The organism is Photobacterium proteolyticum (genome assembly GCF_001939735.1).
Classification (GTDB): Bacteria; Pseudomonadota; Gammaproteobacteria; order Enterobacterales; family Vibrionaceae; genus Photobacterium; species Photobacterium proteolyticum.
The window spans coordinates 1-115343 of sequence record NZ_MJIL01000075.1; the positions used below are offsets into that span (position 1 = coordinate 1).

Genomic DNA, 115343 nt, shown 5'->3' on the forward strand with positions numbered 1-115343 from the left:
GGTGTAGTTCAGGTTAGGGGCTGTCCCCGAAAGGGTGCCGTTTGAAGGTGCGCCAACACTGTAGCTAGCAATTGTACCGTCAGAATCTGTTCCGGATAACGTTATGACTTTAGCAGTATCTTCTGCCAAAGAAATAGTCTGAGCATAAGCTGTTGGCAATTTATTTATGTTTTGTATGGTGACATTAACGGTAATCGTATCTGTACCACTATTACCATCACTTACTTCTACAACAAAGCTGTCGGCACCATCATAATCTGTATCAGGGATATAGCTAATTGCTTTTGAAAGGCCTGTACCCGACGCGCTGGCCGTTCCATGCGATCCCTGTGAGTTGATCGACCAGGTTAAGGGGTCGGCGTCAGCATCGGTTGCAGTTAGGGTTAATGAAAAAGCCGTTGGTGTGCCATTTTCACTCATGGTTACTGCTGTCGAAGTACCTTGAGAAATAACGGGGTCAGAATTTGGCGTCGCTATCGTTATTCTTGGTAAAGGGCTCCAATCGTCTACCAGAGCCCCGCCGCTACTAGATGTTCCTATAAAAGAAAATGTATGTACTCCTTCGGTTGTAGAGTTTGTTACCCCCGTCAAGGTGACTTTAATAGTAGAGCCTGCGGCAACATCTTCTGTAATAGTGATCCAACGGTTTCCATTCCACGCATTACTATTTGCACACGTTTTTTCCACACCATTGACTTTAACTGACAACTTTTGACAAGTACCAAGTTCCCAGACTGCTGGATCATCAACAATGTAAAAACCCGAAGGAAAAGAGACGTAAAATACCTGATCCTTATCCGCAACCCTCAGGTCAGTTTCTGTTGTATAAGTAAAGGTATAAGTAGCTTTTACGCCAGGAAGAGTATCACTAACCGTAATACTGGCATTGGATAATGTTCCAGCCATTGAAGGCAAAGAAACAAAAATAAAAAATAAGGTCGCAAAAAACCTCATTCCGACATAAAACAAATTTTGCATGATGTTATTTACCTGCTGCAAACATAAAGCGCAATAATGGCCCTTTAAAAGCTGGTTAAGATGATGTTTTAATTTTATAAAGTCAATAGTTTATTTTTGTTATAGTTAAATAACTTCCGGCAAAGCCGGAGGCTTATGTGATGAGGCTTTGTTGCTTAATTCAGAGAGAAGGTATGCCTGCCCTATTGTGCTTGACTCTTAAACGATATACTGAGTTTCAGGCATACCTAACCCCGTAAGCTTGTTCAATGCTTTGATCATTGCGTAAGTCTCACCAACCTGAGCGTTGTAGTTCCTCAGGCTTAATTTCCCACCTAACAACTGTTTTACTCGATACATTGCTTTCTCTGATAGTGATCACACATGACTATTTACCCTGATGTAATTATCAGTTTGGCCTATATGTTTTGCCATGATGCAGAGCGTGGGGTTGTTGCTGGCGGCAATCTTGAGGGCCAGGGCACAAAAATGTCGGTATGGTTTTTATCGCCCTTCTTATGATTGGTCAGTTACATAAACTTTTATGTTGTCGCCGCCCGACCTGCCATATGTCAGGATCGGGCATACATCCCCATCGGAGAGAATTCATGAATTTTGTCACTCTTATCGAAAGTCTGATCAGCCTCTGCCAACTTCCTGACAACCGGTTTTACCCGGCGTGCATTATTCTTTGCCTGATCTTGCTCTTAGGTTTGGCGCTTGCCCTGAGATAGGCCGCCAAGGGCGGTTTACTTGTATTTTGCCTCAGCGTAGCCGTTGGTCACTGCAGCCTGGGAACGAGATGGGGCGGGACTTCTCAATTAATCATTAGATAGTTATAGCGCCTCCCATTTCGTGCGGTGGACTGATCATATGAATAAGCCCGCAAAACTTTGAAAGCTTTGCGGGCTTAGTGATTATTTTAGGCAGACTTACTTGTTTAGCTGTGCGGCATGAAAACGCAGATGCTGCTCAATAAAGCTGGCAATAAAGTAGTAACTGTGATCATAACCATCATGGCGATACAACTCTAACGGATAGCCACTAGCTTCAGCAGCTGCATTCAGCATTTCCGGTTTTAGCTGCTCGGTCATAAAATCATCGGCTTCACCCTGATCAACCCGTGCAGGCACAAACTCAGTTGCCTGGCGCATTAGTAAGCAGGCATCATACTCAGCCCATTTGGCCGTGTCCTTACCTAAATATGCAGCCAAGGCTTTCTTGCCCCATGGGCAATTAGTCGGGTTACTTATTGGGCTAAACGCCGACACTGACTGGTAACGTTCAGGGTTGCGCATAGCAATAACCAAGGCACCATGGCCGCCCATTGAATGGCCAGAAATCGCGCGCTGATCGCTGACAGGGAACATAGACTCGATCAGTTGTGGCAGTTCATTAACCACATAATCGTACATTCGGTAATGGCGGTTCCATGGTGCCTGCGTCGCATTCACATAGAAACCGGCCCCCTGTCCCAAATCGTAACCTTCATCATCCGCGACACCTTCCCCACGAGGGCTGGTATCCGGTGCAACAATGGCGATGCCCAGTTCAGCGGCGATGCGCTGGGCCCCAGCTTTTTGCATGAAGTTTTCATCGGTGCAGGTCAGCCCGGACAACCAGTACAATACCGGTACTTTCTTACCATTAGATGCCTCAGGCGGCAGAAAGATGGCAAACCGCATGGTGCAGTTCAGGGTTTCTGACTGATGACTATATTGCTTATGCCAGCCATCAAAGCTCTTGTTTACACTAATATTTTCAATTGTCATCTTACTGCCTTAACGTTGCCCCAGTTGTTTATGCTACCGGGGCAACATAATAATTATTATTTGTCGAAATGGATAACTGTACGGATGCTCTTACCTTCATGCATCAAATCGAAAGCTTTATTAACATCCTCCAGCCCCATAGTGTGAGTAATAAAGTCATCCAACTTAAACTCACCCTGCATGTAACGTTCAACGTATTCCGGCAGCTCAGAGCGTCCTTTCACACCACCGAATGCTGAACCACGCCATACACGACCAGTTACCAATTGGAATGGACGAGTAGAGATCTCCTGACCAGCACCGGCAACACCGATCACAACAGATTCACCCCAGCCTTTGTGGCAGCATTCCAGCGCAGAACGCATCACATGCACGTTCCCGATACACTCGAATGAATAGTCAACACCGCCGTCAGTTAATTCAACGATCACGTCCTGGATTGGCTTGTCATAGCTTTTCGGGTTGATACAGTCTGTGGCACCTAGTTTACGAGCCAATTCAAACTTACTTTCATTGATGTCGACAGCAATGATCCGCTCGGCTTTCGCCATAGCCGCGCCAATGATGGCCGACAAACCTATGCCGCCCAGGCCGAAAATAGCAACAGTTGCGCCTTCTTCAACTTTGGCTGTATTCATCACGGCACCCATGCCGGTAGTCACGCCACACCCAAGCAAGCAGACTTCTTCCAGTGGCGCTTCTGGGTTGACTTTCGCCAACGAGATCTCAGGCAGTACCGTGTACTCAGAGAAAGTCGAAGTACCCATGTAGTGATAGATAGGTTGACCATCTTTATAAAAACGCGTAGTGCCGTCTGGCATCAAGCCTTTTCCCTGAGTGTCACGGATTTTCTGGCACAGGTTTGTTTTACCTGATTTGCAGAATTTACACTCACCACATTCCGGGGTGTAAAGCGGAATAACGTGATCGCCTACGCTAACGCTAGTTACACCTTCACCAATTGATTCAACGATACCGCCGCCTTCGTGACCAAGAATGCAAGGGAAAATCCCCTCCGGATCATCACCAGACAGAGTGAAAGCATCTGTATGACAAACACCCGTTGCAATCATTTTTACACGTACTTCACCTTTTTGTGGAGGCATTACATCCACTTCTTCCATAGACAGTGGCTGGCCTACAGCCCAGGCTACAGCTGCTTTGGATTTAATAATCTGTGCTGTCATCGAACTATCCTGTATTGATTACATCTCACGGGGCGAGATTGCCGCCGTTTTGATGCAAGCATTATATTAGAAGGAATCACGCTGATAATCCCACGTAGAAACAAATAGCTTTTACCACCGTGTAATAATATGCCGCTTTTCTTGGCTTTATCACTTTATAATATTGAACTGATCGAGATGTACTATTAACGTTGTCCAGAGAAATACTGAGCAATAAAACGGCTCCCGATTTGATCAACAGGTAGACATCGGCTAATAGCAAAAGCTCTTTTCTTTCAGTTCAGGCGACGGTGAATATTCCAATAAGTCATGCCAACTACCCCTCCGCCAATGATATTACCAAGAGTAACAGGGAGTAGATTATTAATGATGAACAATCCAATCGTTAGATCTGCAAATTCTGCCGGGCTGCGGCCTGTCTGTGCCCAAAATTCCGGGCTAGCAAAGACTTTAATCACAATACCCATTGGGATCATAAACATATTTGCAATACTATGCTCAAAACCACTTGCAACAAACATGGCAATCGGCAGTAACATCACCATGACTTTATCGGTGGCACTGCGACATGAGAATGTCATCCAGATCGCAAGACAAACCATAAGGTTACACAGCAGCCCTAATATAACGGCCTGGCCAAAACTGTGGTGCAACTTATGCTGAGCAATTGTCATGGCATTTATACCCCAAGCACCATGACCAGCCATATGTTGCTGAGCAAACCAGATCATAGCAACAAAAATTAAAGCACCGACCATATTACCAAGGTATACGGTAAGCCAATTACGTAGCAGTTGATAGGTTGTGATCCGGTTACTGGCACGGGCAATCGTAATTAAAACCGAAGAAGTAAAGAGTTCACCACCACAAATAACGACCAAGATAAGGCCAAGACTAAACGCCAACCCACCAATGATCTTTGATATACCGTAAGGCATATCATTAGTACCGGTAGTTACCGTTGTATAAAACACAAAGGCTATAGAAATAAATACCCCTGCTGTAATAGCGAGATAAAAGGATTGGCGAGCTTTTTTTGTTGCTTTATAGACACCTACATCTTCGGCTTTTTTAGCCATTGTTACCGGCATCAATGCATCAAACGGGTTATTTTCTGTTTTCACTGCGGAACTATTTTAAGTTAAGTTTTGCGGGAAATTTCGCAGCCTAAGCTATGCGAAATACAATATAAGTAAATAGATTACACTTAAGGTTGTCTCCGTTAGGAGGCAACTGGCTTAACGTTACTTTTACATTACCTTTTGTAGATATTCATGATTTCTTCAGTGGATGCCTTTAGCACAATCATGTGAAGAACCACCACCAAAAGAAATCACAACGTCACACTCTTGATCTTTAAGTATGCTCAATCCATCTTCAATGTTCTGTTCAGTTGGATTAGGCTTTATCTCATCAAAGATAGTGAATTCAACATTGTAAGCGTCTAATTCCTTGGGCAGGCTATCGATCAACTTGATACCGACTAGTCCTTTGTCTGTGACAATAAGGGCCTTTTGGAAGTTTCTCGCCTTTAATTCAGGGCCTAAGTCTTTAATGGCTCCTTTACCCACTTATGGCATTGATAGCATGTAAAATACAGTGCTCACTTTCATTACCTCATATTTATATAAAAAGGGAAAAATCATCTAGAATTCGAAGTTAATGACCTGACGAATTTACACGTTACTCTCTGAATGAATTTTGACGTTTCTTCTTTATTAATTACGTTGCCATCGCTTCAGTAAGCTCAATTTTATTAATAATCACAACAAACATAATCCCCGAGAACCACAAATGTCTTTTACCGTACAGAAACAATCGACAGCATGATTTATGTCACACCGCGCATAATTTGTTACTAGTGAGGCTTTGGGGAAATAAAAAAAGTTAAAATACTTATGGCTGTTGTGAGCATGATAACAAACAGGAATAAAGCGAAAAATGCCCTTTTATATCAAAGAAATAGAAAACAACCCAATGAAGAAGAATAAGTAAGTCGGAGGTGGCTGACTTTTAATGTAATCAAACAGAACACACAAACTCCCCTAACGGTACCTCTAGATATCAATAAGCCACGCAACAGTATCATTATCGTATTAGCCACAAAATAACGCTAAGTTCTCTCTATTGTTATTTTTATAAAAAAGCTATAATCACGAAATATTTTAGCGCACTATTAAATGGTGGTAACAATGTTTGGTTGGGAAGGGGTAAGCGAGTTTGTTGCCGTGGCTGAAACAGAGAGTTTTACCGGCGCATCGAAACGGCTGGGAATATCTACCGCACAAGTAAGCAGGCAAGTCAGTGCGCTAGAGGCTAGGCTAGCTGCCAAGCTTTTTTACCGTACTACTCGCAAGGTCTCGGTGACCGAGGTAGGGCGTGTATATTATCAGCATTGCAAGCAGGTGTTAGATGGGCTTGAAGAAGCGGAACGTGCAATTACTAACCTACAAAGCACTCCCAGAGGTCTGCTGAAAATTACTGCTCCTGTTACTTATGGCGAAAGGACGATCGCGCCTTTAATCAACGATTTCATGGTGAAGTACCCTGAACTGGAAGTACAGTTGCAATTATCTAATCAGAAGGTAGATCTCATTGATGAAGGCGTCGATTTAGCTATTCGCCTAGGCAAGCTGGATGATTCAACGATGATGGCCAAACGCCTTGGATCTCGTACACAATATGTATGCGCCTCACAAGAATACCTTGCAGCCTTCGGTGTACCTCACTCATTGTCAGAGCTGGAGCAGCATAACTGCTTACTGGGAACACTCGATTACTGGCGTTTCCAGGAGAACGGCAAAGCACGCAATGTCAGAGTTAAAGGCAACCTGCACTGTAACAGTGGCCAGGCCCTTGCCAATGCTGCACTAAAAGGAATAGGCATCGTCCAGTTGCCGGACTATTATGTTCAGCAGTATATCGACAGTGGCAAGCTGCTCTCTCTGCTCGACCACCACCGTGAGCAGGATGATGGAATCTGGGCGCTTTACCCGCATAACCGCCACTTGTCACCCAAAGTGCGAATGCTGGTCGATTTCCTAGCCGAGCAATTGGCTTAAGCTTTTCCCTGACCGGAAAAGAGCCTCTATCGCTTCATTTCATCTATCGTCCAGCAGACTCTGCGAACCGAAGGCCCCTACGGCGATGAAGGCTTGATCTACCAGGCCTATCACCCGCTGCCAAAGTTTGGCGACTATTACACCCTGATTGGCAGCTGGCTGGTTGATGACAAAGCGGGTGGGATCTCAATAACAATCAGTGAGCCGATAGAGCAATATCGTTCAATACGGATCGCGAGACTCAATTTACCCTGAGGATTCTTTGTTATCTCGGGGTTTCATTATGCTTTCCGTTTTTTTTTCAATGATTGTCTTTGCTCTGGTTGGTGCGGTTTCACCCGGCCCGGTCAATATTATCGCAGCCAGTACCGGGGCACACTCAGGTTACCGCAAAGCCCTGTCTCATGTGTTAGGTGCCACTATCGCATACACTTTGATTGTCTTTCTCTGCGGTTTGAGCCTTGAACGGGTATCGACACGCCTACCCGAAATAATGAACATCCTGCGACTGCTGGGAGGCGGTTTCCTGCTCTACATGAGCTTCAAAATTGCCACCGCAACCGGGACTGGGAAACACTCCCAGCAACACTATACCCCGCCAACCTTTACCGAGGGCGCTTTATCACAAGCCCTCAACCCCAAGGCATGGCTGGTCGCCATGTCCGGTATTAGCTTATTTGTATTAAATCACTCGCCCGCAGTGCTATATTTATTCAGCTTTACGGCGGTTTCATTTATCGCCTGCTTCGCGGGTGTATCGGTATGGGCGGCGGCGGGTAACTACATCGGTCACTACCTATCAACCACCAAAAGACAAAGCGTCTTCAATATTACGATGGGTGCGCTCTTGGGCGGGTCTGTCATGTCCATGCTGTTGGGGCACTAGGGAAAGAAAACAACAGGGCGAGGAAAATGCAATGAAGCAAGATGATACGGTTTTTCTGACACAATGTAAGACGCTGCCTTGGATCGAGATCCGCCAGGCCTCTCAAACCAGTGCCTGCTATCACTCTCATTCACATGACGAGTTCTCTTTCGGCGTGATTGACAGTGGGTCGGCACAATACATCAACCAAAAGGTCAATAATCGTATCGGCGTCACCAACACCGTAACAATCAACCCCGGCGATATTCACTCGTGCAACCCTGATATTGGCGAATGGTCTTACCGAATGCTGTTTGTCGATACCAGCTGGATAGGACAGCTTCAGTCAGAACTACTCAACCGAGATGGCGCAGATTATCACCCTTTCCTGAATCATTACGAAACAGCGCCGGATCTCTTCCAGCATTTTGATTCCTTATATCAATCACTGCTCAATGAACCTAACCCACTTACCGCCGAGAGTGAATTAATCCTCTATTTGGCGCGCTGTTTCAACCTCCATAGCATCAAGGCTCCCAAGCGAGAACAACATCCTCTGCCCCATCTTACCCGAGTAAAGGAAATGTTGCTCGACCAGCTTGATAGCAACCTTCCACTGGAAGAGTTGGCAACTGAGGCAGGCCTTAGCCGCTATCACCTGATCCGCAAATTCAACCAGGTATATGGTCTGTCGCCCCACGCGCTACAGTTAGATGCAAGGGTCAAGAAAGCCAAGGCCTTGCTCAAAGCCGGCAATTCATTAGCAGAAACATCAGCTCAGCTCGGCTTTGCCGATCAGGCTCATTTTCAACGCCATTTCAAAAAACGCCTCGCGGTGACACCCAAACAGTACCAGTCATTTTTTGTTTGATCTGATTGGGTGTTTGGGAAATAGACATTAATCCAACGCCCCTAAGCCCGTCGCATAGATAATCTGGAAAGTACCAGTGCCTCTACGGTACATAGTATTAGCCCGATCCAGATAAACCCGAAACTAACGACTTTCACCTGATCCAGCACTTCACCAAAAATGAATACCGCCAATACAAACTGCAAGCTGGGCTCGATATACTGGGTCAGGCCAATCATAGTCAAGGTTGTTCGCTCCACCGCCAGGGCAAAAAATACCAACGGCAACAAGGTCACTGGCGCAGCACCAGCATAAAGCCAGAAAGTGTTCATATCACCCGCTAGCACTGTCGAACTCCCATCCATGAAGCCAAACACCAGATAGCCCAGCGCAAACGGCATTAATAATGTCACTTCAACGGACATCGAAGTCAGTGAATCGAACTGGATATATTTCTTGATTAAGCCATAAAGCGCAAAGAAGCAGCCCATCACCAGTGACAACCAAGGCAACTCACCATAGAAGTAGACCTGATAGCTAATACCACAGACGGCAAGGACCACCGCCGCTTTCTGCGCCCAGGTGAGCCTGTCTTTCAGAAACAACACGCCAAAAGCAATAGAAAACAGCGGGTTGATAAAATACCCGAGACTGGCCGCCAAGACCTGGTCATTGGTTATTGCCCAGGTAAAGGCATAGAGTGAAACACAATTCAGAATTCCGGCGATAAAGCACAGGCACAGTGACCGCTTGTTCTTCATCGCGTTGGAAAAAGTCAGGCTGGGTATCTTCAGGCACTTAAGAATCAGTAACATTAACGGCACCGAGAAGATGATTCTCATTGCAATCAACTCATTCGTATCCGCCTGAGGTGTAAACTGAAAGTACAGAGGTAACAACCCCCATAATACAAACGCGATGGTCGCGATCACATTACCGTTTACTCGAGCAAACATAATACCCACCCTGCCACTGAAAACATCAAACAATAAATTTGTTCAGCAAGGTTTCTTGCTGCTGAACTTTCGAGACCTGTTCATTCATTTGCAGAGATGATTCATGGGCCCGATCCGACACTTGCTGGGACAGATCTTTTATCTTGATCGTATTGTTATTGATTTCTTCAGCGACCAAACTTTGCTCTTCAGCCGCCGAAGCAATTTGCAAGTTCATATCAGAGATCTGAATAATGGATTGCTTAATTTGGTGGAGTGAATCACCGGCTTCCAATGCCTTCGACACGGCCTCATCGGTCAGCACTTTGCTTTTTTCCATCACACTGGTAGCTGAACGAGCCCCGGACTGAAGCTGGGCAATCATGCTATGGATTTCTGTTGTCGACTGCTGGGTACGCTGTGCCAATGTCCGGACTTCATCCGCCACAACGGCAAAACCGCGTCCTGAGTCACCGGCACGGGCAGCCTCTATTGCAGCATTAAGTGCCAGCAAGTTAGTTTGGTCGGCTATCTCATTAATCACCGAAAGAATCGACTCAATATTACCCGTTGCACTTTCTAAGTCCTGAACAACAACAACCGTCTCATCTATTTGCTTAGCCAGAGTACTGATAGCATCGGTTGTATGAGATACAACACTCACACCATCTTCTGCCGCTTTGTCCGCCTCCTGAGCCGCCGCAGCAGCCCCTTGTGCATTACCGGCAACATCTGAAGACGTCGAGGCCATCTCATTCATAGCCGTTGCCAACTGCTCGACTTCCGCGAGTTGATTAGTAATATCCGTCGCGGTCAACGTGGCACCCTGAGTCGTAACTTCAGCATCAGCACCAATTTCAGCGCCGAGGAGCTTGGTCTCTTGAATAAGGTGCTGTAACTTGCCGGTGAAAGCATTAAAGTTCTGGGCCAGCTCGGAAAACTCAATATCTGTATTAGTATCTAAGCGGTGAGTCAGATCTCCCTGACCGGAAGCCACATCTTTCATAGCCTCGCTTAATACCCCCAATGGACGCATAAAGTACCTAAGTACAAAAATCAGTGCGAGAACGGCAATAAAGACAAAAGAAACGGTCATAACCATTGATGACGAGCGCAGCTGAATAATCGATGAATAAGCTTTTTCGTAATCAAGAATGACACCGATATACCAGTCTTGACTATCAATAGGAGTAAAATCGATATAGGTAGGCTTACCTTTATAATCAATGAGTTTGTAGTTTTCGCTGATGCCATGATCACCAATGAAAGCGTTCAGGTTCTTGCCAACCAGCTTCTGATCCGGATGAGAAACAATCGTCCCATCCTTATTCACCATAAAGATATACCCGGCATCAAATAATGAAATCTGATTGATGGTGTCAGAAAGAAGGTCCAAGTTCAGATCATAAAAAATAGCAGCCTCAAACTGCCCCTCGTTATAAACAGGGGTAGCAATCGACACTAGAATACTCCCCGTATCCCCCATATAAGGAGCCGTGATAATAGTTTTACCTTCATTTTTGGCCCGTCGGTACCATGGACGAGATCTCGGATCGTACGAACTGCCCGGTTGCCAATTAATATCGTTACTCTGTATCCGTCCATCGGCTTCAAAACCCATACCAATCAGAGAAAAAGCATTCTTGGCGATAGGCTTGTTGATAACACTGGCAATATGTCCGGTAGAAACTTCATCTTCGATCATTTGAGCGGTATAGGTCGCCAATTGTGACTTAGACACAATTTCATTGTCTACAGTCGCTTTCACACCATTTACAATTTCTGTAATGCTTTGATGAATTAACGGCTCGACTTGTGACTTTACCTGTCGGTATTGTTGAAGAGATAAAACTGACAGAGCAACAAACACAATAACGGATGATATAAAAACCACCTTGTGCTGAAATTTAATTTTCATAGTATCAATTCTTAACGGTTATTGTTTATATGTTTCTAGATTATTACCTAGGAAATTTAACCACATTGTTTGCGCGAGAATCTGACCATATCAGAATATGTTGGTAATAATTCTTAAGCAGGAGGATACCTATGCTAAAAACAGCAAACATAAATATAATAAGATAACTACTCTCTTTTACATCGGAAGATGAAAAACAGAGTAATAGCCCAATACCAATACCGACAGAACTGAGTAGCTGAAGCATTGGATAGGAAAGGTGGAAAAAACATTTAAGGTTGATCATAAATGAAAACAACCCTTTTTTTAGTAATTTCAAAACAACCACCATCTACTTATCAGTACACTAGATATGCCACCGTATTAACTACTGCACCGCGATATATTTTTTACGAGCAATTTCTCAATGGTTGAAAATGACTTTTCGAGTTGTACTGAAACTGCCTATATCAAAAAAACATAGCTAACAATGAGAAAAGCTATGCCCACGGATGATGAATAGTTATCTGGCACCAAATACAGACAGCAGCTTGTATATTTACAAACTGCTGCCGATAGACTTTAAGAAAGGAGTCCTGAGCTGTTAATGCTTATCCTTTATTTAACTGCTGCTCGACCAGTGTCTGCCAGTAGTTAACACCTGTCATCAGAATATTATCATTAAAGTCATAATATGGGTTATGAAGCGCAGTGCCACCACACTCACCCTGACCATTACCTACCAGGATATAGCACCCTTTCACTTCACGTAGCATGAAAGAGAAGTCCTCACTGATCGTAAACGGCTCACAGTTTCCATTCACGTTCTCTGCACCAACAACAGCCTCGGCAGCCTTAATGGCGTGAACCGTCTCTTCCGGCGCATTGATAGTAGACAGGAAGCTATTATTGAAGTGGTATTTGTAGTCAACGCCTGCCGACATACACTGCCCGGCGGCAACACGTTCAATGGCTTTTTCTATCTTATGCAACGCTTCATCCGTATAACTACGGGTATCGCCAGTAATTTTTACCTGAGAAGGAATAACATTCACAGTGCCGTTGGTAGCAAACTCAGTAACTGAAATCACCGCAGTTTCATTTATCGCACTCAAATTACGCGAGACTATCGTCTGCATGGCCGTAACAATCTGTGCCCCGACGACAATCGGATCTGTGCCCATGTGCGGCATCGCAGCATGGCCACCGGTTGCGATAACATCAATCTCAAAACTGCTTTCGCTGGCCATCAGCGAGCCAGGCCTCGTTACTATCTGCCCCTCAGGGATCCCCGGCAAGTTGTGCATGGCATAAATGGCATCCATCTTCCAGCGTGTGAACAGACCATCTTCAATCATGGCTTTGGCACCCGTGCCACGCTCTTCATCCGGCTGAAAGATAAAATAAACTGTACCATCAAAGTTCTTACTTTGAGCTAACTGGTATGCCGCACCAAGAAGCATAGCCGTATGGCCATCATGACCACAGGCATGCATAGCACCTTCATGTACAGACGCATGGTCAAAGGTGTTCGCTTCACAAATGCGTAATGCATCCATATCCGCTCGCAAGCCAATTGAACGGTCGCTATCGCCGCACTTCAGAATACCCACGACGCCTGTTCCACCAATACCGCAATGAACCTCAAGTCCGAACTCTTCCAGTTTCTTGGTCACAAACTCTGACGTTTTATACTCTTCCGTACCAAACTCAGGATGTTTATGTAGGTGATGACGCCAGTTGATAACGTTCTGCTCAATGGTCATTATTCTTCTCCGACAAAATCGCGCAGCAGTACTTTGCCGCTGCGCATCTATTAATTAAGCTTCTTGAGGTTTAAGCGTTTCTTCTTCAGTTTCTGGTTCAGTTGTTTCAAATTTGGTGAACACATATAGCGCTACAACAATGAGAGAAACAATAATAGTTTTACCCAGCGCCATTTGCTCGCCAAGTGTGACAACTGCAACCAGGTAACCCACTAGCGGCATTAAGTTCAGTGCCATGGTTGCTTTTTCCACACCAATACGTTTGAAAGCAAATAACTGAATCAGGTAACTACCACCAGAAATACCTGTGCCCAAGAAGATCAGCAAGCCAATGAGCAACGGACTAGACATAATGATGGTAATTTGGGAAAGGTCCAGCCCCATTGCGACTACCACAATAATACCCAGTACTGCGACAGAGATGTACTGATAAAGCATTGAAACAACAGAGCCGTATTTATCTGCCAGACTTGCACGTAAGTGTGCCGTCCAGGCAAGTGCCAACATAGAGCAGGTGACATACACATAGCCCAATAGCGGCGTCCCACCTTCAATAGTATTAGTCGGGCCAACGCTCATAGCATAAATACAAACGGCTGACGCAATAAATGCACCCCATTGGATTTTGTTCATTTTAAAGTTCATGAACATCATGCCAAAGAAAACAGTTGCAAATGGCTGCATCCCCTGGATAACACCATTCTCTGTCGCGCCAATGTGAGATAAAGAGAGGAAGTTAAACAGCGAAAATACACCTTGACCGACAATCCCGCACAGCGCAATTTTCAGGTAATCTTTTTTCTCAATCTTTAAAGAAGAGCCTAAATCCTTGCTGAGGCTTTCACTGCGGGATGTAAAGAAAAAGATAATAGAGAGACCAATTACAGCAGTTACATAACGGAAAAATACCAGTGTCATTGGATCAACCGCCATCGACAACGGCTTAGATACAACCCCGGTAACACCCCAAATTACGGCTACCGCGATGGCAGCAACCCACCCCAAAAATATATCTTTTTTAGTTATATTCATGATACATGCCTACAAAATCATTATTGTTATTCATGACAACAGGCAGTACACAATATGTACTGCCTCATGTTTTATTTCTTTTATTCAGTTACAGTTTTTGGTTCTGCCGCTGTTTCTTTATGAGCGAACTTCATAAATAGCATCATAGAAACAACAACCACAGCCATCGCAAGTAAGCGCATCGGCGTTACCGCTTCACCCAGTGCAAAGACAGCCAGTACAAACGAAGACAGAGGCATCAGGTTCAACGCCATGCCGGTACCATCAACACCAACACGCTCCATTGCGTAGATGTACACGAGGTAACTTGTACCTGAGATACCAACACCAAGAATAACGATACATAGCATACGTAGCGGCGAGCTGAAGATACCCAGCGCTGAAGAGAAATCAGCACCTGAGAACATCAGATAAACACCAAAGCCGATAGAGGCGAAAATGAACTGGTGGAACATGGTTGCAACAGAGCCGTATTTTTCAGCCAGTTTCGCACGAGCATAAGCTGTACAAGAGAAGCTTGCAGCACTACCAAGACAGATAAGGTGACCGATGTTGAAACCATTTGTTTCCGAGTTCGGATCCATAACCAAGATAGCAACACCGACAAATGCGCCGACAGCAGCCAGCATTTGTAGGATGGTAAAACGGGCATTGTGACGGAAGAAGCCGACGGTCAGGATCAAGATTGGAATCAAGCCTTGAATAACGCCATTTTCTGAAGCCGTAATATAATCTAGTGACAGGAACGACAGGTAACTAAAGGCACCCTGACCAATGATGCCACAGGCCGCAGCCCAGAACACATCACTGCGGTTATCCCACGTTAACTTGAAGTCTGCCTTTTTCTTCATCTTGCCGGTTGATAGACCAACATTAAAGACAATACCCAAAGTAATGAAAGCAACAGTGTAACGAACCCATACCAGTACCTGCGCATCCATCACTTCCATAATAGGTGTACCGACAATCCACGGTATACCCCAGAGCAATCCGATAAAGATCGCTGCAATCCAACCCTTCACTGTGTTACTCATGATCTAATCCTTTCTTCTACACTTATTGGTTTAATAGACGTCCGTAACCTGGACACTGCGCTGCTTTTCCAGTCAGATGCATCGCATGCCAGAACATTGCTGAATTGCTGCAAACAACGGGAATATCAAACTTGTCTTCAATTTCCTGAATATGGTCGAGGACGCGTAAATTGGTGCACGACATAAAGACTAAGTCAGCCCCCGAATCAGGTAAGATTTTGTCTAGAGCCTCAAGCATGGACTCTTTAGAAACTGTTGTAATATCAGTATCTTTTTCAATTCCCAGCGAGCCAAGGACAACGACCTCGAAGCCAGCGTTGGTCAGCTGCTGATACAGAGGGAAATTCACTTCTGTCGGATATGGAGAGAAAACGGCAATTTTCTTGGCGCCTAGGTGTTTGAATGCGGCCTGGGCTGCGGTCCACGGATTAGTAGCAGGGATATCACCGCGATTTTTCGTCAGCAGGTTGGCAACCTTTTCCTCACCGATAATGATAGAGGCCGACGTACAGCCGAAAGCCATCACATCCATCGGCAAGCCTGTAGCAATCAAATCTGACGCTTCGCTGATACCGGTCGCAATCTGATCCAAGGCTTCAGGCGTCATTTCACTGCTGTAATAAACACGGGAGCTAAATACACCGGCCTGGGTACCAAGTAGTTTTGCCCAGTCCATCTCTAGGGAGTGGTCAGTACTTAGCTGGACAAGACCAATGTGAACACGATCAATACGCGGAGACTGTACATGAGTAAGTGGAGTTTCAAACTTCTGGAATTCTTCAATCGTTTGCATGATTCTGATCTTTTTATAGTTATGTTGCTTTGTTGCCATGCCGAACACCTCGGCATGGCATAAATTGAGCTTAAGAAATAACAATTAGCTCAGGCTCAGCGCGCTCGCTCAGCCACTCTGCACCGTCTTCGGTGATCACGATGTTCTCTTCATGAACCATTGACTTACCAGGTGCATACACCATACCTGGCTCAAGGGTCATCACCATGCCCGGTTTCAGAACCGTGTTGTCTGTTGCCGTGTTGGACGGACGCTCGGTCAGCTCCATACCCAGGCCATGGCCAAGGCGGCCAACATCGTTACCCAGTGCGCCATTTGCCTCTAACACCTTCCACATTGCGTTATAGATGTCAGTGGTGGTTGCTCCAGGACGTGCCGCTTCAAAGCCCTTGGTCGTTGCTTCATAAGTTGCACGGTATGCAGCTTTGGTCTCTTCGCTTGCGTTGCCGAATGCCCAGTTACGGTCAAAGTCAGAGAAATAGCCGTCACGAACCGCACCGGTATCAATGATCAGCACGTCGCCCTCTTCGATAATGCGATCTGTCGGGCCCATAATGATGCTGTCGTAACCGTCAGGACCTGAACCGGCAATGATGTAAGGACATTCATCAGCACCTTCCAGCAGCATATCGATACGGAACTGCTTACAAATCTCACGCTCAGTCATGCCTGCACGGGCATAATCAGGGATTTTATTGAAGCCAACATTGGTGATACGGCAAATTTCGCGAGTCTTCTCGATTTCTGCCTGCGATTTAATCTGGCGCAGCTCGTGCATCGCTAATGACACATCGACGAACTCTTTTTTCACCATGGTTGTCAGCTTCAGGTAGTTGTTCACCGGCATGCGCAAGTGAGACTCGATACCCAATGTCGCACCAACTCGACCGTGACGGCATGGCAGCGAGTTCAGGGCACTGGCAACCAGGCTGATCCCGTCATCCTCTGGACGCGGTGACGGCCAGGTGATGATGTTTTCCACCCAAGTACCAGCCATGCCGCTTGCACCAATTTCAGGGATGATGGCGATTGGCTTACCTTCGGCAGGAACCACGACAAACCAAGGACGAGTTGGGCTATGCCAGAACTGAGTATGGAACCCAGTAAAGTAACGAACATTCGGCTCAGTTGTGAAAATCATCGCATCGAGCTTCATCTCATGCATGACTTTCTGTGCACGTGCTGTTCTATGTTCAAATTCAGACGTTTCAAAACCACGTTGTAAATAGTTAGTCATTACGACCTCTTCCTTTATTGTCATGGCTGTGTGGTAAGGCTGTAGGGCACAGAAGTGAACGGTAACCGCCACACAGTTCAATATTGTTTACGTTACTGTGGTGCATCTTACTGAATATTGAGTTAAATAATGTGACCTGCGTCGCGCAGTTAACTTTAGTGTACTATTAATGCGTTAATTTGGAATTTTTTGTGATTTAAGTCAATTTTAGTTCCCGTTAGTTAACTTTACAGTTGCCTGATATCGCAATTTATAGTTTTATAGTTACACAAAGTTGATTTTATCCTTGCTTTCTTGGCAACTGAGGAACAAAATAGTTAACAGTCTCAGTTCACTATTGTGGTCATAAATGAAAACTACAGCATATGCATCGTTTAATGCAGAATTTACCGACAAAGACAGAGAGTTCTTGGTTACTTACTTTCGGTTAGCCGACACCATTGCTGATTTTATCGGTCCTCATTGCGAGGTTGTGATTCACTCATTTGAAAGCCTGGAGAAATCAGTCGTCAAGATCGTCAACGGCCACCACACAGGTCGTAAAGTTGGCTCCCCGATAACTGATCTCGGGCTAAAAATGCTCAGCCTGATCGAAAAAACGGGCGAGGTAACACCGAAAAGCTATTTCACGACGAGCAAAGACGGCTCTTTACTGAAATCAACGACCTGCGTACTGGCAGGTGAAAACGGAAAGCCGATTGGATTGTTTTGTATCAATATGAACCTGTCCCATCCCTTCCCGGAAATAATCAAAACATTAATGCCCGACATGGCGAACTCCCACGTCGCTGTTAATGAAAATTTCAGTTCATGTGCAACCGATGTGATTGAGCAAGCGCTTGATCATGCTATTCAAGAAATTGAAAGTGACACTTCGGTTAACTTGAAAGGTAAAAACAAAGCGATAACCAAGCTATTACTTGAAAACGGGATATTTGAATTAAAAGAGGCGACAGCCATGGTTTCCGAGCGACTCGGGATCACTCGCCATGCAGTTTATAAATATATCCGCGAATTCAAATCGTAATAACAGAGATAAAAGAGAAAAATAATGAAGACAAAAATCCACACAGATCTAGCCCCTGCAGCAATTGGTCCATACTCACAAGGTACGGCATTCAAAGACATGGTTTTCACCTCTGGCCAACTACCGCTAGACCCGGAAACAATGGCTTTTGTTGAGGGAGGCATCAAAGAACAGGCTCGTAAGTCACTGGAAAACCTAAAGGCAGTGCTGGAAGAGAGCGGTGCTTCATTGGATTCTGTGCTGAAAACAACGTGTTTTCTGTCTGATATGGAAAACTTCGCTGCATTCAACGAAGTATACACGGAAGTCTTTGGTACCGAGAACGCGCCAGCCCGTTCATGTGTCGAAGCTGCACGTTTGCCTAAAGATGCATTGGTTGAAGTAGAAGCTGTCGCTTTTATCCACCAGTAATAACGAAGTGAGGCCAGCCGTCGCCGACGGTGGCCTAGTCCCTGTTCTGCCCCTTTCGAAGTGATGATTATGCTTAAAGTCTCTAATAACCAGTTCTATACCGGTGAAACCTGTTCACTATTCACGACAGAAATCGCACAACGTACCCGCGAATTCCATCGTCAAATTGAGGGTTACCAGCCAACCCCTTTGGTTTCATTGCCTCAGCTTGCCGCCAAGCTTGGCGTAAAAGCCATTATGGTAAAAGATGAATCGCACCGTTTTGGTCTTAATGCATTTAAAGTACTGGGCGGTTCGTATGCCCTGGGTAGACTACTGGCCGAGCACCTGAAAATGGATATTGCAGAGATCGACCTGAAAACGGTTTCTTCGAAGCTAGAAAAACCACTGGTATTTACCACTGCAACTGCCGGTAACCACGGCACAGGTGTAGCATGGGCTGCTCGTGAAATGGGTCAGAAAGCGGTTGTATATATGCCGAAAGGCTCTGCACAAGCCAGTGTAAACCGTATCAAGGGACTAGGCGCAGAGTGCATCGTCACTGACGTTAACTATGACGACACCGTTCGTCTTGCCAACAAAACCGCCGAAGAAAACGGCTCGATGCTGGTACAAGATACGGCATGGGAAGGTTACGACAAGATCCCAACATGGATTTCGCAGGGCTACATGACAATGGCTGACGAGGCTATTGAACAGGCTGCGGCTATGCCTGAAGGCCTGCCAACACACGTGATGCTTCAGGCAGGCGTGGGCGCAATGGCTGGCGGTGTTCTTGGCTTCCTCGCCGACAAACTGGGCGCAGAGAATTTTAAAACCATTATTGCCGAGCCAAGTGCCGCTGACTGTATCTTCCGCTCTGGCTCGAGCGATGACGGCAGCATGGTTAATGTAACCGGTGATCTCAACTCCATCATGGCTGGCCTGGCCTGCGGCGAACCTAACCCGGTTACCTGGCCAATCCTACGAGACTGTAGCGATGTATTTGTCTCTGTTGACGATAATGTTGCTGCAACTGGCATGCGTATTCTCGGTAACCCGCTAAAAGGCGATCAGGCCATCACCAGCGGTGAGTCAGGCGCAATTACCATGGGTCTTCTACACCTGCTGGCAAACCACCCTGAAGGGCAGAAAGTCGCCAAGAACATTGGCCTTGACCAGGATGCTGTGGTCATGATTTTCAGCACCGAAGGTGATACCAACGCCGAGCGTTACCGCCAGATCGTCTGGGAAGGCAAACTGCCGCTTAATGACTAAGCATAATCTGTGGCCATCATCAGCTTGATGGACTCACTGACAAAAATACCCCCTCTAAATGACAAGTTTAGAGGGGGTATTTTGTTGATGTTGATAGGGTTACTTTCCTCAAGCCGCGTTATAAGCCTGAGATCGACGACGCCACCATTTGTGCAGCTCTTCGATAACGAATAAGCTGGAAGCAATCAACAGCAATTGGATCCACTGGACTAAAGAAATCGGCTGAATAGCTAATACGTCACTGATACCCGGAGTGTACATAGCGGCAATATGCACCAGCTGGGCAATAGGAACAGCACATATCAAAAATGGATTAGCAAAGACTGGCAACGTAAATAATGACAACGTTTCAGAACGACTATTCAACGCGTGAATATTGCCAAACAATACCATCAGCATAAGGGTCAGATTTCTCGCCAGCTCCACTGATTGGCCAGCCTCTAGAGCCAAGTAATAATGTACAAATGCTAAGCCCCCCATTACGGTGCCAGAAATCACGATATGCTCGATTATTACTTTTTCAAAAATCGGCTCGCTAGGCTTTCTCGGCTTACGGCTTAATTCATTACCTTCTTTAGGTTCAAACGCCAGCGCGACGTCCTGCAGTCCATTGGCAACTAAGTTCAACCATAAAAGTTGGACGGCAATCATAGGCATAGGCAATCCGGCAAGAACCGAAAGGAAAAACAACCAAAGAGCAGAAAAACCAGTTGCCACCAAGAGGGCAATAACCTTACGTATATTGTTGTATACCACACGGCCTTGCTCGATACCGGATACAATAGAAGCAAAATTATCATCTGTAATAATAAGATCTGCGGTTTCTTTGGCAACATCGGTGCCGCGTTTGCCCATTGCGATGCCAGTATTAGCCTGACGCATCGCTGGGGCATCGTTCACGCCATCTCCGGTTACCGCAACAAAATGCTCTTGGCGCATGAAACTGTCAACAATCTGCTCTTTTTGTTGCGGCTCAATACGGGCAAAAACGCGGACTGGCCTAATTAATTCATCTGCGGCTTTTGGACCTTTGGCATTGGCCTTGTGGATCATAGCACCAGTCACGACAGCGGCATCTTGTCCACACAATCCAAGCTCTATTGCAATCGATTTTGCTGTAGCGGGGTGATCACCAGTGATCATAGCAACTTCAACCCCTCCCTCACGACAACGGGTTATAGCATCAAAAGCTTCATGACGGACAGGATCAATCATGGCCACCATACCTAAAAAGCTCATATGCTCGAATTGCTTACAACCACATTCAATCACTTCTTTCTTTGCAAGGGCAATGATTCGATAACCTTGTTTCGCAAGAGATTCAAATTGGTCCTCAATCAATGCCTTGTCAATTTGTACCGAGCCAGACGACGTTTCCATGTGACTGCACATACTGAGCATTTTTTCAGGGCTGCCTTTGGCGTATAACCAAGATTTGTCACCATCAAAGTTTACGCTTCCGCTATAGGCTTTTTCTGATTCATAAGGAATAAGCTCCAACTGAGTATGCTGCTGACGAAGCTGAGTAATCGACAAACCCAACTTCTTGGCTAACACCAGAAATGCAACGTCAACAATATCACCATCCGATACCCACTCTCCCCCGGCATAACTAAGATGGCTTTCATTAGCCAAGACACCCGCAATACACAACTGCTGCAGGTGCTGTTGCTCAGTATTGCCGCAGACCTTACCCCCAGGTGAAACCCCCTCTCCCGTTACCTGAAATACCTTATCATCCGGTAGTACAACTTGACGTATCGTCAATTCATTTACGGTTAATGTGCCCGTTTTATCCGAGCAAATAAAGGTACATGAGCCGAGTGATTCCACGGCGATCAATTTGCGGATAATGACACTATTTTTGGCCATTCGTCTCATGCCTATAGCCAAAGCAACAGTCAATGCTGCGGGCAGCCCTTCTGGTATCACCGAGACAGCAAGACCAATCGTCATTAAAATAATGGCCTCAGTGGTATAGTTCCCTTTTAGCAACATCATGATCGTAAGCGATAAGATGGCAACAAAAATACCGCCGGCAACTTGATAGGTAAAAGCCCGGATGCGGATCATTAATGGGGGCTCGGAAACACGCTCTTTAGTGACATGACGAGCAATACGACCAATTTCGGTATTAGTAGCCGTAGCTATAGCAATGGCTTGGGCACGCCCATGGGTAATAATACTACCAGCAAAACAATGGTTTACCTTTTCCGACAGCGGCGCGTCTTCATCAACCGTTGCAATCGCATTTTTACTTACCGCCAGAGACTCGCCAGTTAGCATCGATTCATCCACAGTAAGGTTATGGCTACTAATAAGAGTTACGTCAGCAGGAACCTTATCGCCAGAAGAGAGCTGTACCAAATCTCCCGGTACAATTTCTTCAACATCAATCGTACGGGCGACACTATCGCGGATAACATGGGCCATCCCTTTGATCATATTGCGTAACGCCATCGCCGATCGTTGTGCCGAATACTCCTGAACAGTTCCTATGATGGCATTAAGAATCAGCACCACAATAATGAAGACACCGCTGGGATTTTGTCCCAGGGTAAATGAAATAATTGCGGCAACAACCAGAATATAGATAAACGGACTTAAAAACTGCCGAGCAAATATTTGTACCGTACCGGGCATCGGAGGCTCAGGTAGGCGGTTGAGACCATACTCTTTCAGTCTCTCTTCAGCTTGCTCTTGCGTTAAACCACCAGTAACTTGATCAGACCCACCCCAAGTATCTGAATTTTGGCCAACATACTCAGACTTTATAGCTTCTTTCAGAGAATTTAACGTCATATGCTAATTCCCGCTATAAATAGCAGTTAAACCAATTATGTCACTCTTTTCCCACACGAATAAATTAGCAACCCATCATTGCAACTGAATGACCAATCATTCATCCCCTCACTTTTATCAAGGATAGACCGATAAATATGTAACGGGTGATATAAGTATATCCGTTTAGAGTGGCTTTGCTGGATCGCAGTGACGATCACTCTAGCATTCTGTTTCAGTTAACGAAACCAAGCCTTATGACGTTGGACTAAGTCTCAAACGTAGACTATACCTGAATAAGCCTTTTTTCAGGATGAGAACATTATCAATAAAACATGATCACCTAATAGAGATGATTTGTTTCTACTCAGTTCAAAGCTCACTATCGTTATGTTAAGGAATACTGACTTTGAAGTAGTACAAATTCTACCTTTAAGTGAGGCTTGAATGAAAAAACCACTGCGCAAAATTACCTGGGGCAGCCTTATTATCGGTTTTGCGCTGGGGGTTTTCTTGGTTCCGGCAACGATCACTTTTAATCATTTCACGTCTACCGAGGATTTCTGCGGGAACTCCTGTCACGCCATGTCATGGGTTATTAATGACCCTAGCTATATCAATTCTTCCCATCGCAAAAATGGCAGTGGCGTTGTTGCAACATGCAAAGATTGCCATCTACCCAATGACTTACTGCGAGAAACCTGGGCCCATATACGTGATGGAAGCCGAGATCTAATTGCCAGTTTATCGAACGATTTCAGCGAAAAACAAACATGGGAGGCAAGGCGTCAAGCATTAACTTACGAAGTACGAAAAAAGATGATTGCCGATAATAGTGAGAGCTGCAGTTCATGCCACCAGCTGGCATTTTTAGAAAATACTAAAGAGCGTGTCGGGCGCCAACACGAATTGGCCAATCGAAATAATGTGAAATGCATTCAGTGTCATTTCAATTTAGTTCATTCGCCTGTTAAGCCATCAGTTTTTGATCGGGAAGATTTGAAACTATTACCCAATTATGAGCGCGTCTCTGTAGCGCCAGCAAATCAACAATAGCCTTAAGCGAGAGGATTATATGGATCTAGATAGACGCGATTTTATGAAAGGCCTGGCTGCAGCAGGGGTCTCTGCTCCCATTTTCGGTAGTTTCAATTTGAATGCAGCGAAGACTCAAGCAGGAGCAAAGAATTGGACTCCATCACCATCAGATAGTATTAAATCCACCTGTGTTCATTGTGTTAATTTTTGCGGCATTGATATACAAAGAAGCGATGGAGTCATCCGTGCTATTTATCCCGACAGTGCTCGTAAAGAGTTTTACAACCATGGGATATGCCCGAAAGGCGCTTCTGGGTTATTTAACACCTACAACCCTTATCGCTTGAAAAAACCACTGAAACGGACAAATAAAAAGAAAGGGCTGGATGTTGACCCTGGTTGGGTTGAAATAAGCTGGGAAGAAGCCTTTGATACCATTACAAAAAAGATGGACAAAATTCGTCGCGAAGATCCCGCCAAACTTATTTGGCAACATGGCCATGGCAAGTATCTAATTGGCGACAAATTCCCCAAAGCCTTTGCAAAAGCGTTTGGAACTCCCAATCTGGTACACCGGACGACAACATGTGAGGCGGCCCGGCATGTTGCCGACGAGCTGACATGGGGTTATCACGGGTTTTTGCCCGATTTAAAGCAGACACGATTGTTCGTCAATTTTGGTGGCAATTATTTTGAAGCAGAACAATTTTCTCGCTGGTTTGACCATGCGTCATTAGATGCCAAGGAAAACGGGATGTACAGTGTGGTTGTAGAGCCTCGGCTCTCAGTATGTGCATCCAAGGCTGACAAATGGATACCGGTTCGACCGGGGAAAGACATTATCTTGATATTGGGCATTGCCAGAGAATTAATCGCCAATCAATTTGTTGATGAGGAGTTTTTAGTCCAGTACACCAATGCTCCCATTCTGCTCGGTGAGCAAGGTGAGGCGATAAAAAATCAAAACGGGGATTATCTGATCTGGGACACAGTCAGCCAGTCAGCCCGACCATTTAGCGATGATGTAACCCCCGCATTGCGAGGGCGGTTTAAGCATAATGATCGTCAGGTTATAACGGCTTTCGAAACTTTTGCCAATGGTGTGTCTGACATTACGCCACAATACGTCGAAGAAGTGGCGGATGTTCCAGCCAAGCAAGTCAAACAACTAGCACAGTTAATTGGTGAAAAGGCCATGATCGGCGCGACGGTCGTTGTGGACGGGCAACGAAAACGCTATCGACCTGTCGCTCTTCATACATTCAGAGGCTTATCTGCCAAGCAATATGGCGTCCAGAATTGGCGAGCTGCGTTAATCATTCAGATGATAATTGGGAGTATCGATGCAGTTGGTGGGACTCAACTGCACAGTGCTTATAAACAACCCAAATATTTCAAACCGTCCAAAGCTGAGTATCCCCCAAAAAGAGTTGATTTACAGGAAAGCGTCTTCTTTCCCCATGCAACCCATAATGTGGCTCAGCAAGTGGCTTTGTCGATATTGGAGCCCGATCGTTATGGGCTTCCCTATGTGCCGGAGATGCAAATTTTTTATGCCACTAACCGGCCTTTTTCAACCTCTGACACCAAGCCTCAATTTGAGTCGCTCAAAAAAACATTCAATGTTTGTATTGATATTGTGATGAGTGAGACTGCATGCATGTCAGATATTGTCTTACCTGACATGACTTATCTTGAGTCGTGGCATTTTTCACCGACTCGCTATACACCTTACACAAAACACAGTGCCATTCGTCAACCAGCTACTAATGCCTATAACCTTGAGCATGATGGTTACAGTATTATCTGGGAGTTAGCACGTCGCCTTGGCATTCTTGATGACTATGTTGATCAAATTAACACTCGTTGGGGGCTAAAAAAATATCCCTTCAAGAAAGGCAAGAATTACACCGCCAAAGAAGCCGTAGAGTTAATCTGGAAAGAAAAAACCAAAGGCAAGTCGTTTGAATCAGCGATTGAGAAAGGGTTTGTTGGTAAACATCTTGCGCCATCAGAAATCTATTGGGGAGGGATCGAAAAAGTATTTAACGGACCAGGAAAGCCTAAAATGAAATTTTACGCCGATCAACTTGTTGAAACAATGGCACTGGTGCGCCAAACCGTTGCTCAGCACGATATTAAATCTATCGATCTAGAAAAATACGCAGTTAGCCTTTCTCCTCTCCCGCAAAAAGAACATGGTTTTCCAACGCCGCACCTTGAAGCTAATGACTATCCTTTTTATTTAATCACCTTTAAGCACATGTACAGAAATCAATCGGGTAATACCTCAACTAATCCTATTCTTAACGCGTTGGGGCCCGACACCCAGGAAAACGGTGTGGTCATCAATGCCACTATAGCCGCTAAAAAAGGCATTCGGGAGGGTGATATCGTGGTGATTGAAACGCGTATTGGCAAAGTACAGGGAAAAGCATTGCTGACTCAAGGAATACGGCCGGATACCGTCGGTGCTTCCTATCATTTTGGCCAGCAGAGCCAGGGGTTGCCTGAATATGCAAAGAAAGGAATATGGATAAATCAAGTGCTGGAGCTTCATCCTGATGTGGTATCTGGAATGAATAGTTTTAATGATACCAAATGTAAATTGTACAAAGCTTGAAGGATAGGATCATGACTCAGTTTGTGCGTGTTATTGATTTGGAACGGTGTATTGGGTGTCGTGCCTGTTCAGCGGCATGCAGTGTTGAAAACCAGTGCGCCCCCGATACTCCCTGGCAGGTGGTACACAACTATGAAATAGGAAAATATCCCAATGTTCGTGAAAAATTCGTACCGATGGGATGCATGCATTGTGAGAATGCGCCGTGCGAAAAAGTGTGTCATGAAATAGACGTCCATGCGATCACAACCAATGAATATGGCATTGTACTGTTTGATTACGATAAATGTATAAGTTGCGGTTATTGCGAGTCTGTGTGCCCCTATGGCGTGCCTCAGTTCCAGAAAAAGCGCGAGACATTATATGTTGATGAAGATCCTACGCCATATGAAGCATTACCAATGGAGAGTAAACATCCGCTGCACAGAAAGAAACAAGGAGTCGCACAGAAGTGCACATCTTGTTGGCATAAAATCGAAAAGGCAATTGAAGATAATAGCGTTGAACAAGTGGGTATTGCTCCGCAATATACGCCCACATGTGATTTGGTCTGCCCGGTCGATGCGCGTGCCTTTGGTAATGTCGACGATACCGATAGTAAAGTCGCCCAATGGATTGGAGAGAAAAAAGCGGAGCAGATGAAAAAGGAATATGGCACGTTACCGCGGGTCTACTACATATCAAGCGGAGGAGGCGACTAATGTCTATCCCGTCATTGAGCCGTTCTCCCTTAAAAAGGCTGGCCGTTAAGCGACTAATTTTACTTCTGTTCTCTTTTTCAGCTAGTAATTTGCTCGTTTTCGCTGTGAATGCAAAAGACGATACAGATAAACAGGCAGAGATGATTGAGTATGCAAGGTTAGGTGAGAAAATCAGGCAAAACAAAATTAACGTGGGTAACATCTATTCAGTATCAGATAAAAATGGACGTTTTCATATTATTCATGCCGATAAATTATTGTTGGACTGCAGCCACTGTCATTTATCTTCCTCATATAAAGCAGACTATTTAATCCTTTCCAAATTTAAAATTCTACCGTCCAGCAATAAAGGTCGTATCGAAAAATCTGTTTGCCTGGGATGTCACCAGACGGGCGGAATGGGAACCCCATGGTATACAGGCAGTACAATAAAAGATGACCAAAATGAATAAGAGAAAATGTGTAGAATTACGTAGCCATACTTATCGTCTGTTTGCAGGCTTGATTAATCAGCCGATGAGTGCTGCCACATGGCAACAACTTATTCAATGGGCCAAACAAACAGGTGAGAGTGGTTTCTTATCCCCTGTGCAACAATGGATTATTGAACATGAAAAGCTATCGAATGATGGTTTGATGAGTATGGCGGTTGATTTCACTTGTTTGTTTACCGGTATTTCCCAGGAATTCGGCCCACCACCGCCGTATGAACACCTTTATCGAGAAAATATAGAACCATCAGATTGCCGTTCTGCCGTCATTCAATGCTATAACAACTATGATTTTAAACCCTTAGATCCGTACAACAATGTTAGTGATCATATAGTAGCTGAGTTGCAATATATGTCTTTTTTGGCATCTCAGCAGTTACAGCCAACTGATATCTTTTTAGAACTCAATGATACTCTTATTTTGCGGCAACAATCATTTCTTCAGCATCATCTATTATCTTGGGTTCATTCATGGTGTAATCATGTTGAGTCTCAAAATAACAAGCTGAAATTTTATTCTCATGTTATCAGTGCATTGATTTGTTTTCTTGAACAAGATTTCGAAAACTTAAGCCGAGACAGAGCACCAACCTGATTCGGTTGCGTACAATGAATAACTAGTGCAATTTCAATGATGTGAACAACTAATATCGCCTTTAATATTTTCGCTATATTTTTGCACTACGCTCAAAAGTGATAGTTAGTGAGAGACGCTCAATTGAGTAAGATTAACCTGCCAGTTCTGGTTACGTCATGTTTTGTATCGTGACAGGTTACATCAAAGCTATCCACAACAATAACCCATCATTCATTGCTTGCTTTTTTATCTGTCGCCTTTTTTAACGGTTTTGTTTCTGCCTTATCTCTCGGTGACAACTCTACAACTTGCTCTTTTTCTGCTGGATGGGTACTGCCAAAGAACTTGCCGCCTTGCTCGATACTCAAGTTATCACAGTAAATAGTACCTGAGATTTTCCCGCTCTCGATAATTTCAACGGCATTGGCGTAACAGGTACCTTCGATTAGCCCATTCACAATGATTTTATCGGCATAGATCTCACCTTTAATGCGCCCTGACTTGCTAACCACTAAGTTTTTTTCAATCCGAAGCTTACCTTCGATAATGCCATCAACCTGAATATCACACGTTAGCTGGAGCTCGCCAATGATATTGCATCCCTTTGCGATGACAGTTGTAGTTGCATGCTGACTTGCTGCTTTACTTTGTTTGTTAAAGATGCCCATTTAACCTTTTTCTCTTTTTCAAAAATAGATTCAAAATTATTAATATCCCAGTCGACAAATGGCCGAGGGTCTAGCGCCCTACCTATAAAGCGGACTTCATAATGCAAATGCGGACCTGATGACAAACCTGAATTACCGGAATAACCAATCAAATCTCCCTTGCTGACAAAATCACCGCTTCTAACAGCAAATTTCTGCAGATGGGAATATGACGACGTAAAACCAAAGGAGTGCTGCAATCGCAAAAAGTTTCCCGACCCTTTGTTGTTAGGTCGTACCGTCGCAACAACCCCGTCAGCAGGTGCATAAATCGGCGTACCTGTGTTCACGGCAAAGTCCAAGCCTCGATGTAGACGTTTAGTGCCTGTCACCGGGTGCTTACGTAAACCAAACTGAGATGACTGTCTGGCATTGATGACAGGCGCCCCATTGGGAACACGCCTCAAAATAGCCATTCGGACTGCCGAATTGAGCTCAGCCACATCCAAGCGGAATTCCAGCGGCATATCACCATCGGCATTTACACCAAGTATATTTTCCAGGCTACCCAACCGTTCAGACACCGTGATCAGTTGGTTTTCTCTGTCATCCAAATCGTGTTCAAGCTGTTTTCTCTGCACCTCTAGCGCATTAAGATCTCGATTCAGCGAAGAGGACAGAGTTTCCAACTCTTGATGCTTAGCCCTCGAAAAATCAACCTCATTTAGAAGGTATGCGACGGTACCAGCAATCAGTAATGAAGCGACCAAAAATGAAGCGACAGCCCAGCGAACAGCTTTTCGCACCTTCTTGCCCAGGTAGAAGCATTCGGAGCCATGTATGGTGGATACCGAAATAGTGATACGATCCTTCATGTCATTGTATTTTTAATAGCTGCTCTTATTATTCATAGGCGACGGCTTCAGCAATCTCTTAAGTGAACTGGCCTATTGATCTGTATCTGTTTCACTATGATAGTATTTACCGTTTAGGCACCAGAGAGTTATTCGCGTGAAACTGGATGATATGGAACTGTTTGTTAAGGTGGTTGAACAAGGCAGTTTTACCAAAGCCGCCGACTATTGCGAGATCCCTAAATCAACGGTCAGCCGCCGTATCCGTGACCTGGAGCAAAGCCTGAAAACCCGATTACTGGAGCGAACGACCCGCCGTCTTCACCTTACCGAAGTCGGTGAAGCTTTTTTTCACAAGGCACAGCAAATACTGCAGGAAGTCGAGACCACCGAAAAAGAAATCGCCCAGAAGCAGGGGGACTACTCAGGAAAACTGACCGTCTACGCCCCGGACTGCATTCTTGAGCTCTGTGTCGATCATGTCGCTCAGTTCTGCCAGGATTATCCGGATATCTCGCTAAATTTGCATTCAGACTCGCAGCCGCAACACCTGATGGCCGAGAAACGCTTTGACTTACAGCTCAATATTGGCGAGCAGCCGGACTCTTCCTTTATCGCCCGTCCGCTGGCAACCCTACACTATGACTATTATGCCAGCCCGGATTATCTGGCCGCTCACGGGGAGCCCCAAACCCCCGCCGATCTTCAACAGCTATCGACCCTGGAGCTAGCTCAGAGCAACCCCAGGGCAATGGCGTGGCATTTCCCCCAGCAAACATTGTCGCTAACCCACAAATATAGTGTGGACTCACCCTACGTGTTGAGGGCACTGGCCGTAGCAAATCAGGGAATATGCTGCCTTCCAACCATCATGGTGAGCAACGAGGTTCTGGCTAACAAGCTCGTCAGACTATTTGACGGCCAATACGCCTTTCAGCAGCACCTATACGGGATCTACCATTCTCGCCGTTACGTTCCCAATAAAGTGAAGCTGCTGCTTGATGAGGTTGAGATGCTCCTGCAGGCAAGGATCGATTCGCTCGAGAATGGCATCAAGTAACATTACTTTTATTGTGCCATTTAATGGCACAGTGCATTCCAGTTAGGCCGGTTTTTCCTCTAATGTGCCCGTTTTAGACTCACTCTATCAGTACTACCAGAGTGAATCTAACGATGAAAGACATTATCAAAAAACACTCCAAAATCATTTTCTGGACTTGTATGCTCCTTGCCCAGATCTGTGTTGGTTTCCTGTTTAAAGACTTGGCGGATATCAGCCAATGGTTTATCCAGTCACCGAGAGAAAGCACCATGTGGGTTTGGTATAACCGCTACCTACTTGCATTTGTCGGCTTGGCCGCTTTTTTTGCCGTTCTTTATTTCAAATTCAAGCAACGCGACATCATCAACAACAAGCCCTTAATTTTCCTTTCCTTACTGTTTTGTTTTAATTTCTACAGCGGCATGATTAACCCGCACATTATGATGCGCGCCCGGATGGATAACGGTGTATTCCTGTCTGTGGAGCAAGCAGCCAAATACTATGCCCCCAACGAGAGCGTGATTGTTCTGGAAATCAACGGCAAGGCCCGTGCCCACTCGGACAAACAATTACTCCGCCCGCATGTTGCTGGCAAAGGCGAACTCGGTGGCGAAAACGTCGTCATGACCTACTGCGGTCTTACTAACCTGGGTATGGCCTTCACACCCGAAATCAACGGTCAACAGCTCGATCTGGCACCAATGAACCAGTTGGAAAATAACTTGGTCATGTACGATAAGCATAGCGGCGAACCTATTCAGCAACTTTGGGGACAGAAAGAAACCGATCGCAACAATAGTGCTGATGCGAAAATGCGAGAGTGGCCAACCTACCGAATGCCATTCGATAAATTTGCCAAAGCTTTCCCTGAAGGCGAGGTATTTGTTAACGACTATCTGGTTGATGATATGAAGGCATCATTCTGGGAAAACCCATTCCTGGCGATCTACGACCCAATCATGGAGCTGATTTTCAATCACGCCATTGAAGATCAGGCCACCAGTGTCGATCCTACCTTCCCAACCATCAAGCACGTCGATCCTCGTCTTCCGACTAAAGAAACTGTCTATGGCCTAAATGTGGGTGACGACTATGTGGCATACACTGTCGACTTCGTGAAATCTCATACCAAACCTGTTAACGCAACGGTTGGCGGAAAAGAAATTGTTATCAGCTACGACAACGAGTTCGAAAGCCTGGGTATTTTCTACAATACAACGGGAAAAGCTGTCACCGAGATCGATTTCTACGGTCAGACTCCAAACGGCAAACTGCCTCGAGTTGAAACCGTCAAGGCCGGTGCCTACTGGATCATCTGGGCGAACTTCTTCCCGGAGACCGACATCAACCGGGTATAACCCTCCCCTTCCATCAATAAAAGCAATGACCACCACGGTCATTGCTTTTTTCTTTCAGATTAACACTCATACCGATCCCGCTTTGCTCTCGAGCAAGCCAAATCATGCTAAAACTAATACAGAAGAAAGTCTTTAACTGTTACTTATGCAATAAGAAGGTTGGCAATTAATGGTCTGGCAGTTTACCGCTCTGGAATATATCGCTCGACGTATAGCCGTTCTACGGGCCATTACCTTGCGCATACTGGCTCTGATCATCATCAGCCTCACTGCCGTTTCATGTACCAGCCTGCCAGAACCCATACCGGATAGCGTTTCCGACCAGCTTCGATACTATCCCTCTTCAGTACAAAATTGTGCCTTTCAGTTAGTCGACTTCAAACGGATAGTTCAGCAACAAGGTGTACAGGATGTGCAACACCTCTGGGTTCCGCGTTACCCGCACCTTGCCTTCGATCGCTTCAGTCTCTCGCTCATACCGGATCTCACATCACAGCAAAGCAAAGAACAATGGCTACAGTATGTTGCCCGGCTGGCTTCCGTTCAGAGAAAGGTTGAGCACCAAAACCTCGCCAATAAAGCCGGTTTCGATATTGAACACAACGATAAATGCGCACGACAACTCACCCACACTACACTCAGTGACCGTCAGTTTTGGCACCAGTTACGCCAATATCCGCCTCATATTCAGTCTAACTATCAAAACTGGCAACGGGTTGTTGGTCTTTATCCTATCAGCAAGTCACTGGCAACCCCTGCCATTGATACCGAAAAGAAACGAATTATCAGTGGCTTTATTTCTCCCCTGGATGAGTACACCATCAGTTATGCTGCTGCAAGCACGCCTTCTCAACTCTCCTCGGAGGAAATTCAGTCCTGGTTCGAGCGCACCAGACAACAATCTCATCTGGGATGGCCCCTGCTTACCGAGTACCAAGTCGCCCGGCTGTCTGAGTATTATGCCCCGGAGTTTCTCATCGAGTCGGCATCACTCGACGACAAGCCTGGTCAGGTGGCATACCACTCTGGCGGTCTACCCTATATCAATACCAGCAGACCTACGCTGTATACCAGTCACAGCTATACCCGGTTTCACGGCCAGATCCTATTGCAGCTAGAGTACAGCCTCTGGTTTGCCCACCGGACAGCAACCTCCGCGATCGATCCCTATGCCGGTCAGTTCGACGGCCTCCTTGTCAGGCTGACCCTCGATAGCCGGGGAAGACCATACATCCTCGACAGTATTCATCACTGCGGCTGTTACCATATAGTTTTTGCCCTGGATACACAGCTCAAGTTCGCCCCACGAAATACCCGCATCGAGGCGCCGATAACCATGCATGTCAACCCAAGAGCGGGGGCAGCTACTCTGCAGGTCACTGTCTCTAAGGGGGAGCATATGATGAAAGGCGTGCGTTGGATTCAGAATAGTACTCTGTCACATCAGCTGAATGTGCTCGACTACCAGCAGTTGCGCAGCCTGCCGTTACAGAAAAACCAACACAAAAGTCTGTTTGACGAACAAGGAATGCTGATGGCCAGCACCCGGCTGGAACGCTGGTATCTATGGCCGTTTGGTGTCAAATCGCCGGGTACAATGCGCCAGATAGGCCACCATGCTACTGCCTTTATTGGTGAGAGGCACTTCGATGATGCCGATATGTTAAGCCCGCTCTTTCAAAAGCCTTAGCCGTTATCCCCAAACGACCAGTACTACTCCCTACTGGGTATTTTGAGTAAATAAGAAATACCCGGCATCCCCCCTAACTATACTTGAAACAGCATAGTCAAAGGAGTGGGTGCCGTTCACTAAGGGTTTGAGTTAACAATGATTGTATGGGCATAGGATGGTGCCCACACCTATCGAATGTTCCCGAGAGTCTGACCATGAAAATCTACCAAGGTATACTTATCACCTTGTTGTTCTCACTGCTGTATTCCAGCGCAGCGAGCGCCACACACCGCAATTCTTCACCTTCAGAGCGATTGCCTGTTACTCAGCTACACTCAGGTTCCAACGCCATTTTCTTTGATCAGGTCAATTTTGATCTGGTTATAAGCCCTATCAGCAACAGTGACTGGGGCCAGTTCAGAGTCAAACCGACAAAGCTGACCGATCGCCGGGGTAAGCCGCTCGGCACGGGTTATGTCAATGTTTTTACCTACCCTCAAAACCGCGGCGGGGAAGCCGTCTGGGCAATCAGTAATCTATTTGTATCTTCCCCCGCAGATTCGAATAGTAATGACCGCAGAAAAACAGTAACGATAAAGCATGCCGACAATAGGCAGTTTACCCAGCCTGGACGAGGATCATCTGCCACAATTTCTCGTCGTCAGCCCAATACGCCAGAACCAGAGATGTCAGCCTATTTTGACTTGCGTCCCGGTGAAGATGGCCAGGGCAGCCTGCGGCGAATGCGTGCTACCGTTCTGTTCTCACCGCAGCCATTGCCAACGATTGAAGATGTGGCCCAGTTCGCCAAACGTTTTCCACCACAAACTTTTAGCGTAAGCCCTATCATCATCAACGCTGAAGGAGCTGGCCATGTCGATGGCAGAGTCAGCCCTATCTCATCAACCATCCCTAGCTCCCTGTCATTGGGACGCCCGCCTCAGCCAGTTACCCCTGCGCCGGGACTACCGGATGACTTGCTGTTTCCAATCCAGGTCATTCAAGCCGACCAACCCAACCTTGATGCTGGCCGTAACCAGTGCGTGCCGATGGCTCATGCCAATGCACTGCAATACCTGGAAGACAGATACGATAACCTGCCTCTGGCATGGCGCTTTCCGCAGCTTCATATTCGCGGTATCGGGAAAGTGTCTTCGGCCGGAGATGTACTTATCTGGGAACCGGTACCTGAAAACAGCCTGGTTGCCAACATCGACAGCTACGGCCGGCGCGCAGGTGTACTCGATTTAGATAGCGGCAGCTATACCACCTTTTGCGGACTCATTCGTGGTGTATTTGGCTATCTGGCCGATCCTGTTTCCGGAACGTTTGACACCACAGAGTTTCGCCATCAGGGCAGCGGCTCAACAGTACTGGGGAGCGGTGCCGACTGCGACAACGGTACTGTCATCATGAACGGAATCACTTCGCAGAGAGAAGGGCTCAACCCAACCTGGGAGTGGATGTTCAACGAGCTTGTACAGGGCCGGGCAGTGACGATTCTGTTTAGTTGGTATGATGTCGACGGTGACTGGACAGGCGGACATAGCGTGAGAGTTTATGGTGCCGCCAAACTCGATAATCGGCACTATATCTATACGCTTGACGATGACAGCCAGGGGGATAACTTCAGCAATGTCGCCTCGCCTCGCACCCAACAATGGGAGGTTGCCGATACCGGCCAACCCGGCTTGGACGGCGTACCTGACGGCCGCCTTAACATGAATGGCATGAGCTGGGAAATTGACTTCGCTCTGTCCTATGAGGCGAAACCAACACTGCTCATCCCCTAGCTTCTGATCCTCCCATCCAAGCAGGAGCCGTAAGCAACGGCTCCTGGCCTCTCCTTACAGTGAATGGAAACATCAGTCTTCCCCTCCTTCCCTTTCTCGAACGTAAGAAAAGGTTGCAATACTGAACAGCCACTTTCTAACACATTTCACTACAATCAAGATAAGTTACCGAAGAATTCGTCGACCCTGCTCAGAGGTAAAGGTATCTATTTCATTACTAATTCAGGCTGATTCAGAAAGTGGTCAGGCAAGTTAGGTTATACAAGACACCTATCAGAGATTTACACCAATAATAACAACAGAGACAAATGGCATTGTGATGAATACACGCAGTATCACGCTTTACACTTTATCTGGGGTTACGGCACTCTTTGGCTCCGGCTATGCAACCGCTGAGGGCATTGCCCGTTTCGATGACTATGGTCCGTTGAGAACATACGCCCAATCTCCTATCCAATCCAATAGCCTGACTCCGCTTGTGCGCAGCGGCTTTAGCTATCAACCCGGAACCGTAGAGGTCTACACGACAGGTACGATTGCCAGTGTCTGGGCACATACTGAAGAGTACAATGCCGACTACTACCAAAATGCCATATCCGTTGGCGGCCAGTGGCAGATCAATAGCAAATGGCTCGTCGAGCTCGACTACACTTACCGGTTTGCAGCCAACAACCACCTGGACAGTTTGACTTCCGCCTTTCATGACGTATTCGGTATCAGCCAGAACGGGCGCGATGAAGTCGACAAACACTCCTTTGATATTTCGGTTCCCCAGTACGGAGTCGAGATCCATGACTTTAACCGCGAGACCCTCGGCAGTGCGCTGACCTTCTATACCAGTTACCAGTTACTGGAAACCAAACGACACGGCTTATCGATCGGCGGCTCACTGTACTACAACTATGTACCGAGTGGTCCGTTTGAAACCAGTAACTTTGAGCAGGCGCTGCAGCTCAATTACAGCTATCGACGTGACAAGCACATGTTTTACAGTATGCTTGGCCTGTCATACCGAAATGACGACGAGGTGCTGGGCAATATCCCCTATAATTCGGTAGCTCTGTCGTTCGGTGCCGGCTATCAGTTCCAGTTAACGGAAAAACACCGGCTACTTGCTGAGTACCATATCTATGAAGGGGCGACCGATGCCGCGTCCGATCTGTCCAAGCCCTCCAATGAAATTTTGCTCGGCTATCGCTACCACATGAAGCGCAGTGCCATTGAGTTCTCGATGATCGAAAATGTCTTTAATATGGATAACAGTACCGATATCGCCTTTACGCTCGGTTATCGGCATCGGTTCTGATTTACAATGTAAACCCTAGGGTCATTGGCAATTGCGCTGATTGGCTTCCAGCCAGGAAACAGCCTGGCTGGCTGGCTGCGCAATGTCTCAGCCTATATCTGCTGTCAACTGATCGTTTAGCTAAATCTTTTCCTTGTTTAGCATATTCTCCAGATCGCGCTCAAACCGCTCAATTAAGTAGTCGATAAAAACCCGGAGCCGCTTGGGGATCAGCTTACGCTGCGGATAGACAAAGCTAATAGGAGCATACGGCATCTCCCAGTCTGGTAATAATTGCACCAACTTTCCGGAGGCAAAATGTTCGCGACAGAGAAACTCCGGCAACATGGCAACGCCTAAACCATCCAGACAAGCCATTAGCGAAGACGTGATACTATTGACCCTCAGCCGATAAGGGAGATCAATATAGACTTCATTATCGGCTTGCATCAAATGCCAGTTAGGCATCTTTACTGCCTTATTATAAATTTTCACCTGATGATGAGGCGCTTTTAGATCAGCGGGCGTCATGATCGTTCCATACTGTGCGAGATATTCCGGGCTGGCGGCCATTACTCGCGTCGTCGTATAAAAAGGTCGGGCAACCATACTCGAATCAGAGACCTCGCCAACCTGGGCATACAGGTCAATCCCTTCCCCGATAATATCAACTTCGCGATTCGTTAGCTCGAAGTGTACCGTGACATTAGGGTACAGCTTTAAAAACTCGTTGATGTACGGCCCAAAGACCTTCTGCCCAAGCTCAACCGGCATCACCACATTCAGCCGCCCTCTGATCAAGTCCTGATTAGCCGTTACCTCCAGTTCGGCCTGCCCCAAAATTTCAAGCATCTGCTGGCATGACTGATAAAACGCCTCGCCTTCTGGCGTCAGGGTCAGACTCCGGGTCGAACGCGTGATCAAGCGCACACCTAAATGATGCTCAAGCTCTGCCACTTTACGGCTTACTGTCGACTTTGTTAAATCCAGAGTTTCTGCCGCTTGGGTAAAGCTTCCACATTCAACAACTTGAGAGAAAATAGCAACGGTATTGAGATCCATTTTGCCACCTATTGATTCGATTTCTGCAACAGTGTTTCCTTTTTCTCCTATCTAATCAACCAATCATTCTCGCTTACACTCTGTAACACAAAAAACCCATCAAATTTCACCATCAACAGAGGCCTCATGACAAAAACGACACAAAGAAAAAAGAAAAAAGCGCCGCTGATCGCTACCTTTATCATGCTGGCCCTGGGGCTTGGTGCCGGGGGATATTGGTTTAGCTACGGACAATACTTCGAATCCACCGACAACGCCTACCTTCAAGGCGATATCACCAATATCAGTCCCAAGATCGCCGGCTATATCACCGACTCATATGTCATTGACAACCAGACAGTCAAAGCCGGCCAGCTACTAGCGAAAGTTGACGACAGAGATTTTATTGCAGCCCGTGACAAGGCCGAGGCAAATCTGGCTGTCAGCCAGGCAGCAATTGATAACCTAACCGCTCAGCAGCAGTTACAGAAAACCAAGATCCGCCAGTCAGAAAGCCAGATCGCATCAGCCAGTGCCGAATATGAACGGGCACAACAGCAGGTTAACCGGACCCGAAGTCTGCTCAAACGCAACTACTCCTCGCAAGATGAGCTCGACAGCGCCACTTCACACTTGAAAGTGACCAAAGCCCAGCTTGACGAAGCAACGGCCAGCTATCAGGCAGCCAAGGATCAGCTGGCCGTTATAGCCAGCCAAATCGTCCAGGCCGAAGCCTCTGTTGTAGAAGCCAATGTCCAGCTCGATCAGGCGCAACTCAATCTTAGTTACACCAACATTTACGCACCTGTAGACGGCATTGTCGGCAAACGTAGCGTTCGAGTAGGCTTGTATGTCCAACCTGGCATGCCGCTGATGAGTCTGGTTCCGACTTCAGATGTATGGATTGAGGCTAACTTCAAAGAGACTCAGCTGGCAGAGATTCACCAAGGGCAAAAAGTCAAAGTCGAGCTGGATGCGTTTCCCGGCCAGCCGCTGGAAGGCATAGTCGACAGTTTTTCTCCAGCAACAGGCGCAAAGTTTGCTCTGCTGCCGCCAGAAAACGCGACAGGCAACTTCACTAAAATCGTTCAGCGGGTACCGGTTAAAATTACCATTGCCGATCCGGCCCAGCTCCAGGGCCGGTTAATCCCCGGGCTGTCTGTTGTTGCCACTGTCGATACCCGAGGCTAAACCATGAGTACGTCAGACACCCTTACTGAGCTGCCACCAATCGCCCGAGAGGCCGCTCAGGATCAGGTTCCTCGCCGCCACTGGATAGCTTTGATCGGCGGACTCATTGGCACCTTCATGGCTATTTTGGATATCCAGATCACCAACTCTTCGCTGAAAGATATTCAGGGCGCACTGTCAGCAACTCTGGATGAGAGCTCATGGATCTCAACCTCTTATCTGGTCGCAGAAATGATTGCGATCCCACTGAGTGGCTGGCTCTCCATGGCATTGGGGAAAAGGCGCTATCTTACCTGGACAACGGTGATTTTTACGCTGTCATCTCTACTGTGCTCCATATCGTGGAACATGACCTCCATGATCGTGTTCAGAGCGCTGCAGGGCTTTAGTGGCGGGGCATTGATCCCGCTGGCATTTTCGCTGGTGGTACAGCTACTGCCAATCCATAAGCGGGCGATCGGTATGGCAATGTTCGGAGTTACTGCCACCTTTGCCCCGTCTATTGGTCCAACGCTCGGCGGCTGGCTGACTGAGAATTTGTCCTGGCACTACATTTTCTACATCAATATTCCGCCGGCCATATTGCTGATCACCATGGTACGCTATGGCCTGGACGATGAACCTCTCAATATTCAGAGCCTGCTAAAAGCCGACTGGGTTGGAATCATCACCATGGCACTTGGCCTGGGGTGTCTGGAAGTGGTGCTGGAAGACGGCAACCGCGAAGAGTGGTTTAGCTCTGACTTTATCGTTACGCTGTCAATCATTTCGGCAGTCAGTCTGGTGTATTTTGTGATTAATGAGTTACAGCACAAGAAACCGCTGGTCAATCTTCGCCTACTTAAAAATGGACAGTTCGCCATGTCTTGTCTGGCCTATCTGATCCTGGGCATGGCCCTGCTTGGTTCTATCTATGTGCTACCGCTGTACCTGACACAGATCCAGCACTACAACGCACTGGAGATCGGTGAGGTCCTGATGTGGATGGGCTTTCCCCAGCTCTTGATTTTCCCGCTGGTACCGAAGCTGACGAACATATTCAAGCCGAAGTATCTGGTCACATTTGGGTTCGTCATGTTTGGGCTGAGCTGCTACGTCAACACTCACATGAGCGTTGATTTTGGCGGGCAGCAACTGATCTTTTCGATGTTGCTTCGGGCTATCGGCAGCCCTTTTATCATGGTGCCGTTATCACTGGTCGCCATGCAAGGGATCAGCAAGGCAGATACGCCGGATGCATCAACCCTCACCAATGTGATGCGAAATCTCGGTGGCGCGTTCAGTATTGCAATCATCGCAACAATGCTCGACAACAAAACTCGCGAGCATCTTGCACATATTAAAGAGTCGATACCCAGCGTCAGCTCCAACGCCTGGCAGCAACTATTGCAACAAAGCAGTTACTTTGTTCAGGCTGGCAGCGACTCCGGTACGGCTATGGTACAAGCCCAGGCATCGCTGGTGGCAACCATGCAGCGCGACGCTGCTATTATGGCCTATAACGATGCCTTTCTGATGATGAGTGCCTTTTTAGCCTTTGCCGCCGTTCTGATGCTTAGCTCAAAGAGCTAAGCATCAACACCATCAAAACCTTTGCCTATATCATAGGCTATTGCCATATAGCGGCAGCCTTTATCGGCTGCCAGACGTTTATGTATTATTGGCTTCGATGATGTAACCGAAGATATCTCTGACATCGTTGGTGGAAAGTATCGCCCCCCAGGCCGGCATTCCTTCGTTACCATTCATCACGGTGCTGTACAGTTCACTTTCGAATTCAAAGGGGGATGTTACCTTCTTATAGATATTGGACGGTTTTTCGGACAGAGTCGCAGCGGCAACACCGTTACCATGACCGAGTTCGCCATGACAAGACAGGCAATACGTCAGGTATTTTTCTTTCCCGTTGTTAACATCTGCTGTTGAATAGTCTGTTTTCTGCAGTATAGAGAATCCCACAAGGGCACTCATAGAGACAAGAACCAATCCAGCTAACAACTTTTTCATCTTTCACCTGCCCCATAAGTACGTTCTTAGTCTTTTTAGCACTGAGAAAGTGAAAAAATCATTAAAAAAGCGGCAACACCCCATGGCAGTTACCGCTCTCACATTCAGCGCTTGCGAGTATAAAAAACTTACGCCGTCGCCAATTGCTGCACCCTTACCTTAGGTTTCCGTTGTGCCAGCACCACACCGGCGAGCACCATGCCACCGCCAACATAATGATAAGCAGCAAGCTGCTCACTCAGCATCACACTCGCAATTCCGGCAGTGATCACTGGCATCAAGTTCATAAACATCGCCGTACGGTCCGCCCCCAAACGCTGTATCCCTTGCATCCAGCACCAAGGGGCAATCACCGATGCCGGAATTGCTGCGTACATGATCAACGGCAGTGACTCGGCCGTGATTGCGACCCGCTCGCTGTCCATCAATAAGGGAACAAGCATCAAGACTGCCAACACTCCCTGCACATAGACCGATTGCCAGGTACTCAGCGGCATCTGCCAGCGCTTTAACAACACGCAATATAATGCGTAGACAAATGCCGCCAACAACAGCAGAGCATCACCAACAGTGATCCCTTGCGATGCGAAATTACTGATATCGCCATGGCTCAGCATCAAGACCAACCCGGCCAAGGATAAAACGGCACCGACAATGGCCAACGGCAGCAAGCGTTGTCCCAACAGAGGCACACTGAGGAACATGCTGATAAGCGGCACTAGCGAGATGATTAATGCCATATTGGTAGCCGTCGTCGTTTCAGCTGCAAAGTAGCCCAGCGACTGGTTCAGAACCATACCCAGTAATGCCAAGAAAGCGAGTTGGGGAATATACGGCCGGATGGTTGACCAATTTAGCCATACCGACCTCAGAACAAACGGTGTAAGTACCAACATAGCGACAAACCAGCGGTAAAAGGATATAGCACCCGGATCGATCACGCTGAACGAAAGCTTATTAACAATGGCATTCCCTGCCCAAATTGAAACGGTAAGTAAAGGAAATAAGTAGAACATGGTTTGCCTCTAGATTGTTTTTCTAGTCAAAACTGGATGAATCATTATTCATGTACGTCATAGTGTGGCAGGTCATCTTTGATATAAATATCTCTAAAAAGACATCATAACTCTATTGTCAGACATTTAAGGGAATTCCCCGTACCACTAAGCCAACCTCTTTCCTTCCCCAACCACAACAATTCTTATAACCAATTGAACTTAAAGCGTTATCTAACGTTAAAACTGTATGTTTCAACAATCATTCCTGATGAGAAAGAGTGAGCTTTCTAAGAGGAAAAGAATGTAATTGGTTGATTTTTGCTCTAGACATCTGCGGCGTAGTCAGACTAGACCTCGACCGATTATGCGGAAGTCACGATAAAAAAACGGCGAAAAGTAACGAACCACATCAACACTGTCCATGCGATTGCCATGTGTAATATGGCTGAGCTGGCCGGTTGAATGATGACTGATGTCTGTGTACCGACAACAAGCCGCTGGCTACCGGTCGGTATGACGGTGGAGTATCTAAAGAAAGCCACCACCGATCTTACAACAGGAGACGGGATCTAATGGGAAACAGGTGGCGATAAAAAAGTGCCGGACGAAGTCACTGATACTGAGGGGAACCTTGTGTTCCGGGCCGAGATCACCATGAATGTTCGCTTGGCCTAAATCTATCTGTTAACTAAACACCACAAAAAGCCGCATAACGCGGCTTTTCTACTCTCTGGCTACAAGGACTGACAAAGTCATGCAATTGACAACAGAATCTAGTCACTTGGTGAGATGAACAATGTCTTGGCTAAACGAGCAAGGTTATAGGCATCCACATAACCAGAGTGTTGACGCCCTTCCCACTCAACACCCGCCATGTCCATCGCGGCACGCTGACCACAGCGTTTGTTGTTAACATGTCGCTGCAAGCGGAACAGTGTCGCTAAGTTTAAGTACTCGTTAAACGGAACCTTAAGCCCTTTCTCTTTGCACTCGGCACGCAGAATCAAGTCATCCCGTCCCCAGGCAGCATAAATCTTATGACGCCCACCAAACTTCTGCTCAATAGACTTCAAAATCGCTGCCAATGGCTTACCGTTTTTGGCTATCACTTCAGGCTTGATACCTGTCAACTCGGTACAAAACGGAGAAATCTCATCATGCTCCGGCTTCACATAATGCTGTGCGCGACGAACAATCTCACCGGTTACCAGATCCAGTTCGGCAACACCGATCTCGATAATCTCTCCAGTTCTCGACTCCCGACCATCATTCCAACAACACATTTCGAGGTCAAAGCAGACAATACGATTAAAATTCATTACTTTTCCGGCACAACGCTAAAACTGGGCAGGAAGGATACCATCTGGGGCCCAGTAGCAACACCCTCAGCTCATCAGCAAGCCTGAGTCGCCACATGTCACACCAAAAAGTGAAATAGTTCATTCCGACATTCCTTAGTGGGATAAATATCACACCAAACCTCTTTCACCTTAAAGAAACATGTCAAATGTCATATTTGCATGAAAATACACACACTTTAGTACAATAATTTTGCGAACGATTACATGCAGCAAAAATTGAAAAGATGACTGCAATATTTCATTTTTATGTCATTTCTATTAAGGCTGTATACAGCTCCATAAAATGCTAATACTTAGCATATTTTTAACACCATGCAACTGATATCACTATCAGTAAAATCAAACCACCGTCACAATTTTGCTTGCAGCATTACAAAAGTACAATTTGTTTTTGTGAGACACTATGAATATACATTGTTCGCATATAAATTAGAGTTTTAACTCAAAAAAGCATTTATCACTAAAAAACTCACTTTGGCGAGATTTAATAAATCAGAACAACGACCAAGATATCCATTCATCACACCAATAACCAACAATCTAAAATGCAGGGCGTTTATGCATAAAAAATACAAATAAAGCCAAGTAAAAATCAACTTACAAATAATAAACCAATGAGTTTAAAATAAATAAATCAATAAGAACTATTAATTTAAATAGAGCAAAAAAAACAATCAAGAGAAATATAAAACACAAATAGCTCACTAATATAAAAATAAATCATCAATATTTAATGTAAATATATTAAGCAATATAGAATAAGCAGAAACCCAAACAAACCAATAAAAATACAAATGCCCAAAGTTATAATTTCATCAATATGGCTTTTTTGTTGAATTATATTGTTTGCAGGCGGTTATGTGACACAGATGACAATATCAACAGCAAGCAACACCATACTTATCGCGTAGTCGAAATATTGACACAAACCAAATAAAACACATTTAATTCAATGACTTATAAAGTTTGATGGATTTAAAACAATAGAAAAACACCGAAATTGTCTAATTTTCGATCGAAATAAAACACTATAGTTTTTTAAATTATCAATTGCGTTATACAAAAAAACATGTACTTTAATAACGCAATATCTTGAGCAAACAAGTTGTGCTTTTAGATATCACTGTAAAACTTGCTAATTGTTGAATACCTGTTCCTTTTGAACAGTTCCAAAATCAAATTTCGCCCTGCCTTTCCGGCAGGGCTTTTTTTTACTTACAATTCCAACCCCAAAGAAAAAATCACATCATTGCTACTTGAAAATATTATTCACGCCATAAATTAATCATTTATTGCAAACGTTTGCCTGAGTCTTGTGTCACGAATTTTAAAAGCAAATATGCACTTTACACGAAATAACTTGTGCAAGATTTTCCAAATGATTAATGTTTGTGACCGCGGAACATACACAATCTCTTACAAGGATTTTATAATGAAAAAAACAATTATCGCAGTGGCATTGACTTCTCTCATCTCTGGTGCAGCACAGGCAGCAACAGTCTACAAAGCTGACAATGGCGACTACGTCAAAGTCTACGGTGGCGCAGAAGTTGGCGGTACGTTCGTCTCTGATACTGACAAAACTCCTTTTGGCCCAGATACAACTTTTGTTGATGACTCTTTCGCTACGATCGGTCTAAAAGGTCAGACTGGTGACTTCTACGCGAAGTTCGAGCTTGACGGCGAGCGCCAGGACTGGACAAAAGATAACAACATGCGCATCATCATCGACAAAGCGTACGTTGGTTACAACGTAACTAAAGGCCATTCAATCGAGTTCGGTCGTACGGATACTGCATACGACCACGTTGACGCATTCGGCGACGTAACTAACGAACTAGGTCTTGGTATCTCTGAAGCAGGTGACCAGGACAGCACTATCAAGTACCGCGGTAAGTTCGGTAACATCAAAGTAGGTATCTCTCACTCTCTTGAAGGCTGGGATGGCACAACCGATGAATTCGGTCACCCAGAGAAATACACATACGAAACAGATTCACTATTTGGCAAAGTAACTAACGGTTACATCGGTTACTACGGCGACACATTCACTGTACTTGCAGGTGCTGAAGAAGGTGACGAAACGTCTATCTACTCGCTACACGGTGAAGTTGAGCTAGGCAAATTCACTCTTGCTGGTCTTGCATTCGACGAAACCAAAAACTTCGACCGTGGCGCAGACACTACTGAAAAAGGTGTAAACCTGGGTGGTAAGTACGCAATGACAGAGAAACTAAACCTGCTTGCTAACGTTAACTACTCTGACTCTGACGCATTTGCAGATAAAGCATACTTTGGTGTTGTTGGTGCCGAGTACCGCTACGCATCTAACGTGAAGCTGGCGGCTGAAGTTGCATTCGGTGATGTACTTAAAGGTGAGCGCGATGCAAATGGTAAGAAGACAACTGAATCAGGTGCTCTAGCCTACCTAATGGCTTACTACTGGTTCTAATGTAACTCGATACATCTAGAACAACTAGAGAGCTGATCTTTCGTCCCTTGATTGGCTCTCTCTTTTCTTCCCCCCCCCTCTTCGAATGAGGCTCTCATGAAAAAGATCGTTTTATCGGCACTCGCACTTGCGGTTGCAACCGGATGCACAGCCCAAAATTCTGCCCAGGAACCAGCACATGAGTGGGTTCAGGGTCAAGAATATAACCTAACCATTCTTCATACCAATGATAACCACGGCAACTTCTGGCAGAACAAATACGGCGAACGCGGTATGGCTGCCCGTGCCACACTGATCAATGAAATTCGCGCTGAAGTTCAAGCAGAAGGCGGTTCTGTCCTTCTTCTATCAGGCGGTGATATCAACACAGGTGTGCCAGAGTCAGATCTGCAAGATGCAGAGCCAGATTTCATTGGTATGAACATGCTAGGTTACGATGCAATGGCTGTCGGTAACCATGAATTCGATAACCCGCTTGATGTACTTGCCAAGCAGGAAGGCTGGGCTGAATTCCCATTCCTAGCAGCTAACATCTACAAAGATGGCGAACGTATGTTCGATGCGTACAAAATCTTTAACAAGCAAGGCATTAAGATCGCTGTTATTGGTTTGACAACTGAAGACACAGCCAAAATCGGTAACCCAGAATACATCGGCGGCGTTGAGTTCAGAGATCCTAAAGAAGAAGCCAAGCAGGTTATTGCCGAGCTAAAAAGCAAGCACAATCCTGATGTGATCATTGCAGCAACGCACATGGGGCACTATCAAGATGGCCAGCACGGATCAAACGCAGCGGGTGACGTGAAGCTTGCTCGTTACCTGAACGAAGGCGACCTTGACATGATTGTAGGCGGCCACTCGCAAGAGCCTGTCTGCATGGAAGGTCCGAACATGTACAGCAAGAACTTCCACCCGGGTGACGCGTGTCAGCCAGATCAGCAGAACGGCACCTGGATTGTTCAAGCGCACGAGTGGGGTAAATACGTTGGCCGTGCTGACTACACCTTCAAAAACGGTGAGTTCGAACTAAAATCATACGATCTTATCCCTGTTAACCTGAAGAAGAAAATCAAGGTTGACGGCAAGAAAGTTCGTGTCTTCATCCAAGACGAAATCCCACAAGACAAGGCCGTTTTCGATACCCTGAAGCCATTCCAGGACAAAGGCCAGGCCGCACTTAACGTGAAGATCGGTACTTCCAACGGTGATCTGGTTGGTGAGCGTAAGATCGTACGTAATAACCAGACAAATCTTGGTCGTCTAATCGCAACAGCCCATAAAGAGCGTGCCAAAGCTGACTTCGCTGTTATGAACTCTGGTGGTGTTCGCGCCTCTATCGCTGGCGGTGATATCACCTACAAAGATGTTCTGACAGTACAGCCATTCGGCAACATCGTGACTTATGTTGATATGACTGGTGCCGAAGTTCAGGACTACCTGAATGTTGTTGGTACCAAGTCTAAAGATTCAGGTGCCTATGCTCAGTTCTCCGGTATTACCATGACAGTAAACGGCGACAAAGTGACTGACGTGAAAATTGACGGTAAAGCACTGAATGTAAAAGACACTTACCGCTTCACCATTCCTTCCTTCAATGCTGCTGGCGGTGACGGCTACCCGAACATCACTCAGCATCCGGCATTTGTGAACACCGGCTATGTCGATGCAGAAGTACTGAAAGATTTCATCGAATCGAAAGGTACTGTTGACGTCACTGAATTCCAGCCAAACGGCGAAATTGTCTACAAATAAAAATGATATGTCGCCCTGTTAGGGATAACAGGGCTTCTTTAGGGTGAAAATCATGAAAAAATCCATTCTCGCACTATCCATCGGTGCTGCAGTTTCATGCAGTGCTCAGGCGAATATCATCATCTCGGAAACCACAGAAAGCTCTGGTTATAACAAAGCGATCGAAATTGCTAACACCGGTAGCGAAACTGTTCCACTAACAGGCTATACATTGGCTAAAGCCTCAAATGGTGGTGGCTCTTGGGATAAAACTCTCGATTTGAGTGCATATACATTAGCACCTAATGAAACTCTTGTTATTGTTCACAACAGTACACAAGAAGGCAAAGTAACTGATGAGCTTATCGCAGCAGCAGATATTCGAGATGGTGATGTTGCCAACTTCAATGGTGATGATGCGCTGGCTATCTTAAAAGATGGCGTCGAGATCGACGTCATGGGTAAAAAAGATATAAAAGAGGCTTATAACGCCGATGTAACGCTGCGCCGTACAGATACAACACCTTCTACAACATACGATGCATCTAAGTTTTCTTCTCATGATGGTAGCGATCACAGCGATTTTGGTAAGTTCAGCGACGAACCGACTCCACCACCAGAGTCAACCCCTGCGACTATTCAAGAAATCCAAGGTCAAGGCTGGAGCTCTACGATCGATGGCATTGACGTACCAAATGGTGTTTATGAATCAGCAGGTTACCACGAAGTATCAGGTGTCGTAACAGCAATTCAGAAAACTGCTCTGGGAAGCGACCTGAAAGTCGGTTTCTTCATGCAGGCACCAAGTGATAGTGACGCACTGACTTCTGACGGTATCTTTGTTGAAACAAGCAATATCTCCGAGCTGTCTGTTGGCTCTGCCGTTACCGTAGTAGCAAAAGTTAAAGAAGACTGGGGCTGGACGAAGCTTGTTAAAGTTGATTCCGTAAAAGTAACAGGTTCCGAAACCGCGCCAGCAGCAACCGCTCTACGCGTACTGGAATCAGATGAAGACTTTGATTTCACGCTAGAACGTCACGAAGGTATGCTGGTTCAGTTCGACAAAGAATCTGACATGCGCGTCAGCCGCACCTTCGGCTTTGACTTCGGCCCTTATCGAAACAACATGGTGGTTTCGAACGGTCAGGTGAACTTGCATCCTAACCAGAACAATGCTCCTGCGGTTCACGATTATGACCTAGACAAAAACATCCTTCCAGATACTGATGCTGAGCGCCAAACAGACTGCAATCAGGACAAGCGTATTATTGTTGAGTCTTTCGATAAAGTATCTAAAGGTACTCACATTCCATGGTACCCAGACTTCGGTAAGGCAAGCGCTGTACCAATGCCTGATGGTACGACAACGACTGAAGATTATGTCCGTATCGGCGATGTACTAGACGGTTTTGAGGGTGTAGTTACTTACTCATACAACGAATATCGCTTCTTTGTTACCAACGAAGTAACAAAAGATAACTTCGTCCGCGAACACTCTGATCGAACTCAAGCGCCTGTGCTTAAAGAAGGTGGCGAGCTGCGTATCGCAACTTTCAACGTGTTGAACTACTTCAACTCACCATATGGTGGTGACAGCAACCCCAAAAATGAGAACCGAGGTGCAGAATCTCAAGCAGAATTCGATCTTCAAGGAGACAAAATCGCCCGTGCAATCGTTGCTATCGATGCTGATATCGTCGGCCTGATGGAAATCGAGAATAATGGCTTTGGTCCAAACTCAGCTGTAGCGCACTTAGTAGAAAAGATCAATGCCCTTATTGCCGATGAAAAAGATCACTACTCATACGTTGTTGGCAACGAAAGCGATAAATTTGTCGGTGGAGATTCTATTGCCAGCCAGGTAATCTTCAAAGCAAATAGAGCAACTCTAGATACTTATCGTCTCATTGAAATGCCTCAACAACATGCAGATGCAGTAATTGATGATAAAGGGAAGACTATCGAAGATGGTCACAATTATCAGCGTGACACCATCGCACCAACGTTCAGCATCAGCGGCACAGATGAGAAGATTACAGTTGCGGTTAACCACCTGAAATCTAAAGGTTCTAAATGTTGGGAAGATGCAGCTCCGGTTGCTGAAGGTGGTCAGGACGGTAAGGACCCAGACAAACAAGGTTCTTGCGAAAACTTCCGAGTATCAGCTGCTTACCATCTAGGTCAAGAGCTTGGCAAGATCGATGGTTACAAAATGATCCTTGGTGATTTGAACTCTTACGGTAACGAAGATCCAATCATGGTTCTGACTAACCGCGACAAAGCACCTGAAGATCATGTCATCAAGGCTGCACGCAATACCTATATTGGTGGTGATAAAAACACACTAGGTACACCACTACACGGCGATGCTGGTAAGGAAGTTACTGATTCTTACGGCTACATTAACGTTGTTCGCCAGCTACATCCGGATTCATACAGCTACTCTTACAACGATGAAATAGGCACACTTGACTACATCCTGGTTACACCAGAACTAGTGAACAAAGTGATAGATGCTACCGACTGGAATATTAATGCCGGTGAATCAACGCTGTTTGAATACGAAAATGAGAACAACTGCCTAGATGGTAAATGTTCAACTCGCTTCTCTGATCTATACCGCGCTTCTGACCACGATCCAGCAATTATCGATCTGAAGCTAAATGATAAGGTTGATCCAGAGCCACCTGTTGTTGACCCTGAGCCACCTGTTGTGATCCCTGCACCAACAGAACCTAAAAACCCACCAGCAGAGCTTCCGGAAGTACCAGAAGCACCTGTTGCAGGCGAGTCGATTAAGGTTATGTTCGATCTAACGGACATCAATGGCACTCCACTTCACGCTGGTGATAAGGCTGTTCTGAACATTGCGAAGATTAGCTCTTTCAAAGCAGCGGTAGCCGGTGCAGATACTAGTTATGTAACACTAACGAAAGCAATCATCGAGCAAGGATGGGTAGAGCTTGAAGGTAAAGTTTCTGAAGCTGGTGAATTCCAGATGACGAAATCTATCCAAGATGGCGTAACGGGTAATGTTGTTTATGCTACTCCGGCAGAAACAATTAAAGTAGCCGAAACCAGTGATGATAAGACTCAGCCAGTTGATTCAAACCCTGGTCACAGCCACGGTGGTTCAACAGGTCTATTTGGTCTGCTGTCACTACTAGGTCTTGGTTTCTTCCGTCGCAAGATGAGCAAGTAAACTTAATCTGACTTATCAAGGGAGGCATTTAATGCCTCCCTTTTTTCTGAGAAAAATTATGAAAAAAACACTTCTAGCCCTTCTGGCTCTTTCTTGCTTTAGCGCTAATGCTGCCTATGTTCAGGCCCACGATCCCCATGTTGTCGCGCCGTTTTCTGTTACCTGTAAAGCCAAAGAAGTCGTTCCGCCTGTCGATCCGGGCGAGATTAACAATCCAGACGGTTACTATGATTTGGCCCTTAACAAATCCGGTGACGAACTAAAAGCAGCACTCAATACCATCATCTCTACCGGGATTAAAAAACTACCCTACTCATCTTCTTCGTTTGATGTATGGGATGCACTAGACATTACCGACGAAGACCCTAACAACCCAGATAACGTCATTCTTATCTACACTGGCCGTTCTCAGGCAAAAGGACAAAAAACAGGACAAGGAAGCTTAGGAGGCGACAACTGGAACCGTGAACACTCCTACCCGAAATCCAATGGTGGTTTCAATAACAAGAGCGCTTATGGCTATACTGACATTCACCACCTTCGCCCGTCAGACGAAACGGTCAACTCTACCCGTGGTAACCTTGAATACGACTACAGTGAAAACCCAGTAGCCGAGTCACCAGAAAACCGCTACGACTCTGACTCTTTCGAACCACGTGATGCGGTCAAGGGCGATGTGGCTCGTATGATGTTCTACATGGCCACCCGTTACGAAGGCAAAGACAGCATCACACCAGATTTGGAACTAGTGCCAAGCGTTTTGAACAATGGTACGGCACTCGGTAACGTCTGCTCTTTACTAGAGTGGAACAAACTCGATCCGGTTGATGAATTCGAGTCTAACCGAAACACTAAAATCCAGCAGATCCAGGGCAATAGAAACCCGTTTGTGGATAACCCGCAGTGGGCTGACGAAATTTTTGCCAAAAACTGTAAATAATAAAAACAAAGGTCAACCAAGGTTGACCTTTGTTTTATCTTGCTAAGCTATACGCGAACAAAGACAAAATCAGATACGATCTGTATCTCGAATCATCTCTTTATCGCGATCCTGCCGGTCAGCATACTCATCATCGACAGTCGGCTGATAAGACAGATCGTCTGTGGTACTGCACCCTAGTAATGTTAAGCCGAACAGTAAAATTATTATTCTCATCTTGTTACTTCCCTTTTTACTTATGGCAACCTAATACTAGTACATTAACCTGAATAATCCATAAACGACCCTTAACAACGGCAATAAATTGGGTTTTATATAATAAAACCCAATTTATTATTTCTCTTTCTGCTCATAAATGAGAAATGCAACACCCATTAATTAAGGGCTTAAGCCATGCCAAACGTTTGCTATTGAAAATTCGTCAAACATAATTTTTAAAATTCTCATCTAACTGTTTTTATAGGTATTTATACAAAACAAACAGTATTATCCTTTCTTTAATGATGTTTTAAATCAAAGTTCTCATAACATCATTTTATCTAATGACAGTAGATTGATGGTGATTATCGATTCTGTCATGACATTATTATTGCCATCCACCAGTTCCCGAATTTCAATGAAACCCGTATTCAAACTCTATCAATAGCCAATATGCTCAAGCATGACTTATACCCAAGCTACCTCAAGATGCTCGTTTCAGCGAGAATTACTTGGCTTGTAGGCTAGGCACCGATTAGAAAATCTAGTGGCTCTAAATTAATAATCGGTAACAACGCATAGAAGCCCCTATCTATTTAATAGAACTGGAACTCGCCCTTTGGGAGTGAGCCAGCGACCCCATTTCTGTGTCAAATAACGTTGAAAGGGAAAGCCATTCCTACCGTCATTTTCCTTGAACTGAGCTCGCTGGTCTCACTCTGAATACTGCATCTTGAGGTAGCTTGGGTATAACTATCGGTGCACTGCTGGCAATCGGTATTCTCACTATCCCGTTGGTAAAGATGAAAATTCGACATCGTTTCGCTAAACCATAAGCCACAAACCTTAAACTTGTAAATTAGACAAATTTAGCAGCACTATTTTAGACAAGTTGAGCTTTCATTTTTTATCAGAGTAAATACTCACTGGCCGAAACTTCTGTTCTATCATTTCTAGAAGCTGGACAGTGATCCAGCCTCCGAAAACAGCAGGTTTCTGTTAAATTGAGCTAAGGAGTTGGCTATGAAGAAAGTGTTTGGGAAGGGCTGCCTGATTCTGTTTTTTATCTGCAGTACCATCGCTTTTATCTATAAAACGGAGCTCCAACAGCTTTATCATACTGTGCGACTGTTCGATCAGGATGTCATCGTAGAGAACTTCTCTAACATGAAACGGCTAGCTCCGACAAAAACAGTTGCCGCTTCAGGTATGGTTGACAAACTAGGCCACTCCCCTTCACCGCTTCCCCAGCACTTTGCCTATAACGACAAGTCAGTTGACATGCAGAACTGGATTCAACGCTCCAGTACAACCGCCCTAGTGGTATTAAAAGGTGATAGCATCACTTTCGAGGAGTATTACCAGGACACAAATGAGTTTGATCTGCGAATTTCATGGTCAATGGCCAAATCGTTTCTCAGTGCTATATTCGGCATTGCCATTGAGGAAGGCCACATTTCAGACTTAAATCAACCGGTCACTGACTATGTGCCCAGTTTAATTGGCTCAGGTTATGACGGTGTCAGCATTAAAAATGTCTTACAGATGTCTAGCGGCATCTATTTTAACGAGGATTATGGTGACTTTTTTAGCGACATAAACCGTATGGGCAGGCTCATGGCTTTGGGGGGGAGCTTCGATGAATTTGCCGCTTCGCTCACTCGCTCGCGCGAGCAAGGTACTTACCTGTCATATGTCAGTATGGACACCCATGTTATCGGTATGGTGTTGCGGGCAGCGACGGGGAAACCTATCGAAGAGTATTTTAATGACAAGCTGTGGTCAAAATTACACACCGAGCGCGAGGCTATTTTTATCACCGACAGTACCGGTGAGCCTATGGTATTGGGTGGGCTAAACCTTATCAGCCGAGATTACCTACGAATGGGAAAACTCTATCGCGATCACGGCCAGCTTAATAATCAACAGATCATTCCAAGCCAATGGATAGAGCAGAGCATTACGCCTGACGCTCCCCACCTCATGCCCGGCAAAAGAGAAAATTCAAATACACATTGGGGCTATGGTTATCAATGGTGGATCCCCGAAAATGTCAATCAAGAGTTTTTAGCGATTGGCATCTATGGCCAATATATTTATATTAACCGCTTAGCTGATGTCGTCATTGTAAAAAACAGCGCAGATCTTACGTTCATGAATAATAGCTATGAGAGTATGGATTACTCTCTCGCCGCATTTAGGGCTATCGCCCATTCATTGTCTGGCAATGTTATCACCCAAGCAGAATAGTATTGCAATAACGACTTGATATACGTATACGCGACTGCGGTACGCTATAAAATACCCAAAGGAAAATAATGTTAAGGAAAATAGCTAGCTCTCTGTCGATTTATTAGGAGTGTGGTCATTACCATTTCGTTTTTTGCCGCACTGTCATTATGGGCCTTGTCGCTACAGCAAGGCAAAAAGCAAGAGGTGGCCTTGGCCTAAAAGCGCACCTCCAATAGTTAAAGGATATAGCTATGGATAATAAACACTTGGTTGACTTACTAGGCACTGAGCTGCCACTCATTCAGGCCCCCATGGCCGGAGTACAAGACAGCGCGCTGACTATTGCAGTCAGTAAAGCAGGCGGACTGGGATCACTGCCCTGTGGCATGCTCGGCATTGATGACATCGTTAATGAAATCACCGAGATCAAACGCGCGACCAGTAAACCTTACAACCTCAACTTCTTCTGCCATTCTCTGCCGGACTTCGATACTAGCCGCCAGTCGCAATGGCAGACCCTTCTTAAGCCCTACTTTTCAGAGTTGGGCATGAATTGCCTGAGCTCTCCCCAGGGAGCGACAAGGGTGCCGTTTAACCATAACATTGCCGATGTCATCGAGCCCTTCCAACCCGAAATAATCAGTTTTCATTTCGGCCTACCCGGTGATGACTTGCTCTCCCGAGTAAAAAGCTGGAGCTCGAAGATCTTATCTTCAGCCACTACTGTTCATGAAGCTCAGTGGCTAGAATCCAGAGGAGTCGATGGCATAATAGCCCAAGGTTTTGAGGCCGGTGGACACAGGGGGATGTTCCTGACCGATGACCTATCGACGCAAGTCGGCACCTTAGCGCTGGTTTCGCAGATTGCTAATACTGTCCGTGTACCTGTCATTGCCGCAGGAGGAATCGCTGACAATAAAAGTGTTCAGGCAGCGCTTACCCTTGGTGCCACAGCCGTTCAGGTTGGTACTGCCTACTTATTGTGCGATGAAGCCAAAACCAGCCAACTGCACCGGACAGCGTTAAAAGATTCCCACGTGCGACCAACAGCCGTGACCAACCTTTTTACCGGCAGACCTGCTCGCGGTATCGTCAATCGTGTCATGAAGAAGCTGGGTGCGATGAATACGACTGCCCCTGCTTTTCCCTATGCCTCGATAGAGATGGCCCAACTGCGAAAATTAGCTGAAGGCCGAGGGATAGATGATTTCTCCCCGCTATGGAGCGGTCAAAATACAACGGGCTGCAAAGAAATTTCAGCATCAGAGCTGACCCGACAGTTGATGTCGGGCATTACTGTATAACGAGACGTTAAAGCTTTGCGCCAAAGCTATGAGCGAATATGCTCGAACAGCTGCTCGGCAAGGTTACGTAAGGCTCCCTCGGCAGGCTTGGTGTGAGAGAAGGTTCTGATCCCGTAGATCCCCATCACCAAAAACTGCGCCAACTGCTGATGATCGCGGTTCGAGGGGAGCTCATTATCCTGTTGCGCCTGGTGAATTTGGGCTGCAATCCCTTCTTGCCATTGCTTGAGCATTTGTGCAATGACACTCTCGACTTCATCATCCTGATCAGCAAGTTCACTCAGGGCCTTTTGCAGCAGGCAGTCTTTGATTTCTTCCCGCTCACATTCGTCGACAACGTTATCGAGATATCGCCTTAACGCTTCAAGGCTCGAGGTGCTGTCTTCAAACAAAGCCATGAATTCCGCCTGGCGATCTGAACGATACTGCTCAAGCGCTGCTAATAACAGTCCCCGCTTGTTCTCAAACGCGCAGTATATCGAGCCCGGATGCAAGCCCGTGGCTTTCTTCAGATCCTGCATGCTGGTTTTGCTATAGCCCTTGGCAATAAATGCAGCCATTGCAGCTCTTAATACATGTTGGCGATCAAACTCAGCACTTCTCATAGACAACTCTTTCAATAACCCTATACCCAGTGATTCTAATCAATATTGAGCAATCATTCAAAAAACATCTTGAATGATCGTTCAAAAAGGTCTAATTTGAATGTGTATTCAAGAATAAGGCTAAAGACATGACGGAAAATCTATTTCAACCATATGTACTGAACGACACGCTAACCCTTGAAAACCGTATTCTTATGGCACCGCTAACACGGTGTATGGCAGACGATGATTTAGTACCAACCCAGGCAATGGCTGACTATTACGCACGTAGAGCTGATACCGGGTTAATTATCTCCGAAGCGACAATCATTCGCCCCGACGGTCAGGGATACCCAAATACCCCGGGTATTTTCTCGGAAGAGCAGATTGCTGGCTGGCAAAACGTCACAAGCGCAGTCCATGCAAAAGGCGGAAAGATTTTCGCTCAGCTTTGGCATACAGGTCGTGTTGCACATCCTCATTTCTTTGGTGGCGAATACGTACTGGCACCTTCCGCCAAGAAAGTCGAAGGCAGCGTACCTCGCATGCGTGAGCTGACTTATACCGTACCAAAACCGGCAACAACGGAAGAAATCGACCAACTTGTTGCTGATTATGCCCAGGCAGCCGCTAACGCTATCGAGGCTGGCTTTGACGGGGTAGAGATTCACGGTGCCAATGGCTACCTGATCGATCAATTTCTTCATTACAGCAGTAACGATCGTGAAGATGAGTTTGGCGGTACGCCGGAAAATATGGCGCGCTTCCCGCTTGCTGTTGTCGATGCCATCTCCCAGCAAATTGGTGCAGATCGCACAGCGTTACGAGTATCACCGGGCGCCTACTTCAATATCGAAGGTGACGAACGTGATCGTCAGGTCTCTGATTACCTTCTTGCAGAATTGGAACAGCGTGAGCTGGCCTTCCTTCATATCGGCATTTTCGATGACAGTATGGAATTTGACTACCTGGGCGGTACCGCATCCAGCTACGTACGTAAACAGTACTCAAAAACCCTGGTTGGTGTAGGTAGCTATAGCGCCGAAACAGGCAGCGAGGCGATTAATGATAATAAATTCGACCTGCTGGCTATTGGCCGACCACTGATTGCCAACCCAGACTATGTCGAGAAAGTGAAAAAAGGCCAGGCTCTGGTTGACTACTCCGACGAAATGCTTGCCGAGCTGGTATAACCCAACGCTTAGCCTAACTACCGGAGAGGCACCAACTTCTCCGGTCCTTCCTGCTTCACAAAAACTCAACCCGAAGCAACAACTAACGCTCTGCTATGCTTTGAAAGTGCCTTTCACTTTAGCCACATTTCTTTTGCAGGGGAGCTTTCATGGAACAATCACCCGATAAAATCATGACCCGGCTAGCTTATTTCGGGCTATTGCCGTTTATCATCAGTTTGATTTGTATCTGGGCAGATAAAACCATGTTTGGCCTGAGTGCCCAAAAGGTGTTTATAGCCTACAGCGCCGTCATTCTGAGTTTTCTTGCCGGGATCCTCTGGGGAAATGCCATCGATCACATCAAACATAAACTCAGTCGCAACGCGCTGATCCTCAGTATTCTATTTTCGCTGATTGCCTGGGGCGTACTGCTTCACTCTCCGGAAAGCTATGTAATGTCTATTTTGGTACTGCTGTTTGGCTTTGTCGCCGTTTGGTTTGCCGAAATGAAGATTCGTCAAGTAGAAAAAGAAGGAAGACCAGAAGGATACCAGCCGATGCGTAACCGCCTGACTGGCATTGTCGCCGTGTTGCATTTGGTGGCAATGGCTAGCTGAATCGACAGGTTAGAAAGGTAGGTTTGCGCCTATCGCGCAAACCTTTATTGGTGGATATTTACTATTAGCTATCGATATCGGAGATCCGCTTGAAACGAATCACTTCCAACGTTTGAGGATGAATAACATGGACTTCGTTCGGCATATAGTCCTTCACCACAATATGACCGCTTTTCGGCAGCACGTTCTTTGCCGAACCGACCACATGATGCGCCTTGAAGGCTTGACCAGTAATGTTCAGCATACCGGTTAACGCGCCTTCTGTGTCATCGTTGGCATTAGGGTTAACCGACAGAATAAACCCACCCATCTCGTTGACCTTCAAGATAAAGTGATAGTTTTTGCTGCTGTACCCCTCCCAGGTTCCCACTGGCATTGGGATATCTGCCAAATTGGAGTAGTGCTGGTATAAGTTTCTATGCTCTTCACTTTCAGGCTGGTACTTGGAAGCCAAAAATTTATACTTGGGCTCATCATGATCTGGCTCCGGTGCACTTTGGAGGATAAAGAAGCCAGCAACACCCATCAGTACGATAGCGATAAAAAATTGAATAAAACGAATCACCGCAGTTCCTTTTGATACCCGCTCAATACAACCATTCGTGGATCATCATCCACAACAACAGTACAGGTATTATTTCGGTTAAATGATAAATCTCTTGAGCCAGAAAATGAAAAAATGTTTCACAGCTAACTTCATAACGCCGACATAGAGTGCCACATCGTTACAGTTGAAGTGTATATGCAACTCAAATTCAATAACAAAACAATGTGTCGTGCATCACTAATTTCTATAAAAAATAAGCGCTTCCATCTGCGTTTTCTATCCTTAAAAAACTAGAACAATAGTCCAGTTACCGAGGAACTCAATTCCTTAAGTAATAAAGTTCTCAATTCGAGAAGATAAATGTTACAACATGTGAATAAATTGATCTTAATCATGAATACAGCTCAAAAGGTACATTTAAAATACCACATTAAAGATAACCACTTGGGTAACACAGCCCGGGAGTTCGTTGGTGAAAACAATCAATCTAATAATTACCGCGATATTACGTGTACTCTTGCTCTGTTCACTCTTCCTCGGAGGGATCGCACCGGCGCATGCACTGTTTGTAAGCCCGCCCAAGGATCCACTCCCACTTATCAAAGAAACCTTTCCAACCGCTACCCGTATTGAAGACAAGCAGGGAGAGCCCCCGGTATGGCAGGTCTACCGCAATGATGATGTTTTAGGTTATGCCTTTGAAACCAATGATATAGCAGAAATACCAGCCTACTCCGGTGAACCGGTCAACATGCTGGTAGCCATCGACCCCAATGGGAATTACCTGACAGCCAAGGTACTCGAGCATCACGAACCAATCATCCTAGCCGGTATCCCTGAGCAAAAACTATGGCGTTTTGCCGACCAGTACACTGGACTATCGGTCAAAGACAGAATCAAAGTTGGCGGTAACGAAAATCAGGGCTATGTCGCGGTTGATGGCCTGTCTGGCGCAACTGTAACTGTGATGGTGATGAATGTGGCCATCACCAAGGCCGCAACAAAAGTGGCTCAGTCTCTGGGCATTGTTAAGAAAGAACAAGGCATCATTCAACCCCCCTCCACCATACACCAGGATCAGTTTGAAAAAGCGAATTGGCTCCAACTAACCGGTGATGGTTCCATCCGTAAACTCTACCTCACTAACGAAAAAATCGACGAGGCCTTTGTCGGCACCGATGCCGAGCATATTGATAATGCCCCTGCAGATGAAAAGCAGGACATGTTTGCCGAAATCTACTACGCACTGGCCGATGTACCGACCATCGGCCGCAACCTATTCGGTGATGCCGACTTCGATTGGTTAACCTCTTCCCTAAAACCCGGAGAGCATTTAGTCGCCGTACTGGGCAACGGCTATTCGTTCAAAGGCTCAGGTTATGTACGAGGCGGGATATTCGATCGCATTCAAATCCACCAGGGCGAGAATGAAGTTTCATTTCGCGATCTCGACCACAATCGAGTTACCGATCTCTATATCGACGGTGCGCCGTCATTCCAGGAAATGTCAGTCTTCAGGGTACAGGCGCACCATGAGCTTGATCCCGGTGCCAGCTGGCAGCTTGAGCTACTGGTCAGACGCCAGACTGGTCCGATCGACAGCATTTTTACCAGCTTCAAGGGCAGCTACGACATGTTGGAAAAATATGTCGACACTCCACCAGCTATTGTTCCCGAACCAGAGCTGTCACTCACCCAGCAGGTATGGAAAGAGCGCCAGGTCGAGGTGGTTATCCTGCTCGCGTTGCTAGGCGTACTGCTGCTTATCTTGTTCTTCCAGGACATACTGGTACGCCACCCAACCTTTGTGCATAACCTTCGTCATGGCTTCCTGGCTATCACCGTGGTATTTATTGGCTGGGCATGGAGCGGGCAGCTATCAGTCGTGAATGTGTTCACCTTCCTGCAGGCGCTTATGAGTGATTTTTCATGGGATCTCTTCCTGCTTGATCCGATTATTTTCACCCTGTGGTGTGCAGCAGCCGTTACTGTTCTGCTGTGGGGTCGTGCAGTGTATTGTGGCTGGCTGTGCCCATTCGGGGCACTTCAGGAACTGGTCAATCAATTCGCCCGTCACTTCAGAATTCCTCAATTTGAACTACCTTACGCAGTTCATGAGCGCTTGTGGGCAATCAAATACCTGATCCTGCTGGTTCTGTTCGGTATCTCTCTCGACTCTCTGGCACTTGCCGAGCAATTCGCTGAAATCGAGCCGTTCAAGACAACCTTCTTGCTAAAATTCGACCGGGAATGGCCATTCATTGCCTGGGCTGCATTTCTGATCCTAATTAACCTGATTAATCGCAAGCCCTTCTGTCGCTACCTATGCCCACTGGGTGCCGCCTTATCGGTTCCCAGCGGTATGCGCCTGTTCAGCTGGCTGAAACGTCGCCCTGACTGCGGTACGCCCTGTAAGACCTGTGCCAAGGAATGCGAAATTCAGGCTATTCAGCCTGATGGGGAGATCAATATGCGCGAATGCCATTATTGCCTCGATTGCCAAATAACCTATTACAACGAAGAAAAATGCCCGCCGCTTAAGAAGCTGGCGCGCAAAAAACGCCGTAGCACTGAACTGGATATTCCCGTCACTGTTACCGACTAGAAACACCTAGATACCGAATAAGTTCCGAGTAAAAAGGAAACACGAGTAGAAGACAATCCATCAAGTACTGATGTCCCTACAACTATTAATAACCGTGGCGTGTAAAAAAACGGTATGGAGAGCCAACCATGAGTGACAACAAGAACAATGATCTGATAGAGCAACCTCATCAAGACACATTGCCAAACGAGGAAAGGCGTAAATTTTTCGGCAAGACAGCCGCTATCGGACTAGGCGCAGCCGTTGCTCCGATGTCGGCAGCCATGTTTGCCTCAATGGCCCAGGCCAAGGCATCGGAAGCCGCAAACAGCCCGTTTATTCATCCGGGCGATCTGGATGAGTACTATGGCTTCTGGAGTGGCGGTCACTCAGGTGAGGTACGTATTCTGGGCTTACCCTCAATGCGTGAGCTAATGCGTATTCCGGTCTTTAACACTGACAGTGCTACCGGGTGGGGTCTCACCAACGAGAGTAAGCGAATCAAAGGTGACAGCGCCGATATGCTGGCCGGGGACTCCCATCACCCGCATATGAGTATGACGGACGGCCGCTATAACGGTAAATACGTTTTCATCAACGACAAAGCCAACAGTCGTGTAGCGCGTATCCGCTGTAATGTGATGAAAACGGATAAGATGCTGACTATTCCGAATGTCCAGGCTATCCACGGCCTGCGGGTACAGAAAGTACCTGAAACCAAGTACGTGATCTGTAACGGTGAGTTTGAAATCCCGATGAACAATGACGGAAAGGCGACGCTGGAAGATGTCAGCACCTACCGCTCGCTGTTTAACGTGATTGATGCCGAGAAGATGGAGGTCGCTTTCCAGGTGATGGTCGACGGCAACCTCGACAATACTGATGCCGACTACGACGGTAAATACTTTGCCTCAACGTGTTACAACTCCGAAATGGGTATGACGCTGGGTGAGATGATCACCGCCGAGCGCGATCACGTGGTTGTTTTCAATCTCGAACGTTGTGAAGCCGCACTCAAAGCTGGCGAGTTCAAAACCTACAACGGTAACGATGTACCGGTACTGGATGGCCGCAAGGGCTCCGAGCTTACTCGCTACATTCCGGTGCCTAAATCCCCGCACGGACTGAATACGTCCTCTGACGGCAAATACTTCGTCGCCAACGGCAAGCTATCCCCGACCGTATCGGTGATTGCCATCAACAAACTGGACGATCTGTTCAGTGACAAGATCAAACCACGTGATGCCATCGTAGCCGAGCCTGAACTAGGCCTGGGCCCACTTCACACCGCTTTTGATAACCGTGGCAATGCCTACACCACCCTGTTTCTCGATAGCCAGATTGCAAAATGGAACGTCGAAGATGCCATCAAGGCCTACAACGGCGAAAAGGTAAACTACATTCGCCAGAAGCTGGATGTGCACTATCAGCCGGGTCACAACCATACATCTCAGGGTGAGACACGCGACGCCGACGGCAAATGGCTCATCTCTCTTTGTAAGTTCTCGAAAGACCGCTTCCTGCCTGTCGGCCCGTTACGTCCAGAAAATGATCAGCTGATCGATATCTCCGGCGACGAAATGAAACTGGTCCACGACGGACCAACCTATGCCGAACCGCATGACTGTATGATTGTTCACCGCAGCAAGGTCAAGCCACAAAAACTATGGACTCGCGATGATCCTATCTTCGCCGAGACACTGGCGATGGCCGAGAAAGACGGTGTCGATGTCATGACCCAGAACAAGGTGATCCGTGACGGCAACAAGGTACGCGTCTACATGACCTCGGTTGCACCGAACTTCGGGCTCACAGAGTTCAAGGTCAAGCTTGGCGACGAGGTCACCATGGTTGTCACCAACCTCGATATGGTTGAGGACGTCACGCACGGGTTCTGTATGACCAACCATGGTGTACAGATGGAAATCGGCCCACAGGCAACAGCTTCCATTACCTTCATCGCCAACAAGCCGGGAGTTCAATGGTACTACTGTAACTGGTTCTGTCATGCGCTACACATGGAAATGCGCGGCCGGATGCTGGTAGAAGCCTGATCGGCGAAGACGGTTAGCATCAAGGGCTAACCAAACTGATAAAGTGCCGGCCAGTCCGGCACTTTACTCCCATCCCCAGGAAGTTAAGCTGCCGATGATAAAACCGATAATTACACTGATGACCCTGGCCTTATTTCAGCCTGTCGCATTAGCCAAAACACTACAGGTCAGCGTTGATGATAACCTGCAGGCCATCCTGGATTCCGCCTCAAAAGGCGATGTCGTCTCACTCGATGCTGGTGAATATCAAGGTAATTTCATTCTTCGTCAGGCTATTACCCTCACAGGGAACAATGTTGCCACAATTAATGCAGGCGGCAAGGGTCACGCCTTACTACTCAAAAGCTCCGACATCCTGATTGAAGATCTCACCATCATCAACTGGGGCAGCGATCTAACGGCACAAAATGCCGGTATCTATTCCGATAAAAAAGCCAACAACCTGATTATTCGCAACAACAAACTACGGGGAGACGGCTTCGGCATCTGGCTGCAGAGCGGAAAACATATCAAAGTCAAAGGCAACGAGGTGGAAGGCAACCCCACCCTGCGTTCAGCCGACAGAGGCAACGGCATTCAGCTGTCAAAGGTGGAAGATGTCGAAGTCACCGGCAACACCGTCAGCAAGACCCGTGACGGCCTGTATATTATCGCCAGCCAGTACAATGTATTGAAAAACAATACCATGCATGATCTTCGCTACGGGATCCACTATATGTACTCCCACAGCAACGAAGTGCTGGATAATCTAGCCTACAACACCCGTGCCGGCTACGCCCTGATGAGCTCGCGCAAGCTGACTGTACGGGGCAACGAAACCCGTGACAGCGAAGACTACGGGTTCCTGATGAATTTCATTACCTATTCCGATATCAGTCACAACCGCATTTCCAATGTCTGGACCAAGCCAGAAAACAAAGTCATGGGCCGCGACGGCAAAGGGCTGTTTGTCTACAACTCTGGCTATAACACAATCAGCTACAACACTATCGATACCGCCGAGATTGGCATCCATCTCACGGCCGGGTCGGAGAACGTCAAGGTCTTCGGCAATAGCTTCATGAACAACCCGGTGCAGGTAAAATATGTCTCTAACCGCGAACAGGAATGGAGTCAGGAAGGGATCGGTAATTTCTGGAGTAACTACCTTGGCTGGGACTTAGACAACAACGGCCGCGGGGATACCCCTTTCGAGCCCAACGACGGCATCGACAAACTTATCTGGCAGTACCCCGAAGCCAAAGTTCTGCTTGATAGCCCGGCCATTTTGATGCTGCGCTGGATTCAAAAGCAATTTCCAGTACTCAAACCCGCCGGTGTAAGAGATAGCTTTCCGCTGATGACCGTACCGTCAGCCTCCGACGACACGCTGATCAGCCAGCCACAATCAACCAAAACCATGCCGCCGATTCCAGACCAAACTGCGGGGTAATAGGATTTCTATGACGACGTCTAACAAAGCAACCGCTCCAATTGTGTCTTTGCGTAATACAGGCAAGCACTACCAGCAGGTTGAAGCGCTTAACAATATCAATCTGGAGCTCGCTCCCGGTGAAGTACTCGGCCTGTTCGGCCATAACGGTGCCGGCAAAACGACCATGATGAAGCTGATCCTCGGTGTCATCGAGGCCAGCCATGGTGAGGTGCAGGTATTTGGTATCGATCCACAATCCAAGCAAGCCTGGCACAGCAGACGCCAAATTGGCTACCTGCCTGAAAATGTCAGCTTCTATGACCACCTTACCGGTCTGGAAGTACTCACCTACTTTTCGCGGCTCAAGTCGGTGAACAAGAAACAGATCATCGCCCTGCTTGACCAGGTCGGGCTTACAGCCGCCATGACGCGCAAGGTAAAAACCTACTCCAAAGGCATGCGTCAGCGACTGGGGCTGGCGCAGGCATTTTTGGGCGAACCGAAACTGCTGCTGCTCGACGAGCCCACGGTCGGTCTCGATCCCATTGCCACCAAAGAGTTCTATCAAACCGTCGATGCACTGAAAAGCAACGGGGCCAGTATCATCCTGTGCTCACATATTCTGCCGGGCGTAGAGCAGCATATCGACCGGGCCATGATTTTATCAGGTGGCCAGCAACGGGCTATGGGCACATTGGCTCAGCTACGCGAACAAGCCAATCTTCCTGTTGCGATCTACACTCAGGGACTTGGCAAAACACTGCAGAATGACCCCTTCCTCAGCCCATACCAAGCCGGAGAAAATCTGTTAAACGTGCCCGAGAGCGACAAGCTAACCGTGATCCGTAAACTGCTCGAATACAACCAGATTGCCGACCTGCAAATCGAACCAGCCAACCTCGACCAGCTTTACCAGTATTATCTCAACGATAACATGTGCTATGGCTCTTCAGTTTCCGACCAGAAAGAAGTACCCGAACAATCGGCCACAACAACCAACTCGGAGGCCATCAGCTCATGAATCCTGTTTTTGCCGTTGCAATTAAAGAGTTTCAGGACGGCCTGCGAAATCGCTGGCTAATATCTATCACCCTGATCTTTGCTGTCCTCTCATTAGGACTGAGTTATTACGGCTCGGTCGCTTCTGGACAACTAGGTGTCGCCTCCCTGTCTTCGACCATCGCCAGCCTGTCCAGCCTTGCGGTATTTCTGATCCCGCTCATCGCACTGCTGCTCAGTTACGACAGCTTTGTCGGTGAGCAGGAATCCGGCACCCTGCTGTTGTTACTGACCTACCCGATCAGCCATGGTCAATTGCTGATCGGAAAGTTCCTGGGTCAGGGTGCCATTATTTCACTGGCAACCGGTCTTGGCTTTGGCAGCGCCGCCTTGTTGCTTGCCATCCAGTCTGACTTTGCTGCAGTTGTCCCGGCTTTCGGCCTGTTCATCCTCACGGCAACCCTGCTTGGCCTTTGTTTCATCGCCATAGCCTATGTGATTAGCCTAGCGGTATCAGAGAAATCCAAAGCGGCAGGCATTGCGCTGATGATCTGGTTTTTCTTTGTATTGGTATTCGATCTAGCCCTGCTGGCCATTTTGGTCGGGGTGGAAGAAGGGCTGTCGCAGCAACACCTGGTCCAGTTGATGATGTTCAACCCGACGGATTTATTCCGGCTCATCAACCTCGCCGCTCTAAACACAGAGGATGTAAACGGTGTACTGGCTGTCGCCATCGACCAAAGCCATTCTCCCGCCAGCATGCTCTTACTCATGCTCGGCTGGGTGGTCACACCGCTGGTTGTCGCCGCCCTGGTCTTTAAAAAGAAAAAGCTATAAAGCAAATAACTCAAAAAATAATTAAGCATTTAACGATTAAATTAGTAAGGAAACAAACATGCGTACTTTATCCCCTCTAAAAACTGTCAGTGTAGCCCTAATGCTTGTATTGGGCGTCGCCTGCAGCGAGCAAGAATCGGCGGATCAAGCCATGGTGCGTCAGGCAGTGGCCATTGAACAGGCCGATGAATGCCACCTGTGTGGCATGATCATCAGCAACTTCCCGGGGCCGAAGGGGGAGAACTTCAATAAGTCTTCCGATACCGTGAACAAGTTCTGCTCGACCCGAGATCTGTTCAGCTTTGTTCTGCAGCCGGAAAACAAGCGTCAGGTAAAGGAGATCTATGTTCATGATATGAGCAAGACACCTTGGCAGCGTCCGGAAGATGAGTACTTTATCGATGCCCGCGAGGCCTGGTTTGTGATCGGCTCTGAGAAGAAAGGAGCAATGGGCAAGACGCTGGCCAGTTTTGCCCAGAAAACAGATGCCGAAGTGTTCATCAAAGAGTTCGGCGGCCAGCTATATCGCTTTGACGATATTACGATTGATGTCCTTTAACCCCAGCCAACCGCAATAGCCTACTGAAACAAGCCCGAAAACCACCGGGCTTGTATACCCTCTCATTACTGCGTTTGCAGATCTATTGATACCGTTCATACTTTTTTTATACATTCCTAAAATAACAATGAAAAACGCAGGCAGGAAGCATCAGGCAGCCACCAACTGAAGATGAGGTAACCACCATGTGCGGACGATTCAGTGTGTCAGGCGGGATGTTCAGCGAAATGGTCAGCGAAGAAATCGGCTGCGAGTTTAAAACCGAAGAAAACCTCGACCTTCGTCCTAGCCAGAGCGTATCAACAATTATCTATGTGCAGGGTTCGGTAGAACAGCAGGACGTCCACTGGGGGATCCACCCAAACTGGGCCAAAAAGCAAATCATTAACGCGCAGGCCGAAACGGTCAATGAGAAAAAAACCTTCCACCACGCAATGCAAAATCACCGCTGTCTCATTCCCTGCAGCGGTTGGTTTGAATGGCATGACGAGGGAGCACCGCGCAAGCAGAAGTATCTGTTTAGTCACCGGGACGAGCGGCCGTTCTATATGGCCGGGATCTGGTTTCCGGGCGAGCCCCCGCAACTGGTCACGCTGACAACAGCCGCCAATGAGATCTGCCGCCCCTACCATGACCGTATGCCGGTACTGATCCCGACCAAATCTGCCTGGAAATGGCTGGAAGGCAATATTACGGCCATCACACCGCTGCTCAAAGTCAGTAACAAGCTCCCCATCTCTGTCAACGCGGTTCACTAACTGAACGTGTGTCCAGGTTTGAATTCAGCGCTAATCCGCCTTTTATCCAAGTGATGTTCAGATCACCTACACATCAAACTGGATAAAGTGCATCATCAAGTCGACATCATTCTGTAGTGACAGCGTGTACTCAGTGCCGACAACGTCCGATACGGCAGCAGTCCAAAAGCCCAGTGCCGCCGTATTTTCGACCAGTACCCGGATCTGCCACCGCCCCGGAAAGTGTTCGAGTACAGAGTTAAGGGCCAGCTTACCGACACCCTGCCCCTTGAATTTCCGTAACACAAAAAACTGCCCCATATCGTAAATAGCGGGATTGGAGGGGTATCTTCTTACCAACGCAAAACCGGCCAGTTCACTGTCAACAGAAATGAAATAGGGGTAATGAGAAACTTCCATATTTCTTCGGATCCAAACAGTGGTTAAGATATTTGAATGCACCTCGCAGTTTTGATTTAAAGGTCATCTATGCCTTAATACAAATACATTTGTGCCCAGACAGTTTACTACACTTCACATTGTCCCCGTCAATGTGAGGGTATTCCCTATGAAACCTGTTCTCTTTTTAGTACACGGTATGGGGAACCATACCGAGGCTTCGTTTAAAACCGAGGTCGTTACATCGCTCAATGCGGCCTTGTCCTATTACCCCAACCCAGATACCACCAATATCGAATCGGCCTTTGACGTTATTGTTTTTTCCTACAATGATATTTTCGAAGACTATCTTGAAAAGCTAAAAAGCGAGTTTGGCGATATTGTTACCGCCGCCAGCTCAATGCCAGAACTCACAAATATTAATGAACTGATTGATTTCAAAGATGACCTAAAATCAGTTAGCGAAAAAGTCCTCTTCACTACCCATTGGCTTGATGTAGTACTGTATCGCTTTACCATGCTTGGCGAAGCTATCCGGGCCCGTTTCACCAGCCAGCTGTGTCAACTTATTCGTAGCCGGGGATCCAGCAATGTTCATATCATAGCCCACTCGCTCGGCACCGCAGTTACGCTCGATGCCCTGAGCATTCTCTATGACAAAAACCTGCTTATCGATCCTTCCGATGGCAAACTGAACCCCATCACCAACCGGCTGGGCAGCGTGACATATCTGGCCAATGTCGCCAAAGTACTCGAAGGGGTTGTTCCGGTAGACCAGACTGTCGTCAATCCGTCGGATTCGGGCTGCTCAAGCCGTGTCTTTAATATCAACCACAAGCTTGATCCCTTCACTATGGTTCACCCTTACAAGCCAACCGGCCCGCTTTGGACGCAATTAACCAATATCGATGACGAACTGGAACATTTAGCCACCAAGTTCCCGCATGATGTCGGCAACTACCTCAAAAATCCCATAGTCAATCAGCCACTGTTCCAAGCTTACTTTGAGAATTTTAAGTATCTTAATGGGCTAGATATCGCTCAACGCCAATTCAAGGTAAATAATAAGCTGGTCGCCGCCAGTGAAGAAATTATCCAGCTTATTGAGGCACTCAAACAACCTGGTGGTAACGACTGGCAACGCTTCTACTCTGCCTTTAAGACTGTCTACCAATTAATCAAGGAGTAGTGATATGTTCAGACGGCTAATTTATATCATGTTACTTTACGGGATTACTGTAACCCCTTTGAGTGCAACCTCTATTAACGAACCGCTTACCTGTGAAAAACTAGAGATGCACCTTCAACAGCCCCAAGGCAACATCCCTGCAGTGTTGTTACCGTTTGCCAGCGAAATGCAAACACTCCAGAAATATCACTGTAACAAGGAGCTGACTACCTACATACTAAGTAACGCTGACTATACCGCTACCAACAACCTTTTACTTAACGCAATTAAAAATCAAGCAACAGTCATTATCACCAATACAGACTTAGATAATGCTAGCTTTAACAAATACATTGATATCCTACAAAGTTCGCCTTATATCCCCCAACAAGATAAAAAAGTGTTTGGCCCAAGAACCATCAACAATACACCATATCCTGCTGGTTACTACGACGAAAGAGAACAAGTACTACTATGCCAGCCTAGCAATAATAACTGTGTCATGTTCATTGACGAATTTTTTAGATTACTAAATCAATCCCAATCACTACTGGGATCTGAAGACAGCAGAAATGCATCAATATTCCATACCAATGCCAGCAAGCAGTGGGATCAATTTCTGGAAGACAGCCTGGTCCAGATGCCCTGGGAGCTGTGGTTCAATAGCAGCCGACTGTACTCACAACGGCAGTCATCAGATAACCCGCAACTATTACTGCCGCCAAGCTATCAGTATATTTTCCTGAGACCCGGTCTGGTCTATGATTTTGTCAGCAATGCCGAAGACGGCAGCCAGAACAAAGCCACCTTGATGCTGGAAGGTATTGGTATTGATGCCTGGGATCGCAAGCAGTGGTATATCCCGTCAGGAGTCTCCGTTGTTGGGCTGTATACTGACCGGGACGGTGTGGATGATCTTGGGTGGGGAGTAGCGCTCAGATTCAAAACCCAATTCATGCTCGGTGCTTCATTTTACGGCAGCGATAGTGGCGTCTTTCTGTCGGTCGACTTGCTCGAACTGTTCAGAGACAAAAAGGAAACCTTCAAGCAATACAAGTCAGCCTTCTATGAGGCACAAAGTGAACTCAACCTCTAAACTCAGCCGGGAGTGTTAGCACTCCCGCAGCGAGTCATTAGCGGTCAGCCTTCCAAACTGACGCTATTGATGATCAGCTCCCGCAGCCAGCGGTGGCTGGGGTCGAGATCAAAATGCTTGTGCCACAGCAAGACATAGGCTCCCGGTTCAACCGCAACAGGAACATCAAGCGTCAACAACTCAAAATGCCGGACCATCTTTGACGCATAACGGGCAGGCGCACACAGAATGAGGTCACTCTGCTCACACAAGCTCATCGCGCTATAGAAATCAGTCATATTGACAGCGATATCACGCTTCTGGTGCTGAAGGCCGAGTACCTCATCCAGCAACCACTGCTCAATGCCGCCAAACGTAACCTGAAGGTGGCGATATGTCAGAAAAGTCTCCAAATCCCACTTTTCTTTCAGCAGTGGGTGATCCTTTCTGATTAAACAAACAGGGTAATCCCGCACCAGCTCAACATAATTCAACTCGTCAGAAAGCGTATTAATATGTACCTGCGAACGCTCATCCCACTCCCGGCTACAAATTGCCATATCAATATCGCAACGAAGTAACTTAGCGATACTCTCTTGGTTCCATGTCTGGCTATTGAGCGTAATATTCGGCGCCTGAACCAACAGCTCCGGCATAAAAAACGGGTAAGTGAGCGAATAGGCCGTCTCAACCAAATCAATCCGAAACTGCCGCTGGCTGAGCGACGGGTCAAACGTGCTCGGACGGGTAAACTGATCGAGCTGTTGCAGCACCTGACGTAACTGCGGGGCCAGTTGCATTGCACGCGGCGTCGCCCTCAACCCGTGAGCAGTGCGCTCGAACAGGGGATCATCAAAAGTTTCTCGCAACTTTGCCAATTGCTTGCTGACCGCCGACTGGCTAAGGTGCAACCGTGATGCTGCCGCTGTGACGCTTTGCTCTTCAAGCAACACTTCAAGCACCCGCAGCAGGTTATAGTCAAAATGATTCAAGCGCTAACCACCATCTAGCCAATAAGCATTAATCTTATGCTACTTCAATATGTTATACGAGGCTTTGAAGATGAATTATCTCAATCCAAATTCTGACTCTAGGATCCGGCCAAATTCAATAGGGCGGAGTATAAAACCTCACGTTAAGTTGAGGCCAATAAGAAATGTCTTATCGTTCGCAAAAAGCACCGGTGACGTTATGCAAGCTTGAGGGACAGGCACTCTCGCACTACAATGCGGCTTATCGATTAATCAATTAAGACAAGGAGGACTTATTATGATTCTGTGTGACATTCACCTCGCACAATTTTATGGTATTCAGAATCACTCAAGTTTTTGCGATATCGTGCTGCGATAACCTCTGCTTGAGCGAAGCCATTATGACTACATACTAGAGTTCTCTTCACTCTGGCTTACAAGGTTGTCGTCAGCAAATGTTTGACGATGGCGTACATTTTTGCCTGGAACCGACCTTCGGACAATGACTGGCAAACTGTGCAGCCGCAAATCTTGAGTAAGCAATGAGCACTTTACTATCTGCACAATCTATTTCTTATGATGTTACTTCGGGCCCTCTGCTTGAAGGGATTTCTTTCACCCTCACTAAAGGAGATCGTATTGGCCTGGTTGGCCACAACGGCTGTGGCAAAAGCACCCTGCTTAAACTGCTCAACAACACCCTTACCGGTTACTCCGGACAAATCACCCACGCCAATCAATGCCTGATTGAACGGGTAGAACAGCACCTTCCCGCAGAATTACATTCGGTTTCTATGCTTGATGCCATCATTGCCCGACTACCTGAGAACATCAGACAGACAGAAAGTTGGCAAGCCGAACTGCTGCTATCTGATATGGGATTTAAGGAGCAAGACTGGACTCTGAACGCCGGTACACTCAGTGGCGGGCAACATACCCGACTGCTGCTGGCAAGAGCGCTGATCAGGCAGCCAGATGTTCTGTTGCTCGATGAACCAAGCAACCACATGGATTTGCCGACTCTGCTCTGGCTGGAACACTTCCTGCTCAGCTGGAAAGGCAGCTTTGTTCTGGTTTCTCATGATCAGCGCCTGTTGGATACAGTCACCAACAGTACCTGGATCATGCGTGACAGAACCCTGCACTTTTTCCGTCTTCCGTGCTCGCAAGCCCGGCAGGCGCTGGAAGAAAAAGATCAGGCAGACGAGTTGCGCCATCAGGCCGAGCAAAAAGAAATCAACCGGATAGAAAAAAGTGCCAAGCGTTTGGCTGTCTGGGGCAAGGTCTACGACAATGAAGATCTCGCCCGTAAAGCCAAACATATGGAAAAGCGGGCTGACCGGCTCAAGGAAAGCCAAACCCAGCTTAGCGCCGGTTCGCCCTGGCAGCTAAGACTCAAAGGGGAACCTTTGCCGGCTAACCGCCTGCTGGAACTGTCTGCGCTCGATGTTCGTCCTGAGCCCGGTGCACCTACTCTGTTCCATGTGCTGGCCAAACAGCTAAAAAGCGGTGACAGAATCGCGATTATGGGCCGTAACGGTACCGGCAAGTCTTCCTTGTTACGCATGTTATGGCTGGCGTATCAGCAACATGTCGAACACCAGGAGACAAGCGATGCGATTGTATTTCACCCGCAAGGGCGGCTTGGCTATTACGATCAGACTCTGCAGCAGCTAAATGATAGCGATACCCTGCTTGAGGCGTTACGCCATTTTGCCCCGCTTCCTGACGAGCAGCGAAAAATGGCTTTGATCAGCGCCGGATTCCCTTATCTGCGCCATAGCCAGACTGTTGCAGGCCTAAGTGGCGGAGAGCGATCCCGGCTGCTGTTTATCGGCCTGACGCTGGCTAACTATCACCTGCTGTTTCTGGATGAGCCGACAAACCATCTGGATCTGGAAGGAAAAGAAGAGCTAGCCAGTACACTCGGTGAATTTAAGGGCGGCTGTATTTTGGTCAGCCATGATCGGGAGCTGATTGAAAAAAGCTGCAACCGCTTCTGGCTGGTAGATAATCAGCAACTCGAAGAATGGCATAACCTTGATCAGGTATATGAAAAGTTATCGGGTTTCGGCAGCGAACAGCAAGGTCAGGATACCATCACGCGACAACCAACTGATATTTCATCAAGCTTAACATCCCCGAATGCAGGCTCGAATACTGCGTCGGATCAGGAGCAGTTGCTGGCCCGGTTGATCGAGCTGGAAGTGTTGCTGGAAGAAGATTTGGCAAGAAAGCCGAAACATCAGAAACCCAAACTTCAGCAAGCCTGGATAAAGGAGATAGCCCAACTGAATGAAACCCTTGAGCTGAGCTAAAAGTCGGCCAAGACAAGAGACCATCATGTTAAAGGGGAGATCGCCGATCCCCCCCTTCTTGGTTTACCCGGCAGGTTACTGTCCCAGGCTGGCCTGAGAAGCTGGCTGCTGCGGACTGTCAGCCGTGATTGCATTCATGAAGGCTATCAGCGCTTCCGCCTCCTGATAAGTCAGGTTCAACGGGCGTATTTTTTCCGACAGTTTCGGATAGTTAGGATCATATTTGCTCCAACCAAACGGCGCATTGCTTGCCATCCCTTCCGAATACATCGAAATGACACCATCCATAGTGTGAACCAAGCCATTGTGGAACCACGGACCCGTATTCATGACATCACGCAAAGACGGTGTTTTGAATTTACCGACACTTTCACTCTTACCGTCAACGTTATATTGGCCTAAGTCTTCATAAAACGCTTTATAGTAAGTCAGCCCCACATTTTCGAATGCGTGATTAGTGAGTTCCGGTCCCATGTGGCAGTTCGCGCAGCGACCGTTACGACGATAAATATCCAGCCCCCACAGCTCCTGATCACTCAGCGCATCGGTATTGCCCAGCGGAGCCTGTTTAACAAACCGGTCAAGCTTACTCTCGTTACTTACAATCGTACGCTGGAACGTGGCTAATGCCATTCCCAATTGCTCTGCAGTAATAGCCCCCTGATTAAACACGGCATCAAATTGTGCAGGATATGTCGGATGGGCATTTAGTCGCTCAACCAGGCGGGGCAATGTCTCTGCCATCTCCAGAGGATCCTGGATCGGCATCAACGCCTGTTGTTCCAGATCTTTTGCCCGGCCATCCCAAAACAGAACCGGTAAAAAGGCGCTGTTCACCACTGTTGGCGCATTACGCTTACCACGCTGTCGGTCATGGCCGATCGAGACTTCCAGGTTATCCGTCCACCCCTTTTGCGGGTCATGACAGCTAGCACAGGAGACATCCTGTGCCCGGGAAAGGAACGGGTCAAAGAACAGTTTTTTCCCTAGCTCAACCTTACTGGCCTGATACGGATTGGAATTTGGAAACTCGGGCAAAGGCATTACACCAAGCTCCTGATACTCAGACATATCATCCACAAACGGTGCCGGCCAATTCTCCGGAGAGGTCGCATAGTCTAGCCGCAGCTTGGTCATATTCGGCCTGCCATGGTTATTGACAGAGCGGGGATCCTCCGTCGCCCTTGGCTCAAACTCCGAGGCGATCAGCAATAATTTCGCCCGCTGGTTTGGAGCCGCCGCAACAGGCGTCAGCGAAGGTACATGTGGCAATGATAACGTCGCATACCCTGATTTTGTCGACACCCAGTAGTTACCCGCCTCGGGCTGGTTTAGCGATGCCTGATACAGCAGTTCAAACTCACCGCCATCAACTTTCTGATGCAGTAATAATGCAAGCTCTTCCTGAGAAGGAACGCGCCAGTCGCCACGTCCACACTGCTGCAAAGCATTCACCTGCTTCACCATCTCATCCAGGGTACAGGTGGACTGCTCGCAATGGCTGACACTGGTTTCGAGCGCAAAAGTATGTGCCGTATTGGTGATATCACTATTGCCCGGTGTCAGCCAATAAACATAAGAAAAGCGGCCGTCACGCAAAAACAAGTTATCACGCACCAAGCTACGCATATCGTCCAGGCAGCGCCATGGGCTCTCTTGATAGCTGTTTTGCTGCAGCGCTCGATCGATAGGCAGCCCTTGATCATTCAACCGTATAAAGCTGGTTGCTTCCGACTGCGGCTCCACCTGTTGATTAGGCAGAGAAGGGTCGCGGTATTCGCCGCTGACCAGCATGACCGAGGCTGGCTGGCGTTTATTCTGGTTTGAAACGCTGTTGCGCTTAGTCCCGAAGCTATAGCGATGGGCAAGGTTATCGACTTGCTCATCACTGGCATCTGTCGCTAGCCAATAATATTCAAACCCGACATCAGCAAAAAAATAAGGGTCTATAGCGGCCTGATTCCGGTCGAGTGCAAAGTCCTGTTCGCTGGTGAGGTTTTTCATCTCATAAGCGAAAGGCAAACGCCAGTCGCTCTTGCCGCACCATTGGTTCTGGTTTGCATGGGCAATAAGCGCATCGGTATTGCATTCACCATCACCAAGAAAGCACTGTGCCCCAAGGTGCGGCAAAGTCGCATCCCAATCTTTCCAGGCAAACGTCTGCTGATTGGGCTGGGTTGTTGTCGCCCAGGTCACCCCCAGATGCGTACTGGTATCTGTCACACATTGCCATGTCTTTCCAGAAGACGGATCGTTGACCATGCTTTGGGTGAACCGTGGCGTACTCTGATTCACCCGTAGCAACCAGTTGATCACAACCACATCATCATTACCGACCAACTCAAGCCGAAAGGCATCGGCCCCCGTTTCCGCCTGAGGTGCCTGATATTCAAGCGCTCCGCCATTAATCACTACCCGACCAAACTTCGGCGGTTCAATAACACGCAATGTCTGATCACTTTTCAACTGATACTTGTAGGTAAACACACCACCCTGCGTCACCTGTGCTTTCGGTGAACGATCCAGTTGTTGTAACTCAGGCGTCGATGTTGACGTGGACGGTTGTGTCGACACGGGTGCAGAATCACTACCGGAACCATTGCAGGCAGAAAGCAGCAGAGACGCTGCAATAGATGCAGCGCCCAATGTTAAAGAGGAAGACTTCATGGTTGTACAGCCGAAGTCGAAATCAGACGAACACGATAAAGAGAAGCATTGCTTTCACCACTGCTGTCGGACCATTCACTTTGGAAAGCAACGGCCATATGCTTGCTATCCGGGTAATAGTTATCCGCTGTTTGTGTCCAGTAGTAGCTGTTCTCTTCAACCACGGTGTCAGCAAAAATAGTGTTCACATAGCCGGCACGGTAAGACATGCCTTCCATGTTAAACGCAAAAGAATCAATCAGGATCGACTTAAGCTCAGATTCCGTCGGCAGACGCCAGTCATTACGGCCACACAGTGTATTGGCATTAATGGTATCGACATAGGCAACGGCTTGGTCATAGCTCATTAATGGACCTGCTTTATCAATTCGCTGCCAAAGAATCTGAGTATTGGGTACCTCAGTGGCGAAGAATTTGTCCCGGCTACACGCCCACTCAGCAGCATCCTGATCCTGCAGAGGCTGCCCGGAAACACCCAGCTTGGTAAAGCGACTCTTCCACTTGCTGTCTTCATCACCTTTGGCATTTACTTCAGCTTTCAGTGGCGCCGTGATTCCCCCGATAGTATTTTCAGCGTCATCAGCAATCACGCTGCCACTTACCAGCATCGAAAGACGCGGTTCGTTGGTTGAGCGCGGAGGCATCCTTTCATCAGCAAAGTCGCTGCCCATCCACATCACATAGGCATCGCCGACGGTTGCGTTAGATCCTTGCCAATCGCCCTCAACAGCATTGCTATCATGCCCATTCGGGTATTGCGTATAGCTGCTGCTCCAGTACGCTTCGTCATAGTTGGCATCAACATACGGGAAGAAAAAACTGTCGACAGGCGAAAGGCGCTTATTATCGTCCAGCATGTCGTTGGTCAAAATTGTTTTCCACTCGTTACGGGTCGGCAGGCGCCAGTCTGACTTTCCACACAACTGCTGGCTATTGGCGGCTGCAATCAGGTTATCGGTATTACAAACCGTATTCAGCCCACAAGCTGATTCAGAAAAATCGCGATTGTTAACGACACGATCGCCCCAATAATAGGTTGAATCAAAAGCAAACTCACCGTTGGCCTGCAATACCTGCCACGTCAGGTTTGAGCTGACATCCTGCACGCATGACCAATCGCTGGTTTCCATTGTCATCACTTGCTTGTCTTCCGCCAGCGCTGTGCCTTCAGCATCCAGCTTGACGAAGCGGGTCACCACAGTGTTATCGCTATTCTTATGAAGAGGCAGCACGTAACCCGTCACCTGATAATTCGTATTATCAATTTGGTATTTAATTTCAAAATGATAATTGTTGGCAGATGCTAAGCGGTGTGTTGATGTCGTGTCAGCGGCTTTAGCAACCGTGTTTTTGCTTACCGTCGATTTGGCCTGAGCTGCTGATGTCGAAGCGGTAGGTTGGAACACAAAGCGCCCTGATGTCTGATCAACATAGGCCTTACCAAAATTGGTAGTGATATTGGTAACTTTTTGAGCGGTTTGAACAGAAACACCCGGCGCATCAAAAGTAACTTTGGACGCATCGACAAACTGAATACTCTTGCTCGACAACTCCACCTTTTGATCTTGGGTTGCCTGGTTTTGTCCTTGACTGACTGGGTTAGCAGCACTACTTGTCGAGCTTGAATTGCAGCCTGTGAGCAAGGCAGCAGTCAATAATGCTGATAATTTATTGTATTTCATCGTTATATTTCTATTTTTTATAAATGGACGGCGATACTACAAGTGACAAAAACCAAATACAAATATAAATGCGAATTATTTGCATTTGATCGGTGAGTGGTTTTTTAGGCAGATTACAACACAATGACTGTCAGAAATGGCTGACAATAACTGGTAAGGAAAGAGGATTTTTGTATAAGGGGTTAAGTCGATAGACTCGGTACTGTCTGGACAAGTTTGTCTTACATACGGACAAATGAAAATAATTCTCAACAAATCACTTGCAATCCAAATGAGAATGGTTATTATTAACCCGCGCTCAGACAAGAGGAAATTTATTCATCTTCTTGCTCTGAGAGCACGACATTGCTCACATTGCTTCCAGTGTACTTCAGCTCCGGTTGAAAGTTTTTAGTGTAGGGCTAGAAACGAATTACCACTTCTGCTGAGCGGCTCTCTTGCCAAAGTAAGAGCCGCTTTTTTCTATTCAACGCCAGTTACTTTTCAAGGTCATAGACAACGTAACCTTTGTTATCCAAACAGCGGCGAAGCACTTTTGCCTGAACTTCTGTCGCGTCATTGGCCCCAGACAATGCGCCCGCACCACCTCCGATAGCCCCGCCGGCAAGGGCACCTGCCGCGACACCTGCCAACCCGTCTTCCAGGCCACCAACTACCGCACCTACCACAGCACCAGACGCCGCACCGTTTTGTGCCTCAACTTTGGCCGACTCGGCTTTGTCGACGCTCTCGGCATACGACTGACAGTATGAAAAGTCCTGTTCATATTGCGCCGGATCGACATTAGTCATATCGACTACCGGCTTTTGCTGGTACGCACAGGCTGATAATAAAGTCGCAATCGTAGAGGCAATAAGGAGCTTTTTCATGGGTATCTCTCTTTGTTGAATTCGGTACGGAACATCTTGTTCGGGTAAACTCGGTCAATAGAGACAAATGTACAGTGTTTTATATTTTATTCATAACATATCTTTGTCTGCGTTTGTCGCCAACAATACAAAGCCATACATTGTGACGGTAATATCGGGACGACTCATTAAACGGCTCGATGAAATATAAGCCTTGTGCACATGGAGAAACACTCTTATTACCCTCTGCGCATACTTCAATCGGTGAATATTCGTTACTATAAAATTCAGCCACCATAACAGCATAAATACAATTACACTTGTTATTAGTGGAGTAAAACACATCTAAAACAATGTTAAATCAGCACTTTACATTGCACTTAGTTTGCCAGACTCAAATAATAGGAATTCAAGGATAGGAAATGTCCGATATAAAAACGCTTGGTGAATTCATCATCGAGAAACAAAATGACTTCCCCCATGCCAGTGGTGATCTATCATCGCTATTAGCTTCAATAAAATTAGCGGCCAAGATTGTAAACCGTGAGATCAACAAAGCCGGGTTGATGGATATTACCGGCGCGGTGGGCAAAGAGAACATCCAGGGAGAGCAGCAACAAAAGCTCGACCTTTTCGCCAATGAAAAATTCAAAGCCGCCCTCGAGTCCCATGCCCAGGTATGCGGCATTGCCAGCGAAGAAGAAGATGAAGTTGTCGTTTTCAGCAAAGAGCAAAACCGCAACGCCAAGTATGTGGTTCTGATCGACCCCCTGGATGGCTCTTCTAACATTGATGTCAATGCTTCAGTCGGCACGATATTTTCTATCTATCGCCGCCTATCACCGGTTGGCAGTCCCGCAACAGAAGAAGACTTTCTCCAGCCGGGCAATTGCCAGATTGCTGCAGGCTATGTCATTTACGGTTCTTCTACCATGTTGGTTTATACCACCGGGAAAGGGGTTCACGGCTTTACCTATGATCCATCTCTGGGCGTTTTCTGTCTTTCCCATGAAAACATCCAGATCAGTGAACACGGCAGTTGCTACTCTACCAACGAAGGCAACTATATCCGCTTCCCAACTGGCGTGAAGAAATACATCAAGTACTGTCAGGAAAATGTCCCTGAGGATAACCGTCCGTATACATCGCGCTATATCGGCTCGCTCATTTCAGATCTTCACCGGAACCTGCTTAAAGGGGGAATTTACCTCTACCCAAGTACTGCGGCCTACCCTGAAGGTAAGCTCCGTCTGCTCTATGAATGCAATCCGATGGCTTTTATTATGGAGCAGGCAGGCGGTAAAGCGTGCAATGGCGCAGAGCGGATCCTGGATATTACGCCAACCTCATTACATCAAAGAATGCCTTTCTTTGCCGGCTCTGGTGCGATGATTAACACACTAGAGCAATTTCTTGCCGAACCAGAACCTACTGCGCAGCCATAAACTCAGCCCCTGCTAACAGCTATTCTTACTTAGCGCCTTATTTCTGAAAAGCAGCCCCCGGTAACACCATCTGGTCTTTCCGGAGGCTCCACGCTCAGTAGCTATGAGCAGACTATATTTATCTCATCGCCCTTCCTGGCGCTTGGCATTAAGATAATCGGAATGGCCTTGGATGTCGGCGTATCGCTCAAATCGCCTTTGCCATCAATGGCCACCAAAGGGTTCGTTTCCGGAAAATAAGCGGCAATGTTGCCCGGCGGAATATCATAAGCTACCAGCTTGAAGCCATAGATCTTACGTTCGATACCATCAGGCCAGAGTGACTCGACATCCACCAGATCATTGTTGTTCATACCGAGAGCTGTAATATCACTGGCATTGATTAGCAGCACTTTACGTTCACCAGAGATCCCGCGATACCTGTCTTCAAACCCATAAATCGTCGTATTGTACTGGTCGTGCGAGCGCATCGTCTGTAACACAAACACCGGATCCTGGCTCAGTTCACGTAAGTTCGCAGGTAGCAGATGCTGCGGAAGGGGATGACGCATAAATTGCGCTTTCTCCGACGGGGTCTGCCATCGACGTTCGGCTGCGCTATTGCCCAGATAGAACCCGCCGGGCTGTTTAATTTTCTCATTGACGCCAGTAAACCCGGGAATGACCTCGGCAATTAACACCCGAATTCTGTCATAGTCCTCAATGAGCCAACTCCAGTCTACAGGTGCCTTGCCAAGAGTGGCTTCGGCGATCCCGGCGATAATCGCAGGCTCGGAGCGCATCTCCGCCGTATCACTTTCTACGACCCCGGCAGAAGCGTGAACCATGCTAAATGAATCTTCAACCGTTACACTCTGTGGCCCGGTAGCCTGCATATCGACATCCGTCCGCCCCAGACAAGGAAGGATCAGGGACTCTTGCCCGGGGATCAAATGGGTCCGGTTCAGTTTGGTCGCAATATTCACGGTCAACAAACAATTGGAAAGCGCCTGCTGAGTTAACGAGGTATCTGGAGTGGCAGCCGCAAAGTTACCTCCCAAGCCGATAAACACCTTGCTCTCCCCTGCCAGCATTGCCTTAATCGCACCAACCGTATTATGGCCGTGCTCAAGCGGAGGCTGAAAGCCGAACACTTCAGATATCTTGTCCAAAAAGTCCGCACCGGGTTTTTCATTTATCCCCATGGTACGGTCACCCTGTACATTACTGTGCCCTCGCACAGGGCAAAGGCCAGCCCCGGGCTTACCCAACTGGCCAAATAGCAATTGCAGGTTGGCAATTTCCTGAATAGTGTTCACCGAATGCTTGTGCTGTGTAATGCCCATCGCCCAGGTAATAATGACGTTATTCGCCTGTCGGTATGTATCGGCAGCCTGCTCAATCTCAGCCCGTGATAGCCCAGCCTGCTCAGTAATGGCTTCCCACGGTGTTGCCTCAACGGCGCTCAGATACGCCTCGACACCCCGGGTATGTTCGTCAATGAACGCCGGGTCAAAAATCGAGGCCCGCCCGGCTTCACGCTCGATTTTATCGACCGCACAGAGTGCTTTTACCATCCCGCGTACCACAGCCATATCTCCACCCAGCTTGGGCGTGAAATAGCTCTGGCTGATCTGGGTCGCCACACCCGTTAACATCTCTCCCGGAGACTGGGGGTTAGTAAAGCGTTCGAGCCCCCGCTCTTTTAACGTATTAAAGGTGACAATAGCTGCCCCACGGCGCGATGCATGACGCAAGGTATCCAGCATTCTCGGGTGATTCGTTCCCGGGTTCTGACCAAACACAAAAATAGCATCGGCATGGTCAAAGTCTTCGAGGGTGACGGTGCCTTTGCCAATTCCGATTGATTGCCTGAGTCCGATACCGCTGGCTTCATGGCACATATTGGAGCAATCAGGAAAGTTATTGGTTCCGAACTTTCTGACAAATAGCTGGTACAAAAAAGCGTCTTCGTTACTCGCCCTTCCAGACGTGTAAAATTCAGCCTGATTAGGGTGTTCAAGCGCTTTCAGGTGTCTGGCTATCAAGGCAAAGGCCTGCTGCCAGCTTATCGCTTCATAACAGTCTGTATTGCGGTTATATCTCACTGGGTGGCTAAGCCTGCCCTGGTACTCCAAAAAATAGTCGCTTTGCTGGGCAAGCCAACTCACAGGGTGCTGCCGAAGGAAAGCCGGGGTTACCCGCCGACTGGTGGCTTCCCAGTTCACCGCTTTAGCACCATTTTCACAAAAACTGATGCGTCCCCGCTCTTCCGCTTCCCCCCAGGCACAGCCGGGGCAGTCAAACCCTTTGTCTTGGTTGGTTTTGAGCAAGTTGCGCATATTACGGGCAACATTCTCGCTCTTGACCAAGTGCTTGGTCGTACTCAGCAAGGCTCCCCAACCACCTGCCGAACCGTCATATTTCTTTACCGTCATGCCGTTCTCTTACTGTTTGGTTAGGTTTAAGCGGAAAGCACCATGGTAGATATTGAATCCGCCGCTATGTGTAAACCCTATAAGCGTCAAATTGAAGCGTTTGGCCATATTGATAGCCAGATTTGACGGCGCGCCTGCTGCAACCAGCACCGAGATCCCGGCGACCAACACCTTCTGGACCAGCTCGAAACTAATACGGCCACTCAATAGAATCACGCTTCCATGCTGATACCGCTCAGGCACTCGCGCCATCTGACCTGTCAGCTTATCCAGCGCATTATGCCGCCCGACATCTTCACAGCTGAGCAGCAGCTCTCCTTTCGCATCAAACAAACCACAGCCATGGACGCCGCCCGTTGCCGCAAACATTGACTGGGACTGACGCAGCTTTTCGGTCAGGGAAGGAATAATATTGCCCGGTAGCCAGTGCTCTCGGGTATCTAGCGCCGGAATGCCGCGCAGCTCTAATGACTTAATGGAGGATTTGCCACACACTCCGCAACTGGAAAAGGACGTGGTATCCCGGCTGATCAATGACCAGTCAACAATCACCCCGGGGGCTAAAGAAACATGGATTTCATTGCTGGAAATTTCATCATGGTCCAATTGCTCATTAAACCCTGAAATATCACGGGCGGTTTTAATCACCCCTTCGGCCAGCAGCAACCCGGTAACGAGGTTATAATCATCACCCGGTGTCCGCATTGTCACCAGATAGACTCTGTCTTGCTCTTGGCCATGCTGATCGACATACAGCAGACGAATTTGGAGCGGCTCCTCCACGATTACCGAATCAATCGACAAGGTAACATGGGTGCCATGTATTTGCCGGCGCGAGCAGGTCGCGACACCTGGCGTATATAAGCTTGCCTGGTGCTGCCTTTGACTCTGTCTCTGTTGTTCGATGTTGCAGGCTGAAACTATATAGCTCACCCCATAATCTTCCTGATCGCTTTTCCGTCTAGCCATAGGCTTTCACTCTAAAGGTCAAAGAGATAGATCTGTTTTTCTCACCCTAACAATGTAATTTGAGTATAGGCACTCGCCATTGATATGGGCATTAGAGGTAAATCATGCTCAGGAAGTGGTGATAAATCGAATGGTTTATTTTTAACGTCTGATAAATTTCATTTATCAGTTAACTAAAAAACAGTAAGACGCGCTCTCTCGTTATTGAACGATATAACAGCAGGGAGAATAACAGATAGTGAAAGAGAAAAGGCTCACTGACAGAAAGTGAGCCTACTGAACGTTAGTCTGTGGCAAGCGCCTGCGGCACAATCAGCGTAAACCTCGCCCCACCAGTGTCACTCGCCCCGATTTCGACCTTGCCCTGATGGCGAGCCATAATCTGCGCCACGATTGCCAGGCCCAGGCCATGGCCGCCAGACTCGCGATCCCTGGCGGTACCGACACGGTAAAACGGCTCCAGAATTCGTTCTCTCTCATCTTGCGGGATCCCGATACCGTCGTCATCAATTTGAATATGCAACGTTTGCTCATGGCGAAAAACGCGGAGATCAATACACTGCTCGGCATAACGGGAAGCATTGCGGACGATATTCGACACCGCACGCGTTAATTGATAGACATCCACGGCGGCAGTTTCATCCGTTTGATAATCGATATTAATGGTAAGATCCGTGTCTTGGCGGCATTTAGATACTAGTTTATCCAGCCAATCGCTCACATAGGGCGAGGAAAGATTCAGGGGAATGGCCGCTCGCTCCATCTTGGCAAAATAGAGAAGCTCTTCAATCAACTGTTCCAGCTCGGCCATATCATCATGAATCCCGGCGACATAATGCAACTGTTCTGCCGATAACCCGGAATCTTCCAGCATTTCGAGCTGGCACTGGACCCGGAACACCGGAGTGCGAAGCTCATGGGCAACGGCATTGGTCAGCTGCTTATGACTAGTGATCAGAGCAGAAATTTTATCTGCCATCTGATTAAAACTACTGTTCAGACTACCAAGCCGATCACCCGGCTTTTCCGAGGCCCGGACGGCAAAATCCCCTTCGGCAAGTGCCAATGTGGTTTGCTCCAGCCCACGAAAGCGCCGAGACAAGATAATCAGCATTAACGCGCTGTAAATAGCAAACCCGGCATAAAAAAATATCCACAGTAACGTCTCGTCAAAATCCAGCTTCTGCCAGATCGGTTTGGATAGGTCAGGAAAAATCTTGTATACCTGATTCTCTTCTCCATATACAACGAAATAACTGTACGTGTCTTCAAGGTAAATTTGGTGAGCTTGCAGCTCATCAATGATTTCGCCTATAAGCTCAGGGCTCTCCCATGAATAAGCTATAAGGCTTAACTGATTTTCTTCAACATACTTGGCAAGAAGCTCATTGGCACGGCTCTGGCCTAAAGAATTAGCAACTTCATCCAGGATATTCACCACGCTGTGCACCTGATTAAATTCGATGACTTCCTCGTAATCCGGAGTCAGCTCCTGGGTGACATAAATATAACTAACAATACTCAGAAAAAAGAGCACTGCGACACCAATAAAAAACTCGCAATACAAGCGTTTCATTAACTATGGCCTACCAGCGATCAGGAACGAACAGATACCCTTTACCACGTACCGTGATTATTTTTCTTGGCAGGGCCGGATTGTCATTGAGCTTTTTACGCAGCGACACAATTTTATTGTCGATGGTGCGATCGAGACCGTCATACTCTATCCCTCGAGTACTTTTAACCAAAAAATCCCGAGACAATACCTCATCAGGGCGACAAGCCAGAAGCCACAACAGATCGAATTCACTGTCGGTGAGGCATATTTCCTCGTTATCGAGCAAGCACAGCTTACGTCGGCCGTTAAGGTGTAAGCTACCGTAACGGCACTCTGTTAGCGTACCGCCAGAGTCAGTTTCACTCTCTACAGGTACATCGCCAGTCGACATTTGAGGCTCATCGCCGCGACGCAGAAGCATGCGGATGCGAGCCAGTAACACTCTTGGTTTAATCGGTTTATTGACAAAATCATCGGCACCAATTTCCAGCCCGGCGACATGGTCTATATCATCATCACTCGCTGTCAGCATCAGAATTTTGCTGTTGACCAGCGGCCGGACGTTACGGCAAATAGTCAGGCCATCCACACCAGGCAGCATTAAATCGAGCACGACAAGATCGGGCTGGTGCTCAATAATCGTATCCGTAGCCAGGCTGCCGTCAGAAACGGTCACAACCTCAAATTGCTGCTGCCTAAAATAGTGCGCCAGCAATTCACACAGCTTGAGGTCATCCTCGACTAATACGATCTTTGTCATCTCATCCACCCAAAAATTAAACAGCGTTCAAAACCAAACTCGGTGAATTAAATACTGAAATAGCAACTTTATCAAGCAATAGAAAGCATCCCCCGCACAAATGTATAACCCTCTCACATTACAATGATGAATTCGTCATTCCACTTCAAAACAAGCAGCTTCTGTCACTACATTGACCATGTGGCCATTTCTATCTGTAATTGGAATAGCACTTTCTCAACACACCCCGCGCAGAAGACAACAATGAACAAGGTAACAGGCAAAATACGCGCATTCATACCAGCCCTGCTAACAAGCGTTTTGCTTCTACCCGTTCCGGCGATACCTGTTGCTGATCCGATACTTGTAGCGCTTCAGGGTTGCTGGCAGGGAAAGGCCATCAAAACACCCCGCGGGGCTTTACCCTACCCAATCTGCTTTGAGTTACAGCGAGACAGTTCACTCTATGGTGTGGCTGATTTGGATGTCTCACGCCATCATTGGCATTTCTCTACCCAAGAAGACAAAACGCAGCTAAGGTTTCTCTCGACCTTTGCCGGTAATGACACGCCGATTTATCTATCGGCGAGCCATACAGCGACCGAGCACATGATTTTCGAAGCAGACAACAGCCGCTATTTGAAGGTTCGGATACTGCAACAAGAAGAAAGGACGTACCGTTTTACCATCGAGGTAAAAGGCAAAGAGCATGTCATTATTGTGCTGACTCAGAAAGAGAGATGATACCTGGCAGCGCTCACTGAGTAACAGTGAGCGTTGTGCTATCGGGTAAAGATTAATCAGGCAAACCAGCCAGTAACAAGATCACGGCTTGGGACACTGCCCTTGTGAACAACCTGCTCGTCAATCACCACGGCAGGTGTCGACATCACTTGGTAAGCCATGATCTGCGCCATATCCTGAACCTTCTCGATCTGGATATCGATATTGAGTTCATCGGCAACCGCCTGGATCAGATCGGCAGTATTACGACAGTTAGCACAGCCAGAACCAAGTACTTTGATTTTTTTCATTGTATTTTCCTTATAGCATTAGAATGAAACGATATTGAATGTCCACCCGACAAGGGTGAAAGCCACCAGCAAGACAGCAAACAGTGTCGCCAGCAGTTTCCACTGCATGACTTGCTTGAGCAGGATAAATTCAGGGAAGCTGGCAGCGACGGTACTCATACAAAAAGCGAGCGTTGTTCCTATCGGCAGGCCATTGACAATTAAGCTTTCCATTACCGGGATCACCCCGGTGGCATTGGAATAGAGCGGAATACCCAGCATAACGGCAGCCGGCACTGACCACCATTGGCCATCACCTAGGTGAGATTCAATCCAGCCATCAGGTACAAAGCCATGCAGTGCCGCGCCAAGGCCGACACCGATGATCACCCATTTCCATACCCGGCCAAAGATATCCGCGGTTTCCTGCCGGGCAAACTGGTGACGGTCACTCAGGGTCAGGGCCTTCCTTTGCGGCTCATTCGATTCGAACGGTTTATCCCGGCCCTGTTTCAGTGCATCAGCGGCAAAAGACTGTAGCCATCGCTCTGCTTTGATGGCATCAAGAAATACGCCGCCTAGCATCCCGACGGCCATACCGACCAGAATGTACAGCAGAGTAAATTTCCAGCCCAGCAACCCCATCAGTAGTAATACCGCCACCTCATTGATTAATGGCGAGGTGATCAGAAAGGCCATGGTGATACCCAGCGGGATCCCGGCCGAGCTGAAACCAAGAAAAACGGGAATACTGGAGCAGGAACAAAAAGGCGTGATGGCACCAAACAACGAGCCCAGCATATACCCGAACCAGCGACTTTTACCGGCCAGATAATCTCTTACCCGTTCGACATCCAGTGACGCACGGATCACCGCGATCAGATAAATCATCACCACCAGCAAAGCAAAAATTTTGGTGACATCTTCAACAAAGAAATGCAACGCATCACCTGCTTTGGTGGCAGCAGACAGCCCAAGTAAATCAAACACCAGCCAACTGGCAAAATCGGAGAAAATCTGAAACATGCCTACAGCTCCCGTGACCATGTGCGGCAGGGAGAGCAGGTAATGAGAGAAAGTGTCATTACATCGTCCTTACAAAGTTACCTCGTTATTTGCAAAGACGATGAAAGCATCAAAAGGATGCAGATTTTTTTAGCTTAATATTCGTTTTTTGGATCTCTTGGGGTAAAACAGCAAACCCTGTGATACTCATCAAGCTTTACCTTGCACGACTGACTGAGCTGTCGCCGTAGCTTCTGCCGGGCACGTTGCAACCGGGACTTGGTCGCCACCAGCGTCATACCATGGCGCTCGGCGTATTCTTTCTGGGTCATTCCCCGAATATCACAAGCTTTGATGATCTCGCTGTCTTTTTCCTCCAGCTCACTCAGTACCCGAGGCAGGCATTGAGTCAGGCTATCAATGACCTCGGTATCATGCAGCTCCTGCTCAACATCCAAGTCATCAAGCGGAACAAACCGACGCTGGCGAACCTGATCAATCACCAGGTTATTTGCCACCCTGAACAGCCAGGCCTTGGCATTCTCTATCTCACAAAAATCCTTTTTCTTGCTCATGGCACGCAAGAAGACTTCATGGAGCAAATCTTCGGCCAGGGCGTCCTCGTCGGTATGCTTATATAGCCAGGCTAATAATGAATCCTGATGTGCCCGCCATGCCTTCATCAAACACGGCGCAACTGAATGAAAAGAAAGATCTGCAGATTCCGTGACACTAATTCCTGTACGCATTCCGCTACTCATTCCGACGCTCTCCTCACCGCTATCACCACTCTCACCTCTAGGCCCAAGCTCGCATACACACCCACCCGACTGGCATCACATACCATCCGGCAAAGCCGAGATTCTTAATCATCACTGCCTTTTTCTTGCGACGGCAGGGCTGTGATCCACGACGTTATTTCGTCAATTCCGATTTGCTTGCCGCTTAGCATCCTCATTAGCAGGCCCCCCAGCATCAAGGCCATCGCCTGGTTGGCCTGTGGCTCACCAACCATATTCTGCATCTCTAACAGGTATTGTGCATTGGCCTTGTTCATCAAAGGATCCCCGGCAACCTCACCGGCATTTTTACCCCGGACATAATCGAGTAGCAGCGCCATCTCACCCTGAAAGCGATTGTCTAGTACGCCAATCATTGCAGCAATAGCCTCATCCTTTGCAGCCGGAACTGCCTCGCCTTCAGCCACTCCATATAAATTACTCGGCTGGGTGATAATTTCAGTACAGGCAGAAAAAAGTTCCTGTTTACTCGGAAAATAATGATAAAGCGCACTTTTGGACACACCAATCGCATCAGCAATGCCCCTCATACCCAAGCCGTTATAGCCATGCTCGATAAACACATCTACGGCTTTTGTAGCCAGCTCCAGACGATAAGCCTCATGGTCAATGATTTTGGGCATATTTCCCTCCTGTTTCAGACCACTTGGACAATAAACGATTGGCCACAACGAGTCCAGCTGCAGATCTTTATTGGACCACATGGACTAAAAAGATTGACGATTAAAAAATCAGCCACTATTATTTGGACCAAGTGGACTATTTAGGCCTATTTTTGTACACCGACATCTTACAAGTGGTGCCGGATCTTCAACAAAGAGCGCTTGTAGTCGAAAGCGAAGATACTCAGGAGTCAATCATGAAAGAGAACATCCACACCATCAAAGATGCCCATATCGACTGGAACTGTCAGGGAAAATTCAATTTTACGACAGGCCACGGTGCCACACGCGCTGAAAGTATACTGGCTAACTACGCTGCCTTCTTGGCACCGGTTGTCCTGTATTTTCTTTCTTGGCAGAACTTAGAATGGAGCCTGCTGCAGATTGCCGTAGCCAGTTTTCTAGCTATCGATATGATTGGTGGTGTACTCACCAATTCATTGGGCTCCATGAAACGCTTCCTCTACTCGGAGCAAGTTTTACCGCAATCAATGATGGCAAAGCTGGTTAAAAGTAAATTTGTTTTTCCTATCATCCATTTCCAGATCTTCCTGGCACCACTGTGTTTTGATGTCACATGGGGTTATGCCATGTTCTGGTATGGCATGATGATCGCGTCCATCGTGCTGATCCATGTATTGCCACTCTACCTGCATCGCCCTGTCGCTCTGGCCATTGTGATGCTGGCGGTCATGATTAACCAAAGTGCCTTTATGCCGCTGAGCGGACTAGAGTGGCTGGCGCCGATCTACATCATCAAGTTAGTCCTGTCTCATGCCGTGCGAGAAGAACCATACCGGCCAGCAGACAACGCGGCAAACGCATAAGACCTATACACTGGCCGCAAGAAATGATGAGTGATCACTCGAACTCGTATTGAATGCGGTTGATCATCAGGCTTAAAGCGGGTTTCACAAGCAACTCATTGTTAACTGAATGCAACTTTGCAATCTGTAACCCGCTTTGAGCAATTAACTCGGAATAAAAAGTATTATGTACATAGATAGCTATCAACTGCTCATCAATATCATTGACATTTTTACCTGCTACTTTCTCATTACTTATGCCCTGTTAGAAATGTACATCTACACCTTATAGCCTTGGCATAATTAGAAGAGAAGACCCCTTCAAGACTCTATTTACTCCTCAAGTAATGGCTGCCAGCAAGAAGTCAGTCGCTTTTCTGGCATGCTCATCAATCTGGCACTGACCCGGTTTTTCCCTTCCCATCAAAACGCCCGATCTCAGTGATAGCAACATTCCAAGCCAAAGCTTTATCGTTGTTTCCGTATCTTTGACATCAAGCCTTTCAGAGAAAAACGCCGCAAGCTTTTCATGCGTATCATCAGGCCCTACCGCATGAAAAATGCTGACAATTTCAGGAGCTTTCACACTTTCAGCCACCAATAGCCGGAATGTCGCAATGTGGTTATCCGATAAGTGAAAGCCGATAAAATCCCTGGCAAACCCCGTTAAGGCATCGCGCGTGTTTGTTTTTTTTAGATGGGTAAGAAAGCTATCATCAAGACTTTCTCCCATATGACGCAACGTTGCCTGAAACAAATCAATTTTTGTCGGGAAGTATCGGTAAACTGTTTGTTTTGTCATTCGAGCCTGCGCCGCTATTTTGTCCATACTGGACAGCACATATCCCTCGGATAAAAAAATCTCTTGTGCCGCAGCTAAAATCGCCCGCCTTTTTATCTCTTTATTTTGCTCGATTTTTCCCATTTTCAGCTCACCTCAGAAATCATTAATCATACTATACGGTATGATTTTTGTTGACACAACTCCGCAAATATAAAATCATACCAATCAGTATGATTTTGTAGAGGAGTGAAAAATGACAAATATGATGATAGACAAGAGCAGCTTCAAGAGTGCTCGCACTATGGGTGTAAGTGTCACCCTGATGGGGGCTTTGCTAATGAGCCTGGATCCAATTTTCATCCGCTTTTCAGGTGTTAGCGGATTTGATACCGCTTTTCTGTTTGGTTTATTTACCGCTATATCCATGCCAATTTTCATCCAGCTGCGAGATGAGCGTGGCTTGATAAGAACGATAAGCGAAAGCAGATGGCCAGTATTGCTCTCTGGCTTGTTAATGTTAGGAAGTGCAACTGGTTTGGTGCTGAGTATCAAACATACATCGATAGCCAACACCTTCGTTATTCTCAGTGCGGCACCGGCACTAGCGGCAGTATTTAGCTGGCTGTTACTGGGAGAAGTGACAAAGCGTTCAACCTGGATAGCGATCATTTCTGTCATGATTGGGATCGTTATTGTGGTATCCGGCTCATTTGATTCCGGCAATCTCATCGGTGACGGGCTGGCTGTGTTCGCCGTCACCTGTTTATCCCTCAATCAGACGCTGCTACGCAAATATAAGAATGTCAGCCGCATGGCAAGTGTCGGTTTTGGCGGATTATTCTTGGCTCTTGCGATGTTCTTCGTCGCCACACCTTCCGCCTATAGCCTGAATACCTGGCTCATTATGGGGGCAATGGGGTTATTTACCGCGCCTTTCGGGCGTGTACTGTCGCAAACCGCCACGCGCTACATCACGGCTCCCGAGGTAGGAGTAATCCTAATGATTAATACGGTCCTGGCACCTATTTGGGCATTTAGCTTTTTCAATGAGATCCCGCCAATGACAAGTGTACTCGGCGGCTCGATCATCCTGCTGACCATCTTAATTTACGCCATTTCTACCACTAAACACGAACAATAGAATAAGGACAAGATGATGAGCTCTGAAATCACCTATATCGGTTGTATAAAAACACCTTATACCCAAATTGAAGACTGCCCGAACAACATTCAGCCAAACGGACCACTGTGTCACTTAAACCTGGATGAACACTATCATGATGGGCTGAGAGGCCTCACTGTCGGCCAGCACATTCTGATTTTATATTGGCTTGAAAATGCGAAACGAACTGTCGTTATCCAGCGCACCAGCAAAGGCAACCAAACCAAAGGCACCTTTGCATTACGCTCACCGCACCGCCCTAATCCTATTGGCGCGGCAGTATTACCTATCGAGAATATCGAAAGAGGGCAGATCAGCGTAAGAGGACTGGACTGTTTAAACAACACCCGGCTAATCGATATTAAGCCAGCTATCTATCGAGAAACGGGATCATGATAGCCACACAAGCCCAAAGAGAGTTAGCCAAGCCCAAAGAGAGTTAGCCAAGCCCAAGGGCTTGGCTAACGAGTCAGAAAAATAGCGGTAGGTTGGTTATTTGAGAAAACGCACACACAAGTCAGTGAATACTGACTTGGCATTGTCCTCAATGATATTGCCGTGGGTGACGATAATACGCTTGAAGTCCCAGCCTTGGACGTTGCGAATAAATTCAGTGAACTTCGGTTTATCCTTGATAATGAAGCCCATCTTGAGCGGTGGCGCAATACAGGTGCCCTTAAAACCAATCGGCTGGAAAACATACTTGGTCATGATCCCGGCAAAGCCTGTCGGTACATGATCAGGGTAATTCTGGATCAAATCTGTGACGATCAGCGACTGAGTTTTTTTGTGATAGAACACCGTTTCGTTGAACAGCGGCACACCGGGCATAAACTCCCACTCCAGATCTTCCTGCCACACATTCTCAAGACCATCTCGCAATATATGGTAATTGGATAATGGCACTTTTCTCGGGATCCCCGCACTGACATAGGCCTCAGCATCCGGATAAGCCTCACACCAGTCCTGCAGCCAAGTATTGTGGGCATTGCTGGCTGCAACGATGTATCTCACCTCACCAAGCTCATCAATTTCTTGCTTCAATTCAGGGGTCAATGCGGTAGCTGAATGCACCCACAACGAACCATCACTAAGCTTCACGACTGTCATTCGTAGTCTTAGCTTGGTGCCAGCAAGTTTCATTGAATCATCATGTACCCAAAGATCGTCTCCGATTTTTTGCATTCTTGGCCTCGTTAACTCTCTGAACTTAATAACTAATTAGAATATATTGCCAGACCGCTAACATTTCGCACCCTGCCGGGATCACAGAACACCACTCAAATCGGACCCAAACCATGATCGTCATCGCAGGGTCGAGATTACGCTTAACGCCTTACGTATCTACCTGAATAAATTTATCCACCCCGATACGAATACTCTCGGCAAACGCCTGGGCCAGACGGGAAAGCGGCTTGTGCGCAGGGGTAATAATGGCGTGATCAAAGACGATAGTCGGCGCAAACGGGCGAAAGACGACCTTGCCCTGCCCGGATTTATACAGCTTATAGCTGGCGGCACTGATCGGATCGCAGATACAACAGCAAAGCTGCTGCTCGACAAACTCAAAGCCGGAAATGTAGTTCTGCAGCTCAAACCGCGCACGATAACGGGCACCTTTCTCCTCGAACATAAAGCGCACCAGTTCATTGATCGGATGCTGGGCAAACAAGGTGGCCAGCGGCACATCGTCCAAATCCTGCGGGGTGATCACCTCTAGCGTTGCCAAAGGGTGATCCCGGTTTACGGCACAGACTCCCTCCAACCGAATAGGCTCGACATTGATTGAGTCCCGCTCTTTCGGCATCTCGGAATAACCAATGTCATACTGCTGCGAGGCCACCCAGTCATGCACAATAGACGAGCTACGCATCATCATGGACACATTGACCTGTGGCCGCTCTTTGACAAAATCCGCAATCACATGGGGCATAAAGAACAGCGCAGCAGCTGGCATACAGGCCACCCTCAAATTGCCCCGCGCCAGGTTCTTAACCTCCGCCATCAGCTGTGCCGAGCGTGTCAGACGCTCCAGTACCGCTTCAGTTTCCTCCAGCAGGAAATAAGCCTCGGGCTTGGGGACCAGTCGCCCCTTGTTGCGTTCGAACAACTTAAAGCCCAGTTCGTTTTCGAGGCTGACAATCATCGAGCTGACCGCCGGTTGGGTCCGGCACAGTGCTCGGGCGGCTACCGATACCGATCCCGAGCGCATCACGGCGCGAAAAGTTTCCAGCTGCTTTATCGAAAGATTGGTATCCATACCCACCCTATAAGAAAAATTTATCGAATTAGAGAAATAATAAATTTGTTTCTATTGGCTGTCACCTTTAAATTAACAACGTATTCACAAACGCAACAATAAGGAAATGTGCAGTGGAGCAAACATTCAGATACCTACTGACCGGATTGATTGCAGTGGTTGCGCTGACGCAATTTATCCAGGTTATTACACGATATGTCTTCGAGATCCCCATCATGGGCCTGGAAGAGTCTATCGTCATTCCTACCCTGTGGCTGTACATGCTGGGAGCGGTTAATGCCTCACGGGAAGATACTCAAATTCGTGCCAATGTATTGGAAATCTTCATCAAGACCGAACGCGGGCACAAAATCCTGGCACTGATTGGCGAGGTGATCAGCTTTGTGATTTCACTCTGGCTGACCTACTGGGCCTGGGACTATTTCAAATATGCCCTGCGGGTGTGGAAAGAAAGCCCGACTCTGTATATCCCGACCTTCTTTCACGAATGCTCGCTATTTATCGGATTGGTGCTGGTCACCGGCTTTATCGCGCTGCATATCGTCAGGCTGGTCCGCCAGTTGAAGTCTCCGTCCTACTCAGTACATAAGGCATAACACTATGGTTGAAGTTGCACTATTCGCAGTCGGTGCCTTGGTACTGCTGCTCACTATCGGCGTTCCCCTGCCATTCTGCTTTGGCGGTGCGCTGATGATAATGACCTACGTGGGCGATGTGTCCATGAAAGGTAACATGATGTGGGGTGCCGGCCAGCTGACAAACCCTATTCTGCTCGCTATCCCTTTGTTTGTTCTTGCCGGTACCATTATGAGCCAGAGCGGTATTGCCGCCAGCCTGCTCCGGTTTGTTAATGTATTCGTCGGCCATATCCGTGGCGGACTCGGTATTGTCGCCTCGGTGAGCTGTGCCATTATCGGCGCGATCTCCGGTAGCGGCCTGACCGGTGTCGCCGCTATCGGACCGCTGTTGATCCCCGAGATGGAAAAGCGCGGCTACCCCCGTGCCTATGCCACAGCCCTGATCGCCAACTCATCGATCCTTGGCCTGCTGATCCCACCGAGTGTCACGATGATCGTGTACGGCTGGGTCACAGACACCTCGATTCTGGCCTGTTTTCTGGCAACGCTGGGTCCCGGCCTGCTGGTCACATTCAACTTCGCGATCATCAACCTGCTCATGGCACGTAAGTTCCCGCTGGTACTGGACGACAAGCCGTCGATGTCGGAGATGATCAAAGAGGCCTCTTCACGAACCGTTCATGCCATTCCGGCGCTATTTATGCCGATCATTATTCTGGGCGGGATTTACGGCGGCATCATGACCCCGACAGAAGCCGCTGCAGTTGCCGTGATCTACGCCATCCCGGTCGGGTTTATGATCTACAAAGGGCTAAGCTGGAAATCACTGCTGGCCTCGGGCAAGGAATCGGCCACGGCCGTCGGCTCGATCATGTTCATGATCCTGTTCAGCCTGATCCTCAGCCAGATGTTCGTGGTCGAGAACGTGCCGCAGGAGCTGGTGAACGCCATCTTCGGCATCACCGAAAACAAAGTGCTGCTGCTGATCTTCATTAACGTTCTGCTGTTCCTGGTCGGCATGGTGGTCAACGACATCACCGCCATTATCCTGATTGCCCCTCTGTTGCTGCCACTGATGACAGCTATCGGCATCAGCCCTATCCAGTTTGCCGCCATTATGGGCGTCAATACGGCCATGGGCGGGGTCACACCGCCTTACGCCTCAATCCTGTACCTCGGTGCCCGCATCGGAAACGTCAAGTTCTCCGAAGTCGTTGGCCCGGCAATGATGCTGATTGTATTCGGCTACCTGCCAGTCGTTGTCCTGACTTCGTTCTGGTCTGAACTATCGCTATTCCTCCCTACCGTGTTTGGTTACCAATAAGGATATTTACAATGAAACTGACAAGCATGTTTACACCATCAACAAAGATTAAAAAATGCGCTCAGGTTGTCACGCTGGCAATGGCAGCCCTTAGCGTACTGCCTGCCACGGCGGCTACGCTGAAAATCAGCCACGTCCGCCCGCAGGGCACAGTGGTCGATACCGATATCAAACAACTGGGAGAAGAAATCAAAACAGCTACCGACGGCGACGTAAAACTTCGCGTCTATGCGGCCAACGCCCTGGGTGACTACACCCTGGTCCAGGAGCGCATCTCAGTCGGCGCAATCGATATGGCAGTACAGCCTGCCTCGACAGCCACCGATCGTAAAATGCAGCTAGGCCTGCTGCCATACCTGGCCAACGACTGGCAACAGGCACAGCAGATCTACGGTGACGGCGCACCGGTGCGCGAAGCGATGGAAAAGCTGTTTGCCAAGCAGGACATCACTTTGCTAGCGGCCTACCCGGTCTACTTTGGCGGCATTTCCCTCAACCGTGATGCCAAAGCACCGGGCCAGCCGGATATCAGCAAAGGGATCAAGCTGCGTGTACCACCAATCAAAAGCTTCCAGCTACTGGCAGACAATGTCGGCTACATCGGCTCGCCACTGCCTTTCTCCGAGGCGTTCACTGCCGTTCAGACCGGTGTGGTTGACGGGGTGATCGGCTCCGGTGCCGAGGGCTACTATGCCTCGTTCCGTGACGTAACCAAAACCTATATCCCGCTCAATACCCACTTTGAGATCTGGTACCTGATGATCAACAGCGAGCGTCTCGATGATCTGTCCGACAGCGAACAACAGGCGCTGAAAACAGCAGCAGCCAACTTCGAAAATCGCCGCTGGGAAAATGCCCAGAAAGATCAGGCTGCCAATGAGCAGCGACTGGCTGACAACGGTGCTGAAATCATCAAAGTCAGCCCGCAACAGCTAGCGCAGACTGCAGAAAAAGTGCGCAGCACGGTATGGCCTGAAATCCTTGAAGATATCGGTGCCGAGTGGGGTCAGGAAATTCTGGACAAAGCCCTGAACTAATCCCCCCGCCAACCCCATTGTCGGGGAATATCGACTATTCCCCGACCTTTCGACATGACAACAGCAGAGAGATCACATGAAACCGGAATATGTCATTATCGGTGGCGGCGTGGTGGGCTGCGCCGTGGCTTACGGGCTGCTAAAAAACGGGCATCAGGTTACCGTCCTTGACGGAGGAGACAGCGCCCATCGTGCTTCTCGGGGTAACTTTGGCCTAGTCTGGTTATCCTGCAAGGGGCTGGATGCTCCGCATTATGCTGCCTGGACCCGCCGCTCTGTCAGTATGTGGCGCGAGCTGGCCGACGAGCTAGAACAGCTGACCGGAGACACCATCAATCTGGAACAGAACGGCGGCTATGACTTCCACTTCTCCGAAGCCGAGATGCAAGCCCGCGTTACCCAGTACCAATACCTTCGTCAGGCGCTTGGCACCGATCACCCGTTCGAGGTGTGGGATCAGGCCAGGCTCAGACAGGAGGAGCCACAAATCGGCCCGGATGTCGTCGGTGCCATCTATGGTGCAGAGGACGGTCACGTCAATCCGCTCAAGCTGCTACGCGCTTACACCAAGGCCATCAAAATACTGGGCGGCAAGGTTATCACCCAAGCCAATGTCGAACATATTGAGCAGCAAGCCGATGGTCGGTTCTGCGCAACATTGCTGGACGGAAGCACAGTTAACAGCGACAAAATCGTCCTGGCTGCAGGACTGGGAGCAGCCAAACTCGGCCCGCAACTTGGCCTGAAAGCGTCCGTTAAACCACAAAAAGGCCAGGTACTGATCACCGAAAAACTGCCGCCGGTGATCAATCGCCCCTCCGGCATTATCCGCCAGGTCAACGAGGGAGGTATCCAGATTGGAGATTCCAAGGAAGATGCCGGACTCGACGATCAGGATACGATGGCGGTCACTGCTGCCATTGCCGAGCGGGCGATTGCCGTCTATCCCTTCCTCGCCAACACCCGCTTGATCAGAAGCTGGGGTGCCCTGAGGATTATTTCGCCGGACGGCCTGCCTATCTACCAACAGTCTTCCAGCCATCCGGGCGCCTACATAGTGAGCTGCCATAGCGGGATCACGCTTGCAGCCGCCCACAGCTACCTACTGCCGCACTGGCTGGAAAACACTGCCGATTCACCTGACTTGGAGCTATTCAGTGAAGACCGATTCGAACTTTCTGAGGCTAGATAACGCCTCACAGGCGGCTTCCCGAGAGGTGCGCTTCTTCTGGGAAGGCCAGGAAATATCAGCCCGGCAAGGCGATACCATCGCCGCCGCGCTGCTCGCTGCCGGGATCAGCCATACCCGGGAGACGCCCGTATCCCAATCTGCCCGAGCCCCCTTTTGCATGATGGGGAGCTGTTTCGAGTGCCGGGTAGAAGTGGATGGCGAACACAACGTGCAGGCCTGTATGCGCCCGGTCGAATCCGGCCTCAATGTCAGGCGACAGCGCAGCTAACACGAAAAAGGAATTATTATGTTCAATGTTGATGTCTGCATCATAGGTGCGGGCCCGGCAGGCATGGCTGCGGCCATCGACTGTGCCAAGGCTGGTGCCAGTGTTGTCCTGCTTGACGAACAAGCACGCCCGGGTGGTCAGATCTACCGTGCCATCAAGGCCGACGGACATCCGCTGGGTGATGTGTTCGGTCCTGACTACCTTCGTGGTGCCAGTCTGGTCGAGACGCTGGGCAGCGCAAAAATACAGCACGTTACCGAAGCCACCATTTGGCGGGTTGACCCGGACAAAACCGTATACTGGAGTCGCCGCGGCAAAGCCGAGCAACTCAAGGCCCGGCGCATTATTCTGGCAACCGGGGCCCTTGAGCGCTCCTTCCCGTTTCCGGGCTGGACCTTGCCCGGCGTGATGACTGCCGGGGCCAGCCAGATCTTGCTAAAAACCGCCGGTATAGCCCCCAAACAGGCGGTGATGGTCGGCACAGGCCCACTACTGTATTTATTGGCCGTCCAGTTAATCAATGCCGGGGCCAAGCCTGCTGCGATTATCGATACCCAGTCGCCCAAGCAGTACCTGCATGCCAGCCGCTTCGCCATTAACGCCCTTAAGGGTCACAAGTACCTCACCAAAGGCCTCAAGCTGCTCGGACAAATTCGCAAAGCCGGTGTTGCTCACTATACCCAGGCGACAGATATTTGCGCACATGGCAACGGCGATGGCCAGGGCAGTTCTGCCGACAAGGTCGAACAACTGAGCTTTCGCAGCGGCGGCAAAACGATAACGCTTCCCGCGGCTACCGTCCTGAGCCATATTGGCGTGATCCCCAATGTCCAGCTAAGCCGGGCAATGGGACTGGAACACGACTGGGACCACGTACAGCGTTGCTGGCGACCGCAGCTGGATGCGCACAATAACACGTCTTTGGACGGAGTCGCGATTGCCGGTGACAGCGGCGGGATCGGTGGTGCCCTGGTCGCCGAATACCAGGGGCAGCTGGTCGCAGCCGAGGCACTTTACGCCCTGGGCTACCTGGACGAGGCACACTGGCAGCAGCAAACCCAGGCTCTGACACAGAGCATCAAGCAAGAAATCGCCATCCGGCCATTTCTCGATACCTTGTATGTCCCTCCTCAGCAAGCACTTACACCATCGGATAACACGATTGTCTGTCGCTGCGAGGAAGTCACTGCCGGTGAGATTCGCCATCATGCACGCGAGAAGTGCAATGGCATCAATCAGATCAAAACCTATACCCGTTGTGGCATGGGGCCCTGTCAGGGACGCTACTGCGGCCCGACTGTGGCAGAAATCATCGCCGACGAAACCCGCACTGACATTGCCAAGGTCGGCTATTACCGGATCCGTCATCCGATCAAACCGCTCAAGCTCGGCGAGCTGGCTAGCCTGACCCCGGTCAGTGAATCTTTTATTCAGCGATACCGAGCAAATCAAGGCGGCAGTAGTCCGGCGAAAACTACCCAGGCAGCTACTCAGGCTACTGATCAGGCAGAGACTCAGAGCTCCATTCACACCACTAATCAAAACAAGGAAAGCAAGCATGACAGCCATCAAAAGGCAGTACACCAACCAGCGAATGAGTAAAGTCGTTATTCACAACGATACCGTCTACCTGTGCGGTCAGGTGGGTATCGCCGGGACCAGTGTGGCAGAGCAAACTCTCGAAGCACTGCAACGGGTGGAAACCCTGCTGATTGAAGCTGGCAGTGACAGACAACATGTTCTGCAAACAACGGTGTGGCTTGCTGATATGAGCGACTTTGACGAGATGAACCACGTTTGGGATCAATGGTTCGGAGAAGGTTTTGCGCCGGCCCGCGCCTGCGGCGAAGCCAAGCTGGCACGCCCGGAACTCAAGGTTGAGCTCCTCGTAACGGCAGCTGTGAAAAAAGACTAATTACTGTTTTGTGACACATAGCTGCGCCATATCGCAAAATGAAGGCTCGTTGCCCTGAGCCTTCATCTTATGTTGCAGTTACCGCAACAGCAATTAGCACCCCGCCATCGGATGGCTCGGATCCAGCTGGAGCAAATCCCACAGGTTACCGTACAGATCTTCAAACACGGCCACCGTGCCATAGTCCTGCTCTTTAGGCTCCCGCACAAACTTTATCCCTTCGGCTTGCATCCTGTTGTAATCACGCCAGAAGTCATCGGTGCTGAGGAATAGAAACACCCTGCCACCGCTCTGGTTGCCAATAAAGGCTTCCTGCTCGGGCTTCGAGGCTTTGGCCAGCAGAATGGTCGCACCATTTGAGCCCGGAGGAGAAACAACGACCCAGCGCTTGTCCTGCTCGGGCTGATAGGTATCTTCCATCAGCTCAAACTTCAGCTTTTGAGTATAAAACTCAATAGCTTCATCATAATCTTTCACGACCAGGGCGATATGAATTAAAGACTGTTTCACGCTCTACACTCCTCTTGGTGCAACCTAGCTTGTCGATGATAGAGGGTATCTCAAATTGACTTGCTTTACAGTGACTAAAGCCGTCAGCCAACTTGATCGTCGACTATTTCAACTCTCCCCAAATACCCTGCAGACATTATCCCGATATGTCACTGCCCTTTATTGTTCTATCGCTATACATACATAAAAAATAAGCCAATATCTCAAAATGTGACCCTAAGCCGGGAAACATGATCCTTCCTTCGAGTTACGCCATATTTATATGCAACTCATGACACAAATCAACATTCAGTTGCATACTCTAATATATATCTCCACCTTGTTATCAAACACTGCTTATGAGGAAGCAATGAGCATATTTATCTCCATACTGGTGGTATCCATAGTCGGATTCGCCATTCTGAAAAAGTATAACGCGATCGCCACCTTGTTCCTGGGGGCGGCGGTATTAATGGCAGTCTGCGCCGCAATGGGATTACCCGTTATTCCCGAAGCAAAATCCAGTGGTAATGCCTGGCTGGATATCTTTGAATCAATGAACTTAATGTTCAACAATCGTTTCGGCGGCATGGGGCTGATCCTCTTTGCCTTGTTGGCCTACGCCCGCTATATGACCTACATCGGTGCCAACGACATTGTTATCAACAATGCGCTCAGGCTACTGGGCGGTATCAACAAGCCCTACCTGCTACTGGCCGTGACATTTCTTATCGGTAGCTTTATCTCGCTGGCAGGGTTCGGGGCAACCAGCCTCGCGGTATTGCTGATGTCGACACTGTTCCCGGTACTCAATGCGCTAGGACTGCCTGCGATTTCGATTGCTGCCGCTATCGCGACCACCGCCACCATCAGCTTCTCGCCACTGGCTGTCGACTCGGTGATTGCCGCTGAGAATGTTGGCATGTCGGTTGAAATCTATACTCTGAAATATCAAATTCCTCTGGCTATCCCAAGTATGCTGGCCATGGCGGCTGCCCACTACTTCTGGCAACAGTACATGGACAAAAAAGAAGGCTTGCTACAGCAGGGCAGCAGCAAGAAAGTGAACCTCAACAATGTCGATGTGAAGACATCAGAGATCGAAGGCAAGGCGCCCGGTTTTTACGGCTGGCTTCCTATGCTGCCGATTATTGTCCTGGTCGTGACCAGTGGCGAGCTCGGTCTGGTTGAAGGTGTCACCATGAACATCGGCACCATTGCTATTCTTTGCCTGTTTACAGCAATGGCGCTGGAAGCCATTCGCCACCGCAGCGGCCGTACCGCGATGGAAGGCATGAGTGCGATTGTCAAAGGGATGGAAGATGCCCTGCCGGTTGTCTTGATCCTGGTAGGTGCCGGCGTGTTTGCCCAAGGCCTAAAGGCTATCGGTGCCATCAACTTACTGATCGAAACGGCCTCGCAAGTCGGCTTCGGTGCAACGGCAATGATGCTGGCACTCGTTGGCCTGACCGGTGCCGTGGCATTCCTAACCGGTTCGGGCAACGCGGCATTCTATGCGTTCGTTGAGCTGATCCCGAAAATTGCTGACGGCATGGGTATCAACGGTGTCTACCTCGTGATGCCAATGCAGCAGGCATCTAATGCCTGTCGCGCCATGTCACCGGTTGCCGGAGTAATCGTTGCTTCGTCCGGTATGGCGAAAGTCTCGCCGTTCGATCTGATCAAACGCACGATTCCGCCAATCACATTCGGTCTGGCAGTTAACATCATCCTGAGTATTATCTTCCTGCCACTGGCAATCTAGCCATAACAAAAAGCCTGATCCCCATGCTATAGGGATCAGGCTTGCTATCGATTCTCTACTAACGCACGACAAAAACTGAACAGGGTGCATGGCGCACCACCTTGGCGGCATTCGAGCCCAGCAGGTACGAACGAAGCTTCGGCTTGGCCGATGCCATCACAATCGCATCAGCCTGACTTTTCTTTGCCTGGGCAACCACCTCGTCAAACACAACACCGCTGCGGATGATCCCGCTGCCGCGATGCTTTTCAGGCACCAAACGCTCCAGCATGGCCTGTACCGCCAAGCGGGTATTGGCATTTTTGCCCGAAAAGGTATCGCCCGATACTGTCGGAACCATGCTGTGATGCACCCGAATATCATCGACAAACAGCATGTCAATAACCCCATCGTCGGCGAGCAGTTTCAGTGCCATATCGACTTCTTTCTCGACCACATCGGGGAAGGCGAGGTCCACTGGCATCAGTACATGTTTGAGACTCATATTAATGTACTCCCATCAACTTGTTCGGTAACCACAGCACCACTTCCGGGAACAGCATGCAGAGGATCAAGACACACAGTTTGAGCAGAATAAACGGCGCAATCGAGCGATAAATATCCATCATTGTCACCCCCGGCGGCGCAATGCCCTTGAGATAGAACAGCGCAAAGCCGTACGGCGGGGTCTGTACCGCTATCTCGATATTGAGGATCATCAGAATACCGAACCAAATCGGATCGTAGCCCAGCGACACCGCTATCGGGGTAAACAGCGGGGCGCACATCAAGACAATAATCAGCTCATCAATGATAAAACCTAACAGCAGCATGATCACTTGCAGCAAGATGATCACTCCCAGCGGCGGCAGTCCCAGATCCTGGGTAAACTGGGCCACCATATTCTGTACCCCGCTCAGCATATGGAAATTACTGAAAATCGACGCGCCGAGGATGATCCACATCGACACACTCACCAGCATCGCGGTTTCAAACCCGGAGGATTTGAACATTTCGAATCGGAACCGCTTGAACACGACCGCCAGTAAAATAGCTCCGATAACCCCTATTGCCCCCGACTCAGTCGGCGTCGCAATACCTGTAATGATGCTGCCCAATACAGCTACGATCAGCAACAACGAAAACAGACCGTCACGGGCGGTTCGCACCTTCTGCTTGCCACTCATCTGGCTCTCCTCGCCGGTGCCGAGCGGCGCCTTCGACGGCTTGAGCTTACAGCTGATGATCACATAGGCCACCAGCAGGGTAATGGAGATCAGAGCCGGGACAATAGCGGCGATAAACATCCGCCCGACCGAATTCTGGGTCGTTGCCGAATACATAATCATCGGAATGCTGGGCGGGATCAAAATCCCCAACCCGCCGCCGGCCATGATCACGCCAAGAGCCAGGCGCTTGTCATAACCGCGATCCAGCATCGGCTTTAAGGCAATACTGCCCGAGGTCATAATCCCTGCCCCGATGATCCCGACCATGGCCCCGATCATCGAACACACCCCGATCACACTGATCGCCAGCGATCCTCGTAACCGGCCGATCAGCATCTGGCTGGCATTGAACATCGCATCCCCGATCCCTGATCGGGTCAGCAGCTGGCCCATGTAGATATACAAAGGGATTGCCAGCAAAATAAAGCTAAAAAAGTTACTTTCTATGGTGGTCGGGATCAGGTTGAAAATCCCCTCACCCCAGGTCAGGTAGCCCATGCCCATAGCAATGCCGCCAAGCGCCAGTCCTACCGGTGCACCTAGGGCAAAGCTTGCCAAAATGCAGCCAATCAGCAGCAATGTCAGTACTTCAATACTCATACGTCCTCCATCCCTGCTGGTGTATAGGTCGATTTTGCCTGTTCGTCACAGTGCTCTTCTTCCTGCCCCAGCAAATCCCGCTCGGTAAACAGAAAATAGAGATCCTGCAACAAATCACTGGTGTACTGCAGGATGAATGCTCCGCATGCCACCATCATCATGACCCAGAAGTGAGCCATGGTCGGTGCCCACTCCGACTGTCGGCGATAGTTAAATTCGATAGCCTCTTCAAACTTGCCAAAGCTCATCATCAGCACCACGGCGAGGAAAAAGATCGCCAAAGAGTAGGAAAACAGATTGAAGAGAGATTTGAAGCGGGCCGAGACCGAGAGGTAAAACACATCCACATTGATATGCGCTTTTTTCTGCTGTGCCAGAGCACCGCCAAGTGCCGCGATATACCCGAACAGAAAGAGGGAAACATCATAGGCCCAGATCGTCGGGCTACCCAGCACATACCGAGAGAACACCTCGAATCCCACCGCCAGTGCCAGCAAAGGCATCAGCACCGAGGCCGAGAAGCCAATCAGATACACCAACCGATTGATCCCGAGGCAATACCCCTTCATTGCCATCTTAAACATACTTATCATCCTTGAAGCCGGAGGAAAGACAAAAGGGGCTCTCGCCCCTATATACCAACCGGAGCCTATAGAGATACTCGCTCCGACCGGTATTCACCCCATTTACTGCTGAAGAATCTCAACCAGGCGGCTGCTGTATTTATCCGCCTTGGCGTACTCGTTCCACAGCGAGTTTGCTGCCGTATTCCATTTCTGGATGTCTTCCTTGCTCGGCTGCGGACTCCACTTCATGCCCTTGGCTTCCATATCTGCCACCGCCTGAGACTCCCACAAACGTGACTTGGTCATCTGCTCACGAGCATGCTGGGCACTGGCACCACGTACAATCGCCTGCAGATCGGCCGGTAGCTTGTTCCAAGCGCGCTTGTTTACCACGATAGGCAAGGCCTGTGCACCCGCTATCGGCAGACGGTACATATACTTGGCAACTTCAACATGGTTACCGTCACGGTGGTCAATCAGGTTACTACCGATAGAGCCATCAATGACCCCGGTTGCCATGCTGGTATAGATTTCACTCCAGGATAGCGATGCCGGCGAAGCGCCCAATTTGCGCAGGAACTTACCGTAGGCACCCGGCGCACGAATTTTCATCCCTTTGAAATCATCAATTGAGTTGATCGGCGTTTTGGTCAACACGTAAACAGGTAGCTGAATATAGGGTTCCAGCCACACCAGATTCTGTTTGTCGTACGCCTCTTCCAGTACTTCTCCCCAGCCTTTCTCATGAAACAAGGCACTAAGCTCACCGACATCATCGGTCATCCCAGGCAAGCCAACCTCGACAACACCCGGAGGAAACTCACCGGCATGCATTGGCTGGAAAGGAGCACCCATGGTCATCAGACCGGATTTGACCGAGCCCAGTACGCCGGTCTGACCAACACCTTCACCGGCATACATAACCTGTACGGCAATACGGCCGCCGGACATGGCTTCGATGTTCTCGGCAAAGCTCTTGTACACTTCACCATAGGCTGTGCCCCTCGAGTACAGGTTCACAAAGCGCCAGTTATGCTCGGCAGAAAATGCTTCGGGAACCATCGACAGGGTGGCCGAAATGGCCAAAGTGTAACCAGCCAGTGTTTTCTTCAAACTTTTGTTTCGCAGCTTGTTCTTTCGCAGCTTTAGTAAGGTGTTGAACATGGGTTTTGCTCCTTGTTATTTTTATCCTTCACCTGCTCAAATCCATCGGTTCGAACAGAGACAAGTGCCATGACGTCTTCACTTCATCCGTTGCCATGTTGTTACCGATGATTACAATTTATTCACATTTATTAAATTCTTATGTATTCACGTAAAGTTTTAACGCCATCAAACCTTTGCCAAACCAATCACTTATGCCTTTAAAAACAGAAAGATAAATAATGATATCGCCCTAAATAACAGGCAAAAAAAAGCAATACCGAAAGGTATTGCCAAAACGTCACCACTAGAACATACGTTCAATCAGGTACGACACAAACACAAGCTAAGGGTTATTTCAGGGTAGTTCGTTCTAGCTCGGGACCACCCGAGCCGAAAAATACCGGTATCGGATCAGTATTGGGGTGACTGATCGACACCGAGGCAGAGATACTTAATTTCCAGGTAATCCTCGATACCGTACTTGGATCCCTCGCGACCGCAACCTGACTCCTTAACACCGCCAAAGGGAGCCACTTCAGTCGAGATGATCCCTTCATTGATACCGATAATGCCGTACTCCAAGGCTTCGCTGACCCGCCAGATCCGGCTGTTATCACGGGAGTAGAAATAGGCCGCGAGCCCGTAAGGGGTATCATTGGCCCTGCGGATCACATCTTCTTCATCATTGAAACGAAATACAGTCGTCACCGGACCGAACAATTCCTGGTGGGCGATATTCATTTGCTCGGTCACATCGCTCAGAATGGTCGGCTGGTAATACTGTTCACCGACATCAGCGATCTGTCCACCCAATACCAGATTGGCGCCCTGGCTGATCGCCTCGACCACCAGAGTATCGACCTTAGCTACCGCCCTGGCGTTAATCAGCGGGCCAATTTCCGTCCCTTCCGCCAGGCCGTCACCCAATTTGAGATCCGCCACAGCCTCGATATAACGGGCCATAAACTGATCGTACACCGCATCATGAATATACAAGCGATTGGTACACACGCAGGTTTGTCCGGCGTTGCGATATTTGGAAATCAGCGCCCCCTGAACCGCTTTGTCCAAATCGGCATCATCGAAGACGATAAACGGTGCATTACCACCCAGCTCCATCGACACTTTTTTAACGGTATCGGCAGCCTGACGGAGAATATGTTTGCCTACCGGGGTCGAACCAGTAAACGAGACCTTTCTGACCAACGGGTGGGTACACAACACTTCACCGACCTCGGCAGGCCGGGCAGTTGTCACCACATTAATGACACCGGCGGGGATCCCTGCCTGCTCAGCCAGCTTTGCCATCGCCAGGGCGCACAACGGGGTATCCTCGCCCGGTTTAACCACCACGGTACAACCGGCGGCCAGCGCCGGGCCGACCTTGCGGGTGATCATCGCCACCGGGAAGTTCCAGGGGGTAATGGCAGTAACCACACCGACTGGCTGTTTGATGGTGAGGTAGCGGTTGCCTGGCATGGCCGCGGGAATATGATCGCCGTAAGTGCGCTTGGCCTCTTCGGCAAACCACTCGATAAACGATGCCCCGTAAATCACCTCGCCATAGGCTTCCTTGTAGGGCTTGCCCTGCTCTGTTGTTAGCAATTTGGCCAGCGCATCGGCATGTTCCACAATCAGTTCGAACCAAGCCTTGAGCAGATTGGCACGATGTTTGGCCGTCGTTTTTCGCCAGCCCTGAAGTGCTTTATCTGCAGCGACTACAGCCGCTTGCGCCTCACTGGTACCCATATCCGGCACTTCAGTAATTAATACACCATTTGCCGGATTGACCACCGACAATGTGGCACCGTTATCTGCTGCAATCCACTGTCCGTTTATATAGGCATGAGACAGGACCAAAGGTAAATCTTCCATAACTTAACCATCCGCTGCTGAGAACTATTACAGGGTTCAAAGAATGATGTTTCAAATCCATACATAATACGTACACAGAATTTTAACAATAATAAGCAGTGAATAAATTTTCACTGATAAACCTGAAGTTTTATGGGCATAAAACAATGACACGAGCCTCAATCCCGGTAGGACAGATCGGGGATTACGAAATAAAACAGCTGAAAATTTTCAAGACAGTTGCCGACTGCGGAGGATTTTCCGCCGCCGAAACAGAGCTAAACATTAGTCGTTCGACCATCAGTATTCATATCTCTAACCTTGAGTCGCGCCTCAACCTTACCTTATGCCGTCGTGGACGAGCTGGCTTCGCCCTTACCGAAGAAGGCTCAGTTGTCTATGACGCAACCATCAAGCTACTTGGCGAACTGGACGATTTCCGCAATACCATCAACTCTCTCGATACCCAGTTATCCGGTAGCCTGACCGTACTGTTCAGCGATACCATCAGCCTCGACAACCGCGCCCGGATCCCGGACGTTTTTCGCCGCTTCTCTAAGCTAGCGCACGAGGTCTACCTGACTTCCGAAGTGGCCAGGATGACTGAAATTGAGCGAATGGTTATGAGTGAAGAAGCTGATATCGGCTTTATACCCTACCACCGCAGCCTTGATGGATTGGAGTACCAGCATATTTATTCCGACCACTGTTTCCTCTACTGCAGCCGGGACAACCCGCTGTATGATCTCCATGAGGACGAGCTGAGCGACGAAATCATCGATGGTTTTCCGGTGGTATATGCGGGAATGAAGACCCAGGAGAATATTAACGGCCATCTGGCCAACATGAATCTCAAAGCCACCGCCTATAACTATGAATCACGGCTAGCCTTGCTGTTGTCGTCGAAATTTATCGGCTTTTTGCCAGAGAACTACGCACAGCCCTATGTTGAAAGCGGCGAGCTGAAAGCCATCGCCCCTGACCGGCGCTTCTATACGCTGGAGATCATGGCGATCACCAAAAAAACCAGCACGGTTAATAAAGTACGCTCGCTGTTTATCAAAACGCTGCTTGATTTCTATCACGAACACTAATTAGCCTCACGGACTTCGCCCGTCTCCTGCTCCCAGAGACGGGCAAAGTACGCTTTATTGCATGACCATCACCGCATTTCGTTATCCATCCAGGAAGACAGATAATCAGGCAGAAGCTTGGACAGGCTCTTCCGCCAAGTCGTCTTGCTGCTTGTCGGCGACCTTATTACAGATGTAGTTTCCGATCGGAATAGCAGAGGTTGCCGCGGGAGAGGGGGCATTACAGACATGTAGGCTACGAGGACTCTCGGCAAAGAGAAAGTCATGCACTAAAGTGCCGTCTTTCAGCACAGCCTGGGCACGGATACCCGCCGGATAAGGCTGCAAGTCATCGACGGTAATCACCGGGCAGTATTTATTCACCAGTTTGAGATACCCCGGTTTCCACCATGAGTTTTTGGTCTCTATCAAACCTGTTTTCAGGTGCTTTCCGGTCGCCTTCCAGAAGCCGCTAAAACCGAGCATGTCGCCAATATCCTTCAGGCTGATGTTTATCCTGCCGTAACCTTCTCGCTTCCAGCCCTGCACCGCATTGGGACCAACCGTCACCGAACCGTCAATCATGCGGGTCAGGTGAACACCCAGAAACGGCAAATCCGGATCAGGGATCGGATAAATCAGGTGATTCACTATCTGATTATATTTCTTCGGCAGGCGATAGTATTCGCCCCGGTAGGGAATAATCTGAAAATCAGTCTTTATACCTAGCATCCTAGTAACCCGATCCGCCATCAAGCCTGAGCACGAGATCAGAAACCGACAGACAAAGGCAACACTGTCGCCCTCTTGCAGGCAACTAACCCTAATCTCATCTTCGCCCTCGCTCAAATCTTCCACTACCGTCCCCAGCGCAACTTCGCCGCCCAATGCGCGAAACTCGTCCGCCATTTTTTCGGTCACCAGACGGTAGTTCACTATGCTGGTTGTCTCGACCAAGATAGCACCCAAGCCTTCGATATTGGGTTCCTTACGCTTTAGCTCGTTCTGATCGAGCAATGTCACCTCAAGCCCGTTTTCCCGGCAGCGTTGATATAGCGCCTGCATCCGCTCCATTTCAAGCTCGCTGGTCGCAACCAGCAGCTTGCCGCAGTTCTCGACCGGAATGTCATGCCTGGCACAAAAGCGGGTTGTCGCCTCCACTCCGGCTTTGCAAAATTCGGCCTTCAGGCTGCCCGGCGCATAATACACACCGGCATGGATCACGCCGCTGTTATGCCCCGTCTGGTGGCGGGACAGGCCAGATTCCTTTTCTATCAGCAAAATAGATTTGTCCGGATGGCGCTGCTGCAATTGCCAGGCTGTCGAGACCCCGACAATCCCCCCACCGATAATGATGTAATCGTAGACCTTACTCACTCGTTACCACTCCATTGATACCAGCTCGCCGCAATATCTGCGGCGTGCGTCTTTCCTTTGTTGTTATGCCATTGCACTTATTCCGGCAATCGACTTTGACTTAAATCGGAAAAGACTTAAACCGATTGCGACTTAAATCGATGATGACATAAATCGAAAATGACTTAGCGAGTAAAGTGACCACGCTGGCGCAGCAGTTCACGCTTAAGGCCGGCATGGGCAACAAATTTATCGCGGCCGTGCAGCCAGCAATGGTTCTGGACCACCAGCATAGCGCCGACTTTGACCCTGACATTGAAACAGTTGGTGTCGTTTTCCAGCGACTCGCTCATCTGGTGCAGGTAGAGCCCCTGCTGCATGTTCTGTGGCTGGGCAAACTGGTCGATAAACAGCATATGCGGTTTGCCGTTACTGTCTTCTTCGAAGAAAACCGGGTGCTCTATGGTATAACCGACATTCTTGCTTGGCGGCGCACCCCAGACGATGTTCTGCTTCGCCATCGGGTGATGGTAAAAGCGCTCTAGATCCTGCCACTCATCCACGTGAAGCAACAAGGAATCCCCCATCTCCATGTTTTTCTCATCCATCTTCATCATCAGGACGAAATCAGTTCGCTCGTTAACATAGGTGCCGTCATTGTGAAGTTCCATCCGACGATGAGCCTGGCGCAGGTAGCTGTCACTGCTGTCTTCGTTCTTCACCGTGAAGCGGGCATAGTACTTGCCGTACATCGCATCAAAATTCGGAATACCGATCAGATGAGAAACAGCCGTCGAGAGCTTGACGAAAAAGTCTCGCTGCTCGTCGGTATCTTCATACGCCGCCTGGGCCTGCTCGTCAGCCTGTAGCAAGAAAGCTCCGGTATCACGATTTTCCATCGTTGCAACCAGGAACTTACCCAGCTGATAATCACACGCTTTGTCCAGCGCATCAGCCACGGCATAGCGCAAAAACGGCTTGTACTCCAGCGCCTGCAATCCCCAGTTGGCGCTCAAATCAATAAAGCGATCCAGGGTATTTTTCTCCAAGGTAATCACTTGCAAGCGCGGGTTGGCAGGATAAGGGCTGACCGTAAAACCGTGGTACTGGCTGATGCTCTCGTTCAATGCAGGTGCAATTTTCATGGATAGCTTCCTTTTGTTTCTTAACAGGCTCTCCGGCCCGATGAAGTTGACTGATTGTTATTGGATAGCCGACCAAGTTCCCTGACCGGCTGTTTTAACAAAACTATAACGAGCACAAGATGATATTAACAATATATGGAAAATATAGTTTCCATATATAAAATAGATTAATGGCGGTTAATGGACTCGTCGGCTTAGGAGTAAATATGGATATCAAACGACTGCACTATTTCACCGTTCTGGCGCAAACAGGCAACTTTACCAAGGCAGCCGATCAACTGGGTATCGCCCAGTCGGCGCTGAGTATCAGTATCCAGAAGCTGGAACAGCAACTAGAGTTGAAGTTAATCAATCGCACCGAGCGACAGATGAGCCTGACGGCCGACGGACAGGTGCTCCTGCGTCATGCCAGAAAAATTCTCGAGGATGTCGATCAGGCCAAGAAGGAGCTACAGGAATTAAAAGGGCTCGACAGCGGAGTAATTAATTTCGGTGTATCCGCCATGCTCGGCTCGTACTATCTGCCCGATACACTGGCACTGTTCAAGCAGACCTACCCGGGAATTCAAATCAACATTCAGGAAGCCGGAACCGCAACGCTGGAAAAGATGCTCCTTGACGGCCAACTCGATCTGGCGCTTATTCGCTCCGATCGCAGCCACGATCAGATCCGCCATGTCACCCTGGCCAAGGAACAGATCGTCGCCTGCGTTCCCAGTACCCATCCTTTCGCCGTAAAAGGTAGCATCACTCTCGAACAGTTCTGCCAGCAACCTTTGGTCCTCTTTCGCGACGGTTATTTCCTGCGCGAGGCTGTCAGCCGTTATTGCCAGCAACAAAAAATCACACCCGATATCCGCTTCGAGACCAATCTGATTGAGCTGCTCAAATCGCTGGTCCGCAAGGAGATCGGTATCTGTACCTGCCTGCCGATCATCCTCGGCAACGAAACCGATTTGGTGACAGTACCTTTCGAGCCACCGATCCCCTTGCATCTCGGCATCGGCTGGAAATCAAGCCACTACCTCTCGAGCGCGGCAAGGGCTTTTGTCAGTTTCCTGCAAACCGAGCTCAATGCCCCGACAGGAAATGTTTGATAGCGGTAAACCTTTATTTTAATTCGTAGTGATTTTCCAACTTGCAACATATCGATAACCTCAGCTCAACACCAATAACAACAGAGCCAGCATATGGAAAAGAAAGTCAGCTACGATGCATTCTGGATGCCGTTCACGGCAAACCGTAATTTCAAAGCCGATCCAAGGATCATCAACCGTGCCGAGGGCATGTATTGTTATTCCGATAACGGGACCCAATTGCTTGATGCCACCGCAGGGCTATGGTGTGTCAACGCGGGGCACGGCCGCAAAGAAATCGGCGAGGCGATGGCCAAGCAAGTGGCCGAGCTGGATTACAGCTCACCGTTTAACTTCGGCCACGACATTGGCTTTGAATTTGCTGAGCGTCTGGTCTCTTTCACCCCGCCGGGGCTAAATAAGGTCTTTTTCACCAACTCCGGCTCTGAGGCCGTTGAAAGTGCACTGAAAATTGCCCTCGCCTACCAACAGGCCAAAGGCAATACCGGCAAGTTCAAGCTGATCGGTCGCGAGCTGGGCTACCACGGTGTCAACTTCGGCGGTATCTCCGTCGGTGGCCTGACACCTAACCGCAAAGGTTTCGGCCCTCTGCTGCCGACCGATCACTTGTCCCATACCTTGGATATCGCCAACAACGCCTTCAGCCAGGGGCTACCCGAGCACGGGGCAGACAAAGCCGAGCAGTTGGAGCAACTAATTCAGTTCCACGGTGCCGACAGCGTGGCAGCCGTTATTGTCGAGCCAATTTCTGGTGCCGGCGGTGTGATCCTACCGCCAAAAGGCTACCTGCGCCGCCTGCGCGAGATCTGTAGCAAACATGATGTGGTGCTGATCTTCGACGAAGTTATCACTGGCTGGGGACGTCTGGGGGCATCATTTGCCTCGGAGGCCTTCGATGTGGTGCCGGATCTCATTACCTCGGCCAAGGGGATCACCAGTGGTGTCGTGCCACTCGGGGCAGTGTTCGCCAAAGACGAGATCTACCAGACCGTCGTCAACAGCGCACCGGAAGGGGCGGTAGAGTTTTTCCATGGCTATACCTACTCCGGGCACCCGGTTGCCTGTGCCGCAGGTTTGGCAACCCTCGACATCTACCAGCGCGAAGGACTGTTAGAGCGCGCCAGCGGCGAAATCGGCCAGTATTTCCAGCAAGGCCTGCACTCACTAAAAGACATACCATCTATTGTCGATATCCGTAACTACGGCCTCATCGGTGCAATCCAGTTTGCCGAGCCACAAGACGGCAAGCCGATAGGCTTCGATATTCTCAAGCGCTGTTACGACAAGGGAGTGATGGTACGCAGCATGGGCAATACTATCGCCCTGTCACCACCGCTGATCATCGAAAAACAGCACATTGACGTAATAGTCGATACCCTGTCCAACATCGCCAAGGACATTCCGGCCTAATACGCTCGGGGCTGGCTGATAACAGTCTGACAGTTATCCTCCGGCTAGCAAAAAAGCCTGATAACCATGTGATGGAGTATCAGGCTTTATTGTATATGCAGGCAGTGTGTCTTTATGCCTTACAATACACTCTCGCATCTCGAGGTGTATAAATACCAAATGTAACCGTCCTCAACACACCGTTTAGGAACGTTTCCTGAACCTCGACTCGTGATACATTTTCAATACCGCCACAAACGTCAGCAGCATTGATTTCCTTCTCCTGAGCCAGTCCATTAATAAAGAAGTGCTGAGAGTTTTCTTCTTTCATCTCACTGTTGCTGTCAGACATCACAAATGACTGTTGGGCACATCCACTCATAAACATAGCCAGGCAAGCCGCTAAAATTACCTTTTTCATATTCACCAAACTGATTCAAATAACAAAAAAGGCATTAGAACATATGAAAAAAGCGAAAACGATATGGCCACCTTATCGATACCAGCCACACAACGACAAAATGAGTAGAGCCCCCATGAAAAATGATTATTTTTATCATTAATATCAATGATTAAGTGTTTTATTACCTCATTTGTATCCGTCTGTATGACATTGTATCTATGCGTCCAGAGAACCATGGACTTACAACTATCTTGATTTCTGGCGGATTCTCTCAATTTCCTCACTGTCGATATTGAGAGATTCCAAAAACTCCTGATGTGCCTCCGGGGCCATTTTCTCGAACTGTATGTGCCAGTTCGTCATGTCCTGTTCATTCAAGCCAGCCATCCGCATGATCTCGACCCAACGCTCCTTCGTCATCATGTTCTGTTCAAGCAGTACCGGTTGCTCCAGCAGCATCACGATGGCTTTTTGCTGCTGAC

Annotated in this window: 100 protein-coding genes and 3 pseudogenes (1 of these 103 running past the window's edge); 54 read left to right on the plus strand and 49 right to left on the minus strand. The window is 48.2% G+C overall.

The window, feature by feature from the left end; genetic code table 11:
- The 6 genes and pseudogenes from BIT28_RS12965 to BIT28_RS12990 form a co-directional block, all read right to left on the minus strand.
- A partial coding sequence (locus tag BIT28_RS12965) for an Ig-like domain-containing protein (RefSeq protein WP_175577527.1) occupies window positions 1–978 on the minus strand: 978 nt, incomplete at its 3' end.
- Between the two features lie 198 nt (window positions 979–1176).
- Window positions 1177–1335, minus strand: a pseudogene (locus tag BIT28_RS12970) (IS5/IS1182 family transposase); the annotation flags it as partial.
- A gap of 554 nt (window positions 1336–1889) precedes the next feature.
- Complete coding sequence (gene fghA / locus BIT28_RS12975; RefSeq protein ID WP_075764328.1) at window positions 1890–2729, minus strand: S-formylglutathione hydrolase; 840 nt, start codon at window positions 2727–2729, stop codon at window positions 1890–1892.
- A gap of 56 nt (window positions 2730–2785) precedes the next feature.
- A complete protein-coding gene (locus BIT28_RS12980) occupies window positions 2786–3916 on the minus strand; it encodes an S-(hydroxymethyl)glutathione dehydrogenase/class III alcohol dehydrogenase (RefSeq protein WP_075764330.1) in 1131 nt (376 codons plus the stop codon).
- A gap of 275 nt (window positions 3917–4191) precedes the next feature.
- Window positions 4192–5007: a formate transporter FocA gene (gene focA, locus BIT28_RS12985; protein ID WP_075764665.1), complete on the minus strand. Its 816-nt coding sequence runs from the start codon at window positions 5005–5007 to the stop codon at window positions 4192–4194.
- 192 nt (window positions 5008–5199) lie between these two features.
- A complete protein-coding gene (locus BIT28_RS12990) occupies window positions 5200–5487 on the minus strand; it encodes an iron-containing alcohol dehydrogenase (protein ID WP_075764332.1) in 288 nt (95 codons plus the stop codon).
- 621 nt (window positions 5488–6108) lie between these two features.
- Here BIT28_RS12990 and BIT28_RS12995 point away from each other — a divergent pair.
- The 4 genes and pseudogenes from BIT28_RS12995 to BIT28_RS13010 all read left to right on the plus strand — a co-directional run bounded on the left by BIT28_RS12995 (window position 6109) and on the right by BIT28_RS13010 (window position 8714).
- Complete coding sequence (locus tag BIT28_RS12995; RefSeq protein WP_075764334.1) at window positions 6109–6978, plus strand: LysR family transcriptional regulator; 870 nt, start codon at window positions 6109–6111, stop codon at window positions 6976–6978.
- 63 nt (window positions 6979–7041) lie between these two features.
- A pseudogene (locus tag BIT28_RS13000) lies at window positions 7042–7233 on the plus strand (glutathionylspermidine synthase family protein); the annotation flags it as partial.
- A gap of 28 nt (window positions 7234–7261) precedes the next feature.
- Window positions 7262–7864 (plus strand): LysE family translocator, encoded by a 603-nt coding sequence (locus BIT28_RS13005; RefSeq protein ID WP_075764336.1) that lies wholly within the window; start codon window positions 7262–7264, stop codon window positions 7862–7864.
- 31 nt (window positions 7865–7895) lie between these two features.
- Complete coding sequence (locus BIT28_RS13010; RefSeq protein WP_075764338.1) at window positions 7896–8714, plus strand: AraC family transcriptional regulator; 819 nt, start codon at window positions 7896–7898, stop codon at window positions 8712–8714.
- Between the two features lie 41 nt (window positions 8715–8755).
- On the opposite strand, the gene rarD is transcribed toward BIT28_RS13010, so the two are convergent.
- From rarD to BIT28_RS13050, 7 genes are all read right to left on the minus strand, one after another.
- On the minus strand, window positions 8756–9649 hold the full coding sequence (gene rarD, locus BIT28_RS13015) for an EamA family transporter RarD (protein ID WP_075764340.1): 894 nt from the start codon (window positions 9647–9649) through the stop codon (window positions 8756–8758).
- Between the two features lie 25 nt (window positions 9650–9674).
- Window positions 9675–11540 (minus strand): methyl-accepting chemotaxis protein, encoded by a 1866-nt coding sequence (locus BIT28_RS13020; RefSeq protein ID WP_075764667.1) that lies wholly within the window; start codon window positions 11538–11540, stop codon window positions 9675–9677.
- A 596-nt stretch (window positions 11541–12136) separates the two neighbouring features.
- A complete protein-coding gene (locus BIT28_RS13030) occupies window positions 12137–13291 on the minus strand; it encodes a M20 aminoacylase family protein (RefSeq protein ID WP_075764342.1) in 1155 nt (384 codons plus the stop codon).
- Window positions 13292–13345: 54 nt separating this feature from the next.
- Complete coding sequence (locus BIT28_RS13035; RefSeq protein ID WP_075764344.1) at window positions 13346–14323, minus strand: DMT family transporter; 978 nt, start codon at window positions 14321–14323, stop codon at window positions 13346–13348.
- A gap of 80 nt (window positions 14324–14403) precedes the next feature.
- The gene (locus BIT28_RS13040) at window positions 14404–15357 is read right to left on the minus strand and encodes a DMT family transporter (RefSeq protein WP_075764346.1); all 954 of its coding nucleotides are present in this window, start codon (window positions 15355–15357) and stop codon (window positions 14404–14406) included.
- A 22-nt stretch (window positions 15358–15379) separates the two neighbouring features.
- On the minus strand, window positions 15380–16150 hold the full coding sequence (locus BIT28_RS13045; RefSeq protein WP_075764671.1) for a maleate cis-trans isomerase family protein: 771 nt from the start codon (window positions 16148–16150) through the stop codon (window positions 15380–15382).
- Between the two features lie 70 nt (window positions 16151–16220).
- On the minus strand, window positions 16221–17387 hold the full coding sequence (locus tag BIT28_RS13050; RefSeq protein WP_075764348.1) for a M24 family metallopeptidase: 1167 nt from the start codon (window positions 17385–17387) through the stop codon (window positions 16221–16223).
- Between the two features lie 349 nt (window positions 17388–17736).
- Here BIT28_RS13050 and BIT28_RS13055 point away from each other — a divergent pair, with 349 nt between their 5' ends.
- The 3 genes from BIT28_RS13055 to dpaL all read left to right on the plus strand — a co-directional run bounded on the left by BIT28_RS13055 (window position 17737) and on the right by dpaL (window position 20082).
- Complete coding sequence (locus BIT28_RS13055) at window positions 17737–18414, plus strand: helix-turn-helix transcriptional regulator (RefSeq protein ID WP_075764350.1); 678 nt, start codon at window positions 17737–17739, stop codon at window positions 18412–18414.
- Between the two features lie 24 nt (window positions 18415–18438).
- Window positions 18439–18825, plus strand: a complete 387-nt coding sequence (locus BIT28_RS13060) for a RidA family protein (RefSeq protein WP_075764352.1) — start codon at window positions 18439–18441, stop codon at window positions 18823–18825.
- 69 nt (window positions 18826–18894) lie between these two features.
- Window positions 18895–20082 (plus strand): diaminopropionate ammonia-lyase, encoded by a 1188-nt coding sequence (dpaL, locus tag BIT28_RS13065; protein WP_075764673.1) that lies wholly within the window; start codon window positions 18895–18897, stop codon window positions 20080–20082.
- 108 nt (window positions 20083–20190) lie between these two features.
- On the opposite strand, the gene BIT28_RS13070 is transcribed toward dpaL, so the two are convergent.
- Window positions 20191–22884, minus strand: a complete 2694-nt coding sequence (locus BIT28_RS13070; protein WP_083651819.1) for a cation-translocating P-type ATPase — start codon at window positions 22882–22884, stop codon at window positions 20191–20193.
- A 426-nt stretch (window positions 22885–23310) separates the two neighbouring features.
- Here BIT28_RS13070 and BIT28_RS13075 point away from each other — a divergent pair, with 426 nt between their 5' ends.
- Genes BIT28_RS13075 through BIT28_RS13095 form a run of 5 tightly spaced genes read left to right on the plus strand, consistent with a single transcriptional unit; the run spans window position 23311 to window position 28311 of the window.
- Window positions 23311–23919: a NapC/NirT family cytochrome c gene (locus tag BIT28_RS13075; RefSeq protein WP_075764354.1), complete on the plus strand. Its 609-nt coding sequence runs from the start codon at window positions 23311–23313 to the stop codon at window positions 23917–23919.
- 19 nt (window positions 23920–23938) lie between these two features.
- Window positions 23939–26524, plus strand: a complete 2586-nt coding sequence (locus BIT28_RS13080) for a molybdopterin-containing oxidoreductase family protein (RefSeq protein WP_083651820.1) — start codon at window positions 23939–23941, stop codon at window positions 26522–26524.
- An 11-nt stretch (window positions 26525–26535) separates the two neighbouring features.
- Window positions 26536–27225, plus strand: coding sequence for a 4Fe-4S dicluster domain-containing protein (locus BIT28_RS13085; RefSeq protein WP_075764356.1), 690 nt, complete (start codon window positions 26536–26538; stop codon window positions 27223–27225).
- Window positions 27225–27677 carry a hypothetical protein gene (locus BIT28_RS13090; protein WP_075764358.1) on the plus strand — a complete coding sequence of 151 codons (453 nt, stop codon included), beginning with the start codon at window positions 27225–27227 and terminating at the stop codon, window positions 27675–27677. The genes BIT28_RS13085 and BIT28_RS13090 overlap by 1 nt, the downstream gene beginning before the upstream one ends.
- A complete protein-coding gene (locus BIT28_RS13095; RefSeq protein WP_075764360.1) occupies window positions 27670–28311 on the plus strand; it encodes a TorD/DmsD family molecular chaperone in 642 nt (213 codons plus the stop codon). The genes BIT28_RS13090 and BIT28_RS13095 overlap by 8 nt, the downstream gene beginning before the upstream one ends.
- 209 nt (window positions 28312–28520) lie before the next feature.
- Here the strand turns inward: BIT28_RS13095 and BIT28_RS13100 are convergent, their stop codons facing one another.
- Window positions 28521–28961, minus strand: coding sequence for a bactofilin family protein (locus tag BIT28_RS13100; RefSeq protein ID WP_075764362.1), 441 nt, complete (start codon window positions 28959–28961; stop codon window positions 28521–28523).
- Complete coding sequence (locus tag BIT28_RS13105) at window positions 28865–29815, minus strand: M23 family metallopeptidase (RefSeq protein ID WP_075764364.1); 951 nt, start codon at window positions 29813–29815, stop codon at window positions 28865–28867. Before BIT28_RS13105 ends, BIT28_RS13100 begins: the two co-directional genes overlap by 97 nt.
- A gap of 136 nt (window positions 29816–29951) precedes the next feature.
- On the opposite strand from BIT28_RS13105, the gene BIT28_RS13110 reads away from it, so the two are divergent.
- The 5 genes from BIT28_RS13110 to BIT28_RS13130 all read left to right on the plus strand — a co-directional run bounded on the left by BIT28_RS13110 (window position 29952) and on the right by BIT28_RS13130 (window position 36965).
- Complete coding sequence (locus BIT28_RS13110; RefSeq protein WP_075764366.1) at window positions 29952–30854, plus strand: LysR family transcriptional regulator; 903 nt, start codon at window positions 29952–29954, stop codon at window positions 30852–30854.
- Window positions 30855–30967: 113 nt separating this feature from the next.
- Window positions 30968–32194 carry a DUF3179 domain-containing (seleno)protein gene (locus tag BIT28_RS13115; RefSeq protein WP_075764368.1) on the plus strand — a complete coding sequence of 409 codons (1227 nt, stop codon included), beginning with the start codon at window positions 30968–30970 and terminating at the stop codon, window positions 32192–32194.
- Between the two features lie 169 nt (window positions 32195–32363).
- Complete coding sequence (locus BIT28_RS13120) at window positions 32364–33884, plus strand: hypothetical protein (protein ID WP_245823690.1); 1521 nt, start codon at window positions 32364–32366, stop codon at window positions 33882–33884.
- Window positions 33885–34081: 197 nt separating this feature from the next.
- Complete coding sequence (locus BIT28_RS13125; RefSeq protein WP_075764371.1) at window positions 34082–35659, plus strand: hypothetical protein; 1578 nt, start codon at window positions 34082–34084, stop codon at window positions 35657–35659.
- Between the two features lie 319 nt (window positions 35660–35978).
- A complete protein-coding gene (locus BIT28_RS13130; protein WP_075764373.1) occupies window positions 35979–36965 on the plus strand; it encodes a DUF3187 family protein in 987 nt (328 codons plus the stop codon).
- 120 nt (window positions 36966–37085) lie between these two features.
- Here the strand turns inward: BIT28_RS13130 and BIT28_RS13135 are convergent, their stop codons facing one another.
- Complete coding sequence (locus BIT28_RS13135) at window positions 37086–38006, minus strand: LysR family transcriptional regulator (protein ID WP_075764375.1); 921 nt, start codon at window positions 38004–38006, stop codon at window positions 37086–37088.
- Window positions 38007–38132: 126 nt separating this feature from the next.
- On the opposite strand from BIT28_RS13135, the gene BIT28_RS13140 reads away from it, so the two are divergent.
- Together BIT28_RS13140 and BIT28_RS13145 are read left to right on the plus strand one after the other, a co-directional pair.
- On the plus strand, window positions 38133–39176 hold the full coding sequence (locus BIT28_RS13140) for an HlyD family secretion protein (RefSeq protein WP_075764377.1): 1044 nt from the start codon (window positions 38133–38135) through the stop codon (window positions 39174–39176).
- Window positions 39177–39179: 3 nt separating this feature from the next.
- On the plus strand, window positions 39180–40748 hold the full coding sequence (locus tag BIT28_RS13145) for a DHA2 family efflux MFS transporter permease subunit (RefSeq protein WP_075764379.1): 1569 nt from the start codon (window positions 39180–39182) through the stop codon (window positions 40746–40748).
- Window positions 40749–40826: 78 nt separating this feature from the next.
- On the opposite strand, the gene BIT28_RS13150 is transcribed toward BIT28_RS13145, so the two are convergent.
- Window positions 40827–41183 carry a c-type cytochrome gene (locus BIT28_RS13150; RefSeq protein ID WP_075764381.1) on the minus strand — a complete coding sequence of 119 codons (357 nt, stop codon included), beginning with the start codon at window positions 41181–41183 and terminating at the stop codon, window positions 40827–40829.
- Between the two features lie 128 nt (window positions 41184–41311).
- On the minus strand, window positions 41312–42199 hold the full coding sequence (locus BIT28_RS13155) for a DMT family transporter (RefSeq protein WP_075764383.1): 888 nt from the start codon (window positions 42197–42199) through the stop codon (window positions 41312–41314).
- A gap of 351 nt (window positions 42200–42550) precedes the next feature.
- Between BIT28_RS13155 and BIT28_RS29950 the strand changes: the two are divergent.
- Window positions 42551–42754, plus strand: a pseudogene (locus BIT28_RS29950) (DUF4442 domain-containing protein); the annotation flags it as partial.
- Between the two features lie 200 nt (window positions 42755–42954).
- Here BIT28_RS29950 and BIT28_RS13165 read toward each other — a convergent pair.
- Window positions 42955–43500, minus strand: a complete 546-nt coding sequence (locus tag BIT28_RS13165; protein WP_075764385.1) for a 3'-5' exonuclease — start codon at window positions 43498–43500, stop codon at window positions 42955–42957.
- Between the two features lie 1474 nt (window positions 43501–44974).
- Here BIT28_RS13165 and BIT28_RS13170 point away from each other — a divergent pair.
- From BIT28_RS13170 to BIT28_RS13185, 4 genes are all read left to right on the plus strand, one after another.
- Entirely contained in the window at window positions 44975–45994 is a 1020-nt protein-coding gene (locus tag BIT28_RS13170; RefSeq protein ID WP_075764387.1) for a porin, read from the plus strand.
- 96 nt (window positions 45995–46090) lie between these two features.
- The gene (gene ushA, locus BIT28_RS13175) at window positions 46091–47746 is read left to right on the plus strand and encodes a bifunctional UDP-sugar hydrolase/5'-nucleotidase UshA (protein ID WP_075764389.1); all 1656 of its coding nucleotides are present in this window, start codon (window positions 46091–46093) and stop codon (window positions 47744–47746) included.
- 52 nt (window positions 47747–47798) lie between these two features.
- Window positions 47799–50927: an ExeM/NucH family extracellular endonuclease gene (locus BIT28_RS13180; protein WP_075764391.1), complete on the plus strand. Its 3129-nt coding sequence runs from the start codon at window positions 47799–47801 to the stop codon at window positions 50925–50927.
- A gap of 58 nt (window positions 50928–50985) precedes the next feature.
- The gene (locus BIT28_RS13185; RefSeq protein WP_075764681.1) at window positions 50986–51867 is read left to right on the plus strand and encodes an endonuclease I family protein; all 882 of its coding nucleotides are present in this window, start codon (window positions 50986–50988) and stop codon (window positions 51865–51867) included.
- Between the two features lie 69 nt (window positions 51868–51936).
- Here the strand turns inward: BIT28_RS13185 and BIT28_RS29550 are convergent, their stop codons facing one another.
- Window positions 51937–52083: a hypothetical protein gene (locus tag BIT28_RS29550; protein ID WP_160649737.1), complete on the minus strand. Its 147-nt coding sequence runs from the start codon at window positions 52081–52083 to the stop codon at window positions 51937–51939.
- Window positions 52084–53088: 1005 nt separating this feature from the next.
- On the opposite strand from BIT28_RS29550, the gene BIT28_RS13190 reads away from it, so the two are divergent.
- The gene (locus BIT28_RS13190; protein WP_075764393.1) at window positions 53089–54315 is read left to right on the plus strand and encodes a serine hydrolase domain-containing protein; all 1227 of its coding nucleotides are present in this window, start codon (window positions 53089–53091) and stop codon (window positions 54313–54315) included.
- A 233-nt stretch (window positions 54316–54548) separates the two neighbouring features.
- Complete coding sequence (locus BIT28_RS13195) at window positions 54549–55601, plus strand: NAD(P)H-dependent flavin oxidoreductase (RefSeq protein ID WP_075764395.1); 1053 nt, start codon at window positions 54549–54551, stop codon at window positions 55599–55601.
- 26 nt (window positions 55602–55627) lie between these two features.
- Here the strand turns inward: BIT28_RS13195 and BIT28_RS13200 are convergent, their stop codons facing one another.
- Window positions 55628–56206: a TetR/AcrR family transcriptional regulator gene (locus tag BIT28_RS13200; protein ID WP_075764397.1), complete on the minus strand. Its 579-nt coding sequence runs from the start codon at window positions 56204–56206 to the stop codon at window positions 55628–55630.
- Window positions 56207–56334: 128 nt separating this feature from the next.
- Here BIT28_RS13200 and BIT28_RS13205 point away from each other — a divergent pair, with 128 nt between their 5' ends.
- Both BIT28_RS13205 and BIT28_RS13210 read left to right on the plus strand, forming a co-directional pair.
- Window positions 56335–57378, plus strand: coding sequence for an alkene reductase (locus tag BIT28_RS13205; RefSeq protein WP_075764399.1), 1044 nt, complete (start codon window positions 56335–56337; stop codon window positions 57376–57378).
- A gap of 149 nt (window positions 57379–57527) precedes the next feature.
- The gene (locus BIT28_RS13210) at window positions 57528–57977 is read left to right on the plus strand and encodes a DUF3429 domain-containing protein (RefSeq protein WP_075764401.1); all 450 of its coding nucleotides are present in this window, start codon (window positions 57528–57530) and stop codon (window positions 57975–57977) included.
- Between the two features lie 64 nt (window positions 57978–58041).
- Here BIT28_RS13210 and BIT28_RS13215 read toward each other — a convergent pair whose 3' ends face one another.
- Entirely contained in the window at window positions 58042–58542 is a 501-nt protein-coding gene (locus BIT28_RS13215; protein WP_075764403.1) for a hypothetical protein, read from the minus strand.
- A 454-nt stretch (window positions 58543–58996) separates the two neighbouring features.
- Between BIT28_RS13215 and nosR the strand changes: the two genes are divergently transcribed.
- From nosR to BIT28_RS13250, 7 genes are all read left to right on the plus strand, one after another.
- Complete coding sequence (nosR, locus tag BIT28_RS13220; protein WP_245823691.1) at window positions 58997–61129, plus strand: transcriptional regulator NosR; 2133 nt, start codon at window positions 58997–58999, stop codon at window positions 61127–61129.
- A 128-nt stretch (window positions 61130–61257) separates the two neighbouring features.
- Window positions 61258–63162, plus strand: a complete 1905-nt coding sequence (gene nosZ / locus BIT28_RS13225) for a TAT-dependent nitrous-oxide reductase (RefSeq protein ID WP_075764407.1) — start codon at window positions 61258–61260, stop codon at window positions 63160–63162.
- A gap of 94 nt (window positions 63163–63256) precedes the next feature.
- The gene (locus tag BIT28_RS13230) at window positions 63257–64594 is read left to right on the plus strand and encodes a nitrous oxide reductase family maturation protein NosD (protein WP_075764409.1); all 1338 of its coding nucleotides are present in this window, start codon (window positions 63257–63259) and stop codon (window positions 64592–64594) included.
- Window positions 64595–64604: 10 nt separating this feature from the next.
- Window positions 64605–65597 (plus strand): ABC transporter ATP-binding protein, encoded by a 993-nt coding sequence (locus tag BIT28_RS13235; RefSeq protein WP_075764411.1) that lies wholly within the window; start codon window positions 64605–64607, stop codon window positions 65595–65597.
- The gene (locus BIT28_RS13240) at window positions 65594–66412 is read left to right on the plus strand and encodes an ABC transporter permease (protein WP_075764413.1); all 819 of its coding nucleotides are present in this window, start codon (window positions 65594–65596) and stop codon (window positions 66410–66412) included. Before BIT28_RS13235 ends, BIT28_RS13240 begins: the two co-directional genes overlap by 4 nt.
- A gap of 58 nt (window positions 66413–66470) precedes the next feature.
- Window positions 66471–66971: a nitrous oxide reductase accessory protein NosL gene (locus tag BIT28_RS13245; RefSeq protein ID WP_075764415.1), complete on the plus strand. Its 501-nt coding sequence runs from the start codon at window positions 66471–66473 to the stop codon at window positions 66969–66971.
- A gap of 185 nt (window positions 66972–67156) precedes the next feature.
- The gene (locus tag BIT28_RS13250; protein ID WP_075764417.1) at window positions 67157–67729 is read left to right on the plus strand and encodes an SOS response-associated peptidase; all 573 of its coding nucleotides are present in this window, start codon (window positions 67157–67159) and stop codon (window positions 67727–67729) included.
- 66 nt (window positions 67730–67795) lie between these two features.
- Here the strand turns inward: BIT28_RS13250 and BIT28_RS13255 are convergent, their stop codons facing one another.
- Window positions 67796–68128, minus strand: coding sequence for a GNAT family N-acetyltransferase (locus tag BIT28_RS13255; protein WP_075764419.1), 333 nt, complete (start codon window positions 68126–68128; stop codon window positions 67796–67798).
- A gap of 148 nt (window positions 68129–68276) precedes the next feature.
- Here BIT28_RS13255 and BIT28_RS13260 point away from each other — a divergent pair, with 148 nt between their 5' ends.
- Together BIT28_RS13260 and BIT28_RS13265 are read left to right on the plus strand one after the other, a co-directional pair.
- Window positions 68277–69296, plus strand: coding sequence for a hypothetical protein (locus tag BIT28_RS13260; protein ID WP_075764421.1), 1020 nt, complete (start codon window positions 68277–68279; stop codon window positions 69294–69296).
- A gap of 4 nt (window positions 69297–69300) precedes the next feature.
- Window positions 69301–70371, plus strand: a complete 1071-nt coding sequence (locus BIT28_RS13265; RefSeq protein WP_075764423.1) for a hypothetical protein — start codon at window positions 69301–69303, stop codon at window positions 70369–70371.
- A 44-nt stretch (window positions 70372–70415) separates the two neighbouring features.
- Here the strand turns inward: BIT28_RS13265 and BIT28_RS13270 are convergent, their stop codons facing one another.
- Window positions 70416–71342 (minus strand): LysR family transcriptional regulator, encoded by a 927-nt coding sequence (locus tag BIT28_RS13270; protein ID WP_075764425.1) that lies wholly within the window; start codon window positions 71340–71342, stop codon window positions 70416–70418.
- Window positions 71343–71863: 521 nt separating this feature from the next.
- Here BIT28_RS13270 and BIT28_RS13275 point away from each other — a divergent pair.
- Window positions 71864–73639 (plus strand): ABC-F family ATP-binding cassette domain-containing protein, encoded by a 1776-nt coding sequence (locus BIT28_RS13275; RefSeq protein WP_075764427.1) that lies wholly within the window; start codon window positions 71864–71866, stop codon window positions 73637–73639.
- A 75-nt stretch (window positions 73640–73714) separates the two neighbouring features.
- Here BIT28_RS13275 and BIT28_RS13280 read toward each other — a convergent pair whose 3' ends face one another.
- From BIT28_RS13280 to BIT28_RS13290, 3 genes are all read right to left on the minus strand, one after another.
- A complete protein-coding gene (locus tag BIT28_RS13280) occupies window positions 73715–76306 on the minus strand; it encodes a cytochrome c peroxidase (protein ID WP_075764429.1) in 2592 nt (863 codons plus the stop codon).
- On the minus strand, window positions 76303–77988 hold the full coding sequence (locus tag BIT28_RS13285) for an Lcl domain-containing protein (protein ID WP_075764431.1): 1686 nt from the start codon (window positions 77986–77988) through the stop codon (window positions 76303–76305). Before BIT28_RS13285 ends, BIT28_RS13280 begins: the two co-directional genes overlap by 4 nt.
- 476 nt (window positions 77989–78464) lie before the next feature.
- Window positions 78465–78857, minus strand: a complete 393-nt coding sequence (locus tag BIT28_RS13290) for a glycine zipper family protein (RefSeq protein ID WP_075764433.1) — start codon at window positions 78855–78857, stop codon at window positions 78465–78467.
- Between the two features lie 401 nt (window positions 78858–79258).
- Between BIT28_RS13290 and fbp the strand changes: the two genes are divergently transcribed.
- Window positions 79259–80281 carry a class 1 fructose-bisphosphatase gene (fbp, locus tag BIT28_RS13295; RefSeq protein ID WP_075764435.1) on the plus strand — a complete coding sequence of 341 codons (1023 nt, stop codon included), beginning with the start codon at window positions 79259–79261 and terminating at the stop codon, window positions 80279–80281.
- A gap of 101 nt (window positions 80282–80382) precedes the next feature.
- Here the strand turns inward: fbp and BIT28_RS13300 are convergent, their stop codons facing one another.
- From BIT28_RS13300 to BIT28_RS13315, 4 genes are all read right to left on the minus strand, one after another.
- Entirely contained in the window at window positions 80383–82698 is a 2316-nt protein-coding gene (locus BIT28_RS13300; protein ID WP_075764437.1) for an FdhF/YdeP family oxidoreductase, read from the minus strand.
- A 9-nt stretch (window positions 82699–82707) separates the two neighbouring features.
- Complete coding sequence (gene fdhD, locus BIT28_RS13305) at window positions 82708–83667, minus strand: formate dehydrogenase accessory sulfurtransferase FdhD (protein ID WP_075764439.1); 960 nt, start codon at window positions 83665–83667, stop codon at window positions 82708–82710.
- A 283-nt stretch (window positions 83668–83950) separates the two neighbouring features.
- Window positions 83951–85243, minus strand: a complete 1293-nt coding sequence (locus BIT28_RS13310) for a HAMP domain-containing histidine kinase (RefSeq protein WP_075764441.1) — start codon at window positions 85241–85243, stop codon at window positions 83951–83953.
- A 10-nt stretch (window positions 85244–85253) separates the two neighbouring features.
- Window positions 85254–85994, minus strand: coding sequence for a response regulator (locus BIT28_RS13315; RefSeq protein ID WP_425439632.1), 741 nt, complete (start codon window positions 85992–85994; stop codon window positions 85254–85256).
- Window positions 85995–86228: 234 nt separating this feature from the next.
- On the opposite strand from BIT28_RS13315, the gene BIT28_RS13320 reads away from it, so the two are divergent.
- Complete coding sequence (locus tag BIT28_RS13320; RefSeq protein WP_075764444.1) at window positions 86229–86708, plus strand: hypothetical protein; 480 nt, start codon at window positions 86229–86231, stop codon at window positions 86706–86708.
- Between the two features lie 56 nt (window positions 86709–86764).
- Here the strand turns inward: BIT28_RS13320 and BIT28_RS13325 are convergent, their stop codons facing one another.
- From BIT28_RS13325 to BIT28_RS13340, 4 genes are all read right to left on the minus strand, one after another.
- Complete coding sequence (locus tag BIT28_RS13325) at window positions 86765–86998, minus strand: thioredoxin family protein (RefSeq protein ID WP_075764446.1); 234 nt, start codon at window positions 86996–86998, stop codon at window positions 86765–86767.
- 18 nt (window positions 86999–87016) lie between these two features.
- Window positions 87017–88003 (minus strand): permease, encoded by a 987-nt coding sequence (locus BIT28_RS13330; protein WP_075764448.1) that lies wholly within the window; start codon window positions 88001–88003, stop codon window positions 87017–87019.
- Between the two features lie 134 nt (window positions 88004–88137).
- The gene (locus tag BIT28_RS13335) at window positions 88138–88743 is read right to left on the minus strand and encodes a sigma-70 family RNA polymerase sigma factor (protein WP_245823692.1); all 606 of its coding nucleotides are present in this window, start codon (window positions 88741–88743) and stop codon (window positions 88138–88140) included.
- 104 nt (window positions 88744–88847) lie between these two features.
- A complete protein-coding gene (locus tag BIT28_RS13340) occupies window positions 88848–89405 on the minus strand; it encodes a TetR/AcrR family transcriptional regulator (protein ID WP_075764450.1) in 558 nt (185 codons plus the stop codon).
- 236 nt (window positions 89406–89641) lie between these two features.
- Here BIT28_RS13340 and BIT28_RS13345 point away from each other — a divergent pair, with 236 nt between their 5' ends.
- Window positions 89642–90271: a hypothetical protein gene (locus BIT28_RS13345; protein WP_075764452.1), complete on the plus strand. Its 630-nt coding sequence runs from the start codon at window positions 89642–89644 to the stop codon at window positions 90269–90271.
- A 319-nt stretch (window positions 90272–90590) separates the two neighbouring features.
- Here BIT28_RS13345 and BIT28_RS13350 read toward each other — a convergent pair whose 3' ends face one another.
- On the minus strand, window positions 90591–91175 hold the full coding sequence (locus BIT28_RS13350) for a TetR/AcrR family transcriptional regulator (RefSeq protein ID WP_075764454.1): 585 nt from the start codon (window positions 91173–91175) through the stop codon (window positions 90591–90593).
- 112 nt (window positions 91176–91287) lie between these two features.
- Here BIT28_RS13350 and BIT28_RS13355 point away from each other — a divergent pair, with 112 nt between their 5' ends.
- Window positions 91288–92175: a DMT family transporter gene (locus BIT28_RS13355; RefSeq protein ID WP_075764456.1), complete on the plus strand. Its 888-nt coding sequence runs from the start codon at window positions 91288–91290 to the stop codon at window positions 92173–92175.
- 15 nt (window positions 92176–92190) lie between these two features.
- Window positions 92191–92592: a tRNA (N6-threonylcarbamoyladenosine(37)-N6)-methyltransferase TrmO gene (gene tsaA, locus BIT28_RS13360; RefSeq protein WP_075764458.1), complete on the plus strand. Its 402-nt coding sequence runs from the start codon at window positions 92191–92193 to the stop codon at window positions 92590–92592.
- Between the two features lie 96 nt (window positions 92593–92688).
- Here the strand turns inward: tsaA and BIT28_RS13365 are convergent, their stop codons facing one another.
- Both BIT28_RS13365 and BIT28_RS13370 read right to left on the minus strand, forming a co-directional pair.
- Window positions 92689–93381, minus strand: a complete 693-nt coding sequence (locus tag BIT28_RS13365) for a DUF4336 domain-containing protein (protein WP_075764460.1) — start codon at window positions 93379–93381, stop codon at window positions 92689–92691.
- Window positions 93382–93532: 151 nt separating this feature from the next.
- Window positions 93533–94456, minus strand: coding sequence for a LysR family transcriptional regulator (locus BIT28_RS13370; protein ID WP_075764462.1), 924 nt, complete (start codon window positions 94454–94456; stop codon window positions 93533–93535).
- A gap of 113 nt (window positions 94457–94569) precedes the next feature.
- Here BIT28_RS13370 and BIT28_RS13375 point away from each other — a divergent pair, with 113 nt between their 5' ends.
- From BIT28_RS13375 to BIT28_RS13405, 7 genes are all read left to right on the plus strand, one after another.
- Window positions 94570–95052, plus strand: a complete 483-nt coding sequence (locus BIT28_RS13375; RefSeq protein ID WP_075764464.1) for a TRAP transporter small permease — start codon at window positions 94570–94572, stop codon at window positions 95050–95052.
- Window positions 95053–95056: 4 nt separating this feature from the next.
- Window positions 95057–96358, plus strand: a complete 1302-nt coding sequence (locus BIT28_RS13380; protein ID WP_075764466.1) for a TRAP transporter large permease — start codon at window positions 95057–95059, stop codon at window positions 96356–96358.
- A gap of 11 nt (window positions 96359–96369) precedes the next feature.
- On the plus strand, window positions 96370–97395 hold the full coding sequence (dctP, locus tag BIT28_RS13385; RefSeq protein WP_083651825.1) for a TRAP transporter substrate-binding protein DctP: 1026 nt from the start codon (window positions 96370–96372) through the stop codon (window positions 97393–97395).
- A 76-nt stretch (window positions 97396–97471) separates the two neighbouring features.
- Window positions 97472–98587 carry an NAD(P)/FAD-dependent oxidoreductase gene (locus BIT28_RS13390; protein ID WP_075764468.1) on the plus strand — a complete coding sequence of 372 codons (1116 nt, stop codon included), beginning with the start codon at window positions 97472–97474 and terminating at the stop codon, window positions 98585–98587.
- 25 nt (window positions 98588–98612) lie between these two features.
- Window positions 98613–98855 carry a (2Fe-2S)-binding protein gene (locus tag BIT28_RS13395; RefSeq protein ID WP_245823696.1) on the plus strand — a complete coding sequence of 81 codons (243 nt, stop codon included), beginning with the start codon at window positions 98613–98615 and terminating at the stop codon, window positions 98853–98855.
- A gap of 18 nt (window positions 98856–98873) precedes the next feature.
- Window positions 98874–100457 carry an FAD/NAD(P)-dependent oxidoreductase gene (locus tag BIT28_RS13400; RefSeq protein WP_075764472.1) on the plus strand — a complete coding sequence of 528 codons (1584 nt, stop codon included), beginning with the start codon at window positions 98874–98876 and terminating at the stop codon, window positions 100455–100457.
- Window positions 100414–100770 carry a RidA family protein gene (locus tag BIT28_RS13405; RefSeq protein ID WP_075764474.1) on the plus strand — a complete coding sequence of 119 codons (357 nt, stop codon included), beginning with the start codon at window positions 100414–100416 and terminating at the stop codon, window positions 100768–100770. Before BIT28_RS13400 ends, BIT28_RS13405 begins: the two co-directional genes overlap by 44 nt.
- Window positions 100771–100863: 93 nt before the next feature.
- Here BIT28_RS13405 and BIT28_RS13410 read toward each other — a convergent pair whose 3' ends face one another.
- Window positions 100864–101280: a VOC family protein gene (locus tag BIT28_RS13410; protein ID WP_075764476.1), complete on the minus strand. Its 417-nt coding sequence runs from the start codon at window positions 101278–101280 to the stop codon at window positions 100864–100866.
- Between the two features lie 349 nt (window positions 101281–101629).
- Here BIT28_RS13410 and dcuC point away from each other — a divergent pair, with 349 nt between their 5' ends.
- Window positions 101630–103024 (plus strand): C4-dicarboxylate transporter DcuC, encoded by a 1395-nt coding sequence (gene dcuC / locus BIT28_RS13415; protein WP_075764687.1) that lies wholly within the window; start codon window positions 101630–101632, stop codon window positions 103022–103024.
- A 58-nt stretch (window positions 103025–103082) separates the two neighbouring features.
- Here dcuC and BIT28_RS13420 read toward each other — a convergent pair whose 3' ends face one another.
- The 5 genes from BIT28_RS13420 to BIT28_RS13440 form a co-directional block, all read right to left on the minus strand.
- A complete protein-coding gene (locus tag BIT28_RS13420) occupies window positions 103083–103508 on the minus strand; it encodes a universal stress protein (RefSeq protein ID WP_075764478.1) in 426 nt (141 codons plus the stop codon).
- A 1-nt stretch (window position 103509) separates the two neighbouring features.
- A complete protein-coding gene (locus tag BIT28_RS13425; RefSeq protein ID WP_075764480.1) occupies window positions 103510–104832 on the minus strand; it encodes a TRAP transporter large permease in 1323 nt (440 codons plus the stop codon).
- A complete protein-coding gene (locus BIT28_RS13430; protein ID WP_075764482.1) occupies window positions 104829–105416 on the minus strand; it encodes a TRAP transporter small permease subunit in 588 nt (195 codons plus the stop codon). The genes BIT28_RS13425 and BIT28_RS13430 overlap by 4 nt, the downstream gene beginning before the upstream one ends.
- A 102-nt stretch (window positions 105417–105518) precedes the next feature.
- Window positions 105519–106562, minus strand: coding sequence for a TRAP transporter substrate-binding protein (locus BIT28_RS13435; RefSeq protein ID WP_075764484.1), 1044 nt, complete (start codon window positions 106560–106562; stop codon window positions 105519–105521).
- 393 nt (window positions 106563–106955) lie between these two features.
- Complete coding sequence (locus BIT28_RS13440) at window positions 106956–108419, minus strand: NAD-dependent succinate-semialdehyde dehydrogenase (protein ID WP_075764486.1); 1464 nt, start codon at window positions 108417–108419, stop codon at window positions 106956–106958.
- 146 nt (window positions 108420–108565) lie between these two features.
- On the opposite strand from BIT28_RS13440, the gene BIT28_RS13445 reads away from it, so the two are divergent.
- Window positions 108566–109492, plus strand: a complete 927-nt coding sequence (locus tag BIT28_RS13445) for a LysR family transcriptional regulator (protein WP_075764488.1) — start codon at window positions 108566–108568, stop codon at window positions 109490–109492.
- 105 nt (window positions 109493–109597) lie between these two features.
- Here BIT28_RS13445 and lhgO read toward each other — a convergent pair whose 3' ends face one another.
- A complete protein-coding gene (gene lhgO / locus BIT28_RS13450; protein ID WP_075764490.1) occupies window positions 109598–110848 on the minus strand; it encodes an L-2-hydroxyglutarate oxidase in 1251 nt (416 codons plus the stop codon).
- A gap of 164 nt (window positions 110849–111012) precedes the next feature.
- A complete protein-coding gene (glaH, locus tag BIT28_RS13455) occupies window positions 111013–111972 on the minus strand; it encodes a glutarate dioxygenase GlaH (RefSeq protein ID WP_075764492.1) in 960 nt (319 codons plus the stop codon).
- A gap of 206 nt (window positions 111973–112178) precedes the next feature.
- Between glaH and BIT28_RS13460 the strand changes: the two genes are divergently transcribed.
- Window positions 112179–113069 (plus strand): LysR family transcriptional regulator, encoded by an 891-nt coding sequence (locus BIT28_RS13460; RefSeq protein ID WP_075764494.1) that lies wholly within the window; start codon window positions 112179–112181, stop codon window positions 113067–113069.
- Window positions 113070–113162: 93 nt separating this feature from the next.
- Window positions 113163–114479, plus strand: a complete 1317-nt coding sequence (gene aptA, locus BIT28_RS13465; RefSeq protein ID WP_075764496.1) for an omega-aminotransferase AptA — start codon at window positions 113163–113165, stop codon at window positions 114477–114479.
- A 112-nt stretch (window positions 114480–114591) separates the two neighbouring features.
- On the opposite strand, the gene BIT28_RS13470 is transcribed toward aptA, so the two are convergent.
- Window positions 114592–114879, minus strand: coding sequence for a Bor family protein (locus tag BIT28_RS13470; protein ID WP_075764499.1), 288 nt, complete (start codon window positions 114877–114879; stop codon window positions 114592–114594).
- A gap of 228 nt (window positions 114880–115107) precedes the next feature.
- Window positions 115108–115343 carry the 3' portion of a MerR family transcriptional regulator gene (locus BIT28_RS13475; RefSeq protein ID WP_075764502.1) on the minus strand. It continues 283 nt past the right edge of the window, so the window shows 236 of its 519 coding nt (coding positions 284–519); its start codon lies beyond the right edge, outside the window — the gene reads right to left on this strand; it ends in the stop codon at window positions 115108–115110.

Bases quoted from the DNA above. Each gene is read 5' to 3' on its own strand.
- BIT28_RS13035 (WP_075764344.1), bottom strand. From the start codon at position 14,323: ATGAATATAACTAAAAAAGATATATTTTTGGGGTGGGTTGCTGCCATC.
- BIT28_RS13440 (WP_075764486.1), bottom strand. From the start codon at position 108,419: ATGGAAGATTTACCTTTGGTCCTGTCTCATGCCTATATAAACGGACAG.
- BIT28_RS13055 (WP_075764350.1), top strand. From the start codon at position 17,737: ATGAAAACTACAGCATATGCATCGTTTAATGCAGAATTTACCGACAAA.
- BIT28_RS13095 (WP_075764360.1), top strand. From the start codon at position 27,670: ATGAATAAGAGAAAATGTGTAGAATTACGTAGCCATACTTATCGTCTG.
- BIT28_RS13130 (WP_075764373.1), top strand. From the start codon at position 35,979: ATGAATACACGCAGTATCACGCTTTACACTTTATCTGGGGTTACGGCA.
- fghA (WP_075764328.1), bottom strand. From the start codon at position 2,729: ATGACAATTGAAAATATTAGTGTAAACAAGAGCTTTGATGGCTGGCAT.
- BIT28_RS13300 (WP_075764437.1), bottom strand. From the start codon at position 82,698: ATGACGGTAAAGAAATATGACGGTTCGGCAGGTGGTTGGGGAGCCTTG.
- BIT28_RS13170 (WP_075764387.1), top strand. From the start codon at position 44,975: ATGAAAAAAACAATTATCGCAGTGGCATTGACTTCTCTCATCTCTGGT.
- BIT28_RS13235 (WP_075764411.1), top strand. From the start codon at position 64,605: ATGACGACGTCTAACAAAGCAACCGCTCCAATTGTGTCTTTGCGTAAT.
- aptA (WP_075764496.1), top strand. From the start codon at position 113,163: ATGGAAAAGAAAGTCAGCTACGATGCATTCTGGATGCCGTTCACGGCA.
- BIT28_RS13100 (WP_075764362.1), bottom strand. From the start codon at position 28,961: ATGGGCATCTTTAACAAACAAAGTAAAGCAGCAAGTCAGCATGCAACT.
- BIT28_RS13200 (WP_075764397.1), bottom strand. From the start codon at position 56,206: ATGAGAAGTGCTGAGTTTGATCGCCAACATGTATTAAGAGCTGCAATG.
- BIT28_RS13460 (WP_075764494.1), top strand. From the start codon at position 112,179: ATGGATATCAAACGACTGCACTATTTCACCGTTCTGGCGCAAACAGGC.
- BIT28_RS13245 (WP_075764415.1), top strand. From the start codon at position 66,471: ATGCGTACTTTATCCCCTCTAAAAACTGTCAGTGTAGCCCTAATGCTT.
- BIT28_RS13345 (WP_075764452.1), top strand. From the start codon at position 89,642: ATGAAAGAGAACATCCACACCATCAAAGATGCCCATATCGACTGGAAC.
- BIT28_RS13400 (WP_075764472.1), top strand. From the start codon at position 98,874: ATGTTCAATGTTGATGTCTGCATCATAGGTGCGGGCCCGGCAGGCATG.
- BIT28_RS29550 (WP_160649737.1), bottom strand. From the start codon at position 52,083: ATGAGAATAATAATTTTACTGTTCGGCTTAACATTACTAGGGTGCAGT.
- BIT28_RS13085 (WP_075764356.1), top strand. From the start codon at position 26,536: ATGACTCAGTTTGTGCGTGTTATTGATTTGGAACGGTGTATTGGGTGT.
- BIT28_RS13010 (WP_075764338.1), top strand. From the start codon at position 7,896: ATGAAGCAAGATGATACGGTTTTTCTGACACAATGTAAGACGCTGCCT.
- BIT28_RS13120 (WP_245823690.1), top strand. From the start codon at position 32,364: ATGGTCTGGCAGTTTACCGCTCTGGAATATATCGCTCGACGTATAGCC.
- BIT28_RS13070 (WP_083651819.1), bottom strand. From the start codon at position 22,884: ATGACGTTAAATTCTCTGAAAGAAGCTATAAAGTCTGAGTATGTTGGC.
- BIT28_RS13190 (WP_075764393.1), top strand. From the start codon at position 53,089: ATGAAGAAAGTGTTTGGGAAGGGCTGCCTGATTCTGTTTTTTATCTGC.
- BIT28_RS13180 (WP_075764391.1), top strand. From the start codon at position 47,799: ATGAAAAAATCCATTCTCGCACTATCCATCGGTGCTGCAGTTTCATGC.
- BIT28_RS13075 (WP_075764354.1), top strand. From the start codon at position 23,311: ATGAAAAAACCACTGCGCAAAATTACCTGGGGCAGCCTTATTATCGGT.
- glaH (WP_075764492.1), bottom strand. From the start codon at position 111,972: ATGAAAATTGCACCTGCATTGAACGAGAGCATCAGCCAGTACCACGGT.
- tsaA (WP_075764458.1), top strand. From the start codon at position 92,191: ATGAGCTCTGAAATCACCTATATCGGTTGTATAAAAACACCTTATACC.
- BIT28_RS13265 (WP_075764423.1), top strand. From the start codon at position 69,301: ATGTTCAGACGGCTAATTTATATCATGTTACTTTACGGGATTACTGTA.
- BIT28_RS13405 (WP_075764474.1), top strand. From the start codon at position 100,414: ATGACAGCCATCAAAAGGCAGTACACCAACCAGCGAATGAGTAAAGTC.
- dpaL (WP_075764673.1), top strand. From the start codon at position 18,895: ATGCTTAAAGTCTCTAATAACCAGTTCTATACCGGTGAAACCTGTTCA.
- fbp (WP_075764435.1), top strand. From the start codon at position 79,259: ATGTCCGATATAAAAACGCTTGGTGAATTCATCATCGAGAAACAAAAT.
- BIT28_RS13210 (WP_075764401.1), top strand. From the start codon at position 57,528: ATGGAACAATCACCCGATAAAATCATGACCCGGCTAGCTTATTTCGGG.
- BIT28_RS13125 (WP_075764371.1), top strand. From the start codon at position 34,082: ATGAAAATCTACCAAGGTATACTTATCACCTTGTTGTTCTCACTGCTG.
- BIT28_RS13330 (WP_075764448.1), bottom strand. From the start codon at position 88,003: ATGTTTCAGATTTTCTCCGATTTTGCCAGTTGGCTGGTGTTTGATTTA.
- BIT28_RS13060 (WP_075764352.1), top strand. From the start codon at position 18,439: ATGAAGACAAAAATCCACACAGATCTAGCCCCTGCAGCAATTGGTCCA.
- BIT28_RS12995 (WP_075764334.1), top strand. From the start codon at position 6,109: ATGTTTGGTTGGGAAGGGGTAAGCGAGTTTGTTGCCGTGGCTGAAACA.
- BIT28_RS13370 (WP_075764462.1), bottom strand. From the start codon at position 94,456: ATGGATACCAATCTTTCGATAAAGCAGCTGGAAACTTTTCGCGCCGTG.
- BIT28_RS13090 (WP_075764358.1), top strand. From the start codon at position 27,225: ATGTCTATCCCGTCATTGAGCCGTTCTCCCTTAAAAAGGCTGGCCGTT.
- BIT28_RS13420 (WP_075764478.1), bottom strand. From the start codon at position 103,508: ATGAGTCTCAAACATGTACTGATGCCAGTGGACCTCGCCTTCCCCGAT.
- BIT28_RS13355 (WP_075764456.1), top strand. From the start codon at position 91,288: ATGACAAATATGATGATAGACAAGAGCAGCTTCAAGAGTGCTCGCACT.
- fdhD (WP_075764439.1), bottom strand. From the start codon at position 83,667: ATGGCTAGACGGAAAAGCGATCAGGAAGATTATGGGGTGAGCTATATA.
- BIT28_RS13340 (WP_075764450.1), bottom strand. From the start codon at position 89,405: ATGCCCAAAATCATTGACCATGAGGCTTATCGTCTGGAGCTGGCTACA.
- BIT28_RS12980 (WP_075764330.1), bottom strand. From the start codon at position 3,916: ATGACAGCACAGATTATTAAATCCAAAGCAGCTGTAGCCTGGGCTGTA.
- BIT28_RS13310 (WP_075764441.1), bottom strand. From the start codon at position 85,243: ATGAAACGCTTGTATTGCGAGTTTTTTATTGGTGTCGCAGTGCTCTTT.
- BIT28_RS13135 (WP_075764375.1), bottom strand. From the start codon at position 38,006: ATGGATCTCAATACCGTTGCTATTTTCTCTCAAGTTGTTGAATGTGGA.
- BIT28_RS13425 (WP_075764480.1), bottom strand. From the start codon at position 104,832: ATGAGTATTGAAGTACTGACATTGCTGCTGATTGGCTGCATTTTGGCA.
- BIT28_RS13435 (WP_075764484.1), bottom strand. From the start codon at position 106,562: ATGTTCAACACCTTACTAAAGCTGCGAAAGAACAAGCTGCGAAACAAA.
- BIT28_RS13380 (WP_075764466.1), top strand. From the start codon at position 95,057: ATGGTTGAAGTTGCACTATTCGCAGTCGGTGCCTTGGTACTGCTGCTC.
- BIT28_RS13230 (WP_075764409.1), top strand. From the start codon at position 63,257: ATGATAAAACCGATAATTACACTGATGACCCTGGCCTTATTTCAGCCT.
- BIT28_RS13080 (WP_083651820.1), top strand. From the start codon at position 23,939: ATGGATCTAGATAGACGCGATTTTATGAAAGGCCTGGCTGCAGCAGGG.
- BIT28_RS13365 (WP_075764460.1), bottom strand. From the start codon at position 93,381: ATGCAAAAAATCGGAGACGATCTTTGGGTACATGATGATTCAATGAAA.
- BIT28_RS13105 (WP_075764364.1), bottom strand. From the start codon at position 29,815: ATGAAGGATCGTATCACTATTTCGGTATCCACCATACATGGCTCCGAA.
- BIT28_RS13430 (WP_075764482.1), bottom strand. From the start codon at position 105,416: ATGTTTAAGATGGCAATGAAGGGGTATTGCCTCGGGATCAATCGGTTG.
- BIT28_RS13205 (WP_075764399.1), top strand. From the start codon at position 56,335: ATGACGGAAAATCTATTTCAACCATATGTACTGAACGACACGCTAACC.
- BIT28_RS13335 (WP_245823692.1), bottom strand. From the start codon at position 88,743: ATGAGTAGCGGAATGCGTACAGGAATTAGTGTCACGGAATCTGCAGAT.
- BIT28_RS13470 (WP_075764499.1), bottom strand. From the start codon at position 114,879: ATGAAAAAGGTAATTTTAGCGGCTTGCCTGGCTATGTTTATGAGTGGA.
- BIT28_RS13050 (WP_075764348.1), bottom strand. From the start codon at position 17,387: ATGACTAACTATTTACAACGTGGTTTTGAAACGTCTGAATTTGAACAT.
- BIT28_RS13040 (WP_075764346.1), bottom strand. From the start codon at position 15,357: ATGAGTAACACAGTGAAGGGTTGGATTGCAGCGATCTTTATCGGATTG.
- dcuC (WP_075764687.1), top strand. From the start codon at position 101,630: ATGAGCATATTTATCTCCATACTGGTGGTATCCATAGTCGGATTCGCC.
- BIT28_RS13350 (WP_075764454.1), bottom strand. From the start codon at position 91,175: ATGGGAAAAATCGAGCAAAATAAAGAGATAAAAAGGCGGGCGATTTTA.
- BIT28_RS13195 (WP_075764395.1), top strand. From the start codon at position 54,549: ATGGATAATAAACACTTGGTTGACTTACTAGGCACTGAGCTGCCACTC.
- BIT28_RS13165 (WP_075764385.1), bottom strand. From the start codon at position 43,500: ATGAATTTTAATCGTATTGTCTGCTTTGACCTCGAAATGTGTTGTTGG.
- BIT28_RS13115 (WP_075764368.1), top strand. From the start codon at position 30,968: ATGAAAGACATTATCAAAAAACACTCCAAAATCATTTTCTGGACTTGT.
- BIT28_RS13185 (WP_075764681.1), top strand. From the start codon at position 50,986: ATGAAAAAAACACTTCTAGCCCTTCTGGCTCTTTCTTGCTTTAGCGCT.
- BIT28_RS13320 (WP_075764444.1), top strand. From the start codon at position 86,229: ATGAACAAGGTAACAGGCAAAATACGCGCATTCATACCAGCCCTGCTA.
- BIT28_RS13445 (WP_075764488.1), top strand. From the start codon at position 108,566: ATGACACGAGCCTCAATCCCGGTAGGACAGATCGGGGATTACGAAATA.
- nosZ (WP_075764407.1), top strand. From the start codon at position 61,258: ATGAGTGACAACAAGAACAATGATCTGATAGAGCAACCTCATCAAGAC.
- BIT28_RS13155 (WP_075764383.1), bottom strand. From the start codon at position 42,199: ATGTTCTACTTATTTCCTTTACTTACCGTTTCAATTTGGGCAGGGAAT.
- BIT28_RS13005 (WP_075764336.1), top strand. From the start codon at position 7,262: ATGCTTTCCGTTTTTTTTTCAATGATTGTCTTTGCTCTGGTTGGTGCG.
- BIT28_RS13285 (WP_075764431.1), bottom strand. From the start codon at position 77,988: ATGAAATACAATAAATTATCAGCATTATTGACTGCTGCCTTGCTCACA.
- rarD (WP_075764340.1), bottom strand. From the start codon at position 9,649: ATGTTTGCTCGAGTAAACGGTAATGTGATCGCGACCATCGCGTTTGTA.
- BIT28_RS13325 (WP_075764446.1), bottom strand. From the start codon at position 86,998: ATGAAAAAAATCAAAGTACTTGGTTCTGGCTGTGCTAACTGTCGTAAT.
- BIT28_RS13280 (WP_075764429.1), bottom strand. From the start codon at position 76,306: ATGAAGTCTTCCTCTTTAACATTGGGCGCTGCATCTATTGCAGCGTCT.
- BIT28_RS13250 (WP_075764417.1), top strand. From the start codon at position 67,157: ATGTGCGGACGATTCAGTGTGTCAGGCGGGATGTTCAGCGAAATGGTC.
- BIT28_RS13045 (WP_075764671.1), bottom strand. From the start codon at position 16,150: ATGCAAACGATTGAAGAATTCCAGAAGTTTGAAACTCCACTTACTCAT.
- BIT28_RS13030 (WP_075764342.1), bottom strand. From the start codon at position 13,291: ATGACCATTGAGCAGAACGTTATCAACTGGCGTCATCACCTACATAAA.
- BIT28_RS13290 (WP_075764433.1), bottom strand. From the start codon at position 78,857: ATGAAAAAGCTCCTTATTGCCTCTACGATTGCGACTTTATTATCAGCC.
- BIT28_RS13390 (WP_075764468.1), top strand. From the start codon at position 97,472: ATGAAACCGGAATATGTCATTATCGGTGGCGGCGTGGTGGGCTGCGCC.
- BIT28_RS13150 (WP_075764381.1), bottom strand. From the start codon at position 41,183: ATGAAAAAGTTGTTAGCTGGATTGGTTCTTGTCTCTATGAGTGCCCTT.
- BIT28_RS13255 (WP_075764419.1), bottom strand. From the start codon at position 68,128: ATGGAAGTTTCTCATTACCCCTATTTCATTTCTGTTGACAGTGAACTG.
- dctP (WP_083651825.1), top strand. From the start codon at position 96,370: ATGAAACTGACAAGCATGTTTACACCATCAACAAAGATTAAAAAATGC.
- BIT28_RS13240 (WP_075764413.1), top strand. From the start codon at position 65,594: ATGAATCCTGTTTTTGCCGTTGCAATTAAAGAGTTTCAGGACGGCCTG.
- BIT28_RS13275 (WP_075764427.1), top strand. From the start codon at position 71,864: ATGAGCACTTTACTATCTGCACAATCTATTTCTTATGATGTTACTTCG.
- BIT28_RS13260 (WP_075764421.1), top strand. From the start codon at position 68,277: ATGAAACCTGTTCTCTTTTTAGTACACGGTATGGGGAACCATACCGAG.
- BIT28_RS13145 (WP_075764379.1), top strand. From the start codon at position 39,180: ATGAGTACGTCAGACACCCTTACTGAGCTGCCACCAATCGCCCGAGAG.
- focA (WP_075764665.1), bottom strand. From the start codon at position 5,007: ATGCCGGTAACAATGGCTAAAAAAGCCGAAGATGTAGGTGTCTATAAA.
- BIT28_RS13140 (WP_075764377.1), top strand. From the start codon at position 38,133: ATGACAAAAACGACACAAAGAAAAAAGAAAAAAGCGCCGCTGATCGCT.
- ushA (WP_075764389.1), top strand. From the start codon at position 46,091: ATGAAAAAGATCGTTTTATCGGCACTCGCACTTGCGGTTGCAACCGGA.